102 protein-coding genes and 3 pseudogenes (2 of these 105 running past the window's edge) are annotated in these 115,343 nt (G+C 72.5%); 39 read left to right on the forward strand and 66 right to left on the reverse strand.

Features of this window, described 5'->3' with window-relative positions; translation table 11 throughout:
* From O7605_RS07615 to O7605_RS07635, 5 genes and pseudogenes are all read right to left on the reverse strand, one after another.
* Positions 1 to 1,007 carry the 5' portion of a class II fumarate hydratase gene (locus O7605_RS07615; RefSeq protein WP_269738513.1) on the reverse strand. The gene continues 403 nt to the left of window position 1, outside the view, so 1,007 of the gene's 1,410 nt are visible here — the first part of the coding sequence; it begins with the start codon at positions 1,005 to 1,007; its stop codon lies beyond the left edge, outside the window.
* 45 nt (positions 1,008 to 1,052) lie between these two features.
* A pseudogene (locus O7605_RS07620) lies at positions 1,053 to 4,031 on the reverse strand (BTAD domain-containing putative transcriptional regulator).
* Between the two features lie 272 nt (positions 4,032 to 4,303).
* Positions 4,304 to 5,968 (reverse strand): fumarate hydratase, encoded by a 1,665-nt coding sequence (locus O7605_RS07625; RefSeq protein WP_269738514.1) that lies wholly within the window; start codon positions 5,966 to 5,968, stop codon positions 4,304 to 4,306.
* Positions 5,969 to 6,103: 135 nt separating this feature from the next.
* Positions 6,104 to 7,561, reverse strand: coding sequence for an outer membrane protein assembly factor BamB family protein (locus O7605_RS07630; RefSeq protein ID WP_269738515.1), 1,458 nt, complete (start codon positions 7,559 to 7,561; stop codon positions 6,104 to 6,106).
* Positions 7,509 to 8,822 (reverse strand): MFS transporter, encoded by a 1,314-nt coding sequence (locus O7605_RS07635; RefSeq protein WP_443083904.1) that lies wholly within the window; start codon positions 8,820 to 8,822, stop codon positions 7,509 to 7,511. Before O7605_RS07635 ends, O7605_RS07630 begins: the two co-directional genes overlap by 53 nt.
* Before the next feature lie 97 nt (positions 8,823 to 8,919).
* Here O7605_RS07635 and O7605_RS07640 point away from each other — a divergent pair, with 97 nt between their 5' ends.
* Positions 8,920 to 9,906 carry an ArsR/SmtB family transcription factor gene (locus tag O7605_RS07640; RefSeq protein ID WP_269738517.1) on the forward strand — a complete coding sequence of 329 codons (987 nt, stop codon included), beginning with the start codon at positions 8,920 to 8,922 and terminating at the stop codon, positions 9,904 to 9,906.
* 6 nt (positions 9,907 to 9,912) lie between these two features.
* On the opposite strand, the gene O7605_RS07645 is transcribed toward O7605_RS07640, so the two are convergent.
* On the reverse strand, positions 9,913 to 10,398 hold the full coding sequence (locus O7605_RS07645; protein ID WP_210824960.1) for an Lrp/AsnC family transcriptional regulator: 486 nt from the start codon (positions 10,396 to 10,398) through the stop codon (positions 9,913 to 9,915).
* A 141-nt stretch (positions 10,399 to 10,539) separates the two neighbouring features.
* On the opposite strand from O7605_RS07645, the gene hppD reads away from it, so the two are divergent.
* Genes hppD through hisC form a run of 4 tightly spaced genes read left to right on the forward strand, consistent with a single transcriptional unit; the run spans position 10,540 to position 14,585 of the window.
* On the forward strand, positions 10,540 to 11,745 hold the full coding sequence (gene hppD / locus O7605_RS07650) for a 4-hydroxyphenylpyruvate dioxygenase (RefSeq protein WP_164448590.1): 1,206 nt from the start codon (positions 10,540 to 10,542) through the stop codon (positions 11,743 to 11,745).
* An 11-nt stretch (positions 11,746 to 11,756) separates the two neighbouring features.
* Complete coding sequence (locus tag O7605_RS07655) at positions 11,757 to 12,500, forward strand: RDD family protein (protein WP_269738518.1); 744 nt, start codon at positions 11,757 to 11,759, stop codon at positions 12,498 to 12,500.
* Positions 12,501 to 12,522: 22 nt separating this feature from the next.
* Positions 12,523 to 13,488, forward strand: coding sequence for an RDD family protein (locus tag O7605_RS07660; protein WP_269738519.1), 966 nt, complete (start codon positions 12,523 to 12,525; stop codon positions 13,486 to 13,488).
* Positions 13,485 to 14,585 (forward strand): histidinol-phosphate transaminase, encoded by a 1,101-nt coding sequence (hisC, locus tag O7605_RS07665; RefSeq protein WP_269738520.1) that lies wholly within the window; start codon positions 13,485 to 13,487, stop codon positions 14,583 to 14,585. Before O7605_RS07660 ends, hisC begins: the two co-directional genes overlap by 4 nt.
* A gap of 111 nt (positions 14,586 to 14,696) precedes the next feature.
* Here hisC and O7605_RS07670 read toward each other — a convergent pair whose 3' ends face one another.
* From O7605_RS07670 to O7605_RS07705, 8 genes are all read right to left on the reverse strand, one after another.
* The gene (locus tag O7605_RS07670; RefSeq protein WP_269738521.1) at positions 14,697 to 15,788 is read right to left on the reverse strand and encodes a hypothetical protein; all 1,092 of its coding nucleotides are present in this window, start codon (positions 15,786 to 15,788) and stop codon (positions 14,697 to 14,699) included.
* Between the two features lie 25 nt (positions 15,789 to 15,813).
* Complete coding sequence (locus tag O7605_RS07675; protein ID WP_269738522.1) at positions 15,814 to 16,356, reverse strand: hypothetical protein; 543 nt, start codon at positions 16,354 to 16,356, stop codon at positions 15,814 to 15,816.
* 59 nt (positions 16,357 to 16,415) lie between these two features.
* Positions 16,416 to 16,952, reverse strand: a complete 537-nt coding sequence (locus O7605_RS07680; RefSeq protein WP_269738523.1) for a hypothetical protein — start codon at positions 16,950 to 16,952, stop codon at positions 16,416 to 16,418.
* A gap of 57 nt (positions 16,953 to 17,009) precedes the next feature.
* Positions 17,010 to 18,260, reverse strand: coding sequence for a PQQ-binding-like beta-propeller repeat protein (locus O7605_RS07685; protein ID WP_269738524.1), 1,251 nt, complete (start codon positions 18,258 to 18,260; stop codon positions 17,010 to 17,012).
* Between the two features lie 109 nt (positions 18,261 to 18,369).
* Entirely contained in the window at positions 18,370 to 18,840 is a 471-nt protein-coding gene (locus O7605_RS07690) for an SRPBCC family protein (protein WP_269738525.1), read from the reverse strand.
* 93 nt (positions 18,841 to 18,933) lie between these two features.
* Entirely contained in the window at positions 18,934 to 19,143 is a 210-nt protein-coding gene (locus tag O7605_RS07695) for a DUF397 domain-containing protein (protein WP_164448677.1), read from the reverse strand.
* Positions 19,144 to 19,318: 175 nt separating this feature from the next.
* The gene (fahA, locus tag O7605_RS07700; protein WP_269738526.1) at positions 19,319 to 20,533 is read right to left on the reverse strand and encodes a fumarylacetoacetase; all 1,215 of its coding nucleotides are present in this window, start codon (positions 20,531 to 20,533) and stop codon (positions 19,319 to 19,321) included.
* The gene (locus O7605_RS07705; RefSeq protein WP_269738527.1) at positions 20,530 to 21,396 is read right to left on the reverse strand and encodes a hypothetical protein; all 867 of its coding nucleotides are present in this window, start codon (positions 21,394 to 21,396) and stop codon (positions 20,530 to 20,532) included. Before O7605_RS07705 ends, fahA begins: the two co-directional genes overlap by 4 nt.
* A gap of 80 nt (positions 21,397 to 21,476) precedes the next feature.
* On the opposite strand from O7605_RS07705, the gene O7605_RS07710 reads away from it, so the two are divergent.
* A complete protein-coding gene (locus O7605_RS07710) occupies positions 21,477 to 22,643 on the forward strand; it encodes a homogentisate 1,2-dioxygenase (protein WP_269738528.1) in 1,167 nt (388 codons plus the stop codon).
* A gap of 686 nt (positions 22,644 to 23,329) precedes the next feature.
* On the opposite strand, the pseudogene O7605_RS07715 reads toward O7605_RS07710, so the two are convergent.
* The 4 genes and pseudogenes from O7605_RS07715 to O7605_RS07730 all read right to left on the reverse strand — a co-directional run.
* Positions 23,330 to 23,944: pseudogene (locus O7605_RS07715) on the reverse strand (tetratricopeptide repeat protein); the annotation flags it as partial.
* 10 nt (positions 23,945 to 23,954) lie between these two features.
* The gene (ispF, locus tag O7605_RS07720) at positions 23,955 to 24,437 is read right to left on the reverse strand and encodes a 2-C-methyl-D-erythritol 2,4-cyclodiphosphate synthase (RefSeq protein ID WP_269738529.1); all 483 of its coding nucleotides are present in this window, start codon (positions 24,435 to 24,437) and stop codon (positions 23,955 to 23,957) included.
* Between the two features lie 16 nt (positions 24,438 to 24,453).
* On the reverse strand, positions 24,454 to 25,149 hold the full coding sequence (gene ispD, locus O7605_RS07725) for a 2-C-methyl-D-erythritol 4-phosphate cytidylyltransferase (RefSeq protein WP_269738530.1): 696 nt from the start codon (positions 25,147 to 25,149) through the stop codon (positions 24,454 to 24,456).
* Between the two features lie 56 nt (positions 25,150 to 25,205).
* Entirely contained in the window at positions 25,206 to 25,691 is a 486-nt protein-coding gene (locus tag O7605_RS07730) for a CarD family transcriptional regulator (RefSeq protein ID WP_007073334.1), read from the reverse strand.
* A 372-nt stretch (positions 25,692 to 26,063) separates the two neighbouring features.
* Here O7605_RS07730 and O7605_RS07735 point away from each other — a divergent pair, with 372 nt between their 5' ends.
* On the forward strand, positions 26,064 to 26,735 hold the full coding sequence (locus O7605_RS07735) for a hypothetical protein (protein ID WP_269738531.1): 672 nt from the start codon (positions 26,064 to 26,066) through the stop codon (positions 26,733 to 26,735).
* 32 nt (positions 26,736 to 26,767) lie between these two features.
* Here the strand turns inward: O7605_RS07735 and O7605_RS07740 are convergent, their stop codons facing one another.
* From O7605_RS07740 to O7605_RS07755, 4 genes are all read right to left on the reverse strand, one after another.
* On the reverse strand, positions 26,768 to 27,367 hold the full coding sequence (locus tag O7605_RS07740; RefSeq protein WP_269738532.1) for a hypothetical protein: 600 nt from the start codon (positions 27,365 to 27,367) through the stop codon (positions 26,768 to 26,770).
* A gap of 26 nt (positions 27,368 to 27,393) precedes the next feature.
* On the reverse strand, positions 27,394 to 28,443 hold the full coding sequence (locus O7605_RS07745; protein WP_269738533.1) for a type III polyketide synthase: 1,050 nt from the start codon (positions 28,441 to 28,443) through the stop codon (positions 27,394 to 27,396).
* 92 nt (positions 28,444 to 28,535) lie between these two features.
* Positions 28,536 to 29,708 (reverse strand): acyl-CoA dehydrogenase family protein, encoded by a 1,173-nt coding sequence (locus O7605_RS07750; RefSeq protein WP_269738534.1) that lies wholly within the window; start codon positions 29,706 to 29,708, stop codon positions 28,536 to 28,538.
* A 47-nt stretch (positions 29,709 to 29,755) separates the two neighbouring features.
* Positions 29,756 to 30,493, reverse strand: a complete 738-nt coding sequence (locus O7605_RS07755; RefSeq protein ID WP_269738535.1) for a methyltransferase domain-containing protein — start codon at positions 30,491 to 30,493, stop codon at positions 29,756 to 29,758.
* A gap of 46 nt (positions 30,494 to 30,539) precedes the next feature.
* On the opposite strand from O7605_RS07755, the gene O7605_RS07760 reads away from it, so the two are divergent.
* From O7605_RS07760 to disA, 4 genes are all read left to right on the forward strand, one after another.
* A complete protein-coding gene (locus O7605_RS07760; protein ID WP_443083885.1) occupies positions 30,540 to 31,379 on the forward strand; it encodes a UbiA family prenyltransferase in 840 nt (279 codons plus the stop codon).
* Between the two features lie 139 nt (positions 31,380 to 31,518).
* Positions 31,519 to 32,238 (forward strand): hypothetical protein, encoded by a 720-nt coding sequence (locus O7605_RS07765; protein WP_269738537.1) that lies wholly within the window; start codon positions 31,519 to 31,521, stop codon positions 32,236 to 32,238.
* A 104-nt stretch (positions 32,239 to 32,342) separates the two neighbouring features.
* Positions 32,343 to 33,794 carry a DNA repair protein RadA gene (radA, locus tag O7605_RS07770; protein ID WP_443083886.1) on the forward strand — a complete coding sequence of 484 codons (1,452 nt, stop codon included), beginning with the start codon at positions 32,343 to 32,345 and terminating at the stop codon, positions 33,792 to 33,794.
* Positions 33,795 to 33,891: 97 nt separating this feature from the next.
* On the forward strand, positions 33,892 to 35,070 hold the full coding sequence (disA, locus tag O7605_RS07775) for a DNA integrity scanning diadenylate cyclase DisA (RefSeq protein WP_269738538.1): 1,179 nt from the start codon (positions 33,892 to 33,894) through the stop codon (positions 35,068 to 35,070).
* A 52-nt stretch (positions 35,071 to 35,122) separates the two neighbouring features.
* Here the strand turns inward: disA and O7605_RS07780 are convergent, their stop codons facing one another.
* From O7605_RS07780 to O7605_RS07790, 3 genes are all read right to left on the reverse strand, one after another.
* Positions 35,123 to 35,866 (reverse strand): hypothetical protein, encoded by a 744-nt coding sequence (locus O7605_RS07780; RefSeq protein ID WP_269738539.1) that lies wholly within the window; start codon positions 35,864 to 35,866, stop codon positions 35,123 to 35,125.
* A gap of 137 nt (positions 35,867 to 36,003) precedes the next feature.
* Positions 36,004 to 36,597, reverse strand: coding sequence for a peptide deformylase (locus O7605_RS07785; RefSeq protein ID WP_269738540.1), 594 nt, complete (start codon positions 36,595 to 36,597; stop codon positions 36,004 to 36,006).
* Positions 36,594 to 37,106 carry a glycine cleavage system protein R gene (locus O7605_RS07790; protein WP_269738541.1) on the reverse strand — a complete coding sequence of 171 codons (513 nt, stop codon included), beginning with the start codon at positions 37,104 to 37,106 and terminating at the stop codon, positions 36,594 to 36,596. Before O7605_RS07790 ends, O7605_RS07785 begins: the two co-directional genes overlap by 4 nt.
* Before the next feature lie 95 nt (positions 37,107 to 37,201).
* On the opposite strand from O7605_RS07790, the gene O7605_RS07795 reads away from it, so the two are divergent.
* Complete coding sequence (locus O7605_RS07795; protein WP_269738542.1) at positions 37,202 to 38,104, forward strand: A/G-specific adenine glycosylase; 903 nt, start codon at positions 37,202 to 37,204, stop codon at positions 38,102 to 38,104.
* Positions 38,105 to 38,162: 58 nt separating this feature from the next.
* On the opposite strand, the gene O7605_RS07800 is transcribed toward O7605_RS07795, so the two are convergent.
* From O7605_RS07800 to lysS, 4 genes are all read right to left on the reverse strand, one after another.
* Complete coding sequence (locus tag O7605_RS07800; protein WP_269738750.1) at positions 38,163 to 38,816, reverse strand: C39 family peptidase; 654 nt, start codon at positions 38,814 to 38,816, stop codon at positions 38,163 to 38,165.
* A gap of 338 nt (positions 38,817 to 39,154) precedes the next feature.
* Entirely contained in the window at positions 39,155 to 41,689 is a 2,535-nt protein-coding gene (locus tag O7605_RS07805) for an ATP-dependent Clp protease ATP-binding subunit (protein WP_269738751.1), read from the reverse strand.
* A gap of 428 nt (positions 41,690 to 42,117) precedes the next feature.
* Positions 42,118 to 42,468 carry a histone-like nucleoid-structuring protein Lsr2 gene (locus tag O7605_RS07810; RefSeq protein WP_093409819.1) on the reverse strand — a complete coding sequence of 117 codons (351 nt, stop codon included), beginning with the start codon at positions 42,466 to 42,468 and terminating at the stop codon, positions 42,118 to 42,120.
* A 112-nt stretch (positions 42,469 to 42,580) separates the two neighbouring features.
* A complete protein-coding gene (gene lysS / locus O7605_RS07815) occupies positions 42,581 to 44,089 on the reverse strand; it encodes a lysine--tRNA ligase (protein WP_269738543.1) in 1,509 nt (502 codons plus the stop codon).
* Positions 44,090 to 44,179: 90 nt separating this feature from the next.
* Between lysS and O7605_RS07820 the strand changes: the two genes are divergently transcribed.
* Complete coding sequence (locus O7605_RS07820) at positions 44,180 to 44,920, forward strand: class I SAM-dependent methyltransferase (RefSeq protein WP_269738544.1); 741 nt, start codon at positions 44,180 to 44,182, stop codon at positions 44,918 to 44,920.
* A 189-nt stretch (positions 44,921 to 45,109) separates the two neighbouring features.
* Here the strand turns inward: O7605_RS07820 and O7605_RS07825 are convergent, their stop codons facing one another.
* From O7605_RS07825 to O7605_RS07855, 7 genes are all read right to left on the reverse strand, one after another.
* Positions 45,110 to 45,868 (reverse strand): type III pantothenate kinase, encoded by a 759-nt coding sequence (locus O7605_RS07825; protein WP_164448613.1) that lies wholly within the window; start codon positions 45,866 to 45,868, stop codon positions 45,110 to 45,112.
* Positions 45,869 to 45,887: 19 nt separating this feature from the next.
* Positions 45,888 to 46,784 (reverse strand): carboxylating nicotinate-nucleotide diphosphorylase, encoded by an 897-nt coding sequence (nadC, locus tag O7605_RS07830; RefSeq protein WP_269738545.1) that lies wholly within the window; start codon positions 46,782 to 46,784, stop codon positions 45,888 to 45,890.
* Positions 46,781 to 48,475, reverse strand: coding sequence for an L-aspartate oxidase (locus tag O7605_RS07835; RefSeq protein ID WP_269738546.1), 1,695 nt, complete (start codon positions 48,473 to 48,475; stop codon positions 46,781 to 46,783). Before O7605_RS07835 ends, nadC begins: the two co-directional genes overlap by 4 nt.
* A 61-nt stretch (positions 48,476 to 48,536) precedes the next feature.
* On the reverse strand, positions 48,537 to 49,433 hold the full coding sequence (locus O7605_RS07840; RefSeq protein ID WP_269738547.1) for a septum formation family protein: 897 nt from the start codon (positions 49,431 to 49,433) through the stop codon (positions 48,537 to 48,539).
* Positions 49,434 to 49,586: 153 nt separating this feature from the next.
* Positions 49,587 to 50,006, reverse strand: a complete 420-nt coding sequence (panD, locus tag O7605_RS07845; RefSeq protein WP_269738548.1) for an aspartate 1-decarboxylase — start codon at positions 50,004 to 50,006, stop codon at positions 49,587 to 49,589.
* A gap of 27 nt (positions 50,007 to 50,033) precedes the next feature.
* Entirely contained in the window at positions 50,034 to 50,882 is an 849-nt protein-coding gene (gene panC, locus O7605_RS07850; protein WP_269738752.1) for a pantoate--beta-alanine ligase, read from the reverse strand.
* 38 nt (positions 50,883 to 50,920) lie between these two features.
* Entirely contained in the window at positions 50,921 to 51,883 is a 963-nt protein-coding gene (locus tag O7605_RS07855; protein ID WP_269738549.1) for a Rossmann-like and DUF2520 domain-containing protein, read from the reverse strand.
* A 109-nt stretch (positions 51,884 to 51,992) separates the two neighbouring features.
* On the opposite strand from O7605_RS07855, the gene O7605_RS07860 reads away from it, so the two are divergent.
* Both O7605_RS07860 and O7605_RS07865 read left to right on the forward strand, forming a co-directional pair.
* Positions 51,993 to 53,387, forward strand: coding sequence for an SAM-dependent methyltransferase (locus O7605_RS07860; protein ID WP_269738550.1), 1,395 nt, complete (start codon positions 51,993 to 51,995; stop codon positions 53,385 to 53,387).
* A gap of 37 nt (positions 53,388 to 53,424) precedes the next feature.
* A complete protein-coding gene (locus tag O7605_RS07865; protein WP_269738551.1) occupies positions 53,425 to 54,606 on the forward strand; it encodes an NADH-quinone oxidoreductase subunit D in 1,182 nt (393 codons plus the stop codon).
* Between the two features lie 46 nt (positions 54,607 to 54,652).
* On the opposite strand, the gene O7605_RS07870 is transcribed toward O7605_RS07865, so the two are convergent.
* The 4 genes from O7605_RS07870 to O7605_RS07885 all read right to left on the reverse strand — a co-directional run bounded on the left by O7605_RS07870 (position 54,653) and on the right by O7605_RS07885 (position 59,093).
* Positions 54,653 to 56,275 (reverse strand): hypothetical protein, encoded by a 1,623-nt coding sequence (locus tag O7605_RS07870; RefSeq protein WP_269738552.1) that lies wholly within the window; start codon positions 56,273 to 56,275, stop codon positions 54,653 to 54,655.
* A 153-nt stretch (positions 56,276 to 56,428) separates the two neighbouring features.
* The gene (locus O7605_RS07875) at positions 56,429 to 57,430 is read right to left on the reverse strand and encodes a glycine betaine ABC transporter substrate-binding protein (RefSeq protein ID WP_269738553.1); all 1,002 of its coding nucleotides are present in this window, start codon (positions 57,428 to 57,430) and stop codon (positions 56,429 to 56,431) included.
* A 245-nt stretch (positions 57,431 to 57,675) separates the two neighbouring features.
* Positions 57,676 to 58,410: an ABC transporter permease gene (locus O7605_RS07880; protein WP_269738554.1), complete on the reverse strand. Its 735-nt coding sequence runs from the start codon at positions 58,408 to 58,410 to the stop codon at positions 57,676 to 57,678.
* Entirely contained in the window at positions 58,407 to 59,093 is a 687-nt protein-coding gene (locus O7605_RS07885; protein ID WP_269738555.1) for an ABC transporter permease, read from the reverse strand. Before O7605_RS07885 ends, O7605_RS07880 begins: the two co-directional genes overlap by 4 nt.
* Before the next feature lie 2 nt (positions 59,094 to 59,095).
* On the opposite strand from O7605_RS07885, the gene O7605_RS07890 reads away from it, so the two are divergent.
* The gene (locus O7605_RS07890) at positions 59,096 to 60,091 is read left to right on the forward strand and encodes an ABC transporter ATP-binding protein (RefSeq protein WP_269738556.1); all 996 of its coding nucleotides are present in this window, start codon (positions 59,096 to 59,098) and stop codon (positions 60,089 to 60,091) included.
* 95 nt (positions 60,092 to 60,186) lie between these two features.
* Here the strand turns inward: O7605_RS07890 and O7605_RS07895 are convergent, their stop codons facing one another.
* The 7 genes from O7605_RS07895 to folP form a co-directional block, all read right to left on the reverse strand.
* Positions 60,187 to 60,678, reverse strand: coding sequence for a hypothetical protein (locus O7605_RS07895; RefSeq protein WP_269738557.1), 492 nt, complete (start codon positions 60,676 to 60,678; stop codon positions 60,187 to 60,189).
* Positions 60,679 to 60,753: 75 nt separating this feature from the next.
* Positions 60,754 to 61,059, reverse strand: a complete 306-nt coding sequence (locus O7605_RS07900; protein WP_093409856.1) for a hypothetical protein — start codon at positions 61,057 to 61,059, stop codon at positions 60,754 to 60,756.
* Between the two features lie 55 nt (positions 61,060 to 61,114).
* Complete coding sequence (locus O7605_RS07905) at positions 61,115 to 62,323, reverse strand: ABC transporter permease (RefSeq protein ID WP_269738558.1); 1,209 nt, start codon at positions 62,321 to 62,323, stop codon at positions 61,115 to 61,117.
* A 206-nt stretch (positions 62,324 to 62,529) separates the two neighbouring features.
* Positions 62,530 to 63,015: a DUF3180 domain-containing protein gene (locus tag O7605_RS07910; protein WP_269738753.1), complete on the reverse strand. Its 486-nt coding sequence runs from the start codon at positions 63,013 to 63,015 to the stop codon at positions 62,530 to 62,532.
* A 109-nt stretch (positions 63,016 to 63,124) separates the two neighbouring features.
* Positions 63,125 to 63,652, reverse strand: coding sequence for a 2-amino-4-hydroxy-6-hydroxymethyldihydropteridine diphosphokinase (folK, locus tag O7605_RS07915; protein ID WP_269738559.1), 528 nt, complete (start codon positions 63,650 to 63,652; stop codon positions 63,125 to 63,127).
* Entirely contained in the window at positions 63,649 to 64,014 is a 366-nt protein-coding gene (gene folB / locus O7605_RS07920) for a dihydroneopterin aldolase (RefSeq protein ID WP_269738560.1), read from the reverse strand. Before folB ends, folK begins: the two co-directional genes overlap by 4 nt.
* Entirely contained in the window at positions 64,011 to 64,952 is a 942-nt protein-coding gene (gene folP, locus O7605_RS07925) for a dihydropteroate synthase (protein ID WP_269738561.1), read from the reverse strand. Before folP ends, folB begins: the two co-directional genes overlap by 4 nt.
* Positions 64,953 to 65,296: 344 nt before the next feature.
* On the opposite strand from folP, the gene O7605_RS07930 reads away from it, so the two are divergent.
* From O7605_RS07930 to O7605_RS07960, 7 genes are read left to right on the forward strand one after another with little or no spacing between them, the layout of a single operon-like run.
* Positions 65,297 to 65,614, forward strand: a complete 318-nt coding sequence (locus O7605_RS07930; protein ID WP_164448628.1) for a hypothetical protein — start codon at positions 65,297 to 65,299, stop codon at positions 65,612 to 65,614.
* Positions 65,615 to 65,627: 13 nt separating this feature from the next.
* Entirely contained in the window at positions 65,628 to 65,990 is a 363-nt protein-coding gene (locus tag O7605_RS07935; protein WP_164448629.1) for a hypothetical protein, read from the forward strand.
* 49 nt (positions 65,991 to 66,039) lie between these two features.
* Positions 66,040 to 69,354, forward strand: coding sequence for an ATP-binding protein (locus tag O7605_RS07940; protein WP_269738562.1), 3,315 nt, complete (start codon positions 66,040 to 66,042; stop codon positions 69,352 to 69,354).
* 1 nt (position 69,355) lies between these two features.
* The gene (locus O7605_RS07945; RefSeq protein ID WP_269738563.1) at positions 69,356 to 71,296 is read left to right on the forward strand and encodes an MFS transporter; all 1,941 of its coding nucleotides are present in this window, start codon (positions 69,356 to 69,358) and stop codon (positions 71,294 to 71,296) included.
* A complete protein-coding gene (locus O7605_RS07950; protein ID WP_269738564.1) occupies positions 71,293 to 71,850 on the forward strand; it encodes a hypothetical protein in 558 nt (185 codons plus the stop codon). Before O7605_RS07945 ends, O7605_RS07950 begins: the two co-directional genes overlap by 4 nt.
* Positions 71,847 to 73,010 (forward strand): M23 family metallopeptidase, encoded by a 1,164-nt coding sequence (locus O7605_RS07955; protein WP_269738565.1) that lies wholly within the window; start codon positions 71,847 to 71,849, stop codon positions 73,008 to 73,010. Before O7605_RS07950 ends, O7605_RS07955 begins: the two co-directional genes overlap by 4 nt.
* A 13-nt stretch (positions 73,011 to 73,023) precedes the next feature.
* A complete protein-coding gene (locus O7605_RS07960; protein WP_269738566.1) occupies positions 73,024 to 73,617 on the forward strand; it encodes a hypothetical protein in 594 nt (197 codons plus the stop codon).
* A 2-nt stretch (positions 73,618 to 73,619) separates the two neighbouring features.
* Here O7605_RS07960 and O7605_RS07965 read toward each other — a convergent pair whose 3' ends face one another.
* Positions 73,620 to 74,174: a hypothetical protein gene (locus O7605_RS07965; RefSeq protein WP_269738754.1), complete on the reverse strand. Its 555-nt coding sequence runs from the start codon at positions 74,172 to 74,174 to the stop codon at positions 73,620 to 73,622.
* Between the two features lie 198 nt (positions 74,175 to 74,372).
* Here O7605_RS07965 and O7605_RS07970 point away from each other — a divergent pair, with 198 nt between their 5' ends.
* Together O7605_RS07970 and O7605_RS07975 are read left to right on the forward strand one after the other, a co-directional pair.
* Positions 74,373 to 76,925 (forward strand): FtsK/SpoIIIE domain-containing protein, encoded by a 2,553-nt coding sequence (locus O7605_RS07970; RefSeq protein ID WP_269738755.1) that lies wholly within the window; start codon positions 74,373 to 74,375, stop codon positions 76,923 to 76,925.
* The gene (locus O7605_RS07975; RefSeq protein ID WP_269738567.1) at positions 76,922 to 77,632 is read left to right on the forward strand and encodes a hypothetical protein; all 711 of its coding nucleotides are present in this window, start codon (positions 76,922 to 76,924) and stop codon (positions 77,630 to 77,632) included. Before O7605_RS07970 ends, O7605_RS07975 begins: the two co-directional genes overlap by 4 nt.
* Before the next feature lie 11 nt (positions 77,633 to 77,643).
* Here the strand turns inward: O7605_RS07975 and folE are convergent, their stop codons facing one another.
* The 4 genes from folE to O7605_RS07995 form a co-directional block, all read right to left on the reverse strand.
* The gene (gene folE / locus O7605_RS07980; RefSeq protein ID WP_269738756.1) at positions 77,644 to 78,306 is read right to left on the reverse strand and encodes a GTP cyclohydrolase I FolE; all 663 of its coding nucleotides are present in this window, start codon (positions 78,304 to 78,306) and stop codon (positions 77,644 to 77,646) included.
* A 38-nt stretch (positions 78,307 to 78,344) separates the two neighbouring features.
* Positions 78,345 to 80,363, reverse strand: a complete 2,019-nt coding sequence (gene ftsH / locus O7605_RS07985) for an ATP-dependent zinc metalloprotease FtsH (RefSeq protein WP_269738568.1) — start codon at positions 80,361 to 80,363, stop codon at positions 78,345 to 78,347.
* Between the two features lie 326 nt (positions 80,364 to 80,689).
* Positions 80,690 to 81,265: a hypoxanthine phosphoribosyltransferase gene (hpt, locus tag O7605_RS07990; RefSeq protein ID WP_164448636.1), complete on the reverse strand. Its 576-nt coding sequence runs from the start codon at positions 81,263 to 81,265 to the stop codon at positions 80,690 to 80,692.
* A gap of 100 nt (positions 81,266 to 81,365) precedes the next feature.
* On the reverse strand, positions 81,366 to 81,503 hold the full coding sequence (locus O7605_RS07995; protein WP_269738569.1) for a hypothetical protein: 138 nt from the start codon (positions 81,501 to 81,503) through the stop codon (positions 81,366 to 81,368).
* A 152-nt stretch (positions 81,504 to 81,655) separates the two neighbouring features.
* Between O7605_RS07995 and O7605_RS08000 the strand changes: the two genes are divergently transcribed.
* A complete protein-coding gene (locus O7605_RS08000) occupies positions 81,656 to 82,618 on the forward strand; it encodes a GlxA family transcriptional regulator (RefSeq protein WP_269738570.1) in 963 nt (320 codons plus the stop codon).
* Positions 82,619 to 82,642: 24 nt separating this feature from the next.
* Here the strand turns inward: O7605_RS08000 and O7605_RS08005 are convergent, their stop codons facing one another.
* The 4 genes and pseudogenes from O7605_RS08005 to dacB form a co-directional block, all read right to left on the reverse strand.
* A complete protein-coding gene (locus O7605_RS08005; protein ID WP_269738571.1) occupies positions 82,643 to 84,277 on the reverse strand; it encodes a gamma-glutamyltransferase family protein in 1,635 nt (544 codons plus the stop codon).
* A gap of 125 nt (positions 84,278 to 84,402) precedes the next feature.
* Positions 84,403 to 85,374, reverse strand: a pseudogene (tilS, locus tag O7605_RS08010) (tRNA lysidine(34) synthetase TilS); the annotation flags it as partial.
* 16 nt (positions 85,375 to 85,390) lie between these two features.
* Entirely contained in the window at positions 85,391 to 86,458 is a 1,068-nt protein-coding gene (locus O7605_RS08015; RefSeq protein WP_269738572.1) for a zinc-dependent metalloprotease, read from the reverse strand.
* 147 nt (positions 86,459 to 86,605) lie between these two features.
* Positions 86,606 to 88,075: a D-alanyl-D-alanine carboxypeptidase/D-alanyl-D-alanine endopeptidase gene (gene dacB, locus O7605_RS08020; protein WP_269738757.1), complete on the reverse strand. Its 1,470-nt coding sequence runs from the start codon at positions 88,073 to 88,075 to the stop codon at positions 86,606 to 86,608.
* Between the two features lie 621 nt (positions 88,076 to 88,696).
* Between dacB and O7605_RS08025 the strand changes: the two genes are divergently transcribed.
* Positions 88,697 to 89,203 (forward strand): inorganic diphosphatase, encoded by a 507-nt coding sequence (locus O7605_RS08025; RefSeq protein WP_093409905.1) that lies wholly within the window; start codon positions 88,697 to 88,699, stop codon positions 89,201 to 89,203.
* A 25-nt stretch (positions 89,204 to 89,228) separates the two neighbouring features.
* On the opposite strand, the gene eccD is transcribed toward O7605_RS08025, so the two are convergent.
* Positions 89,229 to 90,629, reverse strand: coding sequence for a type VII secretion integral membrane protein EccD (gene eccD, locus O7605_RS08030; protein ID WP_269738573.1), 1,401 nt, complete (start codon positions 90,627 to 90,629; stop codon positions 89,229 to 89,231).
* A 100-nt stretch (positions 90,630 to 90,729) separates the two neighbouring features.
* Between eccD and eccCa the strand changes: the two genes are divergently transcribed.
* From eccCa to O7605_RS08045, 3 genes are all read left to right on the forward strand, one after another.
* Positions 90,730 to 94,668 carry a type VII secretion protein EccCa gene (gene eccCa / locus O7605_RS08035; RefSeq protein ID WP_269738574.1) on the forward strand — a complete coding sequence of 1,313 codons (3,939 nt, stop codon included), beginning with the start codon at positions 90,730 to 90,732 and terminating at the stop codon, positions 94,666 to 94,668.
* 73 nt (positions 94,669 to 94,741) lie between these two features.
* Positions 94,742 to 96,064, forward strand: a complete 1,323-nt coding sequence (gene mycP, locus O7605_RS08040; protein ID WP_269738575.1) for a type VII secretion-associated serine protease mycosin — start codon at positions 94,742 to 94,744, stop codon at positions 96,062 to 96,064.
* Positions 96,065 to 96,143: 79 nt separating this feature from the next.
* Positions 96,144 to 96,863 carry a phosphatase PAP2 family protein gene (locus tag O7605_RS08045; RefSeq protein ID WP_443083887.1) on the forward strand — a complete coding sequence of 240 codons (720 nt, stop codon included), beginning with the start codon at positions 96,144 to 96,146 and terminating at the stop codon, positions 96,861 to 96,863.
* Positions 96,864 to 96,878: 15 nt separating this feature from the next.
* Here O7605_RS08045 and O7605_RS08050 read toward each other — a convergent pair whose 3' ends face one another.
* The 6 genes from O7605_RS08050 to O7605_RS08075 all read right to left on the reverse strand — a co-directional run bounded on the left by O7605_RS08050 (position 96,879) and on the right by O7605_RS08075 (position 102,164).
* Entirely contained in the window at positions 96,879 to 98,057 is a 1,179-nt protein-coding gene (locus O7605_RS08050; RefSeq protein ID WP_269738576.1) for a MarP family serine protease, read from the reverse strand.
* Positions 98,058 to 98,120: 63 nt separating this feature from the next.
* Entirely contained in the window at positions 98,121 to 98,852 is a 732-nt protein-coding gene (locus O7605_RS08055; protein ID WP_269738759.1) for an NUDIX hydrolase, read from the reverse strand.
* Between the two features lie 5 nt (positions 98,853 to 98,857).
* Positions 98,858 to 99,466: a TlpA family protein disulfide reductase gene (locus O7605_RS08060; RefSeq protein WP_269738577.1), complete on the reverse strand. Its 609-nt coding sequence runs from the start codon at positions 99,464 to 99,466 to the stop codon at positions 98,858 to 98,860.
* Positions 99,463 to 100,242, reverse strand: coding sequence for an endonuclease III (gene nth, locus O7605_RS08065; RefSeq protein WP_269738578.1), 780 nt, complete (start codon positions 100,240 to 100,242; stop codon positions 99,463 to 99,465). The genes O7605_RS08060 and nth overlap by 4 nt, the downstream gene beginning before the upstream one ends.
* 55 nt (positions 100,243 to 100,297) lie before the next feature.
* Positions 100,298 to 101,443, reverse strand: coding sequence for a CapA family protein (locus O7605_RS08070; protein ID WP_269738579.1), 1,146 nt, complete (start codon positions 101,441 to 101,443; stop codon positions 100,298 to 100,300).
* 58 nt (positions 101,444 to 101,501) lie between these two features.
* Complete coding sequence (locus tag O7605_RS08075; RefSeq protein WP_269738580.1) at positions 101,502 to 102,164, reverse strand: adenosylcobinamide amidohydrolase; 663 nt, start codon at positions 102,162 to 102,164, stop codon at positions 101,502 to 101,504.
* A 220-nt stretch (positions 102,165 to 102,384) separates the two neighbouring features.
* Here O7605_RS08075 and O7605_RS08080 point away from each other — a divergent pair, with 220 nt between their 5' ends.
* The 8 genes from O7605_RS08080 (at position 102,385) to O7605_RS08115 (ending at position 112,424) form a co-directional block, all read left to right on the forward strand.
* Positions 102,385 to 103,062 carry a Crp/Fnr family transcriptional regulator gene (locus tag O7605_RS08080; protein WP_013736306.1) on the forward strand — a complete coding sequence of 226 codons (678 nt, stop codon included), beginning with the start codon at positions 102,385 to 102,387 and terminating at the stop codon, positions 103,060 to 103,062.
* Between the two features lie 119 nt (positions 103,063 to 103,181).
* Positions 103,182 to 103,802, forward strand: coding sequence for a TetR/AcrR family transcriptional regulator (locus O7605_RS08085; RefSeq protein WP_269738581.1), 621 nt, complete (start codon positions 103,182 to 103,184; stop codon positions 103,800 to 103,802).
* Positions 103,803 to 103,827: 25 nt separating this feature from the next.
* Positions 103,828 to 104,628, forward strand: a complete 801-nt coding sequence (locus O7605_RS08090; RefSeq protein WP_269738582.1) for a TIGR03084 family metal-binding protein — start codon at positions 103,828 to 103,830, stop codon at positions 104,626 to 104,628.
* 43 nt (positions 104,629 to 104,671) lie between these two features.
* Positions 104,672 to 106,378, forward strand: a complete 1,707-nt coding sequence (locus tag O7605_RS08095; protein ID WP_269738583.1) for an acyclic terpene utilization AtuA family protein — start codon at positions 104,672 to 104,674, stop codon at positions 106,376 to 106,378.
* Positions 106,375 to 107,586, forward strand: a complete 1,212-nt coding sequence (locus O7605_RS08100) for an acyl-CoA dehydrogenase family protein (RefSeq protein ID WP_269738584.1) — start codon at positions 106,375 to 106,377, stop codon at positions 107,584 to 107,586. The genes O7605_RS08095 and O7605_RS08100 overlap by 4 nt, the downstream gene beginning before the upstream one ends.
* Positions 107,583 to 109,184 (forward strand): acyl-CoA carboxylase subunit beta, encoded by a 1,602-nt coding sequence (locus O7605_RS08105; protein WP_269738585.1) that lies wholly within the window; start codon positions 107,583 to 107,585, stop codon positions 109,182 to 109,184. Before O7605_RS08100 ends, O7605_RS08105 begins: the two co-directional genes overlap by 4 nt.
* Before the next feature lie 58 nt (positions 109,185 to 109,242).
* On the forward strand, positions 109,243 to 111,264 hold the full coding sequence (locus O7605_RS08110; protein WP_269738586.1) for an ATP-binding protein: 2,022 nt from the start codon (positions 109,243 to 109,245) through the stop codon (positions 111,262 to 111,264).
* Positions 111,261 to 112,424, forward strand: coding sequence for an acyl-CoA dehydrogenase family protein (locus O7605_RS08115; protein WP_269738587.1), 1,164 nt, complete (start codon positions 111,261 to 111,263; stop codon positions 112,422 to 112,424). The genes O7605_RS08110 and O7605_RS08115 overlap by 4 nt, the downstream gene beginning before the upstream one ends.
* Positions 112,425 to 112,464: 40 nt before the next feature.
* On the opposite strand, the gene O7605_RS08120 is transcribed toward O7605_RS08115, so the two are convergent.
* The 3 genes from O7605_RS08120 to O7605_RS08130 form a co-directional block, all read right to left on the reverse strand.
* Positions 112,465 to 113,592, reverse strand: a complete 1,128-nt coding sequence (locus O7605_RS08120) for a hypothetical protein (RefSeq protein WP_269738588.1) — start codon at positions 113,590 to 113,592, stop codon at positions 112,465 to 112,467.
* Positions 113,589 to 114,530, reverse strand: coding sequence for a transporter substrate-binding domain-containing protein (locus O7605_RS08125; protein WP_269738589.1), 942 nt, complete (start codon positions 114,528 to 114,530; stop codon positions 113,589 to 113,591). Before O7605_RS08125 ends, O7605_RS08120 begins: the two co-directional genes overlap by 4 nt.
* 93 nt (positions 114,531 to 114,623) lie before the next feature.
* On the reverse strand, positions 114,624 to 115,238 hold the full coding sequence (locus tag O7605_RS08130) for a hypothetical protein (protein WP_269738590.1): 615 nt from the start codon (positions 115,236 to 115,238) through the stop codon (positions 114,624 to 114,626).
* Between the two features lie 79 nt (positions 115,239 to 115,317).
* Between O7605_RS08130 and O7605_RS08135 the strand changes: the two genes are divergently transcribed.
* Positions 115,318 to 115,343 carry the start of a winged helix-turn-helix transcriptional regulator gene (locus O7605_RS08135; protein ID WP_269738591.1) on the forward strand. The gene runs 328 nt beyond the window's last position, so 26 of the gene's 354 nt are visible here — the first part of the coding sequence; it begins with the start codon at positions 115,318 to 115,320; its stop codon lies off the right edge, out of view.

The raw sequence follows: 115,343 nt of genomic DNA on the forward strand, positions 1-115,343 counted from the left end.
CGGACGGCCTCGCAGACCACCGGGTTGACCTTGCCGGGCATGATCGACGAACCCGGCTGGAGGTCCGGGATACGCAGCTCACGCAGGCCGGCGCGCGGACCGGAACCCATCCAGCGGATGTCGTTGGCGATCTTGTAAAGCCCGACGGCGACGGTACGCAACTGCCCCGACGTCTCGACCAGTGCGTCCCGGGCACCCTGCGCCTCGAAATGGTTGCGCGCCTCGGTCAGCGGCAGCCCGGTCGAGGCCCGCAGCTTCTCGATCACCCGGGCGGCGAAACCAAGCGGAGTGTTGATGCCGGTGCCGACCGCCGTGCCGCCCAGCGGCAGCTCCGCCAGGCGCGGCAGTACCCCCTCCAACCGTTCGATGCCGTAGCGGACCTGGGCGGCGTACCCGCCGAACTCCTGCCCGAGCGTCACCGGGGTGGCGTCCATCAGGTGGGTGCGCCCGGCCTTGACGACGGTCTCGAACTCCTCTGCCTTCGCCTCCAACGCACCCGCCAGGTGGGTCAGCGCCGGCAGCAGATCCCGAACGACGGCCTCGGTGGCGGCCAGGTGGATCGAGGACGGGAAGACGTCGTTGCTGGACTGCGACGCGTTGACGTCGTCGTTGGGATGGACGCCGCTGCCCAGCTCCCGCCCGGCCAGGGTGGCGATCACCTCGTTGGTGTTCATGTTGGACGACGTGCCGCTGCCGGTCTGGAACACGTCCACCGGGAACTGGTCGTCGTAACCGCCATCGGCCACGTGCGCGGCGGCGGCGGCGATCGCCGCGGCCACATTCGCGTCGATCACGCCCAGGTCGCCGTTGACCTCGGCCGCCGCGCCCTTGATCTGGGCCAGGGCGCGGATCTGGGCCGGCTCGATGCCCCGGCCGGAGATCGGGAAGTTCTGCACCGCCCGCTGTGTCTGTGCCCGCCACAGCGCCTCGGCGGGCACCTCCACCTCGCCCATCGAGTCGCGTTCGATCCGGTAGCCGGTGCTCTCTGGAGTCGTCACGCGTACCATCCTGCCGCGCACCGCGACGACGTGCAGATGTTCGCGGCAGCCAGCTCACTCCAGCTCGGCGAGCAGCCGCTGCACCTCGTCCGCGTCGGGCGACTCGACCTGACGTAGCAGCGCCAGGGCCCGAACCCAGTGTGAGCGGGCGGCCGCCGGGTCACTGTTCCGCAGACACCGGGCGAGGCCGTCCAGCGCCCGGGCCTGCTCGAACCGGTGACCGATTCGGGTGGCGTCCACCAGGACGCGACCGAACAGATCCTGGGCAGTGCGTACGTCGTCCTGGTCCAGGATGGCGCGGGCCAACAGATTTCGGGACGCGCACTGGCCAGCCAGGTCACCGGCCTCGCTGATGGCGATGAACGCCTGCCGGTGCAGCGCCGCCGCCTCGTCCGGACGCCCTGCTTCACGCTCCATCACGCCGAGTTCGTTGAGCATCTCGCCCTCGTCGAAGCGGTTCTTTCCGGCCCGCTGCAGGCGCAACGCCGTCCGCAACAGCCGGCGTGCCGGTCCGGTGTGGCCGAGCCGGTGCCGGACCATGCCGACATGCCCGATCGCGTTGGCCAACTGCCGGCGGTCGCCGATCTCGCGGGCCAGCGTCAGATGAGTTCGGCCGGTCCGCAGGGCCTCGTCGTAGCGTCCCCACATGCACAGCACGTAGGTCATGTTGTTGAGCAGGGCACTCAGCTCGGCCAACCGGTCGACACCGCGCAGCAGTGTCGCCGCCTCCCGGAAGTACTCGATCCCGCGACGCGTGTCACCGCCGGCCCAACTGTTGATGCCGAGATTCCAGATCAGGCTGCGTAGCAGGTGCCCCGCGCCGCTGTGCCGGCACAGCTCGACGCCCCGCTCCAACAGTTGGACGGCCTGCCGGAAGTCGGCCCGGCGGAAGTAGGCGGAGGCCAGGTAGTTGAGCATCAGCGCCTGCGCCGACTCGTCACCGACTGTCTCGGCCGCCCGGAGCCCCACCGTGTGCGTCTCGACCAGTTCGTCGAGGTGCCCGCCGTTGTAGAGAAGCCGCCAGCTGGCCCGGGCCAGCTGCCAGGCGCGCTCGGGAAACTCCACTTCCGCCAGACCGGGCAGGGCCACCAGCGCGGATCGGTTCTCGTCGAACCAGGCCAGGCCCTGCTCGACACAGATCGCCACCAGATCGGGTCGCGGTGGGTCGGGCAGGCTGAGGGTGGTGCGGCTGCCGGGCGACTCGCTCTCCCGGCCGATGGCCGCCGCCACGTGCAGGTGATGATCCAGTAGACGCCGCAGCGCATCCCGCCGCTCCGCCCCGTTGGCCGGATCGGCCAACAGCGTCCGGGCGTACTCGCGGACCAGGTCGTGCAACCGGTAGCGGCCCGGCACCGGCTCGTCGATCAGGTGGGCGTCAACCAGTTCGTCCAGCAGGTCCTGTGCCTAGGCCAACGGCACGTCGGCCAGCGCAGCAGCGGTGGTGTTGTCGACCCGTACACCCGGATGCAGTCCCAGCAGCCGGAAGGTGCGCTGGGCCGCCGTTGACACCTGTGCGTACGACAGGGCGAAGGCATCGCCGACGGAGCGGTGCCCGAGGGCCAGCTCGGCCAACGCGTCACGGTTGCCGCCGAGTCGCTCGGCCAGGTCGGCGATCCGCCACCTGGACCGGTGGACGAGCCGGGTGCCGGCCAGCCTGATCGCCAGTGGGAGATGACCGCAGCGGCGCACCACCTCGACGGCGGCGGCCGGTTCCGCCGCGACGCGGTCGTCACCGGCGACCCGACCGAGCAGCTCGATCGCCTCGTCGATGTCGAGCACCGGCAGGGACGAGGGCCGACCCTCGTCGAGACCGACCAGCCGACGGCGGCTGGTGATCAGGGTCAGGCAGCCGGCACCGCTGGGCAACAGCGGCGCCACCTGCGCCGCGCTGGCGGCATTGTCGAGCAGCACCAGCGCTCGCCGATCGGCCAGTTCGGTACGCCAGATGGCCAGCCGGTCGTCCGGGTCGACCGGGATGCGTTCGGCGGGTACGCCGAGCTGTCGCAGCAGTGTGGTCAGGGCCGCGGACGGGCTCAAGGGCGCCCGCTCGCTGTGCCCGTGCAGATCGATGAAGAGCTGGGCGTCCGGATAGCGCTCGGCCACCCGGGTCGCCACATGCACGGCCAGCGTGGTCTTTCCGCTGCCCGCCATCCCGTCGATCAGCTGGATCCGGGTCTCGCCATCCTCGATCTCCTTGATCAGCCGAGCCACCGTCTCCGCGCGCCCGGTGAAATCGTCGATCGCCCGGGGCAGCGCGCGGACCGCGGTGGTGGCACGGCGTTCGGACCCGGCAACGGCGAGGTCTCCGGCGAGCACCCGCTGGTGCAGATCCTGCAGCGCCGCACCCGGCTCGATGCCGAGTTCCTCGGCGTACAGGCGTCGGCCCTCCCGGTACCGGCCGAGCGCGTCGGCCTGCCGGCCGACGGCGGAGAGGGCCAGCATGAGCTGGCCGCGCAGCCGCTCCCGCAGCGGATGCCGCTCCAGTTCCTCGGTCAACTCGTCGACCAGGGTCGCCGCATGCCCGAGCCGCAGCTCTACGTCCACGCACTCTTCCAGCACCGCCAGCCGCTGCTCGTCGAGGGCCTGCGCCCGACGTCGCACCGATGAGTTGGGGATACCGCTCAGTGCCGGCCCGCGCCACAGCCCCAGCGCCGCTCGGAACCGCCGGCGCGCGTCGCTCAACGCCCCGCCGGCCACCGCGGCCCGAGCCGCCTCGACCCCCCGGGCGAAGACCTCCGTGTCCAGCTCACCAGCGTCGGTCCGAATGCCGTAGCCGACCGGATCGGTGACGATGGTGTCGGCCGGCAGACCGAGCCTCGCGAAACGCTGCCGCAGCCGGGACACACAGGTCTGCAGCTGGGCCCGGGCGGTGACTGGCGGGTTCTCCTCCCAGATCGCGTCGACCAGTTCCCCGACGGGGACGATGCGATTGGCCCGCAGCAACAGAACGGCGAGCACCACCCGATCCCGACCTGCCGTGACGGTGGCTTCGCCGCCGCCGACCCGCAGTGGCCCCAGGATCTGAAAACGCATCACTCTCCCACCCCGTGATGGTGGCAACTTTCAGCAGAGTAACCCCATCGATACCGAGCGGCGTACCTGCCTGATAGCGATCTGAGAGTGGATCGACAGTGGCGGGCCGCACAATCTCGTTGGTTGCATCTACTGGTGCGATCGACGGGGGCGGTGCGCCCGGCCGTCCCGGGCCGGGCGCACCGATGTCGAACGTGGTTCCGTCGGATGCGACGAAGCCGCCGGACAGCCGCAGCCGAGCAGTGGCGGCAGCGTCTCGGACGCGGTCCGGCCTAGTGGCGGCCGATGGTGAGAACCGGCTTGGTGACCTCGGCGAAGAAATCGTTGCCCTTGTCGTCGACCACGATGAAGGCGGGGAAGTCCACCACCTCGATCTTCCAGACCGCCTCCATGCCGAGTTCCGCGTACTCCAGGACCTCGACGTGCTTGATGCAGTCCTGGGCGAGCCGGGCCGCCGGGCCGCCGATCGAGCCGAGATAGAACCCGCCGTGCTGCTCGCAGGAGCGGGTCACCTGCGCCGACCGGTTGCCCTTGGCCAGCATCACCATCGAGCCACCGGCGGCCTGGAACTTCGCCACGTACGCGTCCATCCGGCCGGCGGTGGTCGGGCCGAACGAACCGGAGGCGTAGCCCTCCGGGGTCTTGGCGGGGCCGGCGTAGTAGACGGCGTGCTCGCGCAGGTACTGCGGCATCGGCTCGCCCGCGTCCAGCCGCTCGGCGATCTTCGCGTGCGCGATGTCCCGGGCCACCACCAGCGGGCCGGTCAGCGACAGCCGGGTCTTCACCGGGTACTTGGACAACTCGGCGCGGATCTCGTCCATCGGCCGGTTGAGGTCGACGCGAACCACCTCGGTCGCGTCCAGCTGCGCCTCGGTGACCTCGGGCAGGAAGCGGGCCGGGTCGGTTTCGAGTCGCTCCAGCCACACCCCCGACGGCGTGATCTTGGCGACCGCCTGCCGGTCGGCCGAGCAGGACACGGCGATGGCCACCGGGCAGGACGCGCCGTGCCGGGGCAGCCGCACCACCCGCACGTCGTGGCAGAAGTAGCGCCCGCCGAACTGCGCGCCGATACCGAAGTTGCGGGTCAACTCCAGCACCTCCGCCTCCAGCTCCAGGTCCCGGAAGCCGTGCGCGGTCATCGAGCCGGCGGTGGGCAGGGCGTCGAGATACTTCGCGGAGGCGTACTTGGCGGTCTTGAGGGCGTACTCGGCGCTGGTGCCGCCGATCACCACCGCCAGGTGGTACGGCGGGCAGGCGGAGGTGCCGATCAGCCGCAGCTTCTCCTCCAGGAACTGCATCATCCGCGTCGGGTTAAGCAGCGCCTTCGTCTCCTGGTAGAGGTACGACTTGTTGGCCGAGCCACCGCCCTTGGCCATGAAGAGGAACTTGTACGCGTCCGGGTGGCCGTCCGGGTCCTCGGCGTACAACTCGACCTGCGCGGGCAGGTTGCTGCCGGTGTTGCGCTCCTCCCACATGGTCAGCGGGGCGAGTTGTGAGTAGCGCAGGTTCAACCGGGTGTACGCCTGCCACACGCCCCGCGAGATCGCCTCCGCGTCGGTGCCGTCGGTGAGCACGTGCCGGCCCCGCTTACCCATCACGATCGCGGTGCCGGTGTCCTGGCACATCGGCAACACCCCACCAGCGGCGATGTTGGCGTTACGCAGCAGGTCCAGCGCGACGAACCGGTCGTTCGGGGAGGCCGCCGGGTCATCGATGATCGACCGTAGCTGGGCGAGGTGGGCGGGACGCAGGAAGTGCGCGATGTCGTGCATCGCCTCGGCGGTCAGCGCGGTCAGCGCGGCCGGTTCGACGGTCAGGAACCGGCGCCCGCCCGGGCCGTTGACCACATCGACGCCCTCGTCGGTGACCAAACGGTAGTCCGTCTGGTCCGGACCGGTCGGCAGCAGCGGGGCGTACGCGAAGTCGGCACCGCTCACGACGGCACTCCGCTTCGCTCCGTGCCGCCGTGCGGCACCATCGCACCGCACCGATGATTCGCTCGCTGCCGCTCGCTCATGACGGCAAAGCCTAGGGCAGAGGGTCTGGTCCTTCCCACCCACCGGGGGGCCGGATCATTTGCCGGGGTCAGGTGCGGCGCACAGCTCGTTCTTCGGACCGCAACTGTCCTGCGGCTGCGGCACCGAACCGCTGCCGGCGGGCCCCGGGTCGGCCCCGTCGGCCTCGCCCGGCGTGCCGCCGGCTGTCGCGCCGAAGCGGACGTACCCGATCTCCCGGCCCTCCCCGATCACCATGCCGGCGGGGCCCACGGCGAGGGCGTTCGCCGAGGTACGCAGCACGGCCAGTTCCCGCCCGGTACGCGGATCGAGCGCGACCAGCCGGTTCGGCTTCTCGTCGGCGACGATCGCCGCGTACGGGGTGAGGGCGGCATCCGCCTTCTTTCCCGCCGGCCGCTGCCACCGGGTGCGCTCGGCGCCGAGTTCACGGGCGGAGACGGCGCCACCGTCGGCGGTGCGGACCAGCGCGTACCGGTCGTCGACGGCGAGCACCCGTTCGCCGTTCGCGGTGACCAGCAACAACCGACCGTCGTACGCGTCGAGGACCGCCTCCCGGCCGTCGGGTGACACGCCGAGCAGCACGTTGCGGGCGCCGTACGGGTCCTCCCGCTGCACGCAACCGGCGCTGTCGGCGGTGCGGAGGTTGAGTCCCGACTGCTGCCACGCCTCCTGGCCGGTGGCCGAGTCCCGACCGGAGATGGCGTAGTAGCAGCTACCGTCCTGCGACCGGGCGGTGATCCGCAGCAGGCGCCCGCCGACCACGGCGAGCCGCTCCTCCCGACCGGGTTCGACGTTCTGGAGCACCCGGCCGGTGGCGGTGTCCACCACGTGCACCCGGCCGTCGACCGGGAAGCCGAGCAGCGGCGGCACCGCCTCCGGGCCGGCCACCTCGCCGTCGATCCGGTTGCCGCCGAGTCGCCGGGTGTCGAGCAGATTCGGGTTGTCGGCGAGCAGGCCGGTGCTGACTCCGGGCAGGAAGGCGGTCCACAGCGGAGTCGTGCCGCGCGGGTCCCAGGCACTCAGCGTGCAGTCGGTGGCCGCCACGCAGCGGGCGTCCAGCAGCAGGTTGCGGTAGGTCCAGACGGCCACCGCGTCGTCGTCGCGGCGGCGGGTCACCCCGGTGCCGGGGTCGAGCACCTCGTACCCCTTGACCAGTAGCTTGCCCACGACGACGACGGCTTCCTGCCCGGCGCCGGTGACCGCGCTCCAGTCGGCCTTGCGCTCCCACAGCTGCGTGCCGGCGGCAAGGCTGCGGGCCTCCACCCGGGTGCGCTGCTCGATCACGACGCTCTGCCCGGCGATGGTGACGCTGCGCGGGGTGCCACCGATACGTTGCTGCCAGACCACGTCCGGCTGGGAGATCGGTTGGGGACGGTTGACCCAGTCCCACATGGTGGGGAACGGGTTCCAGACTCCGGTAGCGGCGAGCACCACCACCGTGATCAGGCCGAGCAGCAGCCAGCTACGTACGCCGAGGCCGCTCCCCTTCGCCACCGGGACACGGTAGCCAGCCATGCTCGCCACCGCCCGCACCACCCCGCGTGTCGCGCCGGGAAGATCGCGTTGGCCGCACCGCCGGCACCGCGAGGATCGGCCACAGGAGCAGCGTCGCGATCGCCGAGGCGGCCCCCGCGCCGGCCATCACCACCCCCGGGGAGAGCACCTCGCTGAGCGCGCCGGCCCCGGCGGCGGCCAACCCCTGCGCCGCCATCATGCCGGTGTTGACCAGTCCGAACGCCTGCCCCCGACGCGCCTCGGGTACCGCGTCGAGGAACCGCCGGGCCAGCCCGAGCTGGTAGGCGAACCCCGCGGTCGCCACCGCGAACAGGGCCGCCGCCGGCAGCAGCGCCGGCCGGGCCAGAAACACCAGCATGGGTACGCCCAGCAGCAGCGCGAGCCACGGCGTCAGACGTTCCCGCCGGGCCGGTGCCACGAACCGCCCCACCAGCAGGTCACCGACGAGCATGCCGCCCGCACCGGCCATCAGCAGGACGCCGGCGCTGGCGCCCGGGCCGAGGTCGGCCGCGTACGGCACCGCCACTCCCTCGGCGCCGACCAGCAGCGAGCCGGGCAGCCACTGGGCGAGCAGCAGGCCACGGATCCGACGATCCGCCAGGAGCTGCCGGTTTACCCGCAGGGTCTCCCGGAACGCGCCGGTTCTCGGGCCGCCGCCCGTCCGGCCGACGCGGGCGGGACGAGGAGTCAACCCGAACCGCACCAGCAGGGCGGAGAAACCACAGGTCACCGCGGTCAACCAGAGCGCGCCGTACGGGCCGACCAGCCCGAGCAGCAGACCACCGACGGCGAAACCGGCCACCTGCGTACCCCCGGCGGCCACGGTGAGCAGCGAACGACCCAGCACGTACCGGTCGCCATGCAGCATATCGGGCAACAACGCGGTGCGGGACGCGCTGCTGACCGGACCGAAGAGGGCCACGACGGCGACCAGGCCGAGCATCGCCGACGGGGCGAGCACACCGGTGGCGAGCACCGCCACCGTGGCCAGCCGCACCAGGTCGTAGCCGACGATCACCGCGCGGGCGGGCCACCGGTCGGCCAGGGCCAGCAGGAACAGCCCACCCAGCGCGTGCGGCAGGAACCCGGTGACGTACGCGAGCGCGGCCAGCAGACCGGAGCCGGTGCGCTCGTACACCAGCACGGAGAGGGCGAGCATCTTCACCGTCTCGCCGATCATGAAGATCCCGTAGCTGGCGAAGATCACCCGGAACTCGGCGACGGCGAAGACGTCCCGGAACGTGGCTGGCCGGTCGGCCAGGGCCGGCCCGCCCGTGCGTGTGTCGTTCACGCCAGCCAGCCTCGTGGGCCCGCACCGGAGCCCACTATCCTTTCGCTGGAGAACGAAAGGTCGGACGATGCGGATCGAGGTCACCCCGGCGGACGTGGCGGCCAGCCGGTACGCCATCTCGCCGCTGGGCGAGGCGGTCTGGGCGCTGCGGCTGCACACCGGCCAACACGCCGTGCCGGGGCTGGCGCCCTGGGTGGCCCGTACCCGACCGGTGTTCGAGCGGCTGCGCCGGGACTGCCCGGCGGTGGGCGCGCTGATGGCGCTGCTGCGCCGGGGCGGCTACAACGCCGACTTCATCCAGCCGCCGCCCGCCGGCACCGGTCGCACCTTCGCCGACGAGCTGGCCGTGGTCCGGGCCACGCCGCTCGGGCAGGCCCGTGCCGAGTTGTCCCGCAATCTCGTCGGACTGCCCACCCCACCGGCGTACGCCCGCCGCATCTACGACGCGCCGGACGTCGTGGACCGGGTGGCCGACGCGATCGAGGCGTCCTGGACCGCCCTGGTGCAGCCGGACTGGCCGCGACTGCGGGCGGTGCTGGAACGGGACCTGGTACATCGCGCGGGCCGCCTGCTCGCGTACGGCTGGGGGGCCGCCGTGGCGGACCTGGACCCGCGGCTGCGCTGGGTCTCCGGCGGCGGCCTCGGCGCGATCGAGGTGGCCGACCGCGACCCCCGCAGCTACTCGCTGGACGGCCGGGGCCTGCTCTTCATCCCCACGGTCTTCGGCATGATGATCAACTACGTCGAGCCGCCATGGCCGTTCGCGATCGTCTACCGGGCCTCCGGAGTGGCCGAGCTGCTCGGCCCGCCCGACCCGGGCCGGCCCGAGGACGCGCTGGACCGGCTGGTCGGGCGGTCCCGCGCGGCGGTGCTACGGGCGCTCGCCGTGCCCGCCACCACCAGCCAGCTCGTCGGGCAGCTCGGGATGAGCCTGGGCGGCGTCGGCGACCACCTGTCGGTGCTGCGCGACGCGGGCCTGATCACCCGGGTCCGCTCCGGCCGGTCCGTCCGCTACCGCCGCACTCCCCTCGGCGACACGCTCGCGGAGAACTGACCGGGCTCACCGCACCGCCGAGCGCAGCAGTGGCAGGACCCGGTAGGGGATCTGCTCGGCGAGCGCGATGATCGTGGAGGCGCGGGTGATCCCCTCGTACGCCACGATCTGGTCGATCACCCGCTGGAGGTCGGTGTTCGAGCGGGCCACGATCCGGCAGAGCAGGTCGCCCGAGCCGGTGATGGTGTGTGCCTCCAGCACCTCGGGGATCGCCGCCAGGTGCCGGGTGACCGGGTCGTGCCCGTGCCGCTGGCTGATCTCCAGGGTGACGAAGCTGGTCACCGTGAAGCCCAGCGCGGCCGGGCCGAGGTCCGGTCCGAACCCGGCGATGACCCCCCGACCGACCAGCTTGTCGAGCCGCGCCTGGACGGTCCCCCGGGCGACCCGGAGCCGGCGCGAGCACTCCAGCACGCCGATCCGGGGTTCCTCGGCGAGCAGTTCGATGAGTCGCACGTCCAGTTCGTCAAGCTGAGCAATCTGACCAGTGTTCATGCGTGAGGACCATACCGTTTGTGCAACCTGACCAGCGTACGTCGTGAGGGTTGCCCAGTGCGGCCGGTCCCCGCGATGCTCGGCACACAGCACACGATCCCGTCGGCCCACCAGGCCGGCCGGTACGCGAGGGAGGCCACCATGACCCAGGCGATCGACCGACCCCAGCCGACCGAGGAGGTGGACGTCGACGCTCTCGTCGGCGCCGTCGACCACGACACCAGCAAGGACCCGTTCCCGGTCAAGGGCCTCGACTACGTGCACTTCATGGTGGGCAACGCCAAGCAGGCGGCGCACTACTACTCCACGGCGTTCGGCATGACCTGCGTGGCGTACCGGGGGCCGGAGCAGGGTTACCGGGACTACGCCGAGTACGTGCTGACCAGCGGTTCCGCCCGTTTCGTCCTGACCGGCGCGGTACGCCCCGACGCGCCCGGCGCCGAACACGTGACGAAGCACAGCGACGGCGTGATCGACATCGCGCTGGAGGTGCCGGACGTCGACGCGGCCTACTCGCACGCCGTCCAGCAGGGCGCCAACGGCCGGACCGAGCCGACCGACCTGACCGACGAGCACGGCACGGTCCGCTTCGCGGTCATCGACGCGTACGGCGACACCCGGCACACGCTCGTCGACCGGTCCCGCTACACCGGTCCGTTCCTGCCCGGCTTCGTCGCCCGCGGCCCGATCGTGGACCGGCAGCCGATGATCGACGCCGGTATCCAGCCGAAGCGCTTCTTCCAGGCCGTCGACCACGTGGTCGGCAACGTCGAGCTGGGCCGGATGGACGAGTGGGTCGAGTTCTACCGCCGCGTCATGGGCTTCACCAACATGGCCGAGTTCATCGGTGACGACATCGCCACCGACTACTCGGCGCTGATGAGCAAGGTCGTCGCGAACGGCACCCGCAAGGTGAAGTTCCCGCTCAACGAGCCGGCCATCGCCAAGAAGAAGTCGCAGATCGACGAGTACCTGGAGTTCTACCGGGGCCCCGGTGCCCAGCACATCGCCGTGGCCACCAACGACATCCTGGCCAGCGTGGACGCGATGCGGGCGGCCGGCGTCGACTTCCTGGAGACCCCGGACTCGTACTACGACGACCCGGAGCTGCGCGCCCGCATCGGCGAGGTACGCGTACCCATCGAGGAACTCAAGTCGCGCAAGATCCTGGTCGACCGGGACGAGGACGGCTACCTGCTGCAGATCTTCACCAAGCCGGTCCAGGACCGGCCGACCGTCTTCTTCGAGCTGATCGAGCGGCACGGCTCGCTCGGCTTCGGCAAGGGCAACTTCAAGGCACTCTTCGAGGCCATCGAGCGGGAGCAGGAGAAGCGCGGCAACCTGTAACACTGTCGAGCGTGACCCAGCCTCCCCCGCCCCCGACACCGCCGGCCGGCGAACCACCGGCCGGCGGTGTCACGCCGTCCACCAACCCACCCCCGGTTCCGGCTCAATGGACCCCGCCCACCCAGCCGCCGCCGGGACAGCCGGGTCCGCAGGGGTACGCACCCCAGCCGCCCTGGGTGGCCGGGCCGCCACCGCCCGGCTGGGCTGCCGGGCCGCCACCGCCGGTGCTGGGTCCGGGCGGGCAGCCGCTGGCGAACTTCGGTGACCGACTGCTGGCGTACCTGATCGACACGGCCATCGCGACCGGGGTCCTCATCGTGTTCTTCGTGCCGGTCTTCGTGATCATCTGGCTTGGGCTGGTCGCCACCGTCAGCCAGACCAACCCGGACGGCACACTCGTCGAACCGGATTCCGTCACGGTGTTCACCAACCTCGTGTTGCCGATGCTGCTGCTCCAGGCCGGGCTGTTCGTGCTGATGCTGGCGATCTACTGGCTCTACCACGTCGAGTACCTGAAGCGCACCGGGCAGACCGTCGGCAAGAAGGTGATGAAGCTGCGGGTGGTCTCCCTCGACCCGACCCGCACCCTCGACCGTCGGATGGCCGGCAAGCGGTACCTCGTGCAGTTCGTCGGCGGATCCCTGGTGCCGGGTGGCAGTTACGTCGACGGCCTCTGGCAGTTGTGGGACAAGCCCTGGCAGCAGTGCCTCCACGACAAATTCGCCGGGACCGTCGTCGTTAAGGTGTCGAGGTGACTGAGCGCAGTGAGGCCGCGCCGTGAGCGTGGCACCCGGTTGGTACGTCGACCCCGCCGACCCGGAGACCCGCAGGTACTGGGACGGCGAGGGCTGGATCGGCGCGCCCATCCCCGTGGACGCCACGCCACCCGAGGGCCCACCCCCGCCCGAGCCCGAGCCGACACCGGAGCCGACCTCCCCGGCGTCCGTCACGGTGCCGTCGGCACCCGACCTGCCCTCCGCCGGCACCCCGCCGACCACCTGGCCGCCCGGCCCGTCGACCGGCCGGCCGGCTGACGGGACGCCGGGTTGGTCCGGCGGGCAGGGGCAGCCGGGCACGCCACCGACCTGGCCGAGCGGGAACCCGCCGCAGGGGCCACCGCCCGGCTGGCCGTACCCGACCTGGCCGGGACGTCCGCCGGCCCCTCGCCCGCACGGCCTGCCGCTGGCCTCGTTCGGCGCCCGGCTGGCGGCCCGGCTGATCGACTTCGGCGTCGTCGTCCTGCTCAACGCCCTGGTCAACGGCTGGTTCGTCTGGCGCTACCTGCAGGAACTCTCCGCACCGCTGGACGAGTTCTGGCGCCGGGTGCAGTCCCAGGACCGCACCACCGACCCGCTGCCCGCCGCCGGCGATCAGGCCGGCGCGCTGGTGGTGACGATCCTGCTCATCGCCACCGCGCTCTGGCTGGCGTACGAGGTGCCGTCGATGGCCGCCAGCGGGCAGACCTTCGGCAAGCGGCTGCTACGGGTCCGGGCGGTGCCGGTCGAGGCGGACGCGCCGCTGGGCTTCGGCCGGGCGCTGCGCCGTTGGAACACTCTCGGCCTGCCCACGCTGCTCTGGTACTGCTGCGGCCTCGGCCTGCTGCTCCAACTGATCGACGCGCTCTCACCGCTGTTCGACCATCCGCTACGGCAGGCGCTGCACGACAAGCGGGCGCAGACCGTGGTGGTTCAGCTTCCGCGTACCCCCGACGACCGCGCCAACCCCCCGGGAGAGACCTCATGACCGACGGACGAGACCAGGCGGCGGTGCGGCTGACCCGCGCCGACCTGGACGCGCTGCCCAACTACGTGCCCGGCCGCAGCCCGGCCGACCTGGCCCGCGAGCTGGGCCTGCCCGAGGCGATCAAGCTGGCCAGCAACGAGGTGCCGTACGGCCCGCTGCCCGGGGTGGTGGAGGCGGTGGCCGAGGCGGTCGCCGGCGTGCACCGCTACCCGGACATGGGCGTGGTCGCGCTCCGCCAGGCGCTCGCCGAGCGGTACGGGGTGGACGTCGACCGGGTGGCGACCGGCTGCGGTTCGGTGGCGCTGGCCGAGCACCTGGTCCGCGCCACCTGCCTGCCCGGCGACGAGCTCGTCTACTCGTGGCGCTCGTTCGAGGCGTACCCGATCATCGCGGCGACCAGCGGCGCGACAAGCGTGCAGGTGCCCAACGACGCCGGGCACGGGCACGACCTGGCGGCGATGGCCGCGGCGGTGACCGACCGCACCCGGATGATCCTGGTCTGCAATCCCAACAATCCGACCGGCACCGCGGTACGCCGAGCGGAGCTGGACCGCTTCCTCGACGCCGTACCCGACGACGTGCTGGTGGTGATCGACGAGGCGTACCGCGAGTTCGTCACCGACCCGGAGGTGCCGGACGGCCTGGACTACGCCGACCGGCCGAACGTCGCGGTGCTGCGGACCCTGTCCAAGGCGTGGGGCCTGGCCGGTCTGCGGATCGGCTTCCTGGTCGCCCAGCCGCAGGTGGCGGCGGCGGTCCGCAAGGTCGTCACGCCGTTCTCCACGAGCATGGCCGCCCAGGCGGGCGCGCTGGCGGCGTTGGCCCAGGCCGACGAGGTACGCCGGCGGTGCGCGCTGGTGGTGGCCGAACGCGAGCGCGTCGGCGAGGCGTTGGCCAAGCTCGTCCCCGGCGTGCCGGCCAGCCAGGCCAACTTCGTCTGGCTGCCACTCGGTGACCGGGCGGTGGAGTTCGGCAAGGCGTGCGAGTCGCGGGGTGTGATCGTCCGTCCGTTCCCCGGTGACGGGGTGCGGGTCACCATCGGCACCCCGACCGAGAACGACGCCTTCCTGGCGGCCGCCGAGGCCGCCCTGGGCTGAGCCGGGCCCGCCGCTGGGCGCACCGGAGAGCCGGAGGTGGCCACCGGACCGGCCCGCCGAGAGCCGTACCGGGCCGGTCCGCCATCCCCCAGCGGACCGGCCCGGAGTCTCCTACCCCTGCGGCACCGGCTCCCGCTGGTGCGACCGCCGCCGGTAGGCGAGGCCGAACAGCAGCGCCAGCACCAGCCCGGAGGCGACAAGTCCGCCGGCCAGCACCGCGCTCGACCGGTCGGCGCTCGCCGCCGCCGGGACGGTCACGCCGCCGAAGCTGACCGTGCCGCTGGCGCTGCGCTTGGTCCAGCCGCTGGCCAGGTCGAGCTTGGCCGACCAGGGCCCGTCGGGCAGGCGGGAGTCCAGCGCGACGCGGACGGTGGTGCTGCCACCCAGGGGCAGCGTCGCGGCCTCGACCCGGACCGGATCGGTGGACAGTCCGCCCGGCCCGTCGGCGAGCCGGAGTTCGCCGGCCAGGTCGAGCGCCCGCTTGCCGGTGTTGCGCACGTCGGCGGTGACGATCGGCGTGCCGTCGGGCTCGCGCAGGCCGCTCAGCGGCCCGATCTCGAAGCCGGACGGCGGCTCCCCGCCCGGACCCACCGACAGGTAGACCCGGATGCCGGCGCGACCGACATTGCGGATCTGCTGGCCGTCCGTGCCCGAGATCTCGGCCCAGACCACCGCGTACCGCTCGCCGGCCTCGGCGGCGCGCGGCACCCGGATGGTGACCAGCGCCTCCACCTCCTCGCCGGCGGCCAGCGCCTCCTCGCCGGGCTCGACCCGGATCCAGCTGCTCAGCTCGTTCTCGGTCCGGTCCGGCGCGATGACGAAGCCCTTCTTCGTCACCGCCGCCGCGGCGGCGTAGAGCGCGACCTTGCGGTGGATCTCCGAGGAGTTCTTGACCATGATGCGCCGCTTGATCGTGGTGCCGGGCTTGACGTGGTCGACGATGTACTTGTGCGCCCGGGAGTCGTCGCGGCGGTTCACCGGTGCGTCGAGCAGGCGCACCCCGACCGACACGTCAGGGCCGCTGGGACTCGGCGAGGCACTGCCGCTCGGCTGCGGCGGCTTGGATCGGCCGTCCCGGCGATCGGCCGCCGGCAGGTCGACGACATCGGGCGGGGCCGGTTCGGCGCGCGTCACCGCCCGGGGCACCGGCACCGCCCCGGCTGCGGTCGACGCCGGCACCCCGGCCGTGACCAGGACGGTCACGGCCAGGGCTAGGGCGCTGACGCGGTCATGCCACCGAATGGGTGATCACCCCCGTGTAGGTGCCGCCGACCGCGCCACCCGGAATGGTGATCCGGATGTCCGGTGCCCAGGTCGCGGAGTTGTTGCCGGAGCCGGAGGTCTTCGAGAAGGCGACCCTCGGCACGTTCAGGACCACCGCGTCGGCCTGGGTGGGCTGGCCGGGCACGAAGGTGCCGGTACCGGTCGTCGCGATGGCACCGCCGGACCAGTACTCGACCAGGTTCGGCAGGATCGTCTCCTCCGGTGTGCCGCCGCCGGTGGTGAAGGCGGTCGTGCTCACCGTCGCCGTCCAGGTGGCGGTCAGCGCCGACCGGCTGTCGGTGACCGTGACGTTGCCGAGTTCGCCGGTGATGGTGGAGCCGGCGAAGGCGGCCCCCAGGTTCACCGCCGGTGGGACGGTGATGTCCAGGTTGGCGGTGGAGACCGTGAAGGTCACGATGGTGTCGCCGGACGGTGCGGCGGCGGCGGGTGCCGCCAGGGCCACCACGGCGGCCGCGGCGGCAGTCAGGGTAAGAAGTGGCTTCCTCATGTCGACGAAGCTAGAGCGCGCGGTCGGCACGCAGAGGGAGATTTTGGACAAATAACCCATCAGGCGACAGAGTGGGTGATCGTGCCCGTGTAGGTGCCGGCGACGATGCCGGTCGGCACGACGATCCGCAGGCTCGGGTTCCAGGCGACCCGGTTGTTGCCGTTGCCGGAGGTCTTGCGGAACGCCTCCCGGGTCACGTTCAGCGCCACCGCCTGCGCCTGGGTGAGCTGCCCGGGCACCAGCGTGCCGCCACCGGTGCTCTGCACCGCCGGCCCGGACCAGTAGAAGACCGAGGCGTTGGAGATGGTCCGCTGCGCCCCACCCCCACCGGTGGTGAAGATCGTGGCGGAGACCGTCGCCACCCAGGTGTTCGGGTTGACCGGGCCGCGGGAATCCCTCACCTCGACCCGTCCCATCGGCCCGATCAACACCCCGCCGGTGAAGGCAGTGCCGAGGTTGACCGCGGCCGGCACAGTGATGTCCACTCCCTCGGTCCTGGCCAACTGGACACTCCGCCCGGACGGGGCGGCGGCCTCCGCCGGAGCGGCGGCGACGAGGACGACGATCACGCCCACCAGGGCTGCCAAAAGACGCACGGTGAGACTATAAGTAACTTATGTCCGTTTTGTCGAGCTGATGGTTGTCGCTGTCGCTCACGTCGCGGCGACGATCAACGATTCGGCGGTGAGGTAGTACCGCTGGTCGTCGGCGTCGGGGTCCACCGGCTGGCGCAGCCGCTCCACCACCACGAAGCCGTCGGCCGCGTACGCGTCGCCTGGCACCCAGCCGGTGCCGTCGGAACCGATGTCGAGGACGAAGCCGGACAGCCGCGCACCGGTGGCCGGGTCCAGCGTGACGAGCTCGTTCGCCTCGGTCAGCACGTGCACCCGGCCGGGCTGGACCGCGATCAACCGCCCCGGGCCGACCTCGACCCGCCAGCGTTCCACGCCACCGGGCACGGCCTCGCCGACGAGCACCCCGTCGACCAGGCTCACCGCCGTCCCGTCGACCAGTTCGGTGCCCGGGCCGTCGAGCGCCGGCACCTGGACCGGATCGTCCGGGCCGAGCAACCAACCCTGGGCGGGCCCGTCGCCGGGGCGGGCGGTGCGCAGCGCGGCACAGCCGTCACCGTCCGGCCGGCAGCCGAGCAGCCCGGCGGTCAGCTCGTCACCGGCGTCCGGCGGTCGCCACCTGGCCGTCACCACGCCGGTCGCGGTGTCCCGGAACTCGACCACCGCCGGCCCGTCGCAGTCGTCCACGGTCAGCAGCCGACCACCCGAGCCGGCACCCACCGGCTCCCGGCAGCCGGAGCGCACCGCCGCCCGCCACAGCTGTCCGCCATCGGCCAGGTCGACCGCCTGGACCGCACCGTCGCCGGAGCTGACGACCACGTGACGGCCCTCGGTGGTCCGGCTCACCGCTAACCCGCTCGGCCGCCAGACCACGGCCGTGCCGGTGCGTCGGGCCACCCGCTCCGCCGCCGGCTCCGGCCCCGCCGCCCGCCAGGCGACCCGACCGGTACGCGCGTCGATCGCCACGAGTTGCCCGTCCGACCACCGGCTCACCACGGTCGTCCCGCTCGCCACCACCGCGTCCAGGCTCGCCGGCCAGCGTCGGAAGGACCAGTACGGCGTACGTCGGCTGCGGCTGTCGACCGGTTGGTCGGCGTACACCTGCCGAGGGGCGGCGTACACCCGGAGCCGACCGTCGACGATCAGCGGAGCGACCGGCAGGCGACCGGTCACCCCCGGGTCAGGCATGCTCCGCGCCGGGTAGTCGTCCCGAGCAGGGGTGCTCACCTCCGCCGGCGCCAGGACCCGGTACGCGATGACCCCGGTCGCCGCGGCGACAGCCACCGCCGCCACCGCCGCCACGACCCGCCGACGACCCGCCGCCCACCCCATGCCGCACCTCCGCACGGCACCCTACCCAGCCGCCTCCGGGCTCGCCCCCGCCCCCGAGCCGCCCCGCCCGCGCGGGTCCGGGCGTTACGGAGGCGCGCGGCGCGCCGGGTCAGGCGACGTCGGCGTGGCGGGCACTGGCTGCGGCGGCCAGGGCGGCGATGTCCTGCCGCAGCACCCGCTCCGCGGCTCGCACCGCCAACCCGCCGAGCAACAGTGCCAGCGCGCGGCCGGTAACCGCGGCCGGCTGAGCCCGCACCGTCACCGTCACGGAGGCGTAGCGACGCCCGCGACGGTGGATGTCCCGTAGCGTCCAGGTGATCCGGTAGTCGACGCCGTCACCGGCCGAGCCGAGCACCAGCCGCCGGGGCGGCTCGGCGGCCAGCACGACGTACTCCTCGGCCATCGTGCCGCCGCCCGGTCGACTGCGGATCTCCCGCCAGGACGTACCCGGGCCGAACGTACCCGGTGTCAGCAGTCGCACGGGCCGGTCACCGTACCTGGGGCGGGACAGGTCGGTGAGCACCCGCCACAGATCGGCCGCGGATGCCGCGACCACGCCGTTGACCGCAACGGTCGACATGCCACCTCCCGTGGCACCGACGGTACGCGGCGTGAGCGTGGCTCGGGGTCCCCGTACGGAGAATCCTCCGCCGGAGACCCCCTGCTGCTGGCATCAGCCGACGAACCGGCCGTCCCGGATCGCGTCGACGAACGCGGTCCAGCCCGGCGGGCTCACCACGAGCACCGGCCCGGTCTGGTCCTTCGAGTCGCGGATGCCCACCACACCGCGGACGGCGGCCAGGTTGTCGGCCACCTCCACGCAGAGACCCTGGTCGTTGGAGCGGCTGCTGGTCCGCCAGACCGCGTCCACGAGATCGTGCATCGTCGTCATCTCCCTCAGTCTCGACGTTGCGCCACCCGGGACCGGGCCGACCGGAAAAGGGGGGCACCGGCCGGCCCGGCGCGGCATGGCGACGGAATTCCGAGGCGATCAACGAAGACGGTGACGGTCCTTGATCGCACCCGCTGTGCGATCAAGGACAGCTGTCGGGTTCAGGTCAGTTCGCTGGCAGGACGGTGCCCGTGACCTCGCCCAACGTGAGGGTGGTGCCGTCCGGGCCCGGTGCGGTGGCGGTGATCGTCACCGTGTCGCCGTCGGCCAGGAAGGTGCGCTCCGTCCCGCCCACGGAGACCGGTTCGGTGCCGCCCCAGCTGAGTTCCAGGAACGAGCCGACCTGGTCGCGTCGAGGGCCGGAGACGGTACCGGAGGCGTAGAGGTCGCCGGTGCGCAGCGAGGCGCCGTTGACGGTCAGGTGCGCCAACTGCTGGGCGGGGGTCCAGTACATGTCGGCGAAGGGCGGCTCGCTGACCGGCTCCCCGTTCCAGAGCACCTTCAGCCGCAGATCCAGCCCTTGGTGCGGTTCGTCGCGCAGGTAGTCGGCCACCGGCGGGTCCTGCGTCGGGCCGGCGACGAACGCGTCCCGTAGCGCGTCCAGCGGAGTGACCCAGGCGGCGACCGAGGTGGCGAACGACTTGCCCAGGAACGGCCCAAGCGGCTGGTATTCCCACGCCTGGATGTCCCGTGCCGACCAGTCGTTGACGAGCACCACGCCGAAGACGTGGTCGGCGAAGTCGGCGGCGGCCACCCGGCGGCCGAGCGGGCTCGGCACCCCGACCACGAACCCGACCTCGGCCTCGATGTCCAGCCGCGCGGACGGGCCGAACGTCGGACCGTCCGAGCTGGGTCGCTGTCCCTGTGGACGCACCACGGGGGTGCCGGAGACCACGACCGTGCCGGCCCGGCCGTGGTAGCCGATCGGCAGATGCTTCCAGTTCGGCAGCAGCGGCGGCTGGCCGGGACGGAAGATGAGGCCGACGTTGGACGCGTGGTGTTCCGAGGAGTAGAAGTCGACGTAGTCGGCCACCTCGAAGGGCAGCTCCATCCGCACCTCGTCCACCGGCACCAGCAGCGGCTCTACCGCCGCCCGGTGCGCCGGGTCGGTCAGCAGCTCGGTGATCCGATCCCGCACCGAGGTCCACTGCGGACGACCGAGCGCCAGGAACGCGTTGAGCGTCGGAAGGCCCAGCGCGCCGCCGGCCAGCACCAGGTCCGCGGCCTCCGCGCCGGCCAGGTCCAGGACGAGATCTCCGACGCGTACGCCGATGCGCGGCTCGTCGTCGCCCACCCGGAACACCCCGTACGGCAGGTGGTGTACCCCGTACCCGGAACCCGCCGCGCCCGGCACCCAGCTCGCTGGCTGACTCTCGCTCATGCCTCGAAGCCTCCGTTCACCAGCCCGAGCCGGATCAGATCGGTAAGTGGTTCCACGATGCTGCACGAGCCGAACCCCACCCACAGCGGGCGCGCCGCGTCGTGCCGGCCGTCGACCGCCTGCACCAGCGGGCGCTCGTCGCGCACGGTGAGCAGCTCGGCGACGGCAGCGACGGTCGCGCCCTCGGCGGCGGCCAGGGTCGCGGCGAGCACGTTGCCGAACCCGTGGTGGGTGAAGCCGGTCTCCGGGTCGACGTGCCGCACCGCGTGGTGCAGCCCGGCGGTCAGCTTGAACGGCAGCTCCCGGTCCCGGCAGGCGCAGATCACGGCGGCCAGCTCGGCGGGCGTCGAGAACAGCTCGGCGGCCAGTCCGCCGGTGCGGAACTTGGCGGCGACCGACATCCCCCGGGCACGGGCGTCGGCGAGCGAGTCCAGGGCACCCATCAAACCGAAGGTGAGCGGCACCTCCGCGTAGACGGGGACGCCGTCCAGCCGCTCGGCCAGCTTCACCAGCTCGGTCAGTCCAGGTTGCGGATCCTCGCCCCGCCGCGCGACGGGCACCTCGACCTGTCGGGCCGTCACCCCGAGCGGGGGCAGCAACGACAGCGCGAACGGCAGTCGGTCGAGACCGGTGTCACCGATCAGCCCGACGGCGAAGCCCTCCCCGGGGTCGACCAGACCGCTCAGCTCGCCCGCCGTGATCGCCGAGGCGGGCAGCAGCAGCGGGCCGACCAGGTCGGCGTACCACGCGGCACGGTGCCGCCGGTGCGCCGCCACGGCGTCGGGCAGCGGCGCGCTGCCCGGCGGGAAGACGGCGGCGTCGTCGACCAGGCCGGCGACAAGAGTGGGCAGCTGCGTTGACACGAGACAACAATGTACGGGACGCTTCAAGAAGCGGACAACAGCGTCCGATTATCGGACGGACAGCGGACCGGGAGGGCGAGATGCCGTACTACCGCAGCGTCGGCGAGCTGCCACGCAAGCGCCACACCCAGTTCCGGCAGCCGGACGGCAGCCTCTACACCGAGGAGCTGATGGGGCAGGAGGGCTTCTCCTCCGACTCGTCCCTGCTCTACCACCGGTACGCCCCGACCGCGATCGTCGCCGCCGAGGAGTTCACCCCGCCGGCCGTGACGCGGATGCCGAACCTGCCGCTCAAGCCCCGGCACCTGCGGACCCACAAGCTCGACGGAACCGGCGCGGACCCGGTCCTCGGCCGGCGGTACCTGCTCGCCAACGACGACGTGCGGATCGCCTACGTCCTGGCCGACCGTCCCTCGCCACTATTCCGCGACGCCACCGGCGACCATTGCCTCTACGTCGAGGCCGGCACCCTGCGGGTCGAGTCCACGTTCGGCGTGCTCGACGCGGTGGCCGGCGACTACGTGATCATCCCGACCTCGACGGTGCACCGGCTGGTGCCCACCGGTGACACCCCCACCCGCCTGCTCGCCGTGGAGGCGTCCGGGCACATCGGCCCACCCAAGCGCTACCTCTCCGTACGCGGTCAGTTCCTGGAACACTCGCCGTACTGCGAGCGCGACGTCCGGGGGCCGGACACCCCGCTGCTGGTCGACGGCACCGACGTGGAGGTGCTGGTGCGCCACCGGCGCGGGTGGACGCGACATGTCTACGCCAACCACCCGTTCGATGTGGTCGGGTGGGACGGGCACCTCTACCCGTGGGCGTTCTCCATCCACGACTTCGAGCCGATCACCGGCCGGATCCACCAGCCGCCGCCGGTGCACCAGACCTTCGCCGGCCCGAACTTCGTGATCTGCTCGTTCGTGCCCCGCAAGGTCGACTACCACCCGGACGCCATCCCGGTGCCGTACCACCACCACAACGTCGACTCCGACGAGATGCTCTTCTACACCGGAGGCAACTACGAGGCGCGGCGCGGCTCCGGCATCGAGCAGGGCTCCATCTCGCTGCACCCGTCCGGCTTCACCCACGGACCGCAGCCCGGCGCGGCGGAACGCGCCATCGGCGTGGACTTCTTCGACGAGCTGGCGGTCATGGTCGACACCTTCCGCCCGCTCGACCTCTGCGACGCCGCGACGGAGTGCGAGGACGACGGGTACGCCTGGACCTGGACCCGCCGCCCCTGAGGTGGTCAGGCCACCGGCCGGCCGATGATCGCCAACCGGGCGGCGGTGGCGATGGCGATGGCCAGGACCAGCGGCCACGGGCTGCCGGTCAGGGCGTAGAGCAGGATCAGCACCGGTGCCGCTGCGGCGGCGTACACGACCAGGACGAGCGGACGGTCGGTGCGCCGCAGCACGGGCAGCACGGTCCGGGTCAGTCCGGGCAGCCGGGACGCCTGCTGCCAGAGCACGACGCCGCCGCCAGCGGCCGCCACCACCGCCAGCAGCCGGGAGAATCCGGAGCCGGTCGCGGTCGAACAGGCGACCACGGTGGCGGCGACCGCCGACCAACCGGCGCCCCAGAGCACGAACTGCCGCAGTGCCGCCGGCACCGGCCGGCGTGCCACGACCGGCCCGGTGCCGAGGTGATCCGGCCCGCCCGGCCCGGCTTCGCCACGCCCCCACTCCGGGTCTGCGGCACGGCCGGTCACCGGCCCGCCGGTGGGTACGTCTGCGCCCGGCACCGGCGGGCTCGGGCGGTCCTCCGGTCCGGCGGGACGGCTGGCGTCGACGTCGCCAGCAGCCGAACGCCCCGGCTCGTCCGGGTCACGTCCGGGCCGGTCCGGATCGTCGCCGGCCGCGTCCGGCCGGGTCGATTCGTCCGGCACCTCGTCGGCGCGGCGCGGATCGGTCGGCGGCAGGTTCGCCACCGCCGCTTCGGCAAGTCGCTCCAGCGCGGCGCTCCACCGGCGTTGTTCCAGCCGCAGTACCCCGACGTCGTCGGCCGTCTCCGCCAGGCGCGGGTCCAGCCGGAGCGCCTCCCGGTAGGCCCGCTCCGCCAAGTCGTACATTCGCATGTTGGCCGCGACCAACCCCAGCACCAGGTGGCCCTGCGGTTCCTCGGGGGCCAGCTCCACCGCGCGCCAGGCCGCGTTCAACGCCGGCTGGCCGTTGCGCGAGCCGGCCAGGATCGCCGCCGCGCTGCGCTGGGCGTACGCGTCCTGCGGACCCAGAGCCAGGATCTCGTCTGCCGTGCGGGCGGCCTCGGCGTACCGTTCGAGATCGCCGAGGGCCAGCCCACGGGCGACGAGCGGGGGCACCTGGCCCGGCGCGGCGGCCACCGCGGCCTCGGCGGCGGCGAGCGCCTCGGTCGGCCGGCCGGCCGCCAGGTGCACCCGGGCCAACATGGTCGACACCTCGGCGGCGGCCGGGTCGAGCGCCAGCGCGAAGCCGAGTTCTGCCGCGGCCTCGTCGTAGCGGCCCAGCTCGGCCAGGAGCGTGGCACGTTCGAGGTAGCCGTCGGCGGCGGGCGGGTCGGCGGACATCGCGGCGAGCCTAGGCGCTCGGCTGCTCGTACACCAGGGCGACCGCGATCCCGGCGAGTCCCTCACCGCGCCCGGTGAAGCCCAGGCCGTCGGTGGTGGCGGCGGAGACCGTGACCGGCGCGCCGACCGCCTCCGACAGCACCCGCTGGGCCTCGTCCCGACGTGGGCCGATCTTCGGACGGACCCCCACCACCTGCACGGACACGTTGCCGATGGCGAAGCCGGCGGAGCGTACCCGGCGGGCCGTCTCGGTGAGCAGGGCCACCCCGCTGACCCCGGCCCACTCGGGCTGCCCGACGCCGAAGTTGGTGCCGAGATCACCCAGGCCGGCGGCGGATAGCAGGGCGTTGCAGGCGGCGTGGGCGGCCACGTCGGCGTCCGAGTGCCCGGCCAGGCCGTCCTGCCCCGGCCAGTGCAGACCGGCCACCCAGCAGGGCCGACCGGCCTCGAAGGCGTGCACGTCGGTCCCGATGGCCACCCGAGGAACGATCATGAGCCGAGGGTACGCGCTACCGCCCGGTCGCCAGCAGGTGCTCGGCCAGCGCCAGGTCGAACGGTCTGGTGATCTTCAGAGCGTGCTCCGAACCGGGCACGCAGTGCACCGCCACGCCCTGCTTCTCCACCAGCCCCGCGTCGTCGGTGAGGGCGTCGCCGGCGGCGGCGTGAGCGGCGGTCAGCACCGCCCGGCGGAATCCCTGGGGAGTCTGCACGGCGCGTAACGCGGCCCGGTCGACGGTGCCGAGCACCATCTCGTCCGCGTCGACCTCCTTGATCGTGTCGACGACCGGCAGCACCGGGATCACCGCGTGGTGGCCCGCCCGGACCGCCGCGGCCACCGACTCCACGAGTGCGGGCGGGGTGAGCGCTCGGGCCGCGTCGTGCACCAGGACGATCTCGGGACCGGCGGGTACCGCCGCGAGCGCGGCAGCCACCGAGGCCTGCCGTTCCGCGCCACCGGGCACCACGGTCACCGGCGCGACCGGTGCGAGCAGCTCACGCACGGCCGCCACCTCCGCCGCCGGCGCGGCCACCACGATGCTGTGCACCGAGGGGGCTTCGGACAACCGACGGACCGCGTGCACCAGCAGCGGCTCACCGGCCAGCAACCGAAGGGCCTTCGGTCGACCGGGCCCGAGGCGTACGCCGGCACCGGCCGCAGGCACGAGGACCGCGACGTCACCGCACGGGTTGAGCTGCGCGGTCACGTCGCGGTCCTCGACGGTTTGTTCGCTACGAATCGGGTACGACGATGCGGTGCGGACTAGGCCTCCGTCAACACCTTGTCGAGCAACGTCTCCGCCTCGTCCTTGGTGCTCTTCTCGGCCAGCGCGACCTCGCCGACCAGAATGTCGCGGGCCTTGGCGAGCATGCGCTTCTCACCCGCGGACAGCCCTCGCTCCCGCTCGCGACGCCACAGGTCGCGGACGACCTCGGCGACCTTCAGCGGGTTGCCGGAGGCCAGCTTCTCCAGATTCGCCTTGTAACGCCGCGACCAGTTGGTCGGCTCCTCGGTGTGTGGAGCCCGGAGAACGTCGAAGACCTTGCCGAGGCCCTCTTCGCCAACCACCTCGCGCACACCCACGATCTCGGCGTTCTCGGCCGGTACCCGGACCGTCAGGTCACCCTGCGCGACCCTCAGGACGAGGTACTGCTTGGGCTCGCCCTTGATGACCCGAGTCTCGATTGCCTCGATGAGTGCGGCCCCGTGGTGGGGGTAAACAACGGTCTCGCCGACACTGAAAACCATAGGTTCGAAACCCCTTTCGCTGTGTCTAGGGTAACACGCTCAGGCACCGATGTCTCACCGCTGTCCTGACCGTTGGCGCAGCTCAGGGGCCCTGTGAGAGGTATTTCTTCGGCTTGACAGACCATCCAGACGATGATTCGAACACGTTGCGTAACCTTGGGATGACCCCCGGACACCGCCGTCGTCGACGTGGAGATCCGGGAGAACAAGCGCCGAGGCGCGGCAACACACCCGCTGGAGATCAAGGGCTACGCACCCGTTCCATGGTATCCCGCCGCAGCCGGACGCGGGCAGCGGTAGCGGTACCCGGCCCGGTGCGGGACGCTTGAGGGGTGCCGCGTCCGCGCACCCACGAGGTTCCAGGGGGTCGTAATGGGCAAGGCTGACGCCGATGGTCCCGGGCTGCCCGACCTGCCGCCGGAGTGGGGCCGGGTGGTCATCCCGGACGACCTGGCCGCACTGGCCGACGAGGCCGAACAGGTCCGTCGCGAGCTGCGGCGGGCGGCTGCGGACCGCCGCCGCTGGCGTCCGCCCACCGGCCCGGTGCTGGTGCTGATCGTCGCCGTCCTGACCACCCTCGCCGGCCTGGCCGCAGTCACCTGGCCCCGGGCCGGCCGGACCGGGGCGGCCACCGGGACCCCCGACCCGGCACCGGCGCAGCTGACCGGACGCCAACTGCCCGCGCTCGACCTGGTCGACGGCGGGCAGTCACCGGTGCCGCTACGCGGGCTGCTGCCGGTCGTGGTGCTGCTGGTGGACGGCTGTGCCTGTCCGGAGCAGGTGACCGACGCGGCGAGCGCGGTGCCGCCGGGGGTGAACGTGGTCACCGTGGCGGGCGCCCGGCCACGGGCGGCACCGCCGGGGACATCGGTGCGGGCACTCGCCGACCCGGCCGGCGGCCTCCGCGCGTTCCTGCACCTGCCGGCCGGCCAGCTCGGCGTGACGGCCGTGCTCGCCGACCGTTCCGGCCGGATCACCCTGGTGGTACCCGAGGTCACCTCGGTCGCCGACCACCACGCCGAACTGTCCCGACTGGCCGATTGATCCCGCCCTGCGCCCAGGCCCGCCGGGACTGATCAGGTCAGGACGACCAGCCGGGCCTCGATCTGGACCGGCTGCGACCCGGCCGGCGAGAACGACAACCGGGCCGCCGCGCCGGTGCCGGTGAGTTCCATCAGGACCTGCCCACCGTCGCAGCCCACCGTCATCGGGGCCGCTGACCGGGCCCCGCTGACGGCCACCAGCAGCTCACCCGGGCCGGTGCAGCGCAGCCACAGCAGGTGCCGCTCGCCGCGCTCCAGCCGGGTCTGCCGCACCACCGCGCCGCCTGGGCTGAGCCGTGCCGACTCGGTCCAGACCGCTTCGGTCGCGCCCCGCCAGCCGTCCGCGACGGCGGAACTCGTGACGGTGCCGTCCACCGGTGGGCCGTCCGTGCCGACCACCGCGCCGGTACGCGGGTCGACCAGGACCGAGGAGGTCGGCTCGGGCACCACGGCGCCGGTGACCGGGTTCTCCCGCCAGTACGTGGCGGACGACGACCCGCCCGGCACGACACCCGTGTCGCTTCGCGCCTGCGGTGCCTGCACCTGCCACCACCAGCCGCCGAGGGTCAGCACCCCCACCCCGACGGCGGCCAGCAGGGCTCCGCGCAGCTGATGGATGGCATCGACGTCCATCCTTGGAGAGTAACTCTGTCGACTGGTCAGGCGTGCCGTTCCAGCAGGGCGGCGTAGAGGGTCAGGCCAGGCCCGAAGGCCAGCATCACCACGCGGCGCGGTGCCGGTGCCGACCGGAACAGGCGGTCGAGGATCAACAGCACCGTCGGCGAGGAACAGTTGCCGTGCTCGTCGAGCGTCTCCCGGGACGCCGCCAACGCCGCCGGTGCCAGCCCCAGCTCCCGCTCCACCACGTTCAGGATGCGCGGGCCGCCCGGGTGCACCGCCCAACCGTCCACCTCCGACCGGTGGGTGCCGTGCCGGGCCAGCACCTCGTCGACCAGCCCCCGGACGTGCGCCGACAGCACCTGCGGCACCTTCGGTGACAGCCCCATCCGGAAACCGGTGTCGGTCACCTCCCAGGTCATGTGGTCGGCGGTGGACGTGTCGGTCACCGAGGCGACCTCACGTACGGCGTACCCCCGCCCGCCGGGCACGACCACCGCGGCGACCGCGGCGTCGGAGAAGAGCGCGTGGGAGATGATCTGCTGAGTGTCCATCCGGGCCGAGGAGGGCTGCAGGTGCAGGCTGGTCAACTCGGCGCAGAGCAGCAGTGCGGGACGGCCCCGGGCGGTGACGAAGTCGCCCACCGCACCCAACCCCGGCAGCGCCGCGTAGCAGCCCATGTGACCGACGAACATCCGCTGGGTCGTCGCGGCCATGCCCAGATCCCGGGCGAGCAGGATGTCCAGCCCGGGGGTGGCGTACCCGGTGCACGAGCACACGACGAAGAGACCGACGTCCCGGGCATCCAGTCCGGCGGCAGTCAACGCCCGGCCGACCGCCTCCTTGCCCAGCGGTAACGCCTCGACCTGGTAACGGAGCATCCGTCGCTCGGTCGGCCAGTCGGAGACGTCCTCAAGCAGCGGGTTGACCGCCGCCTGCCGCCGGGTCACCCCGGAATGCGCGAAGATCCGCTCCGCCAGGGCGCGGGTGGAGCCGGAGAAGTGCCGGGAGAAGAACTTCTCCCACAACTCCCGCTGGTCGGCCGAGGGCGGATGGGCCGTGCCCAGGCCCGCGATAACCGGTACGGACACGGTCCCACCTTCCTCTCGCACGCTCACATCTCACGCCCGCCGACCCCGCGCCGATCCACGACCGCCAGGCCCGCGAGCTGATTCCCTCACGCTCACCAACGAGGACTCGATCCGTCCCGGTCCGGGTCACCACCGAGCGCGGCGATGCCGAGCCAGTCGGCACAGACGTCGGAGGTCGCCGGGTGCAGCGACCCGCAGCGGGCGTCGCGGTACAGGCGTTCCAGCGGATGACCCCGTCGGGTGGCGGAAGTGCCGGCCGCCTCCAGCATGGACGCGGCCACCTCCGCCGCGGTGGTGCCGGCCAGCAGCTTGGCCCGCCACACCCACCGGTTGGTCTCCTCGTCACCCGGTGCCTCGTCCACCCGTCGGGCCGCCTCGGCGACCACCAGCTCCGCCGCCGCCACAGCGGCGTCGGCACGACCGAGCCGGGCGCGTACCGCCGGCAGCCCGGCGAGGTTGCGGGTGTTGAGGTGTTCCGCCGCCGCGTCGATCGCCGCCCGGGCCACCCCCACGTAGACGGCCGCATAGCTGGCCACCAGCCAGTGCGGCATGAGCTGGGCCACCACCAGGGCCAGCCCCTCCACCCCGCCGAGCAGCCGGTCGGTCCCGACGGTCACGTCGAGGTGCAGGTCGTGCGAGGCGGTGGCGCGCATGCCGAGAGCGTCCCAGGTCGACTCGACGGTGAGCCCCGCTCCGGCCGGAACCAGGAACTGCGAGACCACCGAGGGGTCGGCGGCGCTACGGGCCGCCACCAGGTAGCCGTCGGCGTGGCCGGCACCGGAGCAGAAGGTCTTGCTGCCCTTGATCCGCCAGCCGCCGTCGACCGGTTCGTAGACCGTGGCGAGCTGGGACAGCCGGGCACCCGCGCCCCGCTCGCTCATCGCGACCGCGTACCACGCCCCGTCGGCCGCCGCCCGTAACAGGCGGTCACGGGCGGCCAGCGCCTCCGCCGGTACGCCGAGCGCCTCGGCCAGTTCCTCGGTGACCGCGCCGAGCGCACCGGTCACCGAGGCGTGCATGTTGAACACCAGGGCGGTGGCACCGTTGCCGCGGGCCAACTCGGTGGCCACCGCCGCGTACCCGGCGAAGGTGGCACCGGCGCCACCCAGCTCGGCCGGGACCATCAGACCGAACAGCCCCGCCTCGCGCAGGTCGGCGAAGTCGTCCACCGGAAACGAGCCGTCCCGGTCGTGCGTGGTGGCGCGCGCCGCCAGCCGGGGCGCCAGTCGCCGGGCCGCCGCCGACGCTCCACTGCGCTCGGTCATGGATGGAACCCCCTCTTCGGCCATTGCCATACCCTCACCTGGATCAGCTATCCGTCGCGCACCCCGTGACCCTGGTAGAGCACCGCCCTCGACCCGGTCGACACGATGCGTGGTGCCTGACCGGCCGGGGTCGCCGCGCCCGTCACCTGCCGCAGCAGCCACCGCAGCAGCCCGGGCACCCCGGGCCGGACACCACGGATCCGCAGGTCGACGCCGTGCCGGGCACACTCGGCGACCAACTCTCGGTCGTCGACGAACAGCCGAGGGTCGTGGATGCCGCGCGGCACGGTGGGCAGTCGCTCGGCGATGCGGACCGCGACCAGCCGGGCCAGCGCGGTGTCGTTGAGGGTGTCCAGCACCAGCAGACCACCGGGGCGCAGCAGGCGACACGCCTCGGCCACCGCCGCCCGCCAGTCCGGGACGTGCTCCAGCAGCTCTCCGGCGGCGACCACGTCGGCACAGCCGTCCACCAGCGGTACCGCCGTGGCGTCGCCGTTCACCACCGTCACGCCGTGCGCGGCCGCCTGGGCCAGCGCCGAGCGGGTCAGGTCCACCCCCACATGCCGGTAGCCCTTGCCGGCCAGGTGTGGGGCGAGCAGCCCGGCCCCGCAGCCGAGATCGACCAGGACCGCGCCGGGTCGCGCCGCCGGGGGCACCAGCGCGGCCCGCGCCCGGGCCAGCCAGTGCAGCATGGCGAACACCCCGTCCGGCCGCCACCATTCGTCCGCCAGGTCGTCGTACTGGCGCGGATCGTTGCGGGGCAGCACGAGGCCGGCGTCACGCATGGCAACGAGCGTGGCACGACTCCCCGGTAACGACCAGACTTCCGTTATGTCGTCGACGGTGTTAGGGCTGGTCAGAGCGAGCCATCCGGAGCCGACCGCGGCGGTCACCACAGTGGCCGGTCTGCTCGCCGTCGGTGTCGGGCATCCACCCGGCGGCGTCGTCGCGGTGGTGCTCACCGTGGCGGCCAGCCAGTTCACCGTGGGCTGGACCAACGACCTGCTCGACGCCGACCGCGACACGATGGTCGGGCGTGCCGACAAACCGTTGGCCGCCGGCGCGCTCGGTCGGCGTACCGTCGCGGTGGCCGCCGCCGTGGCCGCCGCCGCGACCGTGGCACTGGCCCTGACCACGAACCCGGCGGCGGCGCTCTGCGCCATCGTCGCTTTGGTCTCGGCGCTGCTCTACGACTGGCCGCTGAAGTCCACCCCGATCTCGGTGCTGCCGTACTCGGTCTCCTTCGGTGCGCTGCCCGCCTTCGTGGTGCTGGCCCTGCCCGGCGCTCCGCCACCCCCCGCCTGGCTGGTCGTCGCGGCGGCCCTGCTCGGCGCGGGTGCCCACTTCGCGAACGTGCTGCCCGACTTCGCCGACGACGCCCGGACCGGGGTACGTGGGCTGCCGCACCGGCTCGGCGCGGCGGGCAGCCGGGCGGCCGCTGTCGGGCTGCTGATCGCGGCGACCGTCACGCTCGTGCTCGGGCCGCCCGGACCGCCGACCGGCGTGGGTCTCACGGCGGTCGCCGCCACCGTCGTGATCTTCATCGTGGCCTGGTACGCGGGCCGCACCGGCGAGCACGCCGGAGCCCGGCCGGTGGCTGCCTTCCGCGCGGTGCTGCTGGTCGCCCTGATCGACGTCGTCCTGCTGGTCACGAACGGTCGGTTGGTCTGAGTTCCACCCCGACGGCTGGCCGCACCGGGTCGGCGTGCGGGCCACGATCAGCGCCAACTACCCTGGAGCCCGGTCTGCGCGGGCATGGCCAGCGGTTCCGGCCGGCGAGCCGGGTGTGATCGTGACGAGGAGGACCGACGTGAGGCGCTCGATCAGGGGTTCCCGGCGGGCTGCCGTGCTGCTGCCCGGGATCGCGGCGGCAGCCGGGCTGCTGCTGTCCGGATGCGGCGCCGGCCAGATCTCCGAGACGGCCAACAAGGTCCCGTCGATCCAGGGCGTCAACCTCGAGGCCGGCGACGGACGGTACGCCGTACGCGCCGCCGCGCTGGCCTACCCCGGTGCCGAGGGCTATCAGGCCGGCGAAAACGCGCTGCTCAACGTCGTCCTCTACAACGACTCGCCGGATCCGGTCACGGTGACGGTCAGCTCGCCGGACGCCCGGGAGGTGGTGCTCACCACGGTCGCCGCCGCGACCAACCCGTCGCCCACCGGCTCGCCGTCGCCGACCACCTCCCCCTCGCCGGAGCAGTCTCCCGAGGGTTCCCCCTCGCCCGACGACTCCCCTTCGCCGGACGACTCCCCGTCGCCCAGCCCGACGGGGTCGCCCACGTCCGCGCCGGCCCGGATCGAGATCCCCCCGCTGAGCTACGTGCAGCTCAACACCGAGGGTGAGCAGGTGCTTCAGCTGCTCGGGCTGAACGAGACCCTGCTCGCCGGCCAGAGCGTCACGCTGACCTTCGACTTCGGCGGCGAGACCGTCACCAGCCCGGCGCCGATCGCCGTGCCGCTCACGCCGCTGCCGCAGCCGTCGCCGGTCATCGAGCGGCACACCGAGTACGAGGGCGAAGGCGGCCACTGAGCACGGCGGGCCGGCCACGCCGACCGAGCTGATCCAGGTAGTTCCGACGGCACCGCGGCCATGCCGACGGTGCCGTCGTCGTACCCGGGGGTTAGCGTCGCCGGGTGAGCATCTCCCGATCGACCCCGTCCCGGGCGGGCGCCGGTTCGCGAAGCCGGGCCGCCGCTCGCGAGCCCCGGCCCGCGTACGAGTGCGACGCCTGCGGACATCAGCCACCGAAGTGGGTGGGACGCTGTCCCGAGTGTGGCGAGTGGGGCTCCGTGGTCGAGTGCACGGTCACCGGCCCGACCGTCTCGGGCCGCGTGGTGAGTTCCCGGATGCCCGCCGAGCCGGCCCGGCCCATCGCCACCATCAGCGCGGCACCGGCCCGGGCCCGACCGACCGGGGTCGGCGAGCTGGATCGGGTCCTCGGTGGTGGTCTGGTGCCCGGTGCCGTGGTGCTGCTCGCCGGGGAGCCGGGGGTGGGCAAGTCCACCCTGCTGCTCGACGTCGCCCAACAGTGGGCCGCCGGAGCGGGCAGCCCCTCGCTGGTGGTCAGCGGTGAGGAGTCGGTCAGCCAGGTACGGCTGCGCGCGGAGCGGATGGGCACCCTGCACGATCAGCTCTTCCTGGCGGCCGAGAGTGACCTCGCGGCGGTGCTCGGTCACCTCGACGCGGTCAAGCCGGGCCTGCTCGTCCTCGACTCGGTGCAGACCATCTCCACCACCGGCACCGAGGGCGTTCCCGGCGGGGTGACCCAGGTCCGGGCGGTCACCGCCGCCCTGGTCGCGGTCGCCAAGGAACGCGGCGTCGCCACCGTGCTGGTCGGCCACGTCACCAAGGACGGCCAGGTCGCCGGTCCCCGGGTGCTGGAGCACCTGGTCGACGTGGTGCTGCACTTCGAAGGCGACAAGCACTCCTCACTGCGGATGGTGCGTGGCGTCAAGAACCGGTTCGGCGCCGCCGACGAGGTCGGCTGCTTCGAGATGCACGAGGGCGGCATCAGCAGCCTCGCCGATCCCTCCGGGCTGTTCCTGACCCGTTACTCCGAGCCGGTCCCGGGCACCTGCGTGACGGTGGCGATGGAGGGGCGTCGGGCGCTGCTCACCGAGGTGCAGGCGCTGATCGGGGCCACCGTGGCCGGCTCGCCCCGGCGTACCGTCTCCGGGCTGGACTCCGCCCGGCTGGCGATGGTGCTCGCGGTGCTCCAGCGCCGTACCGAACGACTCACCCTGCACGACCGGGAGGTCTTCGCGGCCACCGTGGGCGGCATCCGGGTGGTGGAGCCCGCCGCCGACCTCGCGGTCGCCCTCGCCGTCGCCTCCGGAGGGCTCAACCTGGCGATCGCCCCGCACCTGGTGGCGATCGGCGAGGTCGGCCTCACCGGCGAGGTGCGGCGGGTGGGCGCGGTACCGCGCCGACTGGCCGAGGCGGCCCGGCTCGGTTTCCGGCTGGCCCTCGTGCCGCCCGGCTGCGGCCCCACCAGCACCGGCGCCGGCCCGGAGCAGATGCGCGTGATCGAGGTCACCGACGTCCGCTCGGCGTTGCAGGCCGCCGCGCGGGCGTCGGCGGAGTGAGCCGGCCACCGGGCGGGTCGGGCAGGGCGGGCGGAATCGTGACACATCACAGTAACCGCGAGAGCACCCACCGCAGGGCAGTCCGTAGACTGTGCCCGTGCCGATCGACCGCGATACCACCAAGCCAGCCGGCGCGACGCCCCACGCCCGCACCGCTGCCGTGGGCTCGCCCGCCCGACCCATCAGCGTGAGCGTGACCGGGGGCGGCGTCGCCGGTGACCCGCTGCGCGCGAACCTGGCCCTGATGGCACCCGGCACCGCGCTGCGCGACGGGTTGGAGCGGATCCTGCGGGGTCGCACGGGTGCGCTGATCGTCCTCGGCTACGACAAGGTGGTCGAGGGGCTCTGCACGGGCGGCTTCCCGCTCGACGTCGAGTTCTCCGCGACCCGGGTCCGGGAGCTCTGCAAGATGGACGGCGCGGTCGTGCTCTCCAGCGACGGCACCAGGATCGTGCGGGCGGCCGTGCACCTCATGCCCGATCCCACCATCCCGACCGAGGAGTCCGGCACCCGGCACCGCACCGCGGAGCGGGTCGCCCGGCAGACCGGCTACCCGGTGATCTCGGTCAGCCAGTCGATGCGCATCATCAGCCTCTACGTCAACGGTCAGCGGCATGTGCTCGACGACTCGGCGGCGATCCTCTCCCGGGCGAATCAGGCACTCGCCACGCTTGAGCGGTACAAACTCCGCCTCGACGAGGTGTCCGGCACGCTCTCCGCCCTGGAGATCGAGGACCTGGTCACCGTGCGTGACGCGGTGGCCGTGGTGCAGCGGCTGGAGATGGTCCGCCGGATCGCCGACGAGATCGCCGGTTACGTGGTCGAGCTGGGCACCGACGGGCGGTTGCTGGCCCTCCAGCTTGACGAGTTGATGGCCGGCGTGGACGCCGACCGCACCCTCGTCATCCGGGACTACCTGCCCACCGGCCGCAAGCCCCGGACCCTCGACGAGGCGCTCGTCGAGCTGGATCTGCTGAGTGCCACCGAGCTGATCGACCTGGTCTCGGTCGCCAAGGCGATCGGCTATCCGGCGGCCTCGGACGCGCTGGACGCCGCGGTCAGCCCGCGCGGCTTCCGGCTGCTGGCCAAGGTGCCCCGGCTTCCGGTGGCCGTGGTCGACCGGCTGGTGGTGCACTTCGGCAGCCTGCAACGGTTGCTGGGCGCCACAGTGGAGGACCTGCAGGCGGTCGACGGCGTCGGTGACGCACGAGCCCGCGGCGTACGCGAAGGGCTGTCGCGGCTGGCCGAGGCGTCCATCCTGGAACGCTACGTCTGACCGGGTCGCACCCGAACGAGCCGGGGCCGCGCCGGTGGCCCGGCAGAGCGGCCTAGCTGATGACGAGTTTCGCGGGTTGGCTCAGCTTGGTGCCCACCCGGGCGAAGACCTCGTACCTTCCGGCCTGCACCACCGGCCCGTTCGCCACGCCGTTGGCGCACCGGCTGCTGCCCCTGCCGTTCCAGCTGACCTGGTAGGAGCGTTCGAAGCCCGGGGTGAAGGACTGCACGTCCGACCCGGCGGCCGTGCCACAGGTGTCCGAGGACCAGACCACCTCGGCACCGGCCTTGATGTACAACTCCTGAGCGGTCGCGCCGACGTCCCGGCTGCACGTCCGGTCGGACCTGTTACGGATCTTCAAACTCAGGTCCACGGACGCCCCGGAGGCGGCCTCCGCCGGCGACGCCACGGCGGTCACCGAGAGTTCGGTGTCCGCACAGTTGCCCTCGTCCACGACGGGATCGGCCGCCGGCGGGTCATTGCTGAGGCTCGGTTCATTCTCCGGCTCGTCCCCCGCGTCGGCGGTCTCGCCCTCGCCCCCTGGATTCGCAGGGTCGGCCCCGGCGTCACCGGACGGCGGCGAACCGGTCTGCGGGGTCAGCACCGACCCGGTCGGATCCGGCGTGCCGGTCGCCACGCCCGGGTCGGGCTTGCCGTCACCGGTCGCGTCGTTGCCCCCGGTGGGCCCGTTGCACGAGTAGAACAGGACAATCAGGAAGAGCAGCACCGCACCGAGTACGACGGCGCGACGCCGCCAGTACACGGTGGGAGGCAGAGGGCCGACCGTCAGACGCATGATGACCCCACCGTAGCGGCGGCCGGTGCGGCGGGCGGCAGCGACGCGCCGGGGCTCACCCGCGCCATCGGATCCGACCCTCCATTCACGACGGTACGCACCGGCGGCGGTCACTCAGGGCCACCGTCCGGCCCGACTCAGAGATAGACCTTGCGCTGGTAGATCGCGTGCGCGCCGGCCACCCGATCCAGGAACAGCAGCCCGGCGCAATGGTCGATCTCGTGTTGCAGTGCGCGGGCCTCGAAACCGTCCGTCACCAGGCGTACGGTCTCAGCGCTGCCGGGCAGCGCACCCTCCACCACCAGCCGGCTCGCACGTTTCACGTCACCGGTCAGGTCCGGCACCGACATGCACCCTTCCCGACCCGCCTTCCAGCGGGTGGCCTCGACCACCCGGGCGTTGCAGAGCACGAAGACGCCGTGCCCGGTGACCGTCTTGGGATGCCCGGTGACGTCCACCGCGAAGATCTGCGCGCTCACCCCGACCTGTGGGGCGGCCAGGCCCACACAGCCCGGCGACACCCGCATGGTCGCGATCAGGTCGGCGGCGAGTCGCACCGTCTCATCGGCGGTCGGGTCGACCTCGCCTCCGGGCCGGCTGAGCACCGGGTCCGGTGCGCAGACCACCGGGATGACGCGGCCGGCGCCGACCACCTCGGGAACCCAGTCACCCAGGCCCACGTACGCGTCGGGCTGCGCGTCCCGATCCGGCGCGTCCGATGTGCCGCTCACAGCACGTCCGGTTCGGCAGGTCGGAGGGTCACCTCGACCCCGAGACCGGCGGCCACCTCCGCCAGCCGGCCGGTGAGCGCCTCGGCCGCACCCGGGGGCAGTTCCACCTCGGCCACCACCACGTAGAGCGTCCCGGCCAGTCGGGTGCTCAGATCGGTGACGTTGCCGCCGGCCTCGGCCAGCGCCCGGGTCATCGCGGCCACGATGCCCATCCGGTCGGCGCCGTGCACCGCCATCACGTACGGTTCGCCGGCAGGCGCGGTCTCACCGTCCGGCGTCACTTCGCGTACCGTCGCCAGCAGTTGACCGTCGGCGGCCAGCGTCGCCAGCGCGGTCTCGACCTCGGCGGCGGCCGGGCCGACGCAGATCAGGGTCATCGCGAAATGTCCCCGCAGCCGGGTCATGGTGCTGTCGGTCAGGTTGGCTCCGAGCCGGGCGAGCACCTCGGCGACGTCAGCCACGATGCCGGGCCGGTCTCGGCCGATGACGGTGATCGCAAGCTCGTTCATCCGGGCATTCTGCCCGATCGGCACGCGTCGTCGTTGTCGGCCCGCCCGACCGTCCGAACGGCGGGACCGTGGCGCGTGACATCATCGGCGACGCGATGACAGAACCCACATTCGCCGGCCGGGTGAGCCGGTGGTACGAGCAGCACGCGCGGGACCTGCCCTGGCGCCGACCCGAGGCGGACCCCTGGGCGATCCTGGTGAGCGAGGTCATGCTTCAGCAGACCCCGGTCGCCCGGGTGGTGCCCGCCTGGCAGGCGTGGCTGGAGCGCTGGCCGACGCCGGCCGCCCTGGCCGGGTCGAGCCCGGCCGAGGCGATCCGCATGTGGGGACGGCTCGGTTATCCCCGCCGCGCGGTGCGGCTGCACGAGTGCGCGGTGGCCATCGTGGCGCGGCACGGCGGCGCGGTGCCGGACCGGCTGGAACAGTTGCTCGCCCTGCCCGGCGTCGGCACGTACACCGCCCGGGCCGTCGCCGCCTTCGCGTACGGCCAGCGTCACCCGGTGGTCGACACCAACGTACGCCGGGTGGTCTGCCGGGCGGTGGCCGGTGAACCGGATGCCGGCCCGACCACCCGTCCGGCCGATCTGGTCGCCGCCGAGGAACTGCTGCCCGCCGAACCGGCCGCCGCCGCCCTGGCCAGCGCCGCCTTCATGGAGTTGGGGGCGGTCGTCTGCACCGCCCGGGCGCCTCGCTGCGGGGTGTGCCCGGTCGAGTCCACCTGTGCCTGGCGGGCTTCGGGGCGCCCCGCGCCAGCCGGTCCGACCCGCCGACCACAGCGGTACGCCGGCACTGACCGCCAGGTACGCGGCCTGCTGCTCGGCGTGCTCCGGGAGGCCAGCGGGCCGGTGCCGCACCAGCGCCTGGACCAGGTGTGGGCCGACGACGTACAGCGGGCGCGGGCACTGGCCGGACTCGTCGACGACGGTCTGGTCGAGCCGATCGGTGCGACGTCGTTCCGGTTGGTCGGCGACGGCCCTCCAGTACCGGTGACTGGCTGAGTACGCGCACCGAGGGCCGGCCCCGGCTGGGGCCGGCCCTCGGTGTCGGGCTGGCGGATCAGGCGGAATAGCCTCGGCTGGCGATCCAGTCGGCAAGCGCGTCGGTGCTGATCCAGTACTCGGCCCGGCTGGCGTCGGCCGAGTCGGCGATCTTCATCTGGTCGCCGCCGTCGCGGTAGCCGGTCACCGCGATGTAGTGGCCGCCGTCGAAGGTGTGGCTGCCCCCGTCGAGGTCGGTGGCGGTGCCGACGACGTTCGCCACGACGCCCCGCCCGCTGTCGACGGCGCGGACGACGTCGTCCCGCAACCGGTCGGTCTCGGCCCGGTCGGCGGCCTGACCGGGGATCTCCACCGTGCGGTAGACGTCCTTGCCGGCCTTCCGGTTGAGCGCCTCGGTGATCAGGAAGGCCGAGTCGGTGCCCCGCTCGGTGGTTCCCATCTCGCGGGCCAGGTCGTCCTGGGAAACGTCCTTGTTCAGGATGCTCAAGGTGTTACGCACCGCGGCCGGACCGCAGTAGTAGAAGTTCGGCTGGGCCTCGTAACGAAGCGTCAGCTGCCGCTCGCCCTTGCCGTGCCCTCGCGAGGTCACGGCGGCCAGTGGGTCGGAACTCGCCGGGGCGGCGGTGGCGCCCACCGGGCCGGCGATCATCCCACCGGCGCAGACGGCACCGGCGGCGGTCAGGGCGGCCTTACGGATCGGACCAGTCATGATCGTTTCCTTCCGTCTCGGGGGATCGACACGACACCAGGAGATGGGAGGTTGCGAGTACCGCGTCGGATGGAGGCGGCGTGGTACGCCTGCTCCGGGTTCGCAACGACCTGGGCGGGCCCGGCATTTCCGGGTCGGCCCTACCAGCCGGTCGTCGCGGTTACTCCTGCGTACAACGGCCTCACGGACCGGTCCATGCCCGGGCAAACCGTGACCGCCGTCACGACAATCACCCACAAAACGGATAAACGGCTCGGTCGGGCGGATGCATCGACGCCCGAACAGACGACGGCGGCCCGGTGGCATTCGCCACCGGGCCGCCGTCGCTTCGGCCGACGAACCTACTCGTCCGCGCCCGCGGGGGCCGTCCTGCCGCCGAGGTCGGCCGGTACGGCGTCCGGCACCTCCACCGGGCGGTCGGAGCCCTTGAAGACGAGCTTGGACTTGTCGATGTCGTTCGGGTCGCCCTCGCAGTCCACCAACACGATCTGACCCGGGGTCAGCTCGTTGAACAGGATCCGCTCGGACAGGTTGTCCTCGATGTCGCGTTGGATGGTGCGACGCAGCGGACGCGCCCCGAGGACCGGGTCGAAGCCCTTCGCCGCGAGGTACTTCTTGGCGTTGTCGGTCAACTCCAGGCCCATGTCCTTGTTCCGCAGCTGGGTCTCGATGCGGGAGATCATGATGTCGACGATCGACAGGATCTCGGTCTGACGCAGCTGGTGGAAGACGATGGTGTCGTCGATCCGGTTGAGGAACTCGGGCCGGAAGTGCTGCTTGAGCTCGTCGTTGACCTTCTGCTTCATCCGGTCGTAGTTGGACTCCGAGTCCTCCGACGCCTGGAAGCCCAGGGAGACCGCCTTCGCGACGTCCCGGGTGCCCAGGTTGGTGGTCAGGATGATGACCGTGTTCTTGAAGTCCACGATCCGACCCTGACCATCGGTGAGCCGACCGTCCTCCAGGATCTGCAGGAGCGTGTTGAACACGTCCGGGTGGGCCTTCTCGATCTCGTCGAACAGCACCACGCTGAACGGCCGACGCCGCACCTTCTCGGTCAGCTGCCCACCCTCGTCGTAGCCGACGTAGCCGGGCGGGGCACCCACCAGCCGGGAGACCGTGTACCGGTCGTGGAACTCGGACATGTCCAGCTGGATCAGCGCGTCCTCGCTGCCGAACAGGAACTCCGCGAGCGCCTTGGACAGCTCGGTCTTACCCACACCCGACGGGCCGGCGAAGATGAACGAGCCCGACGGGCGCTTCGGGTCCTTCAGGCCGGCCCGGGTACGCCGGATCGCCTTCGAGACCGCCTTGACCGCGTCCTCCTGGCCGATGACGCGCTTGTGCAGCTCGTCCTCCATGCGCAGCAGGCGGGAGGTCTCCTCCTCGGTCAGCTTGTAGACCGGGATGCCCGTCCAGTTGCCCAGCACCTCGGCGATCTGCTCGTCGTCGACCTCGCTGACGACGTCCAGGTCACCGGCCTTCCACTCCTTCTCCCGCTGCGCCTTCTGACCCAGCAGCTGCTTCTCCTTGTCCCGCAGCTGCGCGGCACGCTCGAAGTCCTGCGCGTCGATCGCGGACTCCTTGTCCCGACGCACCTGCGCGATCCGCTCGTCGAAGTCACGCAGGTCCGGCGGCGCGGTCATCCGACGGATCCGCATCCGGGCACCGGCCTCGTCGATCAGGTCGATCGCCTTGTCCGGCAGGAACCGGTCGGAGATGTACCGGTCGGCCAGCGTCGCCGCGGCCACCAACGCCGCGTCGGTGATCGACACGCGGTGGTGCGCCTCGTACCGATCCCGCAGACCCTTCAGGATCTCGATGGTGTGCGCCAGCGACGGCTCGCCGACCTGGATCGGCTGGAAGCGCCGCTCCAACGCGGCGTCCTTCTCCAGGTGCTTGCGGTACTCGTCGAGCGTGGTCGCGCCGATGGTCTGCAGCTCGCCACGGGCCAGCATCGGCTTGAGGATGCTCGCCGCGTCGATCGCGCCCTCGGCGGCACCAGCGCCGACCAGGGTGTGGATCTCGTCGATGAACAGGATGATGTCGCCCCGGGTGCGGATCTCCTTGAGCACCTTCTTCAGGCGCTCCTCGAAGTCACCGCGGTAGCGGGAACCGGCCACCAGCGCGCCCAGGTCGAGCGTGTAGAGCTGCTTGTCCTTGAGCGTCTCGGGCACCTCGCCCTTGATGATCTTCTGGGACAGGCCCTCCACGACGGCGGTCTTGCCGACGCCGGGCTCGCCGATCAGAACCGGGTTGTTCTTCGTCCGGCGGGAGAGCACCTGCATCACCCGCTCGATCTCCTTCTCCCGCCCGATGACCGGGTCGAGCTTGCCCTCCCGGGCCGCCTGGGTCAGGTTCCGGCCGAACTGGTCCAGCACCAGGCTGGTCGACGGCGCGGCCTCACCCGGGGCGGCACCGGCGGCGGCCGGCTCCTTGCCCTGGTAGCCGGAGAGCAACTGGATCACCTGCTGGCGGACCCGGTTCAGGTCGGCACCGAGCTTGACCAGCACCTGGGCGGCGACGCCCTCGCCCTCACGGATCAGCCCGAGCAGGATGTGCTCCGTGCCGATGTAGTTGTGGCCGAGCTGCAACGCCTCGCGCAGCGACAGCTCCAGCACCTTCTTGGCCCGCGGCGTGAACGGGATGTGCCCGCTCGGCGCCTGCTGACCCTGGCCGATGATCTCCTCCACCTGCTGGCGGACGCCCTCCAGGGAGATCCCGAGGCTCTCCAAGGCCTTGGCCGCGACGCCCTCACCCTCGTGGATCAGGCCCAACAGGATGTGTTCCGTACCGATGTAGTTGTGGTTGAGCATCCGGGCCTCTTCCTGGGCCAGGACGACAACCCGTCGCGCTCGGTCGGTGAACCGCTCGAACATGCCCTCGTGCTCCTCACGTGCCGTGCGCACTCGATCTTGGTGGTCAAGACTCTCGGCGGGGCCGGATACGCGAGCGCCCGGGACGGGCGTCCGCGCCTCATTACTCTATCGCCGCGAGCCGACTCGGCTGACCTCGTGTGTCTGCGTCGTAGGCCCGGTACGCGTCGTTTTGCACAACCATCCACGCTCAACGGGTGTTCCGGGCATGGTCTGTGTACGCGCAGAGCGAAATTCGGCCCGGTCGCCGGGACCGCCGGGAACGCCGCACGGGGGCGCCCCGACCGGGGACGGCACCATCCACAGGTTGTGGACAAGACATCCACCGGCTGTGGACAACGTGCGGCATGCCGCGAATAGTCCCGCCGACGCCGACGCCGGCCCGGAGAAGCTCTCCGGGCCGGCGTCATGGCCGCTCCTGGTGCCTGGTCTCAGTGACCGGCCTTCGAGTGGTACTCGTCGACGATCTCCTGCGGGATCCGGCCCCGGTCCGAGATGTCCTTGCCCGCCTTGCGCGCCCAGGCCCGAATGGCCTTGTTCTGCTCACGGTCGGCGGTGGCACCACCGCGACCACGGGCGGCCCGACCACCGACGACCACGCCGCCGCGACCGACCTTCGTGCCGTGGGCGATGTACGGGGCGAATACCTCGCGCAATTTCTCTGCGTTCGAACCTGACAGGTCGATCTCGTACTGAACACCGTCGAGCGCGAACTTGACGGTCTCGTCCGCGTCCCCGCCGTCCAGGTCATCGACCAGCTTGTGAATGATCTGCTTGGCCACGCCACATTCCTTTCGAGCAGGGTTGCTCCTGCCAACTGCACAAGCACAATAACCCGCCAGATGCTTGTCGCGTCAATAGGATGCGGTAACGAGGCGGTAAGTTTTCGTACGACTACTCAGGGCGGACCAACGGGAAGAGGATGGTTTCCCGAATTCCCAGGCCGGTGAGCGCCATCAGGAGCCGGTCGATTCCCATTCCCATGCCACCGGCCGGCGGCATTCCGTACTCCATCGCCCGGAGAAAGTCCTCGTCCAGTCGCATCGCCTCGTCGTCACCCCGGGCGGCCAGTTGCGCCTGGGCCACCAGCCGTTCCCGCTGCACCACCGGGTCGACCAGCTCGGAGTACGCGGTCCCCAGCTCGAACCCGAGCACGTACAGGTCCCACTTCTCGGCCAGGCCCGGCTCGCTGCGGTGCGCCCGGGTCAGCGGGCTCGTCTCCTCCGGGTAGTCCCGCACGAAGGTCGGCGCCTCGAGGCCGGGTACCACGAGTTCCTCGAACAGCTCCTCGGCCAGTTTGCCCGGCCCCCACTTCGGGTCGACGGCCAGGCCCACCTTGTCGGCGTACTCGACCAGGCGCGCCTGCTCGGTGTGGACCGTGACCTCCTCACCCAGCGCCTCGGAAAGCACACCGAAGAGGGTGACCGAACGCCACTCGCCGCCGAGGTCGAACTCCCGACCGTCAGCGTGGGTGACCACCGTCGATCCGGAGACCGCGATCGCCGCCCGCTGGACGAGATTACGGGTCAACTCGGCCATCGTGTTGTAGTCCCCGTACGCCTCGTACGCCTCCAGCATGGCGAACTCAGGCGAGTGCGAAGAGTCGATGCCCTCATTACGGAAGTTGCGGTTGATCTCGAAGACCCGCTCGACGCCGCCGACGACAGCGCGCTTCAAAAACAGTTCCGGCGCGATTCGGAGATACAGATCCGTGTTGAGCGCATTGCTGTGGGTCACGAAAGGCCGGGCCGCCGCGCCCCCGTGCAGCAACTGCAACATCGGGGTCTCCACCTCAAGGTAACCCTCGCCGTGCAGCGAATCGCGCAGACTCCGCAACGCCGTCGCCCGGGTACGGACCATCTGCCGCGCCTGCGGACGGACGATCAGGTCGACGTAGCGCTGCCGGACCCGGGCCTCCTCGCTGAGCGGCTTGTGCGCCACCGGCAGCGGGCGCAACGCCTTGGCGGTGACCGCCCACTCCTCGGCCAGCACCGACAACTCACCCCGGCGGCTGGTGATCACCTCACCGGTGACCCCGACGTGGTCGCCCAGGTCCACCAGGCGCTTCCAGGCTTCCAGCCGATCCGCGCCGACCCGGTCCAGCGACAGCATCGCCTGCAGTTCGGTGCCGTCGCCGTCGCGCAGGGTGGCGAAGCAGAGCTTGCCGGTGTTCCGTACGAAGATCACCCGGCCGGTGACCGAGACCCGGTCGCCGGTGGCGGTGTCCGTCGGCAGATCCCCGTAACGCTCGCGCAGCTGGCTCAGGGTGCTGGTACGCGGGTAGCTGACCGGGTAGGGCTGCAAACCCTCGGCGAGCATCCGGTCCCGCTTCTCCCGGCGGACCTTCATCTGCTCGGGAAGGTCGTCGGCGGGGTCGACTGGCACGGGGCTCTGTTGGGTCACGGCACGCTTCCTCGGCGGGAGAATTCGGGCGGGGTCAGGCCCGAGCGTACTCAACCGCCCCGGCGACCGTTACTGGATAGCCTGCCGGTCATGACCGACCCCACGCAGGCCCTCTCCTTCGGCACCGCCGCCGCCGACTACGACCGCTACCGGCCCCGCTATCCGCAGGCCGCACTGCGGTGGGCGCTCGACGGCATCGACGCCCCCGCGCGGCTTGTCGATCTGGCTGCCGGTACCGGCATCCTGGCCCGTGGCCTGCTCGCCCTGGGGCACCGGGTGACCGCCGTCGAGCCCGACCCCGGTATGCGGGCCCAGCTGACGTCGGTCGACACCGAGGTGCGCGCGCTGGCCGGCAGCGCCGAGACGATGCCGCTGCCCGGCGGGTTCGCCGACGCCGTCCTCACCGGCCAGGCGTACCACTGGTTCGACCGGCCACGGGCACACGCGGAGATCGCCCGGGTGCTGCGGCCCGGCGGGGTATTCGCGCCGCTGTGGAACCTGCGGGACGACTCGTGCGCCTGGGTGGCCGAGCTGAGCCGGATCGCCGAGATCGGCGACACCGTCGAGCACCTGCGGCAGAGCGTGACCGACTTCGGCGACTCCTTCACCGCCCCCGAGTGGGCAGAGTTCACCCACGCCAGCACGCTGACCCCCGACGAACTGCTCGGCCTGGTCCGCACCCGCTCCCACTACCTGACCGCCACCCCCGCCCGCCGAGCCGAGGTCGACCACCAGGTCCGCGCCCTCCTACACACCCACCCCGACCTGGCCACCCAGGAGACCATCACCCTCCCGTACACCACCCTCGTAGCCCGCGCCCGGAGAACCTGAACACCGGCGCACAGACCCGCAACCGCAACAGGCGCGACAAGCCCTGCCACCTCAGACCCACCGCCCCACCGGACGGATGACGCTGCCCCACCGAGGGTTTCCGGGCAGCCCGACCGGCGCAGGGATCAAGCCTGACCGCCCGGAGCCGGTCGGGCTGCCCGGAAACCCCCCACCGCAAGACCGAAAGCGTCAGACGTTCCGCTCGTACACCATGCGCAACCCGATCAACGTGATCATCGGCTCGTGATGCGTGATCGTCCGGCACTCGTTGAGCACCAGTGAGGCCAACCCACCGGTCGCGATCACCGCCTTCAACTCGCCCAGCTCGGCGGCCATCCGCTCGACGATCCGGTCCACCTGACCGGCGAAACCGAAGTAGAGGCCCGCCTGGAGGCACTCGACGGTGTTCTTGCCGATCACCGAGCGGGGCCGGGTCGCCTCGACCTTGCGCAGCTGGGCGGCGCGGGCGGCGAGCGCGTCGAAGGAGATCTCGATGCCCGGGGCGAACGCACCACCGAGGAACTCGCCCCGACCACTGATCACGTCGAAGTTCGTGGTGGTCCCGAAGTCGACGACGATCGACGGCCCACCGTAGAGGGTGTACGCGGCCAGCGTGTTCACCACCCGGTCCGCGCCGACCTCCTTCGGGTTGTCGATGGCCAGCTGCACCCCGGTACGCACCCCGGGCTCGACGATGACGCTCGGCAGTTCGCCGTAGTAGCGGGTCAGCATGGTCCGCAGCGAGCGCAGGGCGGCCGGAACCGTCGAGCAGGCGGCCACGCCGGTGATCTCGACGGCGTCGCCCGCGAGCAGGCCCCGGAACATCAGACCCAGCTCGTCGGCCGTCGAACGGGCGTCGGTCTTGATCCGCCAGGAGTGCACCAGCTTGTCGCCGTCGAAGGTCGCCAGCACGGTGTTCGTGTTCCCGATGTCGATGCAGAGCAGCACGCACGCAGCCTAGACGGGTTCACTCCATGCGCAGGTCCAGGGCGATGTCCAGGATCGGTGAGGAGTGGGTGAGCGCGCCGACGGAGAGGTAGTCGACGCCGGTGGCACCCACCGCCGCGGCGTCGGCGAGGGTCAGCCCGCCGGTCGCCTCCAGCTCGGCCCGATCGCCCACGGTGGCCGCCACCTCGGCCAGCACCGCCGGCGGCATGTTGTCCAGCAGCAGGAAGTCGGCTCCGGCCTCGACCGCCTCCACGGCCTCGGCGAGGGTGTCCACCTCCACCTGCACGGGTACGTCGGGGAACGCCTCCCGGACCCGCCGGTACGCGGCGGCGACGCCGCCCGCCGCGAACTTGTGGTTGTCCTTGACCATGGCGACGTCGTGCAGGCCCATCCGCTTGTTCGTGCCCCCGCCGGCCCGGACCGCGTACTTCTCCAGGGCGCGCAACCCCGGCGTGGTCTTGCGGGTGTCCAGCACCATCGCCTTGCTGCCGGCCAACGCGTCCGCCCAGGCCCGGGTGTGCGTGGCCACCCCGGACATCCGACAGAGCAGGTTGAGGGCGGTCCGCTCGGCGGTGAGCAGCACCCGGGTCGGTCCGGTCACCGTGGCCAGCACGTCTCCCCGGGCCACCCGCTCGCCGTCGTGCGCCACCAGCGAGATCTCGACGGTACGCCCGACACCGGTCGCCTCGGCGGCCGACTCGAACACGGCGGCGGCGACGGCCAGCCCGGCCACCACGCCGTCGGCGCGGGCCACCACGTCGGCGGTGTCGGTCTGTGCCGCCGGGATGGTGGCGGTACTCGTCACGTCGAGCCCGTCCGGGCCGAGGTCCTCGACGAGCGCGTTCTCGATGATCCGGCGTACCTGGTCCGGGTCCAGCCCGGCCGCGCGCAGCATCCGCTCCGTCTCGCTGGTCATCGCGTCTCCTCCCACCGGGTGGTCAACCGTCCCGCTCCGCCGACGGCACCGACCAGGTGGCCGTGCCACCGCTCGTCGGCCACCGGGAAGTCCTCCCGCCAGTGGCAGCCCCGGGTCTCCTGGCGGGCGTAGGCCGCGGCGACAAGTGTGGCGGCCACCGTGAGCAGGTTCGTCGCCTCCCAGTCGGCGGTACGCGGGGTGCCGCGAGCGACGCCCAGCTCGACCAGTTCGGCGGCGGTCGCGGTGAGCGTCGCGGCCGAGCGGAGAACTCCGGCGCCCCTGGTCATCGCCCGCTGCAACACCGGTGTCGTCTCGGCCGGCAGCACCCAGCCGCCCTCACCCCGCCACGCCCCGGTGTCCGCCGGGCGGGCCTGCCCGGGCAGGCCGGACGCGATGTCGTCGGCGATCCGCCGGGAGAAGACCAGCCCTTCCAGCAGCGAGTTGCTGGCCAGTCGGTTCGCGCCGTGCACGCCCGTGCAGGCGACCTCACCGCAGGCGTACAGACCGGGGATCGAGGTCCGGCCGCGCAGGTCGGTGCGCACCCCGCCGGAGGCGTAGTGCGCGGCCGGCGCCACCGGAATCAGGCCGGTTCCCGGGTCGACCCCGATGGCCAGGCACGACGCGACGATTGTGGGAAACCGGCGGGCCAGGAAGTCACCGCCGAGGTGGCGGGCGTCGAGGTGGACGTGGTCGGCGCCGGTGGCCAGCAGCACCCGGTGGATGCCCTTGGCGACCACGTCCCGGGGGGCCAGCTCGGCCAGTTCGTGCTGGCCGAGCATGAAGCGTTTGCCGTCGGCGTCCACCAGGTACGCGCCCTCGCCCCGCAGCGCCTCGGAGACCAGCGGCTGCTGGGCGTGCCCGGCACCGGGCACCCGGGAGTGCTCCGGCACGATCAGCGCGGTCGGGTGGAACTGCACGAACTCCACGTCGGTGACCGCGGCACCGGCCCGCATGGCCAGGGCGACCCCGTCACCGGTGGAGACCGCCGGGTTCGTGGTGGCCGCGAAGATCTGCCCCATGCCGCCGGTGGCCAGCACCACCGCGCGGGCCAGCAGCGCACCGACGCCGTCCTCACTACCCTCGCCGAGCACGTGCAGGGTGATCCCGCACGCCGCACCGAGCCCGCCCGGACCGTCGCCGGGGGCCCGGAGCAGATCCAGCACCAACGCGTGCTCGACGAGCCTGATCCACGGGTCGCGGCGTACCGCCTCGTGCAACGCCCGCTGCACCTCGGCACCCGTCGCGTCGCCGCCCGCGTGCACGATGCGGTCGGCCCGGTGCCCGCCCTCGCGGGTGAGCATCAACGACCCGTCGGCGTTGCGGTCGAACTCGGCACCGAGACGCATCAGTTCCCGCAGCCGGGTCGGCCCCTCCTCCACGAGCACGCGGACCGCGGCCGGGTCGCACAGACCGACGCCGGCGATCTCGGTGTCGGAGGCGTGCATGGCCGGGGTGTCGGCCGGGTCGAGCACCGCGGCGATGCCGCCCTGCGCCCACCGGGTCGATCCCTCGTCCATGTCGACCTTGGTGACCACTGTGACGTGCAGTCCCGCCTCACGCAGATGCAACGCGGCGGTCAGCCCGGCCACCCCGGAGCCGACCACGATCACGTCGGTGGTCTCCACCCAGCCGGGTGCCGGGGCGGCCAGCCGGCTCGGCAGCGCCGGCAGGCCGACGGTCGGTAGGTCCATGCCCTCAGTCAACCCGAATGCCTTTCGACTCGGGCGGCGGGGGCGGGACGAGTGGTTCCGGCTACTTCGTCCGGACCGGGAGGGCCGCCGGGCCGGCGTCCTTGAGTGTTCCGGTCACCCGACGGTCGCTGAGCCACAGATAGCAACGGATCCCCCGGTCGCCCACCCGCCACCGACCGGCGCTGGGCGGCCGCACCACCACGTCGGTCCGGAAGATCAGGGCATTGTCGTCCGGCAGACCGGCGAAGCGGGCGAGGACCGAGCGGCACCCGGCGTAGAAGGGTGCCCACTGCACACTGCTGGTCGGGTACGGGCGGTCCGGAGCCGACCAGACCCCGGCGAACTCGGCGTCGTGGCGGTCGGTGCACGCCACCGGCACCAGGGTCTGCACCACCCCGCTCCCACCGGTACGCGTCTGCTGGCAGCTCAGTCGCAACGCCGACGCCGTCCGGAGCGCGTCGCGCAGCGAGCCGGTCCGCGGCACCACCTTGGCACCGGCCTCGACCGTGTCGACCTCCATCAGGTCGCAGCGGTACCAGCGCGACCCGGCGGCCCAGCCCGGCCCGGACGGCACCGCGACCGCCAACCGGAGCCGCCCGGCCCGCCAGTTGTCACCGACGTGGCCGTTGGCCCGCTTGTCACAGTCGGCGAAGGCGGTGCGCAGCTCGGCGGAACCGGTGGGCGGCGGTTCCTTCCGGACGGCGGGAAAGGCGCCGACGTGCACCGTCTCCACCCGGTGCGGTGCGGCACAGTCCACCGGCGCGTACGCCCCGAGCGGCACCACCTCGGCGAAGTCGGCCTCGTGACAGACCCCAACCGCCGGGGTGAAGGGCCCGGGCGGCGGCAACGCGGCCCAGTCGTCGACCAGGTCGCCGTCCAGCCCGCCGGTCGACCCACAACCGGCCAGCAGCGCCGCCATGATGAAGGCCGTAACCAGGGTCCTCGTCGCACGCTGCATGGCGCCGCCTCCCCCAGTCAGCGGCCGTCCCCCGACGGCGCCTCCAGGGTAACCAGAAATGACCTTCCGGTGACAGACCGGAATCGCGGCGCGATGCTCACGGCCGGCACGAAAGGCTCCCGCGAGCAGCGAATCCTGGCCGACGAGTGTTCCCTACACCGACAGCGGGTTGGGCACCGGAGCGCCGGCCGTGCCGGGCGCGGCGGTCGACGGGTCGGCGCCGAGGTCGACGACCTTGTTGTCCGCGTCCACGTGCACCACCCGAGGGCGGTACGCGCGGGCCTCGGCATCGTCCATCTGCGCGTACGAGATGAGGATGACCAGGTCGCCCGGCTGGACCAGGCGGGCGGCGGCACCGTTGATACCGATCACACCGCTGCCCCGCCGGCCCGGGATCACGTACGTCTCCAGGCGGGCCCCGTTCGTGATGTCGACGATCGCCACCTGCTCGCCGGGGAGCAGGTCCGCGGCGTCGAGCAGATCCTCGTCGACGGTCACCGAGCCAACGTAGTGCAGGTCCGCCTGGGTCACCGTGGCCCGGTGGATCTTGGACTTGAGCATCGTGCGGAACATCGGGACGCCTTTCGCGGGTACGTGTGGTCAGGAAGCCGGGTCGAGCCGGAGCGGAGCGTTGTCGATCAGCCGTGTGTCGCCCACCCAGGCCGCCACGAGCAGCCGAGCGGGGCCACGGACCGGCCCGGGCTCCAGATCCGGATCGGTCAGCACCAGGTAGTCGAGCCGCGCGCCGGACTCGCCGGCCCCGAAGGCGACGTGTGCCGCCGTCAGGACCGCTGCGGCGTCGCCGCCGGCCGAGGCGGCCTCGGCTCCGGCCCGCAACGCCCGGGACAGGCTCAGCGCCCCCGAGCGCTCGGCCGGCGAAAGGTAGCGGTTGCGGCTGGAAAGGGCGAGACCGTCCGGTTCCCGGACGGTGGGCACCCCGATCACCTCGACCGGAACGTCCAGGTCCCGACACATCCGCCGGACCAGGGTCAGCTGCTGGTAGTCCTTCTCACCGAAGAAGGTCAGGTCCGCGCGGGTGAGCTGCAGCAGCTTCAGCACCACGGTGAGTACGCCGTGGAAGAACCCCGGCCGGCTGAGCCCCTCCAGATCCTCGCCGAGCGGCCCCGGGTTGACCCGGACCGCCGGCTCACCGCCGGGATACATCTCACCCACCGAGGGAGCGAAGACCAGGTCCGCCCCGGCCCGCCGACACACGTCGAGATCGGCTTCGAGGGTACGCGGGTAGCGGTCGAAGTCCTCGTTCGGCCCGAACTGCAGCGGGTTCACGAAGATCGTCACGATCACGTGGTCGGCCCGCGCCCGGGCCTCGCGCAGGAGCGTCTCGTGCCCCTCGTGCAGCGCGCCCATGGTCATCACCACCCCCACCGTCCCGGTGCAGGCGGCTCGCGCCTCGGCCAGGTCGGCACGCGTGTGCACCAGCCCCGTCACGTGCTCCACCCCGCTCGACACCTGTTCCCCGCCGATGGTCACGCCGCCACCCCGCTCCGGTAGTCGTCCAGGACGCCGAACAGTGCCGCCGCGTCGGCCGGACGCAGCCGGCCGGCCGCGACGGCCCGGTCGGCGGTGCGCCGCGCCAGCACAAGGTAGGGCTCGACCGACTCGGGTGCGGTGCCGGCGAGCCGCGCCAGGTGCCGCCGCACCGTACCGGCGTCGCCCCGGGAGACCGGGCCGGTCAACGCGTCGTCGCCGAGGCGCAGCGCGTTCTCCAGCGCGGCACGCAGCAGCGGGGCGAGCACCTTCTCGGGCTGGCCCACCCCGGCGTCGCGCAGCCGGTCGGCCGCCTCGTTGACCAGGGTCACCAGGTGGTTCGCGCCGTGCGCCAGCGCCGCGTGATACAGCGGTCGGTCGGCCTCGGCGATCCACTCCGGCACCCCACCGAGGTCGACCACCAGCCGGGCGGCCAGCGGGCGCAGGTCGGCCGGCGCGGTCACCCCGTAGGAGATGCCGGGCAGCCGGCCAAGGTCGTCGGGCGTGCCGGCGAAGGTCATCGCGGGATGCAGCGCCAGTGGACGGGCACCGGCCGCGCTGGCCGGCGCCAGCACGGCCAGGCCGTGTGCCCCCGACGTGTGCGCGACCACCTGGCCGGGACGCACCGCACCGTCGGCGGCCAGACCGGCCACCACCTCGGCCAACGCGTCGTCCGGTACGGCGATCAGCAGCAGGTCGGTGGCGGCCCGGGCGACCTCGGCGGCCGGGCGGCGGGAAACCGTCGGCAGCAGCAGCGCCAGTCGGGCCCGGGAAGCACCGGACGTCCCGCTGGCGGCGACCACCCGATGACCCGCGGCGGCCAACGCGGCACCCAGGGTGGCGCCCACCCGCCCGGCGCCGATGACGCCGACCGTGAGCAGGGTAGAAGTGTCAGCCTTGGCCGACGCCAAGGTCGCGGGCCGCCGGGAGGCGGCCGAGTGGGTGCGCAGCCGTGCGCTCATGTCACGATCCAGTCCTCGAGACGGGGTACCGGTCGGGGCAAGTATGCGTCTCTGAAGCGGATCTGAAACAAGGTTGTGTGAAATCGTTCACCGGTGTGAGGAGGGCCCCATGTCGATGCGCTGGCGCGAGGCGATGCGGCGGGCCCTCTACGGGCCCGAGGGCTTCTTCGTCTCCGGAGCCGGGCCCGCAGCCCACTTCCGGACCAGCGTGCACGCCTCACCGGTCTTCACCTCGGCGCTGCTCCGCCTGATCCACCACCTCGACGCCGCCCTGGGCTTCCCCGACCGCTTCGACGTGGTGGATGTGGGGGCTGGGGGTGGCGAACTGCTCAACGCACTCTCCGTGGGGGTTGCCGGGGAGCCCGCCCGCTCCGGGCGGTCAGGCTTGATCCCTGCGCGGGCGGGCTCCCCGGCAACCCTGACCACCACGGCCGCCGTCCGCCCCGGCCCGGGTGGTGTCTCGTCGGGGTCCGTCGGTCCGTCGCCGTCCGCGCCGGTTCCGCTGGCGCTGCGGGTACGGTTCACCGCCGTCGAACTCGCCCCGCGCCCCGCGCACCTTCCCGACCAGATCACCTGGACGGACGAGATCCCCACCGCCGTCACCGGCCTGCTCCTGGCCACCGAGTGGCTCGACAACATCCCCCTCGACCTGGCCACCCAAGTCAACGACCGATGGCACTACCTCCTCGTCGACCCCACCACCGGAGCCGAGACGACAGGCGAACCAGTCAGTCGAGACGACACAACCTGGCTGACCACCTGGTGGCCCTTTCCAACCCACCAGCCCCGCGGGACGCAGAACCGCACGGACGAGCCGATCACCCTCCCCCCGCAGACCTCACCGGACGGGTCGGCCCCGACCACGTCGGGTTTCCGGGCAGCCCGGCCGGCGCAGGGATCAAGCCTGACCGCCCGGAGCCGGCCGGGCTGCCCGGAAACCCCCACGGACCGCACCCCTACGGACCGCACCCCCACGGACCGCACCCCCACGCGCATACCGCCGATGGGGCGGGCGGAGATCGGGCGGACCAGAGACGAGGCGTGGGCTGACGCCGTGGGGCGGGTCGACCGGGGGCTGGCGTTGGCGGTGGACTACGGCCACCTGCGCGCGGAGCGGCCGATCGACGGGACGCTCACCGGGTACCGGGCTGGGCGGCAGGTGCCGCCGGTGCCGGACGGCTCCTGCGACGTCACCGCGCACGTCGCCATCGACTCCGTCGCCGCCGCCGGTGAGCGGGTCGCCCGGTGTGCGTACCTGCTGACCTCGCAACGGGAGGCGTTGCGAGCGCTCGGGGCCGACGGCGGACGACCGCCGCTGAGCCTGGCCGGCAGCGACCCGGCCGGCTACCTGCGGGCACTGGCCACCGCGTCGGCGGCGGCCGAGCTGACCGACCCGGCCGGCCTCGGCGGCCACTGGTGGCTGTGGCAGCCGGTCGACCTGCCGACCGACCGGCTGCCACCCCTCGCGTCTCCTACCGACCGTCCTGACGGGCAGCACGGCTGACGGGCGACCACCGCCGGGCCCGGCGGTTCATGGCACGATGGCGGGCATGACCACGGGCGAGCTGCGCGAGCTGACCGTCGGCACCGGCGCCGGGCTGGTGGCGGGCACCGGCGGCGAGCAGCTCGGCGCGGACATGGTGCTCAACATCGGGCCGCAGCACCCCTCCACGCACGGCGTGCTGCGACTCAAGTTGGTGCTCGACGGCGAGCGGGTGCTCGCCGCCGAACCGGTCGTCGGCTACATGCACCGGGGTGCCGAGAAGCTGTTCGAGGTGCGCGACTACCGGCAGATCATCGTGCTGGCCAACCGGCACGACTGGCTCTCGGCGTTCGCCAACGAGCTGGGCGTGGTGCTCGCGGTGGAACGGCTGATGGGCATGGAGGTGCCCGAGCGGGCCACCTGGCTGCGGATGGCGCTCGCCGAGTTGAACCGGGTGCTCAACCACCTGATGTTCCTCGGTTCGTATCCGCTGGAGATCGGGGCGATCACCCCGATGTTCTACGCCTTCCGGGAACGGGAGACGCTCCAGGCGGTGCTGGAGGAGGTCTCCGGCGGGCGGATCCACTACATGTTCAACCGGGTCGGCGGCCTGAAGGAGGAGGTGCCGGCCGGCTGGACCGGGCGGGCCCGGGCGGCCATCGGAGAGGTACGCCGCCGGATGCCGGACCTGGACAACCTGATCCGCCGGAACGAGATCTTCCTGGCCCGTACCGTCGGCGTGGGGGTGCTGTCGGCGGCCGAGGCGGCCGCGTTCGGGGCGTCCGGTCCGGTAGCCCGGGCCTCCGGGCTCGACCTGGACCTGCGCCGGGACGAGCCGTACCTGGCCTACGACCAGCTCGACGTGCCGGTGGTGACGAAGACGGCCGGCGACTGTCACGCCCGCTTCGAGGTGCTGCTCGACCAGGTGTACGCCTCGCTCGACCTGGCGGAACAGTGCCTGGACCGGGTCGACCGGCTCACCGGACCGATCAACACCAGGCTGCCGAAGGTGCTCAAGGCGCCGGAGGGACACACGTACGCCTGGACGGAGAACCCGCTCGGCATCAACGGGTACTACCTGGTCTCGCGGGGCGAGAAGACGCCGTGGCGACTCAAGTTGCGCACCGCCTCGTACGCGAACGTGCAGGCCCTGGCCACCCTGCTGCCCGGCTGCCTGGTGCCGGACCTGATCGCCATCCTCGGCTCGATGTTCTTCGTGGTGGGCGACATCGACAAGTGACGGCGCGATCCGGCGCGGGCCCGTGGCGGGGCGTACGGTCGCCGGATCAGCGCCAGCGGCCAGCGCCGGCGTCGCGCCCCGCCGGACCGTATCCGGGCTCCTCCACGCGGTGCCGGCGGCCGTACGGCTCCCCGCCGGGACGTTCGCCGCGCGGGTACTCGGACTGGTAGCCGTACGCCGACTCCGGGTGGTGGCCCCGCGCTGGTTCGGGCTGGTAGCCGCGCTCGCGGGACGGGCGCCACTCGGGCGGCACCGGCACCCCACCGGGGGGTAGCGCCGGACGGCTCTCCGGCTCGCCCCAACTGTCGCGCCACGCGTCGTCGCCCGCGGCACGGCGTGGCTCGTCGCGGCGTACGCTCGCCCAGCGGTCCTCCACCCGGTACTCGGTGCCGACCGGGTCGGCGTGCAGTTCGGCCCGGCGTTCGCCGACGCGCACCTCACGGCCCCGATCGTCGTCACGCACCGCCGCCCACCGGTCTCCGGCCCGCAGCTGCGCCCAGTACGCCCCGGTGTCGTCCGCCCGATGTCCCCGAGCCGCCGGTGCCGGGTCCGCGGGAGCCTCCCACTGCTGGCCACCCGCGTCCCAGCCCCGGTCATCCCGTGAGCCCCAGTCGCGACCGTCGGCGGGCCCGTCCGGATGACCCGAGCCGCCATCGCGGGCGGCGGACCAGTCGTCCTCCCCGGTCGACCAGCGATTCTCCGCCGGCGCTGGCGACCACGGGCGGTCCTCCTCGCGGGAACGCCCCGACCAGGAACGTTCCCCGTCACGGCCGGACCACCCGCGCGCCTCCTCCTGGGCCGACCCGGACCAGGAACGTTCGTCGGAGCGCTCCGTACCGGACCAGCGACGACTGTCGTCCCGGCGGGAACGATCATCGCCGTCGGACCACGAGTGGTCGTCCTCGTCGATGCCGTGCCCTCGCCCGCGCTCTCCGGGCGACTCCGACCACGCCGCCGGGTAACCGCCGTACCGGCCACCGGACTCACCGACGATCGTGTGCCGGGTGGTCACATGCACCGTCTCGGTGTGCCGGACCACCCCCAGTGGCCGCCCTCCCGACTCACCCGGGCGATCGTCCTGCTCGGGGCGGACCGGCGACCCGTAGACACCGGCTGAGCCGCTGGCCGGACGATCGTTGCCGGGCCCGGAACGCGCTGCGCCGTACCCGCCGGTCCGGCCGGGGGCGGGCTGGGCCGTGCCGTAGACCCCGGCCGGCACGGCGGGCCGTTCGGTCTGCCGCGACGGTGCCTCCGGTGCCGGCACCCGGGCCCGGCCCGGGCCGGGCGGTTCGTCGTCCGCGACCGCGGTGACGCCACCCGAGTCGACCCGTTGACGCAGTCCGGCCAGCGCCTGCTGGACCCGTTGGATCTCGTCGAGCGCCTGGTTACCACGCTGGGCGGCAGCCACGATCTCACCGCGCAGCTCCCGCCGCAGCTCGTCGACCTCCTCGCGGAGTTCCTCGGCGTGCGACCCACCGCCGTCGGTACGCAGTGCGATGGACAGTCCGATCAGCACCACGGCCAGAATCGCCAGCACCGCGGCGAACCGCAGCGGCCCGTTGCCGTCAGCGACCAGGAGTATCAGCGCCGCGACCGGAGCGAGGGCCACACCGCCCCAGAAGAGCACGGTGAGCAGCTTGCGCGGATCGGCGGGCACCGGGGCGGGCATGGGTCCGCAGCCTACCGAGAGTTGCGTCACCTGGGAACGGCTCGACGGCAGGTGTCCGAGGCGAGTATCGGAGGGGATCCGCGGCGGCGCTTCCGCGACTGGCAACGCGATGGCGCCCCGGCCGAGTCGGCCGGGGCGCCATCGTGCTCGAACTCAGTTCTGCGCGTACGCCGCGTCGGTCGAGAAGACCAGGCCGACGCTGATCGTGCCGTTGCGCAACGCGGTCTTGGTCAACGGCCCACCGCCGTCGAGCGAGGAGAACGAGCCGACCGACAGCCCGTAGGTCTGCTCCAGACCGGGCTTGCAGAACGGGCGCTCCTGGCACTCCGGCGGACCACCCAGCACCGTCGCCGTACCCGAGCACTTCTCGGCGAGTTCGGAGAGGGTCCGCACGCCGTACTTGTCGGCGAACTCCTCCGTCACGGCGAAGGCGTTCTGGGTCTGCGCGGCCGCCGGCGCGCCGAAGGTCAGACCCACCTGCTCACCCAGGCCACGCAGCGCGGTGACGGTCTTGTCGACGTCCGGCGAGGAGACCGGCTGGCCGCCGCTGTTCACCTTGCCGTTGAGGAACTCGGCGAGGGTTGCCGCGTACTCCGGGACGACCTGGATCTCGCCCTTCTCCAACGCCGGCTCGTACAACTCCCGGTTGCCGATCTGCTGCACGGAGACCTGGTAGCCGGCGGCGGTCAGCTGGATCTTGTAGAGCTCGGCGATGATCTCACTCTCGGTGAAGTTGCCCGCCCCCACCGTGATCCGTCCGCCCGGTCCCCGCTGCACCCCGTCGGTCAGCGAGTTGGCGTCGGCGAACTCCTGCGCCGCTGCCTGGGCGCTCTTGCGGTCCACGTCGACCGCCTTGTTGAGCTGCACCAGTTTCGGCGTGTCGAGCACCGCGGAGACCTTGTCGAGCGCGGCGATCAGCTGGGGGTTCGCCACCTCGCTGTTGACCGCCGGGATGATGTTGTCGGCGTTCTGCAGCGACTTGTCGTCCTCGAGTGCGATCAACTGCTCACCGGCCACCGGCGCGCAACCCTCGCCCGAGGCACCCTGCTGGGGTGCCTCGGTGCCGGAGGAGCCGGCGTCGCCGCACCCAGCCAGGACCGTCGCCGCCGCGACAGCCCCCGCGACCGCGATGGACAGTCTTCTACCTGCGCGCATGAGCCCGCCTTCCGTGTCCCGGCGCGGCCCGGATGGGCCGGCCGCGTGTCCGACGGGCGATCTCGCCTGCCGCCCGCGATGTCCACCCAACATCCTGCCGTGCCCCACCGACAAGCCGACGAGGCATTCGTCACCGGAACGTCACCCATCGGGGTCGTCGCGCCCGACGGACGCCGTACCGGTGAGGCGGATCGCACGACCAGCCCCCCGCGCCGGGTTGCTCGATGTCCTGAGTCGTCCCCTGGTCAGGAGCCGGCCACGGCATCCGCCGCGCGGCGCCCGGCACCGCGCCGGGCGCGGCGCAGCGGGCGCGGGGTGACCAGCCGCTCGACGAGCGCGAAGAGCAGTTCGACGCCTACCGCAAGCCCGGCCACCAGCAGCCCGCCGGCCAGGATCTGGCCACCACCGACCGCGATGCTCAGGCCGAACCCGAACCGGATGATCTCCCCCAGGCCACCACCGTTGACGAAGGTCGCCAGCGCCGCCGTGGCGACCACCTGGACGGCGGCGGTCCGGAAACCGGCCGCGAGATAGGGCACCGCGAGCGGCAGTTCCACCCGGCGCAGCACCTGCACCCCGGTCATGCCCATGCCACGGGCCGCCTCCCGGGTCTGCGGATCGACCTGCCGCACCCCGGTGTACGCGTTGGCCAGCAGCGGCGGCACGGCGAAGACCGCGAGCGCGAGCACCACCGCCGGCCGACCGAAACCGAGGAAGGTCAACGGAAGGATGGTCAGCAGGGCGAGCGTGGGCACCGCCAGGGTGAGGTTCGAGACCAGCACCACCAGCCCGCCGCCGCGGCCGGTGTGGCCCAGCCAGAGACCCAGTGGCCAGGCCACCAGGCAGCCCAGCAGCACCGCGGCGGCCGACATGCTGACGTGCTCGCCGAGCCGGTCCAGGATGCCGCCCGGGTTCGTCCAGTTCAGCGGATCGTTGAGCCAGACCACCGCCTGGGACACCGGATTCGTCGCGGCGCTCATCCGGTCCTCCCGCGCAGCCACGGGGTGAGCAGCCGACCGGCGCCCACCAGCAGCAGGTCGAGCACCAGCGCCAGCAGGACACAGAGCAACGTCCCGGTCATGATCTGAGCCTTGTAGAGGTTGTTCTGGAAGCCGGCGAAGATGATCTGCCCGAGCCCGCCCCGTCCGATCACCACGCCGACGGTGACCAGGGCGACCGTGGAGACGGTGGCCAACCGCAGGCCGGTCAGGATGCCGGGCAGGGCCAGCGGCAACTCGATCCGCAGCAGTCGCCCCCAGCGGCCGTAACCCATGCCCTCGGCGGCCTCCCGGACCTCCGCCGGCACCTGGTTGAGCCCGGCGACGGTGTTACGGACGATCACCAGCAGCGCGTACAGCACCACCACGCTCAGCACGGTCGCGACGCCGATGCCCAGATAGGGCGCCACGAATGCGAACAGGGCCAGGGAGGGGACCGTGTAGAGCACTCCGGTCAGTGCGAGAATCGGCCCGGTGAGTGGCCGGAACCAGTACGCCAGCACGGCCAGCGGGACGGCGATCAGCGCGGCGATGAGCACCGCCCGGAGGGTCAGCGTGGTGTGCTCACGCAGGGCGTCGAGCACCGTGTCAGAGTTGTCCCGCACGTACTGCCAGGAGAACCACGGGTTACCCGGATCAGCCCGGTAGCTCAGGCGGAAGGACATACGTGGACGTTACCCCGGGGGCCGGCGACGATCGACGCGCGGCGTCGATCACGCTCGACGGCATCGGCAAGCGCTACCCGGACGGCACCGAGGCGGTCCGCGAGCTCAGCCTGCACGTCGACGAGGGTGAACTGGTCGTGCTCATCGGCCCGTCCGGCTGCGGCAAGTCGACCGTACTGCGGATGATCAACCGGCTGATCGAACCGACCGCCGGCCGGATCCTGCTCAACGACTCCGACGTCACCCGGGTCGACCCGGTCAAACTGCGCCGCCAGATCGGCTACGTCATCCAGAACGTCGGACTCTTCCCGCACCAGACGGTGGCCGCCAACGTCGCCACCGTGCCCCGGCTGCTCGGCTGGGCCACCGGTCCGGTCAAGCGTCGGGTCGAGGAACTGCTGGAGCTTGTCGGTCTGGACCCGGCGCAGTTCGGCCGGCGGTACCCGCACGAACTCTCCGGCGGCCAGCGGCAGCGGGTCGGGGTGGCCAGGGCGCTCGCCGCCGACCCGGTGGTGCTGCTGATGGACGAGCCCTTCTCCGCCGTCGACCCGATCGTGCGTACCCGGCTGCAGGAGGAGTTCCTGCGGTTACAGGCGGAGGTACGCAAGACCATCGTCCTGGTCACCCACGACCTGGACGAGGCCGTCCGGCTCGGTGACCGGATCGCGGTGCTCTCCGAGGGCGGCCGGTTGGAGCAGTACGACACCCCGGCGACGCTGCTCGGCGCGCCCGCCACCGGGTTCGTCCGCGAGTTCGTCGGAGCCGATCGGGGCATCCGCCGGCTGGCCGTCACCCCGGTGACCCGGGAGGTGCTCGATCCGCTGCCGGTCGACGGCGGCAAGGACCTGCCGTCGGTACCGCTGGGCGGGTCGGCGTACGACGCGCTGGCCGTGCTGCTCACCTCGGCCGGTGGCCGGGCCGTGGTCACCGAGGACGGCCGGCCGGTCGGGACGCTCAGCCGGGAACGCCTCCTGACGATCACCGAGTCGGTCAACTGAGTGTCGCCGGTCGCACCGGCGGGTGGAGCGCCGCAGGTGACTCCGGCCCGAGTGGTCGGCCGGGTCCGTCGCGCGCGGCGGACCCGGCCGTCCGGTCAGCGCCGGCCCCGGTAGCCGCCGAGGGTGGCGATGCCGATGATCCAGCCGACGAAGAGGCCGTACTCCGCGCCGTCCCCCGCCGCCTGGAAGGCGCCCAGCAGCGACGGGTTGGTCCGGATCAGGGTGGTGAGCAGGGCCGCGAAGGCCCCGGCGAAGACGAACGCCGCCCAGCCGGCGAAGAACTGACTGATGGTGCCGCGGGCCCGGGCCAGCTGGGAGCCCGGCAGCAGGTAGAGGAACAGGAAGGTGAGGACGACCACGAGGATCGCCCGCAGGTCATCGGCGAAGATCTCCTGGATCGAGTCGTCGGAGTCGAATCGCCAGGCCGGCCAGGCGAGCAGTCTCAGAAACCACCCGCCGGCACTGTCGGCATCGGTGTTGTCCCTGGCCCAGTCGACGTACCAGGGGCTACCGAAGACGAGGACCAGAATGAGCGCGGCGAGCGTGCCAGCGCCCGGTGCGGACTTGTATCGATTGGTGAGAGCCATGGCCCCGCTATTTCCCAGCGGATCGACGCAGGCAAACGCGAGGCGTCATTTATGGTGGTACGCGCGTTTGGCCCGCTAGTGCTTCATCAGGTAGTCGATGAACGCGGCGCGCAGCAGCGGCGCGGACTCCTCGTAGCCGTGCCCGGTCATCTCGCGCCAGAGGGCCACCGCCTCGTCGACCGTCGGCCCTACCGAGTTCGGCGCACCGTCCAGCGCGGCCGCCTCGTCCGCGTTCGGCAGGTGCCGCAGCACCGACCAGAAGAACCGTACGTCCCGGCGCTCCCGGGCGAGGGTGAACGCCCGTTCACGCAGTTCCTCGGTGGAGAGGACGTCCAACTCCTCGAACGACCGGCCGCCGGAGATCGATGATGTGTCGGTCATGTGCCGAGCCTAACCGTCGAGATCACTCTCGGCGCGCCGACAAGCTGCCGACCGGTCACCGATCGTCGGTCTCCCAGGTACGCGAACCGGTCTCCCAGCGCCGGGCTCCCCACGGGTCGGTGCTGCCGACGGGGGGTTGGGCCGGCAGCACCGGCGGCCAGTCACCGACCGGCTGCGGCTGCGTCACACTCCACCCGCCCTCGGCGGCCGGCTCCGGCGGCGGCGGGGGCAGTGCCCCGAGCACCGGCGCCGGACGTCCGTACGTCTCCACCAGGCGGGTGACGACGAGCCCGCCGGCCAGCGCCACGCCGCCGACCGTCCACCGGCTGACCGTCCAGCCACGGGCCTGCGCGTACGCCAGGAACAGCCCGATCGCACCGGCCGTCACCAGCGTGCCGAAGACCCCTCCACGCAACCCGAACGCACTGGTGCCGGCGAGCAGCGTCGCGCCCACCGCCAGCACCGTCCAGTCCAGTCCCGCCGCCGGCGTCACCGCCCCCTCCATCGAGGCGATCAGTACTCCGGCGAGCGTCGCGAGCACGGTGGAGCAGACGTACCCGGTGGTGGCCACCACAGCGGCAGCCGTACCCCGCCGACGGGCCGGGTCGACGATCGGACGGAACCGACCGACCAGCCGGCGGATCGGGCTCACCGCTCCGAGGAGCCCACCGAACACCGCGATCGCGGCGAAGCCGACGAAGAGTTGTCCGGCGGTGCCCCGCGGGTCGTAATCGCCCTGCACCAGCACCGGCGCGGAGCGCTGCTCGATGTAGACGATGACGCCGGCGGCACCACCGAGGCTCGCCGCCCAACCGGGCACGTGCAGCAGCACGACCACCAGGCCGAGCAGCAGCCCACCGATCGCCGCCGCCGCGGTGGCCGTGCCGACGGTGCCGAGCACCCCGCGGTCACTCTGTTCGGCGAAGTGCAGCCCGGCCGCGACCGCCACCGGGCCCACAGCGAGGTTGACCGCGGCGGTACGCAGGGTCAGCCCGACGGCCAGGGCCAGCAGACCCAGACCGATCACGTCGACGATCAGATCCCGCAACCCGCTGCCGCGCAGCACCGCGGAATCCTCACGCCACACCAGGTAGACAAGAGCGCCGAAGCCGAGCAGCAGGAACGTCTCCCAGACGATGTAGACGCCGAAACGGTCCCGAGCCGGCTCGGCGTCGGGATCGTCGAGGACGGCCCCCGCCCCGGTCGCGGGACCGGCCGAGGCGGGCTCCGGCGGTCCGTCACGGCCCGGTTCGTCGTACCCCATGATTCCTGCCTTCCAGCGGCCGCCCGGACTCCACCGACGCACGGGCGGACCGGCGGCGGGCGTTGCCTTTCGGTCGGAGGCACCGTACCCGCGCGTCCGAGCCGGGCGGAACCCCCTGCTGGGCGGGGCCGGCGGCGCGGGCCGTGTCCGCCCCCGAGGTGCCCGGCCGGGTGAAGGCTCACCCGGGCAGGCCTCGGGCGGTCGTACTAGCGACGACCCGGGTGGCTCTCCCAGTCGTCCGGCTCATGCTCGTCGTCGGGCCGCTCCGGGACCCGGCACGCCCGCTCCAACCAGAGTGCGGCGGCCACCAGGGCGGCCGAGGCCAGCAGGCCGGCGATGGCCGCCGGGCGGTCATCGGCGGCGGCCCGCGTCGGCTGCACGAACAACCAACCGGTCAGCCCCGCGTACCCGCCGGTGAAGATGGCACCGACCAGTGCGGATGCCTTGGCCAGCACGACGAACCGAGCCACCATCAACGGATTGACCGGGTCCCGCCCCGGTCGGCGGTCGATCCGACCCCGGGTGTTGATCGCGGCGTACGCCTCCAGCACGGCCAGTCCGGCCAGTGTCACCACCGGCAACCAGGGCAGCGGCGGCAGCCGCTCGTAGTAGATGCCGCTGATCAACAGCCAGGCCACCGCGGCGGCGGCGAGGGCGGTCACCACCAGGGTCGAGATGCGGGTGGGACCCATCCGCGACCCGTCGGGTGGCGGGGACACGCTCATGCCGGTACCCCGCCGCACGCCGCTCCGCCATGAGACCCGGTCGCGCTGAGCCTGATGGTCCGCTCACTGCGCTCGCTCATGCCGTCGACTCTAACGTCAGATCGGGCCGGGGGCTCACTTCCGGCACCTCGACGGCGACCGGCCCGGTGGTGAGCAGGTCGGTGAGCCAGCCGTGCCCGGGCAGTTGGCCGTAGGGCTGGATGTCGATCCACGGCCGCAGCACGAAGGCGCGCAGGTGTGCCCGGGGATGCGGCAGGGTCAACTCGGGATCGGCGCTGACCACCGGGCGGTCGTCGTCGGTCCACACCGCGACGACGTCGACGTCGAGCGTGCGGGGACCGAAGCGCCGTTCCGGGTCCCGGACCCGACCGGCGGCCTCCTCCGCCGCCCGGGCCCGCGCCAACCAGTCGTAGGGATCGGCGTTCGGGTCCGCGGCCAGCAGCACGGCATTCAGGTACGTCGGCTGGTCGGTGTCGCCCCACGGCGGGGTCTCGTAGACCCCGGAGACCAGCAGGACGCTGTCACCGAGGACGGTCAGGGCGGTGCGCAGGTGGGCGAGTCGGTCACCGAGGTTGCTGCCCAGGGAGAGCACGGCGCGGGTCATCGGGTACGCGTCCGGCGCATCGTCACGGCCACGTCGGTGAAGGCGTGTGGCACCGGGGCCTCGGGCTTGTGCACCGTGACCGTCACGCCGGACACCCGCGGATCCGTCAGACAGACCTCGATCAGCCGATCGGCGAGGGTCTCGATCAGGTTGACCGGCTCACCGGTGACCACTTCGACCAGCCGCTCGGCCAACTCGCCGTAGTGCACCGTGTCCCGCACGTCGTCGGACCGGGCGGCCGGTCCCAGATCGAGTTCGAGCACCGCGTCCACCACGAACTCCTGACCGTTCGCGCGTTCGAAGTCGTACACCCCGTGCCGGCCCCGTGCCCGCAGGCCGGTCAGCTCGATCCGGTCGGTCATCGCCGACCCCGCCCGTCGGCCGCGGACCACTCGGCGGCGTCCGACGACACGACCTGACCGGCCGCCGACCCGGCGGGCGGGGCCTCGGCGGCCGACGGAGCGGCCAACCGGGGACGGCCGGTGGCCCGCCAGACGGCGAGCGCGTCGACGGTGGCCCGCACGTCGTGCACGCGTACCCCCCAGGCGCCGGCGGCCACCGCGAGCAGGCTGGTGGCGACGGTGGCGGCCGTCCGGCCGTCGGTCGTCCGAGGCACGCCGTCGGGGCCGGCCAGCAGTTGACCCAGGTACGACTTGCGGCTCGCGCCGAACAGCACCGGGTAGCCGAGGGCGATCAGCTCGGGCAGCCGGGCGCTGAGCTGCCAGTTGTGGGCGGCGTTCTTGGCGAAGCCGAGGCCCGGATCGATGATGATCTGATTCGGTTCGATCCCGGCGGCGAGGGCCGCGTCCACGCGCTGGCCGAGTTCGGCACGGACGTCGGCGACCACGTCACCGTAGTTGGCCAGCTCGCTCATCCGGCGGGAGTGGCCGCGCCAGTGCATCAGCACCCAGGGACAGCCGGCGTCCCGGACCACCCGGGCCATGTCGGGATCCGCGAGCCCTCCCGAGACGTCGTTGACCACGGCCGCGCCGGCCTGCAGCGCCGCGACGGCGACCCGGGCCCGGGTGGTGTCGATGCTGACCGGGACGCCCGCCGAGGCCAGTTCGCGGATGACCGGCACCACCCGGGCGGCCTCGGTCTCCGCGTCCACCCGGTCGGCACCCGGCCGGGTCGACTCTCCACCGACATCCACCAACTCCGCGCCGTCGGCACGGAGCCGGACGCCGTGTGCGACGGCGGCGTCGACGTCGGCGTAGCGTCCGCCGTCGGAGAACGAGTCGGGCGTGACGTTCAGGACGCCCATCACCACCGGGGCCGGAGCCCGTACCAGATCGGTCACGAGTAGGACGGTACCGGCCCGGCCGCCCCTCACGGACGGCCCCGGTCGAGCATCCTGACATGGCAATTGGAACAGGTGTACGATCGGTCGTCCGGGTCGGTTCGGGCAGCATCTTCGCGGCTTGTCGCAAAGAGGGGCGGCCCGTACGCTGTGGAATTGTCCAGCATCGAGATGGCGACGGTTGGAGGGAGGGCCGAAGCGGGACAACCCACCCAAAAATCGCCACCCTTCGTGGCGGTTGTCGTACGCAGAGTCCCGAGCACTGCGCACAGTGAGCACAGATCCCGCAAGGCTTGCCTACTGCACCACCGCGGCGCCGCCGGCCGCGACTTGGGGAGGTTTCAGTGATCGCCATCGAGCTGATGGAAACGGCGTCCACAAGCGCCCTCCACCTGCTCTCCACCCTGGTGTCGTCGATTCCGCTCGCCGCGGAGGAGCCGAAGGGGATCGACACCGAGGGCGTCGTCACCTTCTTCGCCAGCAAGATCGCGCCGATCCTGCTCGCCGTGCTGGGCGTCATCTTCATCGGCCGCGCCAGCCGAGGCGAGATCTCGAAGGTGTTGACCAGCTCGGCCATCGCGATCGTCGGGTTGGCCTTCATCGCCGGAGCCGCCACCCTCTTCTTCATCGGCGACTTCCTGATCAACCTGATCTTCGAATAGACGCGGGCACGAGATGCGGCTGCGCACCGACGACGACATCTACCGGGCTCGCCTGGTCTATCTCGGGCCGCCCGGCTACACCCTTCCGGTCCACCTGCCGTACGCCCAGTACGGGCTGTTCATGCTGCTCGTCCCCCTCTACATGTTCATCCACTGGCTGTTCACGCTGCGGGTCGAACTCTTCCCCGCCTGGGAGATCGCCCTCGCGATCGTGACCACCTCGTTCGTCTTCCGGTACGTCGACCCGGACCGTCCGGCGCGCATGGTGATCCGTACCGCGCTGACCGACTGGCGACGGACCCGGGAGCCGGCCGCCGAGCAGCGCGATCCGCGCCTGGTCGGCAGCAGGATCAGGATCCGGGAGGAACTGGCATGACCGGCTGCACGCCGTACGGGCCGAACGAGGACACGGGCAGGGCGATCGCATGAGCCGCTCCGCCACGCCGGGATCCCCGGCCGGACGTCCGGCCGCACCACACGGTAACCGTGCGCGATCGTTCGACTACCCGGAAGCCGACGGACTGGACGAGACCACGGTGGATCCGGCACTCGCCACCACCCCGGCGCACGGCAGCGTCGGGGTGTTCCAGGCACCCCGCCCGCCGCAGCGTCGAGCGGCTCCGGCCGACTCGACCCCGGCCAGCCGGGACGGTGCGGACATCGACTCGCCGTTCCTCGACCTCTTCGGTGGCGCGTACCCCCGGCCCGGTCCCGCCCAGCGAGGCAACGGGCACCCCGCACGAGCCCTGCCGCAGCAGCCGCATCCCGCACCGCCGCCCGCCGTCGGGCCCGCACCGGCAGCCCGTCGGGCGGCTCCGCCACCGGCGCCACCGCGACCGCCCGACCTGACGCCGATCACGCCGCCGGCCACGCCGCCCGGCCGCCTGGTCGAGGGCCCGGTGCCGGCCACGAACCCGCCGCCGGCTTCGTCCCGGGTGGCGCCCTCCCCGGCGGACCGGTTGCCGACCGCCCGGCCGCCCGCCGACGATCGGCCCACCGGGAACGACCGCCCGCTCCGAGAGGACCGCCGCGCCCCCGACAACGACCCGGCACCGACCGACGAGCCCGGGAAGACGCCACGTCGGTCAGCGCCGCCGGCCAACCGTCCGGCTCCCCGGCAACGGTCCGTCGACCACCGCGACCGGCCGGTCAAGCCGGTCCGTGTCCGACCACCGAGGATCAAGTTCGGCGATCGTGATCCGGCCGTCGAGTTGGCCATCACCGAGATCGCCGGGCACCTGACCTTCACCCCCAACACGGTCACCGCCTGGTACTGGCTGCCCGAGGTGCGCTGGGCCTTCCGGCCGGACGCGGAACGCGAGGCGCTGCTCTCGGCGATCTCCGAGCAGTACGCCGGCCTGGCCGGCTTCCGACTGCACCTGCGCCGCACCACCCGGCCCTTCCCGGCCGACGAATGGGCCCGCACCATCGACGCCAACACCGCCGCGCCGCTGCCCGACGTTCCCGGCACCGCCGGCTGGGCCGAGCACCTGGTCGCCGCGCAACGCCACCTGCTGTCGGTGAATCACGCCGAGGGCCAGACCTACCTCGGCGTCACCTTCGCCCGCCGTTCCCTCGGTGACTCGCTCACCGAACGGCTGCTGCGCACCTTCGGTCGCGGTGTCGCCGAGGGCGAGCGGCGCAAGCTCGGCCGCACCGTCGAGCAGTTCGACGAGGTGCTCGGCGCCTTCGGCATGCGGGGGCGGCGGGTCACCGCGCACGAGCTGGAATGGCTGCTCTACCGGTCGGTGGCGCTCTGCATGGCACCCCCGGGCACGCTCTCACCCATCACCGACGGTCGTTGGGAACGCGGCGACCTGCTCGCCCTCACCGAACAGGTCGAGCGCTACCGCACGCCGTACGGCTCCACCGTCAAGCTGGTCCACCGGATGACCGGCGAGGAACGACACGTGGCGGTGCTCGCCGTCGGTCGAATGGAGCCGCTGGAGATCCCCGAGCGGCACGAACCCTGGTTGCACTTCCACGAGCGATTGCCCTGGCCGATGGAACTCTCCACCCGGGTCGACATCCTCGGCTCCGGCGACTCCTTCCGCAACCTCGAACACCGACTCCGGATGATCCGGTCACAGCAGTTGGACTACGCCGAACACGGCATCGACGCGCCGCCCGAACTGGAGCGACTCGCCAAGCGCGCGCTGGTCATCGGCGACGAGATGACCACGGGGCTGCCGGTCGACTCGGCCCGCGCCCATGGCTGGCACCGCATCGCGGTCGGCGGTCGGACCCGGGAGGAGTGCCTGGAACGGGCCCGCCGGCTCATCCAGCTCTACTCGCGCGAGCTGCGCATCTCCCTGCAGCACCCGAAGAACCAGGACTGGCTGGCCCGCGAGTTCATCCCGGGTGAGCCGATCGCCAACACCGGTTACGTGCGCAGGATGCCCGTCAACCTGCTCGCGGCGGCGTTGCCGCAGGCCGCCTCCACGGTGGGTGACCGACGTGGCGACCTGATCGGCCGTACCGCCGGCACCTGCCGTCGCCCGGTCTTCCTCGACCTGCACTTCCCCATGGAGGTGCGGGAGCGCTCCGGCCTGGCGGTCTTCGTGGCCGAACCGGGCGGCGGCAAGTCCACGCTGCTCGGCGCGTTGGGCTACCTGGCCGCCCGCCGTGGCGTACAGGTGACCCTGCTCGACCCGTCCGGCCCGCTGGCCCGGCTCTGCGCGATGCCGGAGCTTCGTCCCTACTCGCGGGTGCTGAACCTGACCGGCTCCGAGCACGGCACGCTGGCACCGTACTCACTGATCCCGACCCCGCTGCGCAGCGAGTTCGCCGCCGGAGCCGCCGGCGACCGGGAGTTCGAGATCGCCGTCTCCAACGCGCGGGCCGAGCGGCGGATGCTGGTACAGGACATCTGCATGATGCTGGTGCCACCGCAGGTGGCCCGGGAGGCCTCCACCGCCACGCTGTTCCGGCACGCCGTGCGCCAGGTGCCCGCCGAGGAGACCTCCACTCTGGACGACGTGGTCACCTGCCTCGGCCAGCTCGACGACGACGCCGGCCGGGAACTGGCCAACCTGCTACTGGACACCGCCGAGATGCCACTGGCGATGCTCTTCTTCGGTCGCCCGCCGGAGGGCCTGCTCGGCCCGGACGCCGCACTCACCGTGATCACCATGGCCGGCCTGCGGCTGCCCGACCTCAAGATCGAACGCGAGTACTGGTCGGCCGAGGAGGCACTCGCCCTGCCGATGCTGCACACCGCGCACCGGCTGGCGGTCCGCCGCTGCTACGGCGGCTCGATGGCCTCCCGGAAGTTGGTCGGCCTGGACGAGGCGCACTTCATGGAGGGGTGGCGCTCCGGCCGATCCTTCCTCGTCCGACTCGCCCGTGACTCGCGCAAATGGAACCTGGCCGCGCTCGTCGCCTCGCAGAACCCCCGGGACATCCTCGGTCTCGACGTACAGAACCTCGTCTCCACCGTGTTCGTCGGCCGGATCGCCGAGGACGCCGAGATCGCCTCCGAGGCGCTGCGACTGCTACGCGTACCGGTGGACGACGGCTACGAGGCCACCCTCGCCTCGCTCTCCACCGCCGACGCGACCTCGGCCAACCGGCTCGGCTTCCGGGAGTTCGTGATGCGCGACGTCGACGGCCGGGTCCAGAAGGTCCGGGTCGACGTCTCCTACGTGGACGGACTGCTGGACCACCTCGACACCACCCCCGCCGCCATCGCCGCCGCCGCAGGGGTGCTGCCGACCGTGCTGCCCGACTTGGAGGCGTGACATGGCGAGGGCCCGGGCACGGATCACGGCGCTCCTCCTGGCACTCGGCGTCCTCGCCGCAGCCACGATCAGTTGGCCCGGGCTCACGGCCACACCGGCGTACGCGGCTCCGGCCGCGTACCAGGCCGCGGCGGCCGAACTCTGCACGACCGAGGAGTGGCAGGTCGACTTCCGCGCCTGCGTCACCAAACTGCAGCAGGTGGCGGAGTCGGAGGCGACGTGTCGTAATCCCCCGACGCCGACCGCGCCGGATTCCGGCATCGCCGGGTGGTTCGCCTCCCGTCCCGAGGCCTCCAAGCTTCCCGGCCCGAAGGGCTACTACAGCGACTACGGCTACGCCGGTTACAGCTACAGCACCTACGACATCGATTCCGGCTGCGCGACCACCCTGCTGCATCCGGACTACAAGTTCACCAACACCATCGCCAACGGCGAGTTCATGATGGCGACGGCGATCATCGGCGCCTCGAACGCGCTGCGCGAACGGGCCTGGGATCCGGGCACCATGTGGGGCTGGGCGGATCCCCTGGTGGACCAGGCCACCAAGGCCATCTACCAGAAGGTGTTCAGCGTCTTCGGCATCGTCACGCTCTGCGTGGTCGGGCTCTACCTGCTCTGGCGCTCGCGCCAGTCCGACATGAGCAACGCGATGACCACGGCGGGCTGGGCGTTGGTGGTGATGGTGGCGGTCACCGCGCTGGCCGCCTGGCCGGTCAAGTCGGCGAACCTCGCCGACGGCGCCCTCGTCTCCACGCTCGGCGTCGTACACGACGCGGTGGGCCCGGCCGCCAAGGACGTGCCGCCGGACCGGTGTGCGATGCCCAACCCGGACGCCTGCACGGACAAGCGGCCACCGGCGGTCCGGGCCAGCGACACGGCCGCCGAGGCGATGCTCTACCGGAACTGGCTGCGCGGGGTGCTCGGCTCGGCCGACAGCGAGACCGCCAGGAAGTACGGCGCGGCGCTCTACGACGCCAAGTCGCTGTCCTGGGAGGAGACCGAGAAGATCCGGGCCAATCCGCAGACGCGTGAGGCCACCATCAGCGCCAAGCAGCAGCAGTGGATGACGGTCGCCGCACAGATCGAACGGGAGGATCCGGAGGCCTACGAGTACCTGAAGGGCGTCCGGGACATGGACCGGGTGGGCGCCGGGTTCATCGCGGTGCTCGCCGCCCTGCTCTTCGCGATGTTCGACCTGACCGCGTCACTGCTGGTGCTGCTCGGCTTTCTGATCTTCCGGTGGGCGGTGATCGCGGCGCCGATCCTCGGCACCATCGGTCTGCTCCGACCGGCCAGCGCCGGTCTGCGACGGCTGGGCAACGCGGTGGTGGCGGCGCTGTTCAATATCGCGATCTTCGGCACCGGTGCCGCCATCTACCTCTTCGCGGTCGACCTCATCATGAGCACGGCCACCCTCCCCGGCTGGCTCCAGGTGGTGCTGGTCTGGCTCTGCGGGGTGGTCGGCTGGCTGCTGCTGCGCCCCTACCGCCGGATCACCCAGCTCGGCGGGAAGGACAACAGCGAGGCGGTCAGCTCGGCGGGCTCCTGGCACCGCCGGTTCTTCCGGGACATGCGTACCGCGGCCCGGCTCGACGTCGCCGAGCCGGGCGGCACCGCCGAGCCAAGCGTGGGACGGCGTCGGGCGGTCGCGCCGGAGCAGCCGAGGGTGCGTCCGGAGGCTCGACCGGATCCGATGCCGGCGGGGACACCGGCGGCCGCGAAGCGGCCGGACGATCCGAGAACGGACGGTGCCGACAGCTCCGCCCAGGAACAGCGCACCAAGACCCCCCCGGTGGCCCCGAGGCCACGGCGTCGGCAGCCGGCCTCCTGGACCGAACCGGACGTGCCGGACGAGAACCCCTCCTACGTCATCTACCGTCCCGGTTCGGCCGAACGGGCTCCCGAGAAGCCGACGCCACGGGTCCGCTCCGAGGCCCGGTGACCATCATGCGTCGGGCGATCGAGTTCCTCATCCGACGGTTGCTACGGTCCCGCCTGGGTGCCGCACTCGGCATCGCCGTACTGGTGCTCGGGGTGGTGGGAACGGCCAGGTTGGTTGCCGGCCCGACCGATCCGGCGGCCGGGCTGAGCAGTCGCCCGGCCGACCCGATCACCACCCTGCACCCGACCACCGGGGACGACGGTGCGATCTCCACGACCACGACGCCGTCCCCGGTCACCCGGCCCGGCCAGCCGGCCCCGGATGTGGTGGCCGCCCGCTTCGCCGCCGCCTGGCTCGGCCGCCCGGGCCAGACCGCCGAGGATTGGCACGACGCGCTGCGTCCGCTCTCGACCGCCGGTCTGACCGACAAGATCGTCGGGGCCGACCCGGCCAGCGTGCCCGCCGAGGCGGTCACGGGTGAGGTCACCCTGCGCCCACGCGGTGAGACCTTCGTGGAGGCGACGATCCCCCTCGACGAGGGGCAACTCCGGCTCGAACTGCTGGCCCCCGACGGACGATGGTTGGTGGACGCGGTGGACTGGAGCCGGGAATGAGTGAGCACGGTCCTCGCCGACCGGTCCGGACCGGTGCCCTGGCCGCCGCGCTCACCGCGGCGCTGGTGCTGCTCTGTTGCACCGGAGGCGCCGGTGCCTTCTTCCTCACCGAGCTGGGTGGCGACGCCGCCGAACAGCTGAGCCCGGCCAGCATGGAGTGCACCGGCGACTTCGAGGTGGACGTCACCGGCAAGATGCCGCGCTTCGCCGAGTACGGGGAACGCCAGCTGCGGAACGCGGCAGTGATCATCAAGGTCGGCCAGGAGATGCGGGTGCCACCGCGGGGCTGGGTGATCGCCGTGGCGACCGCCATGCAGGAGTCCCGGCTGCTGAACCTGGCCAACAGCACGGTCGGCGAGTCGCGGGACATTCCGAACGAGGGGATCGGGGCCGACCACGACTCCCTCGGTCTCTTCCAGCAACGGGCCTCGTGGGGCACGGTCGCCCAGCGGATGGATCCCGAGTACGCGTCCCGCAAATTCTACGAGAAACTGCTCGACCTACCCGACTGGGAGAAACTCTCACTTACCGTGGCCGCCCAGCGGGTCCAGATCAGCGCCTTCCCGGACGCGTACGCCAAACACGAGGAACTGGCCGCCCGGATCGTGGACGCGCTGGCCGGTGGCGCGGCTCGAACCGCGCTGATCGCCGGGCAGGAGGTGTGTGACGCCGCGGCAGGTGGTGAGATCGCCGCCTCCGGCTGGACCGCACCGATTCCGGGGGGAGTCGGCTCCGGATTCCGGACCGCCAGTCGGCCGGGACACAACGGTGTGGACATCGCCGCGCCGAAGGGCACCGATATCAGGGTCGCGGCGACCGGCCGAGTGTTGGTCTCCCGCTGCGACCCCGACCGGAGAGGACGGCTCAGCTGCGACGAGGACGGCTGGCCCGGCAAGGGTGGCTGCGGTTGGTTCGTCGACGTGCTGCACGCCCAGGGAATCGTCACCCGCTACTGTCATCTGGTGGATCGTCCCCTGGTCGCCGTGGGCGACACGGTGCAGGCCGGTGACGTGATCGGCGATGTCGGCAGCAGCGGCAACTCCTCCGGACCGCACCTGCACTTCGAGGTGCACGTCGACGGCGATCGCAGCAGCCGGGGCGCCATCGACCCGGTCCCGTTCATGCGGTCCAAGGGCGCGCCGTTGAAAGGCGCCGGGTGAACCAGGGGCCGCCATGACCGAACCGCTTCCGGACCCGTTCGCCGACCAGCCCGACTGGGCTCCCCAGCCGCCCCGTCCGATCGAGATCGTCCCCGCTGCGGGAAGCGTCGAACTACGCGGGCGGCGCGTGCTCGTCGGACTGCCCGGTGTGGGCTGGCGGGCCGACCTGCGGGCCGACGAACGGGTCGTGCAGAACAGCCGCACCTACGTCCCGGTCATCCCGGAACACGAGTGGTACCGCGCCGAGTCCGACCAGGTCGAGGTCTTCGCCCCGCTGGTGCCCGTCGAACGGGTCTGGGTCGAGACGGTCGGCCCGGCGACCACGCCGACGACGGAGGGCGGCCTGCGGCTCGTCTCGTTGGACGCACCGGCCCACCCAGCACCGACGCCGGTCTTCGAGGCGGACTCGGTCACCGGGCGACGGGTCGTGCACGTGGTCGGCGCCGTCGAGCACCGCGATCTACGCGCCGTCACCGAGACCTACTCGGGTGCCGAGGGTGACATCTGTGTGCGGGTGACTCCCGAGATGGAGTGGTACCGCTGGGCCTGGCGCGGCCAGTCACCGACCACCCTGGAGGTACCGGTCCACATGTTGTGGGTGGAGTGAGGTCAGCTGGCTGTCGCTGAGCAGACCCGCCAGTCCTCGTTCAGCCGCGTGGTGAACGTCCATGCCTGCCGGTCGCTCTGTCGGATCCCGTCGACCTGTGCCGCAAAGGTCAGATTTACGCGCACCTCGGCTTTGTCTCCATCTCGATCCACTTGGAGCTCCCCCCAAACGGTCGACATTGTCGTTCCGAATCGCACCTCTCGGGCCGCTAAGTCGTCCCTAAGCCTGTGCAGCTGATCCAGATCGGTACTGCCCTCGCAGGTGAAGATCGATGCGCGCACGTCATTGCGGTCGACCAGGAACGCACGCAGGTAGTTGTCCACCACCACATCTGGGGCGCTGCGGTCGGGAGTGGTGGCTCGGTCGTAGACGAAGTAGCCGACCACCCCGCCGGTCAGGCAGAGCGCCGCGACCACCCCCGCAACCACGGTCAGCACCGTACGCAGGCGGCGCCGGGACTGGCGCGGCGCCGGCGCGACCGCAGGCGGTGCCAGCTCCTCCGGCGGGGTCCTCTGCGCCGGTACGCGGGAGACCTGGGAACCGGCGGAGGGCGGCACTGATTCCACCCTCTGAGGCTATCCGGTGGCGGCCCAGGACCCAATGCCCAAGATTTGGCAGATCGTGACCGAACACTGCCGATGGGTGAGATCCATGACAACAACGGCGCAGCACCGCCCCGCATCCCGGAGGTGAGGCCCTGGCTGGGATACCGTCACTTCTGCCCGGCGAGTGGGTGCCGACCTCGGGCGGAGGGGGTGGACACGGTGGGCGGTCCGAAGGCACGGACGCTCCGCGCCGCCGCGCTGCACCGCCGGGCCGCTGCGACGGTCGCGGCGGCGACGACGATCCTCGACGAGACCCGTCCCGTCCCGGCTGACCAGCGCCGTCAGTACGCGTTGGCCGAGCGGCTGCGGGACGCGGCGAGCATCCTCGCCCCGGGTTGGGCCGGGGCCGCGTTGGACGCGGTCGCTCCGGGCCACCCCGCCGGGGAGGGGCCCCCACCGTTCGTCCGGGTGGGCACCGCCGCGCCGCTGGACGACGCACGTTTCCCGGCGCTGGTGCCGATGTTCGGCAGCGGACACCTCGCGACGGACACCGACGCGCACGACCCACGGGTCGCCGGGCTGCTGCGGGCCGTACTGCTGCGCCTGCTGGCGGCGACACCGGCGGGGGCACTGCTGGTACGGGCGGTGGACGCGACGGGTGTCGCGCTGGCACCGTTCGCGGCGCTCGGCGACGCCGGGGTGCTGGCCCCGCCGGCCACCGACGTCGACGGGCTGCGGGCCGTGCTGGCGGAGGCGGAGCGGTGGGTGGCGCCGGACGCCTCCGGTCCTCGCCGGCACGACCGTTCCTTGCTGCTGGTGCTGGCCGCGCTGCCGGAAGCGCACCTGCCGGGTGACCTGGCGCGGATCGAGGCACTCGCCGAGCAGGGACCGGCAGCCGGATTGCACCTGGTGGTGGCGGGGTGGCCGGCGGCCGGCCGACCCGCGCTGCCGAGGGCTACGCCGCTGGCGATGCGGACGGCCTACGCGCTGCTCGGTAATCCGCCGGGTGCGGCGTTCGCCGGCACCGACGGAGGTCTGAACTCACCGGTCTTCGTCGACCCGGATCCGCCGACCGGGTTGGTCGACACCGTGTGCCGGCGGATCGCCGCCCAGGTCGAGGCCGGCAGCCGGCTCGCCCTGTCGCACCTGCTGCCACCGACGGACGAGCTGGGGCAGGCGGCCGGAACGGACGGGCTGACCACAACCGTCGGCGACGCGGGTGGGCGACCGGTCTCGCTCGGCTTCACCGAACTGACCCCGCACTGGTTGGTGAGCGGCCGGTCACGGGGCTGCCGGTCCACCTTCCTGACCACGGCGCTGCTCGGACTCGTCGCGCGGTACGGCCCGGGGGAGCTGTCGCTGTACCTGGTGGACCTCGGTGCCGGTGAGTCCTTTGCGGAGTTCCTGCAGACCGAGCGGGACAGGTCCTGGATCCCGCAGGTCCGGGCGGCCGCGATGGCCGCCGACCGGGAGTACGTGCTGGATCTGTTGGACCAGTTGACTGCGGAGGTGCAGCGGCGCGCCGAGGCGTCCACCCGCGCGGGTGGGCAGCGCTTCGCCGAGTTGCGGAAACATCGCCCGCTTCCCCGGGTCGTCTGTGTGCTGGAGAACCTGCAGGTGCTTCTCACCGAACGGGACCGGCTCTCCGCCGAGGTGGCCGCCCGGCTGGACGCACTGGCGAGGACCGGGCGGGCGTACGGTGTTCATCTGGTGCTGGCCGGCGAGGGTGACCTGGGCCTGGGCACCCGTTCCGACGGCGGGCAGCGGGACTCCCTACCGGGCCAGTTCCCGGTGCGGGTGGCGCTGCCCGGCGGCGGGGCGGTGCTGGCACCCACGAACGACGCCGCGGCCGGTCTGCCGGTGGGCAGCGCGGTGGTCAACACCGCGGGCGGGCTCGGCGGCCCACGGGGAGCGATCCGAGGTCATGAGCGGATGGTCCGGTTCCCCGACCCGGCAGACGAGCCGGAGGCGGTCACCGGGCTGCGCCACCGCCTCTGGTCGGCCCGCCCGCCGAACGCGACGCCGCCCGTCGTCTTCGCCGGGTACGCGCGTCCGCTGCTGACCAACGATCCCCGCTATCGGGCGGCCGTCGCGGGGCAGTCGACGGCGCCGGCCGCGTTGCTCGGGCGGGTGGTGGATGTCGCGCGTAGCACCGCAACGGTGTCGTTCGGACCGGCGGCGGGGCGCAACCTCGCGGTTCTCGGTCCACGACCTGCCGCGTGTCGCCTGCTGGCGACGGCCGCCCACACCACCGCGGCCCATCATCCGGCCGGTACGGCGCGGTTCGTGGTCGCCGTGGCGGACGCCGAGGCGGCACAGCTGGCGGACACTCTGGTCACGGAGTTGGCCGAGCGCCACCAGGTCGACCGGGTGGACCTCGCCGGGCTGGTCGCCGTGGCGGACGCTGGCGAGCCGGCGTACCTGGTCGTCTTCGGGCTGGACGTGGCACCGGCCGAGCAGCTGCCGCCGGCTCGACTGCGGGCTCTGCTGCGTGACGGACCACCGGCCGGGCAGCACCTGCTCGGCTGGTGGCGTACGGTGCCGTCGTTCGCGACGCTTGTCGAGCCGGACGAGACGGTGGACAAGCTGACCGCTGTGGCGGTGGCGGGTGTGCCGGGGGCGCAGCTCACTCCGGTCTTCGGTCGTCCGGTGGAGTGGCGACCCCGGCCCGACCGGGTGGTGCTCTGGGACGGGCCGACGGAGCGCGGTGTGGTGCTGGTTCCGTACGAGGCGCCCGGCAGCGTGCAGGGGGAACCCGGATGACTCTCGATCACTCGCCGACCACTGCCGCCGGGCCGGTTCGACAGCGGGCTGCCGGCGCGCCGGGGGATCCGGTGCGGGCCGCGTGGGCCGACTACCTGGCCGCGGCCCGGCAGCTCGACGGGGTACGTCGGGGCGCGGCGACCGCCGCGGGTGAGCAGGCCCGCGCGGTCCAGGCCGCCCGGGAGGAGCTGTCCGGGGTACGCACCCGGCTGGCGTCGCAGGAGAGTCGGCTGCGTGAGCTGGAGGTGCCGCCGATCTCGCTGGCGCCGACCCCGCCGGAACTGGTCGAGGCGAGCCGGTCGATGAGCGGTGGTCCGGCGGCCGTGTTGACCGCCCTGCGGGACGCCCGCCGGTGGGCTGTCGGCGCGGACGACACGCTCACCGCCCGTGGCCTGTCCCGGGTGGCGCACTGGCCGGCCCGCGCGCGCAATCTGCTGGTGTACGGGCCGCTGGGGCTGTTCGTTCCGGTGTTGCTGGTGGTGGTGTACCTGCTGGCCGGTACCGGCGCGGTGACCGCGTTGGCGGTGCTGGTGGCGCTGCCGGCACCGGCGGTCGCGTTCGGCCTGGGCTGGCTCGCGGTGGGCCGCTGCTTTCCGCCCGGTCCGGGAGAGCGGGTGGACCGCACGCCACGGTTCGGCGCGCTGGCCTGCCTGGTCCCGGCCGTGGTGGTCAACGCGGGGATCGTGCTGGGGATGCTGTCGTCCTGACCGCCAGGCGGTCAGCGAGGGATGATCAGAGCCATCGCCTCGGCCCGGGACTTGGCGTCGTGTTGCAGGGTGCCACGCACCGCGGACGTGATCGTCTTGGCACCGGACTTCTGGATGCCCCGCATCGCCATGCACATGTGTTCGCACTCGAGCACGACGATCACCCCGCGCGGCTCCAGCCGCGTCATCAGCAGGTCCGCGATCTGCGAGGTGAGCCGCTCCTGCACCTGGGGTCGCCGGGCGAAGACCTCGACCAGCCGGGCCAGCTTGGACAGCCCGGTGATCCGGCCGTCGGGACCGGGGATGTAGCCGATGTGGGCACTGCCCCGGAACGGCAGCAGATGATGCTCGCAGAGGCTCATCACGTCGATGTCCCGGACCAGCACCAGTTCCTCGTGGTTGGCCTCGAAGGTGGTGGTGAGCACCGTGGCCGGGTCGACGCGCAGGCCGGCGAAGAGTTCCGCGTACGCCCGGGCGACCCGGGCCGGGGTCTGCTGGAGGCCGTCGCGGTCCGGATTCTCCCCGACCGCGATGAGGATCTCGCGGACCGCCTTCTCGATCCGGCCGAGGTCCATGGTGTCCTCGACCGGACGACCGGTCAGGCGACCGTTGATCAACCGGGCGGCGATGTAGTCGAGGCCGTCGCTGTCGGGTTCGGTGGCGGAGGCGGCCAGTCCCCGCTGTGGGGAACTGGCCGCCGGGTCGTCGGTACTCAGTGCGAACCGTCCGAGGAGTTGTTCGAGCTGACGCCACCCACCGTCGCCTCCGCGCCGTCGGCCTCGGCCTGCACCTTGAGCGCGTCCTTCTCGGCCGGGGTGAGCACGGGCGGCTCGGTGGAGGGCTGGCGCTTGCCGAAGCCGTTGTACGGTGCCATCGGCGGGCGCTTGACCACCCGGGCGCAGATCCGGGCCATGTCGGCGGTGGAGAGGGTCTCCTTCTCCATCAGCTCGAGCACGATGTTGTCCAGGACGTCCCGGTACTCGACCAGGATCTCCCAGGCCTCGTCGTGGGCCAGCTCGATCAGGGCCCGCATCTCGCCGTCGATCTCGGCGGCGACGGCGTCGGAGTAGTCCCGCTCGTGGCCCATGTTGCGGCCGAGGAACGGCTCGTCGCCGCTGGTGCCGTACTTGATCGCACCGAGCTTGGAGCTCATGCCGTACTGGGTGATCATCGCGCGGGCCAGTGCGGTGGCCTTCTCGATGTCGTTGCCGGCACCGGTGGTGGGCTCGTGGAAGACGAGTTCCTCGGCGGCCCGCCCGCCCAGCGCGTACGCCAGGGTGTCGACCATTTCGGCGCGGGTCTGGGTGTACTTGTCCTCCGTGGGCAGCACCAGGGTGTGGCCCAGGGAGCGACCCCGGGACAGGATGGTCACCTTGTGCACCGGTGCGGCGTGCGGCAGTGCCCAGGCGACAAGTGCGTGCCCACCCTCGTGGTACGCGGTGATCTTCTTCTCCTGGTCGCTCATCACCCGGGTACGCCGCTGCGGACCGGCGATCACGCGGTCGATCGACTCCTCGAGCGAGTCGTTGGAGATGGCCCGCTGGTCCTTGCGGGCGGTCAGCAGGGCCGCCTCGTTGATCACGTTGGCGAGGTCGGCACCGCTGAAGCCCGGCGTCCGCTTGGCCACCGAGTCGAGGTCGACGTCGGGCGTGAACGGCTTGCCCTTGGCGTGTACCCGCAGGATGGCCTTGCGGCCCTCCATGTCGGGGGCGTCGACCGGGATCTGCCGGTCGAACCGGCCCGGTCGCAGCAGCGCCGGGTCGAGGATGTCCGGCCGGTTGGTGGCGGCGATCAGGATCACGCCACCCTTGACGTCGAAGCCGTCCATCTCGACCAGGAGCTGGTTCAGCGTCTGCTCGCGCTCGTCGTGGCCACCGCCCATGCCGGCGCCACGGTGCCGGCCGACCGCGTCGATCTCGTCGACGAAGACGATCGCGGGCGCGTTCGCCTTGGCCTGCTCGAACAGGTCACGGACCCGGCTGGCGCCGACACCGACGAACATCTCCACGAAGTCCGAGCCGGAGATCGAGTAGAACGGCACCCCGGCCTCGCCGGCCACCGCTCGGGCGAGCAGCGTCTTACCGGTGCCGGGCGGGCCGAAGAGCAGCACGCCCTTCGGGATCTTCGCACCGAGTGCCTGGTACTTCGCCGGGTTCTGCAGGAAGTCCTTGATCTCGTGCAGCTCCTCGACAGCCTCCTCGGAGCCCGCCACGTCGGCGAACGTCGTCTTCGGCGTGTCCTTGGTGATCATCTTCGCCTTGGACTTGCCGAAGTTGAGCACCCGGGAGCCGCCGCCCTGCATCTGCGACATGAAGAACAGCAGCAGCAGCACGAGCAGCACGATGGGAAGCAGGTTGACCAGCAGGCTGACCCAGATGCTGTCGGACGACACCTCGGTGTCGGCCGGCCCGGTGACCCGGTTGTTGGCCTTGGCGTCGAGGACCTGGTTCCAGACCTCGTCGCCGACCTCGTAAGGGAACTGAGCCTCGATCAGCTTCGTGGTGGTGTCGCCGAACTCGGTCTCCTCGGCCAGCTCGAGCTGGATCGTCTGTTCCTTGTCCTGGAAGACGACCTTCTCGATGCCGCCCTTGTTGAGCTGGTCGAGCGCGACGGACGTGTCCACCCGGTGGTAGCTGGGTCCACCGGTGAACAACTGACTGAGCACGACGGCGCCGAGGATGACCAGGATGACCCAGAACACCGGTCGGCGGAAGAAACGCGTACGTTCCATGCTGTTGTCGAGCGCCGAGACGCCCGCATCCTCCTGATCGACGTCCTGACCGACTGTGGGTGTCGCCGCCTGGGCGGCTGCCGGAGCCGCCGTGCGGGCCGGCCTCGACCCCGGGGCGCGATTGCCGCGCCACGGTCATTCGACGGTACACCGTGCGAGACCGATATGAGCTGGCGAGCCCAGCACTTACGCGTACGGCGAACCGGATGTCAGCCGGCGTGGCCCGGAGTCGGATCTCCGGGTCACCGTCGTCAACGGTAGTCCGATCAGCTGAAAGGCGGCTGTACGCCGGGCGGGAGGTGCCGACGTGCCGGGTGTCCGGCCGGTCAGGAGCGGGCGTAGACCTCCGGCTTGAGCACCCCCACGTACGGCAGCTCCCGGTAGCGCTCACCGAAGTCGAGGCCGTACCCGACGACGAACTCGGTCGGGATGTCGAAGCCGACGTACCTGACCGGCACCGTCACCTTCACCGCGTCCGGCTTACGGAACAGCGCGACCACCTCGACGCTCGCGGCCGACCGCGATTCCAGGTAACGCAGCAACCAGGACAGGGTCAGCCCGGAGTCGACGATGTCCTCCACGACGACGACATGCCGACCGGCGATGTCCCGGTCGAGGTCCTTGAGGATCCGGACCACTCCCGAGGAGGTGGTGCCCTGCCCGTACGAGGAGATGGCCATGAAGTCCAGCTCGGCCGGGGGGCCGTGCCGGCCCAACGCCCGGGCGAAGTCGGCCATGAACATGACCGCGCCCTTGAGTACGCAGACGAGCAGCAGCCCGTCGGAGACGTGCGCGTAGTCCGCGGAGACCTGTTTGGCCAGCTCAGCGGTCTTCTCGCGGATCTGCGCCTCGGAGATGATCACGTGGTCGATGTCGGCGTCGTACCAGGAGCCGTCAGCCATGACCATAGCCTGCCGTACGCCCCGGGTTCGCCGTCGGCGGGGCCGCCCGTTTCAGGGCAACCCCGCCTAGAGATTTACCGGACAAGAGGAACATTCCGGTTCAGCAGTGGCGTGACCGCCACCTGTGGCCCCCCTCGGAGGGCTTCCAGTCCGCCGAGTCACGACTGTCGGCGGCCAGCCCGAGGGCGGACAGCAGGGCGAGGGAGAGAAAGAACAGCAGGAAGAGCAGGAAACCCATGGCGGCGCTCGCTTTCTGACGTCTGCGGTTGTCGTGTCGCCGCCGGTGCGCACCGGACAACTGCCAGTCTGGGCATCCCGTCCCCTCGCCGACAGTGGCAGGAATGCCACTCCTACTCGATTTTCTGCCACCCGTGCGGTTACCCTCGTCACATGCTGCGTTCGGTGGCCGTACTCGTCCTGGACGGTGTCGCGCCGTTCGAACTCGGCGTGCTCGCCGAGGTGTTCGGTACCGACCGCACCGCCGACGGGCTACCGGGTTACCGCTTCGACGTGTGTGGTCCCCGGCAGGCCCCGGTACGCACCTCCGCCGGTTTCCATCTGGTGCCGAACGCCGATCTGGCTCCGCTGGAGCAGGCGGACCTGGTGGCCGTTCCCGCGCACGATCCGACCACCACCGCGCCGGTCGAGGTCCACGAGGCGCTGCGTCGAGCCGCCGATCGGGGCGCGTACCTGTTCAGCGTGTGCGCCGGCGCGTACCTGCTGGGCGAGGCGGGACTGCTCGACGGGCGGGAGTGCACCACCCACTGGCGACACGTCGACGAGTTGCAGCGCCGCCACCCGAGCGCCCGGGTGCGCTGCAACTCGCTCTACGTACAGGACGGCCGGCTGCTCACCAGCGCGGGCACCGCCGCCGGCATCGACGCCTGCCTGCACCTGGTACGCCAGGCGCACGGCTCGGCCACCGCCACCCGACTCGCCCGCCGGATGGTGGTGCCTCCGCACCGCGACGGCGGGCAGGCCCAGTACATCGAGGCACCGATTCCGAAGGCGCCGGAGGCGCCCACCCTGGAACCGGTGCTGGAATGGTTGATGGGCCATCTGGACCGGCAGACCACGGTCGACGAGTTGGCCGCACGGGCCGGGATGGCCCCTCGGACGTTCGCCCGCCGCTTCCGCGCGGAGACCGGCACCACCCCGCACGACTGGCTGACCAACCAACGCGTCCTGCTGGCCCGCCGGCTGTTGGAGGACACCGCGCTCACGGTCGAGGGGGTCGCCGAACGGGCCGGGTTCGGCGACGCCGCCGTCCTGAGGCACCACTTCACCCGCCGGGTCGGTGCCACGCCGCAGGCGTACCGCGGCACGTTCCGGGACCGTGCTGCTACCGGTTGACCCGGCGCCTGAGGATCGTGCCGGTCAGAATCCGGCGGCCGCGCCGTCCACCCGGGACTCGGAGCCGACCACGAACCCGCCGTCGGCGCGTCGCCAGATCGCCTGCCCGTAGCCGAAGACGGTGGGATCGGACGCGACGGTCACCTGGTGGCCCCGCTCCCGCAGGTCGGCCAGGAGTGCGGCGCCACCGGGCCCGGCCACCAGTTGTTCCTCGACCAGCAGCGAGCGGCCCGCGTGCCAGTACCAGCGTGGGGCGTCCAGCGCCGCCTGCGGGTCGAGGCCCGCGTCCACGGTCGCCGAGACCAGTTGGACGTGGCCCTGGGGCTGCATGTGCCCACCCATCACCCCGAACGGCCCCACCGGCACGCCCTGCCGAGTCAGGAAACCCGGAATGATCGTGTGATACGGCCGCTTCGCCGGGCCGACCGCGTTGGGATGCCCCACGTCGAGCCGGAAGCCGAGACCCCGATTCTGCAGCGCGAAGCCGTATCCGGGCAGCACCACGTGGGAGCCGAAGGCGAGGTAGGTGGACTGGATCAGGCTGACCATCATCCCGCTCTCGTCGGCGGTACAGAGGTAGACCGTCCCACCGCGCTCCGGTGCGCCGGTCACCGTCTCGGCCGCCGCCTCGGTGATCGCCGCGCGGCGCCGGGCCAGATGCTCCGGGCTGAGCAGCCCGGGCGGGACCGGGGCAAGATCGGGGTCGGCCACGTGGGCGTGCGCGTCGGCGAAGCCCACCTTGACCGCCTCGATCTGCCGGTGCAGCCACCGCGACCCGTCCGCCGGGTCCGATCCGTCCAGGATGCCCAGGGCGAGCAGGGCGGCCAGTCCCTGCCCGTTCGGCGGCAGTTCCCAGACCTCGTGGCCCCGGTAACGCACGGACACCGGGTCGACCCAGACGCTGGCGTGCTGTGCCAGGTCCGTCGCCGTGAGCAGCCCGCCGGTACGGGCGGCGTGATCGGCCAGGGCCGCCGCGATCCGTCCCCGGTAGAACTCCTCCGCCCGGCTGTCGGCGATCAGTCGCAGCGTCAGTGCCGCGTCCGGGTTGCGCCACCGCTCCCCCGCGCGGGGAGCCCGCCCCTGCGGTGCGAAGACCCGCCCGAACTCCGCGTACTCGGGACCGGACAGCCCGGCGTGCCCGGCGACCGCGCGGGACCAGGCCGCCGCCGTCGCGGTGGAGACGGGGTGTCCCCGCTCCGCGTAGCCGATGGCGTCGGCGAACAGCTCCGCGAACGGCAGCGAACCGAATCGCTCGTGCAGGTCGCGCCAGCCCGCCGGCACGCCCGGTACGGTCACCGGCAACCAGCCCCGGGCCGGCATCGCCGGGCCGACCGCCTGTGCCCCACCCAACGCCTCGGGAGGCTCGGTGCCTCGACCGCCGGTCGCCGCGAGGACCAGGTCCCGGGTCAGCCCGGCGGGTGAGCGGCCGGAGGCGTTCAGGCCGTGCAGCCGCTCGCCGTCCCAGACGATGGCGAAGAGGTCACCACCGATGTCGTTGGAGGGTGGTTGCACCGCGGTGAGCGTGCTGGCGGTGGCCAGCGCCGCGTCCACGGCGTTGCCACCGCGGCGCAGCACGGCCAGCCCGGCGGCCACGGCCAGCGGCTGGCTGGTGGCCACGGCGCCGCGCGGCGCGTAGAGCGGTTGCCGGGGATGGATCATGCTTCGACGACCGCCTCGCCGGTCGCTGTCCCCGCCACCGGAGGCGCCGACGTTCGGTCGGCCAACCAAGCCGGGGATGACGCCGACGTTCGGCCGGCCGTCGAAGCCGGGGATGACGCCGACAGCAGCCGATCGCCGCGGCGGAGCACCCGCAACCCACCCGGCAGGTAGCTGGCTCGCTGGCCCCGCCACGCCGTGACCAGGGCGTCGAGTGCGGCGACGTGGCGGTGCGACAGTGCGGCCGGCGGCGCGCCCAACTCGTGCGCCCAGGCCCGCAGCACCCGAGCGCGCACCGCGGGCGCCAGGGCCGCGAGGTTCCGGGTGGCCAGGCCGCCGTCGGGGTGCCGGGCCTGACCAAGCGCCGCGGCGGCGAGTTCGTCCAGCACCGCGTTGTCCGCCGCCACCAGCGTGGCGGTACGGGCGAGGTTGTCCAGCACACCCGGGCCGAGCGCCCGGACCAGCACGGGCAACACGTCGGACCGGACCCGGGAACGGGCGTACGCCGGGTCGCTGTTGTGCGGGTCGTCCCAGGGCACCAGCCCGAGGGCCGCGCAGGCCGCCCGGGTCTCCGCCCGCCCGATCTCCAACAGCGGCCGTACGAGGGGAATGCCGGCGAGATCCCGGCGGGCCGGCATGCCGGCGAGTCCGCGCGGGCCGGCGCCCCGGGCCAGCGCGAGCAGTACCGTCTCCGCCTGGTCGTCCCGGGTGTGACCGGTCAGCAGGGCCGAGGCGCCGTGTGCCTTGGCGATCTCCGCCAGCGCCTGGTAGCGGGCGTCGCGGGCGGCCGCCTCGGGGCCACCGGGCCGACCGGTGACCTCGACGCGGACCACCTCCACCGGCGACATACCGGCCGCCTCCGCCCAGCGCCCCACCGCCTCGGCCCGCCCCCGCGACCCGACCTGCAAGCCGTGGTCGACGGTGACCAGCCCGGCGGTACGGCCGGCCCGGGGTGCCACGAACGCGGTGGCCGCGGCCAGGGCCAGCGAGTCGGCCCCACCCGAGCAGGCGACCAGCACCGGGCCGTCCGTCGGCAGGTCGGCCAACGCACGCCGGACCGCGATCCGGATCGCGGCCACCGGCGGGGCGAGCGGAGCCATCGGCGCGGCGACGCGCTCAGCCGGCCGTCGGCACCGGGCCGACCGGCCCGTGCACCCGCGCCACCCAGGCATCCGGTTCGCTCAGCTCGGACAGCCGGGGCAGGGTCAGCGGCGACTCGAAGACCCGGTTGAAGCCGGCCATGCCGACCCGGTCCACCACGGCGTGCACGAACCTGCGGCCCTCGGCGTACTGCCGCATCTTGACGTCGATGCCGATCAGCCGCCGGATCGCCTTCTCGACCGGGTTACCGGCCTCGCGCCGCCGGTTGAAGCCGGCCCGGATCCGCTCCACACTCGGGATCACCTGTGGTCCGACGCCGTCCATCACGAACTCGGCGTGCCCCTCGAGCAGCGTCATCAGGGCGGTCAGCCGGTCCAGCACGGCACGCTGCCCCGGCGTCTGCACGATGTCCAGCACGCTGGACCGGCTCTGCGGGTCGCGGACCGCGTCGGCGAGGGTGCTCACCCCCCGACGCAGCCGCTCCAGCAGGTGCTCGCCGCCCTGGGCAGCGTCGACGAACGCCTGCACCTCACCGAGGAAGTAGGCCCGCATCCAGGGCACGGCGGTGAACTGCGTCCGGTGGGTCACCTCGTGCAGGCAGACCCAGAGCCGGAAGTCGCGTGGATCCGCTGCGAGCTTGCGCTCCACCTCCACGATGTTCGGCGCGACCAGCAGCAGCTGTCCGGGGTCGGCGGAGAAGACCTCGTACTGCCCGAGGACCCGGCCGGAGAGGTAGGCCAGCACGGTGCCGGCCTGCACCCCGGTCACCCGGGAACCGATCGCCTCGGTGAGCACACCGGGTTGTTTGTCCTCGGTGAGCCGACCGACCAGCGGGGTGATCACCTCACGGAGGCCGGCGATGTTCGTCGCCGCCCAGTCCCGCCGATCGACCACCCGTACCGGCGGGTGGGCGACCTGCGAGGTCAGCCCGGTGTAGTCGGCGACGTGCCCGGCCGCCTCGTCGGTCAGCCGGCGCAGCTCGGAAACCACCTCGGTGGCTTCGGCGTACGTCACCCGGGGGCCCGACTTGCCCAGAGCCCCCGCCGTCGCGGTAGCCAGATCCCAGTCCACGAACTGCGCCATGCGACCCACCGTACCCGCGCCGCGACACTCCACCCGGCCGGCCGACCCGGTGCCGGTCCGCCGGTCGGGTGACGGCGGCCGGTCGCGGGGCCGGGCCGCACGCCGCTCCGCCATTGCGCAACGCCGGACCGGTGGCCGTCGGGCCGCTCAGCGGCAGCCGCAGCCGGCCAGCGCGGCGGCGATCCGGTCCAGCGCGGCCCGGGCCGGCTCCATCCCGTCCGGCGGCACGTCGTCGGTGAGCACCGCGAAGGTGAGCAGGCGGCCTTCGGTGGTGGTCACCACTCCCGCGATCGCGTGCACCCGGGTCAACGTGCCGGTCTTGGCGCGGACCACACCGGCACCGGCGGCCGTGCCGGGTGCCGCACCGTACCGGTCACGCAGGGTGCCGGACCAGCCCGCGACCGGCAGCCCCCCGAAGATGCCGGCGAGCTCGGGCCGGTCCGGGCTCGCCGCCAGCGCCAACAGCTCGGTCAGCAGGACCGGGCTGATCAGGTTCTTCCGGGACAGTCCGCTGCCGTCCGCCAGGTCGAGTCCGCCGGCCGGCAGCCCCAGCTCCGACACCACCTCGGTCATCGCCGTCGCCGCACCGTCGAAGGAGGCCGGCCGATCGCGGGCCAGGGCGACCTGGCGGGCCAGCGCCTCGGCGACGATGTTGTCGCTATCGCTGATCATGATGTCGACCAGCCGGATCAGCGGCGGCGAGTGCACCACGCCGAGTTCGGCACCGGGCCCGCCGCCGCCGACCGGTTCCGTCGCGGTCGTCCCGGTCGGCGTCGGCGGGGCGGTGCCCTTGCGTACGGTGTCGACCGGCACCCCGAGCAGTTTGGCGAAGGCACGGCCGGCGACCAGGTCCGGTTCGGCGACGCGTTCGGCCCAGCCGGGGCCGGCCTTCGGATTCTCGCGCGCTCCGTCCAGCATCAACGCGGTGATCGCCCCGCCGTACCCGCCGGTGGGAATGTCGTCGTCCCAGCCGGGTTCGTGGACCGGGCCGGAGTAGCGCGAGGAGTCGACGACGACTCTGCTGGGTGCGACCCCGCCCAGCGCCTTCCGGACCTGGTCGGCGAGGTCGGTGAGGTTGGCCGCGCCCGGGTAGAAGCCCTTCGTGTCGGCGGCCAACGTCGGGTCCCCGCCACCGACCAGAACCACCTCACCGGGTTGTGCGCCCGCCACCGCCCGGGTCGGGATCCGATGGCCGGGACCCCGGGCGGTCAACACCGTCACGGCGGTCAACAGCTTGGTCACCGAGGCCGGCACGGTCCCCGCCCGGCCACCGCGGTCGAAGAGCATCTCCCCGGTGAGGGCGTCGGCCACCGCCACGTTCACCCGGCCACCCAGCGCGGCGTCGTCGATCAGCGGTTCGAGGGTGGTCCGGAGCCCGTCCGTGCTGGGCGGCGGCGCGCCGATGTCGGCGGCGGCCAGCACCGGGACCGGCGCGGGCTCCACCGCACCGGTGGCCGCCGGTGTCGCGGGCGAGTCGCCCAACCAGCTCCCCACCGGCCCGGGTCGGACCACGACCAGGCCCACGGCGACCAGCACGAGCACCAGCACGGCGGCGAGGACCAGCGGCAGCCGTCGGCGCGCTGCCGAGCCGACCGGTGCTGGTGCGACGCCGGCCAGTGGTGGTGCGACGCCGGCCGGTGGTTCACCGGTAGGGCCCACACCCGGCCCAACCGGCGCTGGGCTCACCGGCACGGATGCCGATCCGGTCGATGGTCCGGCCGGACTCGTGGGGACGGCGGCGACCGGACCGGCGGCCGGGCTCGTCGGGGCGGCACCATCGGGCGCGGCCGGACTTGTCGGGGTGACCTCGCCGGGCGCGGCCGGGCTCGTCGGGGTGACCTCGCCGGGCGCGGCGACCCGTCCGGAGGCGGCACCCCGAGGCGGTGTCGTCGGCGACGTGGTGTCCAGGGGCGGGTTCGCCTCGGACCGGTTCACGGGTGTCGGTGTGACGGGTGGCGTCGGGGGTTGTGGTCGGAGGATCTGCGCGTCCGGCACCGGAACCCGCCCGGCGACCGGCTTGGCCGGCGGTCGTTTCGCACCGCCCTCGGCGGCACCGCCGGGACGGTAGTGTGAATCTTCCCTCCCCACGACCCCCTCCTCCCCCACCGGGAACCGGCCTGGGTGACACTACTTCGGTCCGAAGACTATGCGGCGGCCGGAGTCGGTGGGTTGGCAATCACCTCCCTGCTCTGCCGCCGGTTCCGTCAAGCCAGCGTGGGCCAACGAGGGAGCGTGCAGATGGATTTCGACGTGACGGTTGAGATCCCCAAGGGTCACCGCAACAAGTACGAGGTGGACCACGTGACCGGGCGGATCCGGCTGGACCGCACCCTCTTCACCTCCACGCAGTACCCGGCCGACTACGGCTTCATCGAGGGCACCCTGGGTGAGGACGGCGACCCGCTCGACGCCCTGGTGCTGGTGCCCGAGCCGACCTTCCCAGGCTGCCTGATCCGGTGCCGCACGATCGGCATGTTCCGGATGACGGACGAGAAGGGCGGCGACGACAAGGTCCTCTGCGTTCCCTACGAGGATCCGCGGCAGGAGCACCTGCGCGACATCCACCACCTCGGCGAGTTCGATCGGCTGGAGATCCAGCACTTCTTCGAGGTGTACAAGGATCTTGAGCCGGGCAAGTCCGTGGAGGGCGCCACCTGGGTGGGTCGGACCGAGGCCGAGGCGGAGATTCAGGCTTCGTACCGGCGCGCCAGGGAGGCCGAGGAACGCGGCGAGTCCACCCACTGACGTCTCCGGCGAGGCCCGGGGACGCTCAGCCGAGCAGCCCCCGGGCCCGTCCGTAGAGGCCGAGCACCGCGCAGGCGACCGGCACCACCGAAACCACCAGCAGGGTGTCGGCCAGGTCGGTGACCCGTCCGACGTACGGGGAGACCGGCCGGCGGGCGTACGTCGTGCCGACCGCCACCACCAGCAGCGCGACCAGCAGCCCGCCGGCGACCAGGATCAGCCGGACCGCCGCGTCGGCCGTTCCGGCCAGTACCCCGCCGAGGACCGCGTACCCAGCCAGGCCGGCGAGCACCGGCGCGATCCGGTGCTGGACCGTGGTGAAGAGCCGGGCACGTAGCAGCAGCACCGTCGAGGTCACCCCGACCAGCAGCCAACCGGCGACGCCCCCGGTGCCGACGAGGATCACGACCGCGCCGACGGTCAGCACGGCCTGGCCGATCAACATGCCGGTGAGCATCTCCTCGGTGCGGGCCACCGCCGCCCGCACCCGACCCCGATCCGGCAGCTCACGGGCCCGATCCGAGTCGTCCGGCGGATCAGTGGGCAGGGTGATCGGCGGCAACGGCACCCTGCCCAGCCGGATGGCCAGCAGCGGAGCGGCCCCGACGGCGAAGGTCAACGCGCACAGCAGGACAGCGGCCGCGCCGGCCGGCTCGAGCAACAGGCCACCGAGGGCGGCCGATCCGGCCCCCGCGCCCACCACCGCGCCGGCCACGAAGACCCGCAGTCGGGTGGCCACCCCGAACAGCCCCAGCACCGAGACGAGCAGCAACCCCATCGACCCGGCGAGCAGCTCGGGTGCGCCCATCCAGCGCAGCGCGCCGACCGGCCCGACCGGATCGCCCGAGCTGACCGCGAGGGCACCGGCGAGCGCCGCGTAGGGCAGCGCGTGACCGCCGACGGTGGCGCCGGCCGGCCCGTCGCCCTGTGCGCGGGACAACACGGTGCCGGCCAGCACCAGCAGGCTCGCCACCACCGTCGCGGCCGGCCAACCGGCGGGGTCGCCGGGCCCGGCGGCGGCCAGGGCGAGCAGGCCGACGGTGAGCGGGACACCGGCACCGGCGAGGGCCGCCGTCCGGGTGGCACCGGATGACCAGCCTCCGCCCCGCTGGCGGGCGGCGTCGGCGAGGGCCTCCACCACGTCGTCGTACTCGAACTCCGGCCACTCGGTGCGCGCCGGCACCAGGTGCAGCACCTCACCGTCGCGGACCCCCTGAGCGGCCAGCGCCTGCCCGCCAACCAGCACGGTGCCGTCGGCTCGCCGGAGCAACCAGCCGCCGTGCTGTTCTCCGTCGTCGGCGAGCCCCTCACCGGCGTGGCGCAGCACCTCGGGCAGCAGCTCGGCGAGCGGCATCTGCTCCGGTAGCGCCACGTCGACCCGCCGCCGGGGCGTGCTGACGGTGACCCGGGCGAGCCCGACTGCCATCGACTCATCTCCATCCCGAGAGGGTCTGCTGCTGCGCGGACGACAGGACTTTACCTACCATGAGCCAGGCTCGGGTCACCGTGCGCAGTCGGGAGGTCGAGTGTCCACTGTCGTCATCCGGCGGCCGGCACGACGCCCGGCGCCCGACATACCCGTGGGTGACCTGCCGCTGCCGGCGCCCCCGGAGCTTCCGGCCGGCACCGGCACCCGCTGGCACCAGCTGCTGATGGTGCTGCCGATGCTCGGCGGCACGGTCGCGATGGCGATGATGTTCGGCCGCGGCGGCGGGACGTACGCGTACGTGGTCGGCGGCATGTTCGGCCTCTCCTCCCTGGCGATGCTGGCGACCTCCTGGGGCAGTTCCTCCGGCAGCCCGACGAAGTCCGAGATGATGACGGCCCGCCGGGAGTACCTGCGGCAACTGGCCGCCCTGCGTCGGCAGGTTCGGCAGACCGTGGAGCGGCAGCGAGCCGGCCTCTGCTACCGGCACCCCGATCCGTCACGGCTCTGGTCGACGGTGCACAGCCACCGGCTCTGGGAGCGGCGGCCGGCGGATCCGGACTTCGCGGTGGTCCGGGTCGCCGTCGGGCCGCAGACCCTGGCCACGCCGCTGGTGCCGCCGGTCACCCGCCCACCGGAGGAACTGGAGCCGATGACGGCGGGCGCGCTGCGCCGCTTCCTGGACGCGTACTCGGTGGTGCCGGAGCTGCCGGTGGCCCTCTCGCTGCGCAGCTTCGCCCGGGTCTTCGTCCGGGCCACGCCGGTCGGCCCCACCGGCTCGCCGGCCGCGCAGGCGCTGGCCCGGGCCGTGCTCACCCAGCTCGCGGTCTTCCACGCCCCGGACGAGTTGCTGGTCGCCGTCTGTGCCGGGCCGGAACGACGCGGCCGCTGGGAGTGGGTCAAGTGGTTGCCCCACGCCCAGCACCCCACCCGCGCGGACGCCCTGGGTCCGGTGCGGCTGGTGGCCAGTTCCGTGGCGGAGCTGGAACGGCTGCTCGACCAGGTGCTGGCCAGCCGGTCGAGATTCAGCCCGGTCGGGCCGGCCACGGACGGGCCCCATCTGGTGGTCGTGTTCGACGGCGGCGACGTCACCGGTGCCACCGAACTGGTCGGGGACGGCGGCATCGACGCGGTGACCCTGATCGACCTGGACACCCCGCCGCCGCGTCTGCTCGACCGGTTCTCACTGCTGCTGGAGCTGCGGAACGGTCGACTGCACTCCCACTCCCGCGACGGGTCGGCCGAGGTGGGCGCGGCCGACACGCTGGAGATCGCCGAGGCCGAGGCGGTGGCCCGCCGGCTGGCACCACTGCGGCTGGCCGCCACCAACGGCGCCGACGCCGCGCCCGGTGTCGAGCCGGGTCTGCCGGAGCTGCTCGGCATCGGTGAGCCGGAGGACTTCACCGCCGAACAGGGGTGGGTGTCGAGATCGCCGCGGGACCGGCTGCGGGTACCGATCGGCGTCGGCCCGGACGGTGGCGCGGTCGAGTTGGACCTGAAGGAGTCGGCGCAGGGCGGCATGGGCCCGCACGGGTTGCTGATCGGCGCCACCGGCTCCGGCAAGTCCGAGCTGCTTCGTACGCTGGTGCTCGGGCTGGCCGCCACCCACTCCGCCGAGCAGCTCAACGTCGTCCTCGTCGACTTCAAGGGTGGGGCCACCTTCGCGCCCTTCGACCGCCTGCCGCACACCGCCGCCGTGATCACCAATCTGGCCGACGCGTTGCCGCTCGTCGACCGGATGGTCGACGCGATCAACGGCGAGCTGGTCCGCCGGCAGGAGCTGCTGCGCCGCGCCGGCAACTTCGCCAGCCTGCGCGACTACGAGCGGGCCCGGGCGACCGGCAACCCGCTGCCCCCGCTGCCGTCGCTGCTGCTGATCTGCGACGAGTTCTCCGAGCTGTTGTCGGCCAAGCCCGACTTCATCGACCTGTTCCTCCAGATCGGCCGGGTGGGCCGGTCGCTCGGGGTGCATCTGCTGCTGGCGAGCCAGCGGCTGGAGGAGGGACGGCTGCGCGGGCTGGACACTCACCTGTCCTACCGGATCGGTCTGCGGACCTTCTCCTCGCTGGAGTCTCGAACGGTGCTCGGGGTGCCCGACGCGCACGAACTGCCCCCGACGCCGGGGCACGGCTTCCTGCGCTTCGGCACCGAGCCGCTGCGCCGGTTCAAGACCGCGTACGTCTCCGGCCCGGTGCGGCGGCGGGCACTGGCGGCCGACGCGGCCGGTACCGAACGTCCCCGGCTGCTCGTCTTCTCCACCCACGTCACACCGGTGCCGCAGCCACCGGCCCCACCGGCTGTCGAGGACGAGACGGACGACCCGCGGACGCTGCTGCGTCTGCTTGTCGACCGGCTGGCCGGGCAGGGCGCGCCGGCGCACCAGGTGTGGCTGCCGCCGCTGGACGCCGCCCCGGCCCTGGACGAGCTGGTCGGTCCGCTCACGGTCGACCCGGTCCGGGGGCTGACCGTCGGCAATCCCGAGCTGCACGGTGCCCGCCAGGTGCCGGTGGCTGTCATCGACCGGCCCTTCGAGCAGCGCCGCGACGTGCTGTGGTTGGCGCTGGACGGCGCCGCCGGCCACGTCGCGGTGGTCGGCGGTACGCAGAGCGGCAAGTCCACCGCGCTGCGTACGCTGGTCTGCGCGCTGGCCCTCACGCACACCCCGACCGAGGTGCAGGTCTACTGTCTCGACTTCGGTGGTGGCGGGCTCGCCTCGGTGCGTGGCCTGCCGCACGTCGGTGGGGTCGCCGGTCGGGCCGACCCCACCGGCGTGCGCCGTACCGTCGGCGAGATGTCCACCCTGCTCGCCGACCGGGAGCGCCGCTTCGCCGAGCTGGGCGTGGAGTCGATGGCCGCCTGGCGACAGCGACGCGACAGCGGCACCGACGCGGGCGGTATCGACGTGTTCGGCGACGTGTTCCTCGTCGTCGACGGGTGGACGACCCTGCGCGGCGAGTACGAGGACCTGGAGCCGCTGATCACCGACCTGGCGACCCGGGGGCTCTCCTACGGCGTGCACGTGGTGGCCACCGCGGTGCGTTGGCTGGACTTCCGACCGGCCATCCGGGATCTCTTCGGCTCCCGGCTGGAACTGCGCCTCGGTGATCCGTCCGACTCGGTGGTGGCCCGGCGGGCGGCGGCGCACGTGCCGGAGCGGACCCCGGGGCGGGGCATCACCTCGGCGGGCCTGCACTTCCTCACCGCGCTGCCACGGACGACCGGCACGGACACCGCTGAATTGGTGAAGCAGGTCGGTGCCGCGTGGACCGGTCCGGTCGCGCCGCCGGTCAGGCTGCTTCCGGCCGTGCTGCCCTACGCCGACCTGGACCTCGACGCCACGACAGGGCTGCGGATTCCGGTCGGTGTCGCCGAGGCGGACCTACGGCCGGTGGTGCTCGACTTCGCCACCGAGCCACACCTCGTGGTCTACGGCGACGCCGAGAGCGGCAAGTCGTCGTTCCTGCGCGCCCTGGCCACCTCGATCGTCGCCCGGTTCACGCCGGAACAGGCGCGGGTGATCCTGGTGGACTACCGACGCAGCCTGCTCGGCGTCATCTCCACCGAACATCTGATCGGCTACGGCACCGCCGCGGCGCACAGCGCCGACCTGGTCGAGTCGGCCGCCGGTTACCTGGCGGACCGCGCACCGGGCCCGCAGGTCAGCCCGACGCAGTTGCGGGAGCGGTCGTGGTGGTCCGGCCCGGAACTGTTCGTCTTGGTCGACGACTACGACCTGGTGGCGAGTGGGCCGGCGAACCCGCTGCGGGCGCTGGAGGAACACCTGCCGCACGCCCGCGACGTCGGACTGCACCTGGTGCTGGCGCGCCGCACCGGCGGTGCCGCCCGTGCCCAGTACGAGCCGCTGGTGCAGCGGTTACGGGAGCTGTCCACCTCGGGCCTGGTGCTGTCGGGCAGCCCGGAGGAGGGGGCGCTCGTCGGTCCGGTCCGTCCCGGTCCGCTGCCGCCCGGGCGCGGTCGGCTGTTCACCCGACGCGAGGGCGTACGCCTGGTTCAACTGGCTCACCTGCCGCCACAGTGACGCCGACTCCACGGAACGTCCCTGTAGGCGGGTCGAAACCGGTAATCTCCGAACGTCATGTGTCCTGCGACGAATGGCTGAGGATGTGACCAGGCTGCGGCACCGTGGCCCGGCGAGGGCCGGGCGGTTCGCCCACCGCGCGCTGCTCGCGACGGCCGCCGCCGCGCTGTCGGCCGCCATCGCGGTCGTGCCCGCGTCCGCCGTACCGGTCCAGGTGTCTCCGGTCGGCACGCCGGTGGCGCACAACCCCGACTCGGCGCGCCGCGCCGACCAGGTCCGCGACGAGCAGTGGCAGCTCGACAAGCTGGGCGCGCGGACCGCTTGGCGCACCTCGACCGGGCGCGGTGTGATCGTGGCCGTGATCGATTCCGGGGTGGACGGTTCCCACCCGGACCTGACCGGCCAGGTGCTACCCGGGATCGACCTGGTCGCGCCGAGCGGGGCGGCCGAGGCGGATCCGGTCGGGCACGGTACGACGGTGGCCGGCCTGATCGCGGGGCGCAACGACGACCGCCGCGGCGTGGTGGGGCTCGCGCCGGACGCCCGCATCCTGCCCGTGCGGGTGCTGGACGCGGAGAACCGCTACGACGACGCGCTGATCGTCGCCAAGGGTGTGCGTTGGGCGGTCGACAACGGCGCGAAGGTGATCAATCTGTCGCTCGGCGGCAGCGGTGACAGCGCGGCGCTGGCCGCGGCGATCGACTACGCCTTCGCCCGGGACGTCGTGGTGGTCGCCTGCACCGGGAATCTCGCCACCTCGCCCGAGGCGAAGGTGTGGTACCCGGCCCGCGAGCCCGGTGTCATCGCGGTCTCCGGCCTGGAGCGCAACAGCGACAACCTGTGGAGCGGCGCGATCACCGGTCGGGCCACGGTCCTCACCGCCCCCGCCAGCGGGCTGGTGGGGGCTCGTCCCCCGGGCGGCTACTGGCGGGTGCAGGGCACCAGCTTCGCGGCGCCGCTGGTCGCCGCGACCGCCGCCCTGGTGCGATCCCGCTATCCGCAGCTGTCCGCCGGTGACGTGGTCAACCGGCTGTTGGTGACTGCCAGGGACATCGGGCCCACCGGTCGGGACGAGCGGTTCGGGTTCGGTCTGGTGGACCCGGTCGCGGCGTTGACCGCCGAGGTGCCGTCGTCGTACGAGAACCCGCTGGACGACAACGACCCGCCCGGAGTGACCGGCTTCGGTCCCGCGCCCGGCTCCGCGACGACGGGCGATCCCGACGCCGAACAACTCGGTCTGACCGGCTCCGGGCAGGAGACCCGGTGGCGGGCCCGGGCCGCCGGTTCGCCGGACGACGCCGGCTCGGAGCGGCTCTGGATCGGCTTGGCCATCCTCGTCGCGCTGCTCACCGGTGCGGTGTTGATGCTGCGCCGGTTCCGGCGGTCGTACCGCTGACCGACCGTCGCTGACGTCAGCGCGGCATTTTTCGCGCATCTGCCGGGATGGGCCCGGCCAGCGGGGTACAACGATCGCCGTGGGCACCTTCGAGCGAGTCGGTCCGACGGCTCCCGCCGACCCCGACGATGCCGGACGGCCGGACGACCGGCCGGCCGCACGGTCGGCACACGCCGTCTCCGGCGTGTTGCTGGTCGCGCCGTTCGCCCTGCTCGCGACGCTGGTGCTGAGTGACTGGCCGCCGCTGCGCCGACTCGACCTGGCGATCACGACTCAGCTGCACGGATACGCTCTGGATCACCCGGTCTGGGTCCGGGCGATGAGCCTCTGGACCGACCTCTTCGCACCGATGCCCCTGCGGGCCGCCGCGTTGGTCCTGGTGGTCTGGCTGGCCCGCGACGGTGCCCGGCGGCTCGCGGTCTGGGCCACCACCACAATGGTGTTCGGTGGTCTGCTCGGCCCCCTGCTGAAACTGCTCGTCGGCCGACGGCGACCGGATCTGCCCGACCCGGTGGCGCAGGCACCCGGGCTGGCGTTCCCGTCGGGTCACGCGCTGAACGCGATGCTCGCCGCCGGGATCCTGCTCGTGGTGTTCCTGCCCCGGACCCGGCCCCGTTCCGCGACCCGTACGGCGGTCTGGCTCGGTGCGCTGACGATCGCCCTGGTGACCGGGTTCAGCCGGGTCGCGCTCGGCGTCCACTGGAGCAGCGACGTGCTGGCCGGATGGCTGCTCGGCGCGGCGGTGGTGATCGCCACCTTCGCCGCGTTCGCCGGGTGGCCCCGGCGTCGGTCGAGCTGACCTGGCAGCCCCTCGTCAGGTGCAGTCGCCGGTGTCGGTGCCCCGGGTGCGTTCGGCACCGGCCAGCGCCACCGGGCGGGCCTCGGCGGCGGTGACCGCGAACCCGGTGTTCGGGTCGTCGGCCGCCGCCGCGAAGATCACCCCAAGCACCAGGCCGTTCGAGGAGACCAGTGGACCGCCCGAGTTGCCGCTGCGGACCAGGGCCCGGATCGTGTAGATCTCCCGGTTCACGTTCCCCGACGAGTAGATGTCCGGCCCGGTGATCCGGTCGACGTCGCGGATCCGCGCCGACTGGGCGTTGTACGGCCCGTCCAGCGGGAAACCGAGCACGATCGCGTCCGCCCCGGTGGAGGCGTTCCCGGCGGCGAACCGCATCGACGGGCCGGGCAGTCCGGGTACGTAGAGCACGGCCAGGTCCCGGTCGGGGTCGTAGACGACAACCTCGCCCTCGTACCGGTCGCCGCCCAGTTCCACCGCGACCGAGCGGGTGCCGGCGACCACGTGGGCGTTGGTCATCACCCGGTCGTCGGCGTACACGAAGCCGGACCCCTCGATCCGGCGCGAGCAGCTCGGTGCGGACCCGAGCACCTTCACCACCGAGCGCTGGCCACTGCTCACCACCTCGGAACCGGCCAGTGCCGGGTCGGGTGGCTCGACCTGCCGGGCCTGGGTACGCCGCAACCCGTCGAAGACGTCCGGGAAGCCGTTGGTGTCGACGGTGTCGCGCAGCGCGGTGGAGAGCTGCTGAGCCTGGTCGGGCAGCACCCGGTCCACCACGTTGAGCAGCGCGCTGCTCCGCACGGAGGCGGCGAGCCAGGGCAGCGAGGAGGAGCCGAGCGGCACGGCGACCAGCCAGGCCACCAGCAGCACCGCGAAGAGCGAGACGAACGCGCCACCGATGTCGTCGGCACGCCGTCCCACGTCGCTGGCGATGGTGCGGCGCAGGTGCGAGCCGAGCCAGCCGGCCAGCGCCTGGCCCACCACGGCGAGGCCGAAGATGGCGACGAGTGAGATCAGCACCCGGGTGCCGCTGTCCACGAACTGCTGGGCGAACATCGGGCCGAGCTGCAGGCCGATCAGGGCGCCCAGGAAGAACCCGGAGAACGAGAGCACCCCGATGACGAACCCCTGTCGGTATCCGCTGATCGCGAACACGAGCATGAGCAACAGCAGGACGAGATCCACGGCCGACACGGCTCAAGCGTACGGGGCGGGGGCTCACGCGAAGACGATCGCTTGCGGAAGGTGACGGTCAGATCAGCGCAGGGCGCTCTCGTCGGCCTCGTCGGTGCCGGCCGACGGGGCGGGTGCGGCGCCGACCGGGGGAAGATCGATCACTCGCCCGCGCGGCCACGGACGGCTCCAGCCGCCCATCTCCAACAGCGCGGCCAGCACCCCGGCCGTGAAGCCCCAGACCAGCATCCCGCGTACGGAGAAGGCCGGACCGACCCAGCCGCTCGAGTGGCGTACCCGGACCCGGTTGTCCGGGTCGACCAGCTCGGCGATCGGCAGCCGGGCGACGTGCGCCACCTCGGCCGGCTCCCGGGAGTCCACCGGGTGCGGTGCGTGCCACCAGGCGAGCACCGGGGTCACCACGAAGTCGCTCACCGGTATCCACAGCCTCGGCAGTTGGGCCAGCACGGTGACGCTGGTCGGGTCGAGCCCGACCTCCTCGTTCGCCTCGCGCAGCGCGGTGGCTGCGGCGTCGGCGTCCTCCGGGTCGGCCGCGCCGCCGGGAAAGGCCGGTTGACCGGCGTGGTTGCGCAGGGTCGCGGCCCGTTGCAGCACCAGCACGTCCGGGCCGGTGGCGGCGTCCTCGCCGAGCAGCACCAGCACGGCGCTCTCCCGGCCGCCCTGGTCCGGCGTACGCAGTTGGGTGAAGTCCTCGGTGCGCGCGGTGCCGAGCCGACCGAGCAGCGGGTCCAGCCAGTCAGGCACCGGCCGTGACGCGCCGGCCGCCTCCCGGCCCGGGCTCACGCCGGCTGGCACCTCGCTCACGCCGGTACCGCGATGCCGAGGTGCTGCTTGACGAGTTCGGCGAGTTGGGCGTCGTCGAGGGCACCCGACGTGTCGATGTACCGGACGCCGCCGTCGGCACCCACGAACACCGTCATCGGGAACGCGCTGCGTTCCAGGGCCCGCTGGAACGCCTTGCCCTGGTCGAACAGCATCGGGAACCGTACGCCGAAGTCCTCGCCGATCGACTGCGCGGCGCTGCGGCTGTCCTGGGTGTTCACCCCGATGACCCGCAACTGCCCGTCGGCGCGTTCGTGCAGCCGCTGGAAGGCGGGGAGTTCCTTGCGGCAGGGCGGGCACCAGGAGGCCCAGATGTTGACCACGGCCGGTCCCCGGATGTCCCGCAGGGCGACCGGCGTGTCACCGGTGAAGCAGGTGAGGGTCAACTCGGGCAGCGGGTCACCCGTCGCCTCGTCGTCGCCGGGACCGGCCGGGCCTTCGGTGAGGTCGGCGCAGCCCTCGAACGGGGAGGGACGGGCGGCCACCGTGCCCTGCCCGGCCGGCCGGGGGGCCTCGCGGTCGGCGGTGCAGGCGGTGGCGAGCACCAGCAGCAGCGGCAGGGTCAGCAGCGCGAGCCGGCGGTTCACGGTGCCTCCGCCCGCACCGCCTGCGCCGGGACCAGCTCGGGGTCGACTCCCGCGGCGGTCGCGAGGTCACGGGCGCGGGGGCCCTTGAGCAGCTTCGCGGCAGCGGCGGGTTCGGTCGGTCCGGTGCCGTACGAGGGGCAGAGCTTCGCCAGGGTGCAGGCGCCGCAGGCGGGCTTGCGGGCGTGACAGACCCGGCGGCCGTGGAAGATGATCCGGTGCGACAGCATGGTCCAGTCGCGCTTCGGGAACATCGCGCCGATCTCGTGCTCGATCTTGACCGGGTCGGTCTCGGTGGTCAGCTCCCAGCGCCGCACCAGCCGCTGGAAGTGCGTGTCGACGGTGATGCCGGGCACGTCGAAGGCGTTGCCGAGGATGACGTTCGCGGTCTTGCGGCCGATGCCGGGCAGGGTGACCAGGTCCGCCAACCGGTTGGGTACCCGGCCGTCGTAGCGCTCGACCAGGGCCTGGCCCAACTGGATCAACGAGGTGGTCTTGTTGCGGTAGAAGCCGGTCGGCTTGATCATCTCCTCGACCTCGCCGCGATCCGCCCCGGCGTAGTCGGCGGCGGTCGGATAGCGGGCGAAGAGTTTCGGAGTGACCTCGTTGACCTTCTTGTCCGTGCACTGGGCCGACAGGATGGTCGCGACGGCCAGTTCCAGTGGGCTGCCGTGGTCGAGTTCGCAGTGCGCGTCGGGGTGTGTCTCGGTCAGCACACGGCCGATCCGCCGCGCGCGACGGGTGCGTCCCAGGTCGGTCTCGGTAGCGCTTCTGGTCACGACGGCCAGCCTACGTCGCCGGTCCGACCGGCTCGGACGCCTGTGCCGCCGGAGATCAGTCCGCGTCGGGCGGGCTGATCTTTCCGGAGTCGGTGAACCGGGCGCCGGTCTTCGCGAAGTCCAGCTCGGTGAGGTCCCGGAGCAGCCCCAGACCACGGTCGTCGGGGTCGATGGTGGGCTTGCGGGCCCCGTCCATGTAGGTGGAGGTGAAGGACCCGCCGGCCCAGGTGCCGTCCGCTTCGAGGGACACCTTGAGCACGCCGCCCCAACCGAGTCGGCCGTTGTTGCTCAGCGAGTTGCCGCCGCCGGCGAAGTTGCCCAGGCTGTAGGCGATCAGCCGGCCCTTGTAGAACTCCATGCCGCGCAGTACGTGCGGTCCGTGCCCGACGATCAGGTCGGCCCCGGCGTCGATCATGGCCCGGGAGAACTTGATCGGGTCGCCCCGGTTCTCGCCGAGGAACATCTCGGTGCCGGGCCGCACCCGCGTCATCTCCGATCCCTCGGCCCCCATGTGCACCTGCACCACGACGATGTCGGCCTGGTCGGCGGCTTTCTTGATCACCTTCTTCGCGGCCGGAATGTCGGTGAGACTGTTCGACCACTGGTACGACGAGAAACCGGCGACGGCGACCTTGACGCCCTTCACCTCGACGACCGTGATCTGGTCGGGCGCGCCGGTGTGCTCCAGCCCGTGCTCCTCCAGCGCCTTCTGGGTGTTCTCGTAGCCCTTCGGCCCGAAGTCGTACCCGTGGTTGTTGGCCTGGTTGAGCAGGTCGAAACCGGCGTCGGCGAGATGGGCGGCGTACTCCGGCGGAGCCCGGAACTGGAAGCAGCGGGTGGAGTTGGCACCGCACTTGCCGGTGCCCGTGTCCACCGTCAACGGCTCTTCCAGGTTGCCCATCACCAGGTCGGCGGCGAGCGCCTTCTTCACCGAGTTGAAGAAGCCCTTGCCGTTGTTCGGGGGCAGCCGGTCGGGCGCCATGGCCATCACGATGTCGCCGGTGGCGGAGAGGGAGATCTTCTTGACCTCGGGGGCGGCCGATTCGACGGGTGCCCCCTCGCCGCCGCCCGTGCCGGGCTGCCAGAGCGGACCCTCGTCGGTGCCGGCGCAGCCGGCGAGGAGCAGGGCGGCGAGCAGCACCCCCAGCGCGGCGAGGGGGTGGCGGCGGGGGCGGGGCGTGGCGGGGGCGGCAGCGTACATCGTGCGCGACCCTACCGGGCGGATATCGCGGAATCGACCGCCGATCGGGTGGGTAGTTTCAGCCCCGGAGCCGATCCGACCATGGGACGACGGTCTCGCGACCCGTCGCCAGCACGGCGGCGTGCACCGCCCGGGCCAGCGGCGCTCCCCAGGTGGAGCGCGGTCCGCCGTAGGCGTTGACCGGCCCGTCCGGTGGGCAGAGCACGGCGACCGCGTCCGTCGGCGTACCGGTGCCGGGCAGCCCCAGCTCCGCGATCGCCTGCGCCTTGGCCTCGGTGGCCGTGGCGACCACGTTGACGAGCGCCGCGTCGCCGAGGCGCGCCGGCACGTACGCCACGATGTTCACCGTGCCGACCGGCTGCGCCGGTGCCGCCACGCTCGGCGCCGCCGCCGGCACCGGGGTACCGAGCCCGACGGTGGCCCAGACCTGCACGCCGGTGTCGGTTCGCCGCGCCACCTCGGCCACGTCGACCCCGGTCAGCAGGCCCACCCCGGGCCCGTCCAGGCCGAACTCCCGGGCCAGCTCGGCCAGGTGGTCGGCGGGGTCGTTCCGGTCGTACGACATGGGCACCGTCGCGTTCAGCACCCACCGGCGTACGCCGATGCCACCGCCCAGCGGCGCGGAGCTGACCGCCAGCAGCGGTCGCCCGGCACGCCAGACAAGCACCGGAATGTCGCGTTCGTCCTCGCGCCGGGTGGTCAGCAGGGGCTCGGGCAGCACGGGGTGACCCTACGTCCGGGTCCTCGCCCCGCCGCTCCCGGCCTGACCAGGCGCGGGATTCTAGATGGTGATCACGACGGGCACGTTACGCCCAACGATCAAGATTCCAGGGGTGCGCCTCTGATTCCTGCTCACGTGCGCCTAGACTGGTCGGCGCGCGAGGGATCAGCGGACGGCGGACCCAGGCCGAGCAGACGGCACGCGCAACCGGAGGTGCGCGATGGATGAGGTACTGGCCCGCAGCGGGATCTTCCAGGGTGTCGACCCGGAGGCGGCCGAGGCGCTCGCCAAGGAGATGGAGACGATCGAGGTCCGCAAGGGCGAGGTCGTCTTCAACGAGGGCGAGCCCGGCGACAGTCTCTACATCCTGCTGTCCGGCAAGATCAAGGTTGGCCGCCGGGCAGCGGACGGACGGCAGAACCTGATCGCCGTGATGGGTCCGTCGGACATGGTCGGCGAGCTGTCGCTGTTCGACCCGGGTCCGCGTACGGCGACCGCGACCGCGGTCACCGACAGTCGGCTGGCCCGGCTGCGCAAGCAGGCGCTGCGGCCGTGGCTCAACAACCGCCCGGAGATCGCCGAGCAGTTGCTGCGGGTGCTGGCCCGCAGGCTACGCCGGACCAACGACGCCCTCGCGGACCTGATCTTCACCGACGTGCCCGGCCGGGTGGCCAAGAACCTGCTCCAGATGGCCGGGCGCTTCGGCACCCGCGACGGCGGCGTGCTGCGGGTGACGCACGACCTGACCCAGGAGGAGATCGCCCAGCTCGTCGGCGCCTCCCGGGAGACGGTGAACAAGGCTCTCGCCGATTTCGCCTCGCGCGGCTGGCTCCGCCTGGACGGCAAGAGCATCATCATCCTCGACCCGGAGCGTCTGGCCCGCCGGGCGCGCGTCTGACCCTCGACGACAACTCACCTGCGCGGTGCCGGCGGACCTTCGTCGGCACCGCGCAGGCGTTCGTGGCTCTTTAAAAAGTCAGTCTTGACTGTTTGTTTCGTGGACGGCAGGCTGTCCGCATGCCCGCCGCATCGACCCGCGTGCCCCAGCAGGAACGCAGTCGCGCCACTCGGGCCCGGTTGCTGGAGGCGACCGTCGACTGCCTGGTCGAGCACGGCTGGTCCGGCACCACCACCACCGTGGTGGCCGCTCGGGCCGGCGTCTCCCGGGGCGCCCAACTGCACCACTACCCGACCCGGACCGCCCTGGTGACCGCGGCCGTCGGGCACCTCACCGAGCGGCGAGCGGCCGAGTTGCGGGCCGAGGCCGACGCCCTGCCGGCCGACGCCCACCGGCTGGACCGGGTGGTGGACCTGCTCGCCGCCGCCTTCACCGGGCCGCTCTTCGTCGCCGCCCTCGAACTCTGGGTGGCCGCACGCACCGACGCCGAGCTGCGGACCGCCCTGCTGCCGCTGGAAGCCCGGATCGGTCGGGAGATGCACCGGCTGACCGTCGAACTGCTCGGGGTGGACGAGCGGCGCCCCGGCGTACGCGAGGCGGTGCAGGCCACCCTGGACCTGTTGCGCGGGCTCGGCGTGGCCAACCTGCTCAGCGACGACTCGACCCGCCGCACCGCGCTGCTGCATGTCTGGAAGACCCAGTTGACCGCGCTGCTCGCCGCCACCGACACCGCTCCCTGACCGGCCCCACCCGCCCGGAGGCACCATGGTCGACCTGACCGCCCTGCTCACGGATCTGGCCACCGAGTCCGAGCAGCTCGACGCGCTTGTCGCGCCGCTGCCGCCGCAGGAGTGGCAGCGACCAACTCCGGCGGCCGGCTGGACGATCGCCCACCAGATCGCCCACCTGGCCTGGACGGATCACGTGGCCCGGCTCGCCGCGACCGACACCGACGCCTTCTACGCCTCGGTGACCGCCGCACCGGACCCTGGCCGGCTGGTCGACGACGGCGCGGTGGCCTTCCTCGCCCCGCCCGCCGTCCTGCTCACCCGCTGGCGGGAGGGCCGGTCGGCACTCGCGACAGCCCTGGCCGCCTCGCCCGCCGGAGAGAAGCTGCCCTGGTACGGAACCCGGATGTCACCGGCCTCTATGGCGACGGCCCGGATCATGGAGACCTGGGCGCACGGCGAGGACGTGGCCGAGGCGCTCGGCGTCACCCGGGCCACCACCGACCGGCTGCGACACATCGCCTACCTCGGCTTCCGTACCGTCGGGCACAGCTTCGCCGCCCACGGCCGGGCGGTGCCCACGGTGCCGGTCCGGGTGGAGCTGACCGCACCCGGCGGGGAGAACTGGACCTTCGGCCCGGCGGACGCCACCGACCGGGTGACCGGTCCGGCGCTCGACTTCTGCCTGCTGGTGACCCGGCGCCGGCACCGCGCCGACACCGCTCTGGTCGCCACCGGGCCGGTCGCCGACGGGTGGCTGGACGTCGCCCAGGCCTTCGCCGGCCCGCCCGGCACCGGCCGCGCTCCCCGCACGACAGCGTCGGGAGCGCAGCCGTGAACGCGCGACGTGGCCACGCGACGGCGACCCGGGGGTGCCGCCGATGAGCGGCGTGCTGCGGGTCGGCAACGCCTCCGGTTTCTACGGTGACCGGTTCTCCGCCTGGCGGGAGATGCTCGACGGCGGCGGGCTGGACGTGTTGACCGGTGACTACCTGGCCGAGTTGACCATGCTCATCCTGGGCCGGGACCGGATGCGGGACCCCGATCTGGGCTACGCGAAGACCTTCCTCCGGCAACTGGAGGGCTGTCTCGGCACCGCGCTCGACCGGCGGGTCACGCTTGTCACGAACGCCGGTGGACTCAACCCGGCCGGGTTGGCCGCCGCGATCCGCACCCTTGCCGACCGGCTCGGGCTGCCCGTCCGGATCGGGTACGTCGAGGGCGACGCCCTGGCCCGGCCGGACGCGCTGACCGCGAACGCCTACCTCGGTGCGTTCGGCATCGCGGCCTGCCTCGACGCCGGGGCGGACGTGGTGGTGACCGGCCGGGTCACCGACGCCTCGCTGGTCGTCGGCCCGGCCATCAACCGGTTCGGCTGGGGGCGCGGCGACCTCGACGCGCTGGCCGGCGCCACCGTCGCCGGGCACCTGATCGAGTGCGGGGCGCAGGTCACCGGCGGCAACTTCAGCTTCTTCACCGAGTTGCCCGACGGCGGGCGGCGACCCGGATTTCCGGTCGCCGAGTTGCGCGCGGACGGCTCGGCGGTGCTCACGAAGCATCCCGGCACCGGCGGCGCGGTCACCGTCGAGACCGTCACCGCGCAGTTGTTGTACGAGGTGGGCGGGCCGGCGTACCTGGGCCCGGACGTGGTCACCCGGCTCGACTCGGTCCGGCTGAGCCAGGACGGTCCGGACCGGGTGCTCGTCAGCGGCACCCGGGGCACCCCGCCACCGGACACGCTCAAGGTGGGCGTGAACAACCTCGGTGGTTTCCGCAATTCCATGACGTTCGTGCTCTGCGGGCTGGACATCCCGGCCAAGGCGGAGCTGGTCCGGGAGCAGTTGACCGGGGCGGTCGGCCCGGACGGGTTGGAGTTCACCCTGGCCCGTACCGACCACCCGGATGCCGCCGACACCGAGACGGCCAGCGCGCTGCTGCACGTGCACCTGCGCGACGGTGACCGGACGCGGGCCGGACGGGCGTTCTCCGCGGCGGCGGTCGAGCTGGCCCTGGCCTCCTACCCGGGCTGCACCCTGACCACCCTGCCCGGCGACGCCACCCCGTACGGCGTCTTCACCGCCGACGCCGTGCCGCAGGCGGCGGTCGACCACGTCGCCGTGCTCCCCGACGGCACCCGGATGCCGATCGATCCGCCGCCGGTGACCGGGACGGTCGTCGGCGAGCCGGCGGCCGAGGTGGCCGGGCCGGCGGCGACCGGTCCGACCCGGCGGGGCCCGCTGGGTGAGGTGGTCGGAGCGCGGTCGGGTGACAAGGGCGGCGACGCGAACCTGGGGGTCTGGGCGCGTACCGACTCGACCTGGGCCTGGCTGCGTGGCTGGCTCACCGTGGCGCGGCTGGCGGAGCTGCTGCCGGAGACCGCTCCGTTGACCGTTGAGCGGTACGAACTGCCGAACCTGCGCGCCGTCAACTTCGTGATCCGGGGACTGCTCGGCGCCGGGGTGGCCGCCTCCACCCGGTTCGACCCGCAGGCCAAGGCCCTCGGCGAGCTGCTCCGCTCGCGGATCGTCGACCTACCGGTCGAACCGGCGGCCGGCGACGCACCGGTCGGCCGGGAGGTGCGGTCGTGACGATCGTGGACACTCCCGAGCGGCGGCAGCTGCGGGAGCTGACCCGCGCCTTCGTGACCCGGGAGGTGCTGCCGCATTTGGCCGACTGGGAGCGGGCCGGCGAGGTGCCCCGCCAGTTGCACGCGACGGCCGCCAAGACCGGCCTGCTCGGCATCGGCTTTCCCGAGGCGGTCGGCGGCAGCGGCGGTGACCTGCTCGACTCGATCATCGTCACCGAGGAGATCATCCGCTCGGGTGGCTCGTCGGGGCTGGTCGCCGCCCTGTTCACGCACGGCATCGCGCTGCCGCACATGGTCGCCGCGGCGGGGGCCGGCTCGGGCGGCAAACTCCCCAGACGATCCGGCGACGCCCCCGGCAGCGTCGACCCGACCGGCCGGGAGCACGACCTGATCGACCGGTACGTCCGGCCGACCCTTGCCGGTTCGATGATCGGCGCGCTGGCCATCACCGAGCCCGACGGCGGCTCGGACGTCGCGGGCATCCGCACTCACGCCCGCCTCGACGGCGACCACTACGTGGTCAACGGCGCGAAGACCTACATCACCAGCGGAGTCCGGGCGGACTTCGTGACCACCGCGGTCCGTACCGGCGTACCGGGCGGCGGGGAGCTGAGCCTGCTGGTCATCGACAAGGGCACCCCCGGCTTCACCGTGGGTCGACGGTTGGACAAGCTCGGTTGGCACTGCTCGGACACGGCCGAACTCTCCTTCGTCGACGTACGCGTGCCGGTGGCGAACCGGATCGGCGAGGAGGACACCGGTTTCCTCGCGATCATGCAGCAGTTCGCGGCCGAACGTCTCTCCCTGGCCACCCAGGCGTACGCCATCGCGCAGCGCTGCGTCGAGCTGGCCGTCAGCTGGTGTCGCGACCGGTCGACCTTCGGCCGGCCGCTGGCCAGCCGGCAGCTGGTCCGGCACCGGCTGGCCGAGATGCACACCCGGGCCGAGGCGGCGCGGGCGTACGTGCACCAGGTGGCCGCCCGGGTGGCCGCGGGCGAGCCGGTGGTGACCGAGGTGGCGATGGCGAAGAACGTGGCGGTCTCGGCCGCCGACCGGGTCGTCGACCAGGCCCTGCAACTGCACGGCGGCTTCGGCTACCTGCGCGACGCCGAGGTGGAGCGGCACTACCGCGACGCCCGGATCCTCGGCATCGGCGGCGGCACCACCGAGATCATGAACGAGATCATCGCGAAGGGAATGGGCCTTTGAGCACACTCGACACCGCGATCGACCCGTCCTCGCCGACGTTCCGCGCGAACCGGGACGCGCTGCTGGACAGCCTCGCCGAGCTGGACGCCGCGCTCGACACCGCCCGGGCCGGCGGCGGCGAGAAGTACGTGGCCCGGCACCACCGGCGCGGCAAGCTGCTCCCCCGCGAGCGCATCGAGCTGCTGCTGGACCAGGACAGCCCGTTCCTCGAACTGTCGCCGGTCGCCGCGTACGGCACCGACTTTCCGGTCGGGGCCAGCGTGGTGACCGGGATCGGCGTGGTCGAGGGCGTGGAGTGTCTGGTCGTCGCGAACGATCCGACGGTACGCGGTGGTGCGGTGAACCCGTGGTCGTTGGCGAAGACCCGGCGGGCCGGCGAGATCGCCCTGGCCAACCGGCTGCCGATGGTGAACCTGGTCGAGTCGGCCGGCGCGGACCTGCCCACCCAGGCGGAGATCTTCATTCCGGGTGGCCGGGTGTTCCGCGACCTGACCCGGCTCTCGGCCGAGAAGATCCCCACGGTCAGCGTGGTCTTCGGCAACGCCACCGCCGGTGGCGCGTACGTGCCCGGGATGTCCGACTACACGATCATGATCCGGGACCGTTCGCAGGTCTACCTGGCCGGGCCGCCGCTGGTCAAGATGGCCACCGGTGAGGACGCCGACGACGAGTCGTTGGGCGGCGCGGCCATGCACGCGACGAAATCCGGCCTGGCCGACTTCCTCGCCGTCGACGAGCGCGACGGCATCCGGTTGGCCCGACAGTGCGTACGCCGACTCAACTGGCGCAAGCGGGGTCCGGCGCCGCGCAACCCGGTGCCGCGAGCACCGAAGTACGACCCGGAGGAGCTGCTGGGCATCGCCAGCGCCGATCTCAAGGTGCCCTTCGATCCGCGCGAGGTGCTCGCCCGGGTGCTCGACGGCAGCGAGTTCGACGAGTTCAAGCCGGCCTACGGCACCGCGCTGGTCACCGGCTGGGGCGAACTGCACGGGTACCCGGTCGGCGTGCTGGCCAACGCCCGGGGTGTGCTGTTCAGCGAGGAGGCGCAGAAGGCGACGCAGTTCATCCAGCTCGCCAACGCCGCCGACACCCCGCTGATCTTCCTGCAGAACACCACCGGCTACATGGTCGGCACCGAGTACGAACAACGCGGCATCATCAAGCACGGCGCCCTGATGATCAACGCGGTGTCGAACTCGACGGTGCCGCACCTGACGGTGAACCTGGGCGCCTCGTACGGCGCGGGCAACTACGGCATGTGCGGCCGGGCGTACGAGCCGAGGTTCCTGTTCACCTGGCCCAACGCCAGGTCTGCGGTGATGGGGCCGGCGCAGTTGGCCGGGGTGCTGTCCATCGTGGCCCGGCAGGCCGCCGCCGCGCGGGGCCACGAGTTCGACGAGGACTCCGACGCGGCGATGCGGATGATGGTCGAGCAGCAGATCGAGTCCCAGTCCGGCGCGCTGTTCCTCTCCGGTCGGCTCTACGACGACGGGGTGATCGACCCGCGGGACACCCGTACCGTGCTCGGCCTGTGTCTCTCGGCCGTCCACAGCGGACCGGTACAGGGCGCCGACGGCTTCGGCATCTTCCGGATGTGAGCGCGAGGAACGCAGCGAAGCGGAGTCCCGCAGTCGCGAACGAGAGGAGATACAGCAGGTGATTCGGAAGCTGCTGGTCGCAAACCGGGGGGAGATCGCCCGTCGGGTCTTCGCCACCTGCCGGGCGCTCGGGATCGGGACGGTCGCCGTGCACTCGGACGCGGACGCCGACGCGCCCTTCGTCGCCGAGGCCGACCAGGCCGTCCGGCTGCCCGGTAACGCGCCCGCCGAGACGTACCTGCGCATCGATCTCATCCTGGACGCGGCCCGCCGTTGCGGGGTGGACGCCGTCCATCCCGGCTACGGCTTCCTCGCCGAGAACGCCGAGTTCGCCACGGCGGTCGCCGACGCGGGCCTGACCTGGGTCGGCCCGCCCGCGAAGGCGATCGCCGCGATGGGGGACAAGCTGGCCGCCAAGGCGCTGCTCGCCGAGGCCGGCGTACCGATGCTGCCCACCTGGACCGACCCGGGGCAGGTGACGGACTTCCCGGTGCTGGTGAAGGCGTCCGCCGGGGGCGGCGGGCGCGGCATGCGGGTGGTCCGCGACGCCGCCGGGCTCACCGAGGCCGTGGCCGGCGCGCGCCGCGAGGCGGCGTCGGCGTTCGGCGACGACACGGTCTTCATCGAGCGGTACGTCGAACGGGGCCGGCACGTCGAGGTGCAGATCTTCGGCGACAGCCTCGGGACGGTGGTGGCGCTGGGCGCGCGGGACTGCTCGATCCAGCGCCGTCACCAGAAGATCGTCGAGGAGGCACCCGGCGTCCTGGCCGACGAGGTGCGGGAGCGGCTGCACGCGGCGGCGGTGGCCGCCGGACGAGTGGTCGACTATGTCGGGGCCGGCACGGTCGAATTCCTGCTCGCGCCCGACGGGGAGATCCACTTCCTGGAGATGAACACCCGCCTCCAGGTGGAGCACCCGGTCACCGAGCTGACCACCGGGCTGGACCTGGTGCGGCTGCAACTGCTGGTCGCCGAGGGGGCACCGCTGCCGGTGGCCGCGACGCCACCGGCCACCGGACACGCGATCGAGGTACGACTCTGCGCCGAGGACCCCGCGCACGGGTACCGACCGGCGACCGGCACCCTGCACCGGTTCGCCGTACCCGGCGTGGCGGCCGAGTTCGGGCCGCTGGCCGCACCCGGCCTGCGCCTGGACTCCGGCGTGGTCGACGGGTCGGCGGTGAGCATCCACTACGACTCGATGCTCGCCAAGGTGATCGCGTGGGCACCCACCCGCGCGGAGGCGGCCCGGGCCCTGGCCGGTGCGCTGGCCCGCGCCGAACTGCACGGTGTGGCCACCAACCGGGATCTGCTGGTCCGCGTCCTGCGCAGCCCGCAGTTCGCCGCCGTCGACATCGACACCGGTTTCCTGGACCGGCACCCTGCGGTCTTCGAGCCGATCCTGCCCGCCGCCGAGGTGCCCCTGGTCGCCCTGGCCGCCGCGCTGGCGTCGGCCGCCGCTCGCCGGGCTACCGCCCCGGTGCTGGCCGGCCTGCCCTCGGGCTGGCGCAATGTGCCCGCCTTCCCGCAGGTCGTCCGGTTCGCCGGCGCGGACGGCGACGAGATCGAGACCTGCTACCGGCTGGACCGCTCGGGCAGCCTCGCCGAGTGGTCGGTTTCTCCCGCCGCCTCCGCCGGCACCGCCTCGGGGACCGACACCGGGCCGGCGACGCTGGCCGTCGAGCTGGTCGAGGCGTGCCCGGAGCGGGTCGTGCTCGATGTCGACGGGGTGCGGCGGGCCTACCGCGTACACCGGGTGGGGTCGCGGGTCTTCGTGGCCGGTCCGGACGGGGCGACGAGCCTGACGGAGCTGCCCCGTCTCCCGCTGCCCACCGCGGAGCTGGCCGCCGGGTCGCTGCTCGCGCCGCTGCCCGGCACGGTGGCCCGGGTGCACGTCCAGGTCGGTCAGCGGGTGGCCGCCGGTGACCTGCTGCTGACCCTGGAAGCGATGAAGCTGGAACATCCCGTGCTCGCCCCCACCGACGGTCTGGTCACCGAGCTTCCGGTGCCGGCCGGCGGTCAGGTCGACACGGCCGCCGTGCTGGCCGTGGTCACCCCCGATGAGGAGTCGCCGTCGTGAACTTCGATCTCACCTCCGAGCAGGACCAGCTCCGCGACGCCGTGCGGGCGTTGGGCCGGCGGTACGGCCACCGGTACTTCGTGGACAAGGCGAAGGCCGGCGAGCACACCACCGAGCTGTGGCAGGAGGCCGGCCGACTCGGCTACCTCGGCGTCAACATCCCCACCGAGTACGGCGGCGGGGGCGGCGGCATCACCGAGCTGGCCATCGTCTGCGAGGAGCTGGCCGCCGCCGGCTGCCCGCTGCTGCTGCTCGTGGTCTCCCCCGCCATCGCGGCCACCGTCATCAACCGACACGGCACCGAGGAGCAGCGCAAACGCCACCTGCCCGGGCTGGCCGACGGCTCCCAGAAGATCGTCTTTGCGATCACCGAGCCGGAGGCCGGTTCGAACTTCCACCGCCTCGCCACGGTGGCCCGCCGCGACGGTGACGACTGGGTGCTGTCCGGCCGCAAGTGCTACATCTCCGGCGTCGACGAGGCCCAGTTCGTCCTGGTGGTGGCCCGGACCGAGGATTCCTCGACAGGAAAGTTGAAGCCGGCGCTGTTCATCGTGCCGACCGACGCGGCCGGGCTGACCCGGTCCAAGCTGGACATGGAGATCGTCTCCCCGGAGAACCAGTTCCTGCTCTACCTGGACGAGGCGCGGCTGCCCGCCGACGCGCTGGTCGGCGGGTCGCTGGACGCCGGGCTGCCGGCGCTGTTCGCCGGGCTCAACCCGGAGCGGATCACGGTCGCCGCGATGGGTGCCGGCACCGGCCGGTACGCCATCGAACGCGCCTCGGAGTACACCGCGACCCGGAAGGTGTGGGGCGGCCGGACGATCGGCTCCCACCAGGGAGTGGCACATCCACTCGCGCACGCGGCGGTGCAGGTGGAGCTGGCCCGGCTGATGATCCAGAAGGCGGCGGCACTCTACGACGCCGGCCGCGACCTGGAGGCCGCCGTCTCCGCCAACATGGCGAAGTACGCGGCCGGTGACGCCGCCGCGCTCGCCGTCGACACGGCCGTGCAGGCGCTCGGCGGCGCCGGCATGACCACCGAGTACGGCGTGGCCACCCTGCTCGGTGCGGTACGGGCCGGTCGGATCGCCCCGGTCAGCCGGGAGATGATCCTCAACTTCGTCGCCCAACACGTGCTGAGCCAGGACAAGTCCTACTGACTCGCCCCTTCACCCGATCGGACGCGTTGCCGCCGCCGGCTCAGCGGCAGGCGGCGTCCACCCGGTGGACCGGGCGTACCCGCCGGCCCAGCCCCTCCAGCAGCGAGTCCTCGACGTGGAAGTCGTGGATGCGCAGCCGGTACCGGGGCAGTTCCTCCTCCGAGGGGCAGAGCACCTGCCCGCGTACCTGGTCGACCGGCACGTACCGCACCCCGCCGCGTTCCTGCAGGATCACCATGTTGACGTCGTCGGTGGTGACCACGTGTCCACGGATCTCCTCGGTGGCGTCGACAGAGGTCGCGCCCGCTTCGCCGACCGTGGTCACCGTCAGCGGCAGCACCGGGGTACTGATCACCGGCAGCGCCGCCCAGACCAGCACCACCAGCACGGCGAGCTGGGTCACCGGGGCGAGCGGCCGGATGACCACGCTGGGCAGCGGTCCGGCGACGAAGAGGGCCAGCAGCGGTGGTCCGACGAGGAGCACGATCGGCAGCGGTTCGCCCTGCCGCCAGGCGTCGCGCAGCGTTGGCACGAGCAGCCAGAGGTAGCCGGCGTACGCCGCCACGACGATCAGGGTACGGACGGCGGGGCGCTCGTGCAGGCGTTCCGGCCGGAGTTGGAAGGCCGCCGCGAAGGTGGGCAGCAGCAGCGGAAGGTACAGCAGCGGCCAGGTCACCAGCGCCATCAGGAAGCTCGCCGCGACGAACCAGCTCGGCGTGATCTGCGTCCACCGGGCGAACAGCGGCGGGCGGGTCAGCGGATGACCGCTGGCGGCGAGCACCCCGCCGAGCGCGAACACCGCGACCAGCACGGTGGAGAGCAGGCGGGCCGCCGTGGTGAGGAAGCCGGCGAGCAGGTTGACCGGGCCCACGTTGGCCACCAGCAGCAAGGTGGTCTGCAACTCTCCGCCGGCCTCGATGCCGAGCCGCAGCACCGAGAAGATCGCCGGTACGCCGACCACCGCCGTCCAGAACGACTGGCTGGCGCGGGCCCGCCGCTCCACCTGATCCCAGCCGCCGGCCGCCTCCGTCCGCAGCGCGCCGGGGTCGGGTTCGGTCCGCCCCGCCGGGATCGGCAACCCCGGTGGCGGCGCGGCCGTCCGCAGCACGGGCGGCGGTGGACCGTCGGTGCCCGGCTCGTCGGCGGTGGTGGCGGGTGCCGCACTCATCGTTGCGGTGCCTTGTCGTCGAAGTCCACGAGCCTCGGTACGTCGAGTGGTTGCGGCTGCCGCTTCTCGTCCCGCAGCCACGGCCCCAACGTGCGGTTGTACGCGGTCAGCCACGGACTGGCCTCTCCGCTGCGTCCCTGCTGGTAGCTCTTGTCGAGAAAGTAGGCGACCAGGTCACGCAGCGCCGGGTCGCCGATCGGCACGCCGACGCCGAGTAGTTCGCTGGTGCCGAACGGCATGTCGACGATCTCGAACTCGGTCGGGTACCGGGCCAGGAAGCCGGCGAGGATCGTCTCGTCGGAGCTGACCGCGTCGTACTTGCCGGCCCGGATGCCCTTGACGCAGTCCCAGACGTCCTTCACCACAAGCGTGCGGACCTGATTTTTCTCCAATTCCGCCTCGGTGGTGGAGCCGCCGCTGGTGCAGATCCGGTACGTCGGGTTCCGCAGGTCCTCGATGGTGCGGATGGTGTCCTTGTGCCGGGTCGGCACCAGCACCTCCTGGGTGGTCACGAAGTACGGCCCGGCGAAGCTGACGAGCTTCTTGCGTTCCTCCGTGATCGAGAAGCTGGAGACCACCAGGTCCACCACCCCGCCCTGCAGGGCCGGGATCCGGTCCTCCGTGGACACCGCCACGAACTCCAGTCGGTGCTCTCCCTCGTAGCCGAGGGAAGCGGCGATGTACCGGGCGATCTCGACGTCGAAACCGACGTGGTCGCCGTCCCGGATCTCACCCATCAGCGGCTCGTCGTCGGCCACCCCGATCCGTAGGACCGGCTGGCCCCAGATGTGCGACTCGCGGAGCTTCTCCTGCACGGACGGCAGATCCGGCTCCTTCCGACTGTCGCAGCCGGCCGCCGCACCGAGCAGCAGGGTCAGCGCGACCGCCGCCGTGGTGGCCACCGAGCGCCACCGGGAGCTGGAGAGGCTTACACCCATTGGCAACCTCGCTACGGTTCGGTGTCTCGTGTGGCACTGAAAGTAGCCGTCCGTGTCGAGGCACCACCATCCGGCGGTCGGTGCGGCGTACGCTCAGCGCCCGGAGAGCCTGATCAGCGACAGCAGGTGGGCGACCAGGGTGATGGGGACACCGAAGGCGGGGACGAGGCTCATCGGCAGGGTGGACATGAGTCCGGTGTCGAGATCGGCGCGCAGCAGACCGGCCGGACTGGCCGAGTAGAGGACGCCGAGGGTGACGGCGAGAATGAGGTCGGCGATGCCCAGGGCCGTCCAGGCGACGAAGACCCGGTTGGCGCGGTCGACCACGAAGGCCGCCACCAGTGGTGCGGTCAGCCCGATGGCCACGTCGCCGAGACCGGCCGGCAGGGCGAAGCCAGCCGGCAGCGCGTCGACGGCGGCGAGCGCCAGGAACGCCAGTCCCGCGACCCGCCAGGTCTGCAACAGGGTGAGGAACCGTAGCTCGAGGCTGCGGGCCCAGGCGCGAAACCGTGACGAGCACACGGCGAGGACGAGCACGGTCAGCGGCGGGACCCCGGCGGCGAGGGCCAGAGCCACCGGCGGGTCGCCCGGTGGGGTGCGGAAGGCACCCAGGGCGCTCGCCGCGAGCGCGACGCAGAACCAGCCCACGGCGACGATCGCGGGTGGACCCGACAACCAGGAAGACCGGGTACGCGCGGGTACGATCACGGACCCCTCCAAGTCACTTGTGTTTTGCAAGTGACCCTAGGGAGGTAACTTGTAAATCGCAAGCGACTCGGAGGTGCGAATGTCATCGACCCGGAACCCGGCGTC

The organism is Verrucosispora sp. WMMA2121 (assembly GCF_027460185.1).
Lineage (GTDB): Bacteria > Actinomycetota > Actinomycetes > Mycobacteriales > Micromonosporaceae > Micromonospora > Micromonospora palythoicola.

Coding starts and splice junctions, on each gene's coding strand:
- O7605_RS07630 (WP_269738515.1), bottom strand. CDS start 7,561: ATGGCTGGCTACCGTGTCCCGGTGGCGAAGGGGAGCGGCCTCGGCGTA.
- O7605_RS07640 (WP_269738517.1), top strand. CDS start 8,920: ATGCGGATCGAGGTCACCCCGGCGGACGTGGCGGCCAGCCGGTACGCC.
- O7605_RS07645 (WP_210824960.1), bottom strand. CDS start 10,398: ATGAACACTGGTCAGATTGCTCAGCTTGACGAACTGGACGTGCGACTC.
- hppD (WP_164448590.1), top strand. CDS start 10,540: ATGACCCAGGCGATCGACCGACCCCAGCCGACCGAGGAGGTGGACGTC.
- hisC (WP_269738520.1), top strand. CDS start 13,485: ATGACCGACGGACGAGACCAGGCGGCGGTGCGGCTGACCCGCGCCGAC.
- O7605_RS07675 (WP_269738522.1), bottom strand. CDS start 16,356: ATGAGGAAGCCACTTCTTACCCTGACTGCCGCCGCGGCCGCCGTGGTG.
- O7605_RS07685 (WP_269738524.1), bottom strand. CDS start 18,260: ATGGGGTGGGCGGCGGGTCGTCGGCGGGTCGTGGCGGCGGTGGCGGCG.
- O7605_RS07690 (WP_269738525.1), bottom strand. CDS start 18,840: ATGTCGACCGTTGCGGTCAACGGCGTGGTCGCGGCATCCGCGGCCGAT.
- O7605_RS07695 (WP_164448677.1), bottom strand. CDS start 19,143: ATGCACGATCTCGTGGACGCGGTCTGGCGGACCAGCAGCCGCTCCAAC.
- fahA (WP_269738526.1), bottom strand. CDS start 20,533: ATGAGCGAGAGTCAGCCAGCGAGCTGGGTGCCGGGCGCGGCGGGTTCC.
- O7605_RS07710 (WP_269738528.1), top strand. CDS start 21,477: ATGCCGTACTACCGCAGCGTCGGCGAGCTGCCACGCAAGCGCCACACC.
- ispF (WP_269738529.1), bottom strand. CDS start 24,437: ATGATCGTTCCTCGGGTGGCCATCGGGACCGACGTGCACGCCTTCGAG.
- O7605_RS07730 (WP_007073334.1), bottom strand. CDS start 25,691: ATGGTTTTCAGTGTCGGCGAGACCGTTGTTTACCCCCACCACGGGGCC.
- O7605_RS07735 (WP_269738531.1), top strand. CDS start 26,064: ATGGGCAAGGCTGACGCCGATGGTCCCGGGCTGCCCGACCTGCCGCCG.
- O7605_RS07740 (WP_269738532.1), bottom strand. CDS start 27,367: ATGGACGTCGATGCCATCCATCAGCTGCGCGGAGCCCTGCTGGCCGCC.
- O7605_RS07750 (WP_269738534.1), bottom strand. CDS start 29,708: ATGACCGAGCGCAGTGGAGCGTCGGCGGCGGCCCGGCGACTGGCGCCC.
- O7605_RS07755 (WP_269738535.1), bottom strand. CDS start 30,493: ATGCGTGACGCCGGCCTCGTGCTGCCCCGCAACGATCCGCGCCAGTAC.
- O7605_RS07760 (WP_443083885.1), top strand. CDS start 30,540: ATGTCGTCGACGGTGTTAGGGCTGGTCAGAGCGAGCCATCCGGAGCCG.
- O7605_RS07780 (WP_269738539.1), bottom strand. CDS start 35,866: ATGCGTCTGACGGTCGGCCCTCTGCCTCCCACCGTGTACTGGCGGCGT.
- O7605_RS07790 (WP_269738541.1), bottom strand. CDS start 37,106: ATGAACGAGCTTGCGATCACCGTCATCGGCCGAGACCGGCCCGGCATC.
- O7605_RS07795 (WP_269738542.1), top strand. CDS start 37,202: ATGACAGAACCCACATTCGCCGGCCGGGTGAGCCGGTGGTACGAGCAG.
- O7605_RS07805 (WP_269738751.1), bottom strand. CDS start 41,689: ATGTTCGAGCGGTTCACCGACCGAGCGCGACGGGTTGTCGTCCTGGCC.
- O7605_RS07820 (WP_269738544.1), top strand. CDS start 44,180: ATGACCGACCCCACGCAGGCCCTCTCCTTCGGCACCGCCGCCGCCGAC.
- nadC (WP_269738545.1), bottom strand. CDS start 46,784: ATGACCAGCGAGACGGAGCGGATGCTGCGCGCGGCCGGGCTGGACCCG.
- O7605_RS07835 (WP_269738546.1), bottom strand. CDS start 48,475: ATGGACCTACCGACCGTCGGCCTGCCGGCGCTGCCGAGCCGGCTGGCC.
- O7605_RS07840 (WP_269738547.1), bottom strand. CDS start 49,433: ATGCAGCGTGCGACGAGGACCCTGGTTACGGCCTTCATCATGGCGGCG.
- panD (WP_269738548.1), bottom strand. CDS start 50,006: ATGTTCCGCACGATGCTCAAGTCCAAGATCCACCGGGCCACGGTGACC.
- O7605_RS07855 (WP_269738549.1), bottom strand. CDS start 51,883: ATGAGCGCACGGCTGCGCACCCACTCGGCCGCCTCCCGGCGGCCCGCG.
- O7605_RS07860 (WP_269738550.1), top strand. CDS start 51,993: ATGTCGATGCGCTGGCGCGAGGCGATGCGGCGGGCCCTCTACGGGCCC.
- O7605_RS07865 (WP_269738551.1), top strand. CDS start 53,425: ATGGCGGGCATGACCACGGGCGAGCTGCGCGAGCTGACCGTCGGCACC.
- O7605_RS07870 (WP_269738552.1), bottom strand. CDS start 56,275: ATGCCCGCCCCGGTGCCCGCCGATCCGCGCAAGCTGCTCACCGTGCTC.
- O7605_RS07875 (WP_269738553.1), bottom strand. CDS start 57,430: ATGCGCGCAGGTAGAAGACTGTCCATCGCGGTCGCGGGGGCTGTCGCG.
- O7605_RS07880 (WP_269738554.1), bottom strand. CDS start 58,410: ATGAGCGCCGCGACGAATCCGGTGTCCCAGGCGGTGGTCTGGCTCAAC.
- O7605_RS07885 (WP_269738555.1), bottom strand. CDS start 59,093: ATGTCCTTCCGCCTGAGCTACCGGGCTGATCCGGGTAACCCGTGGTTC.
- O7605_RS07895 (WP_269738557.1), bottom strand. CDS start 60,678: ATGGCTCTCACCAATCGATACAAGTCCGCACCGGGCGCTGGCACGCTC.
- O7605_RS07900 (WP_093409856.1), bottom strand. CDS start 61,059: ATGACCGACACATCATCGATCTCCGGCGGCCGGTCGTTCGAGGAGTTG.
- O7605_RS07905 (WP_269738558.1), bottom strand. CDS start 62,323: ATGGGGTACGACGAACCGGGCCGTGACGGACCGCCGGAGCCCGCCTCG.
- O7605_RS07910 (WP_269738753.1), bottom strand. CDS start 63,015: ATGGGTCCCACCCGCATCTCGACCCTGGTGGTGACCGCCCTCGCCGCC.
- folK (WP_269738559.1), bottom strand. CDS start 63,652: ATGACCCGCGCCGTGCTCTCCCTGGGCAGCAACCTCGGTGACCGACTC.
- folB (WP_269738560.1), bottom strand. CDS start 64,014: ATGACCGACCGGATCGAGCTGACCGGCCTGCGGGCACGGGGCCGGCAC.
- O7605_RS07935 (WP_164448629.1), top strand. CDS start 65,628: ATGCGGCTGCGCACCGACGACGACATCTACCGGGCTCGCCTGGTCTAT.
- O7605_RS07940 (WP_269738562.1), top strand. CDS start 66,040: ATGAGCCGCTCCGCCACGCCGGGATCCCCGGCCGGACGTCCGGCCGCA.
- O7605_RS07945 (WP_269738563.1), top strand. CDS start 69,356: ATGGCGAGGGCCCGGGCACGGATCACGGCGCTCCTCCTGGCACTCGGC.
- O7605_RS07955 (WP_269738565.1), top strand. CDS start 71,847: ATGAGTGAGCACGGTCCTCGCCGACCGGTCCGGACCGGTGCCCTGGCC.
- O7605_RS07960 (WP_269738566.1), top strand. CDS start 73,024: ATGACCGAACCGCTTCCGGACCCGTTCGCCGACCAGCCCGACTGGGCT.
- O7605_RS07975 (WP_269738567.1), top strand. CDS start 76,922: ATGACTCTCGATCACTCGCCGACCACTGCCGCCGGGCCGGTTCGACAG.
- ftsH (WP_269738568.1), bottom strand. CDS start 80,363: ATGGAACGTACGCGTTTCTTCCGCCGACCGGTGTTCTGGGTCATCCTG.
- hpt (WP_164448636.1), bottom strand. CDS start 81,265: ATGGCTGACGGCTCCTGGTACGACGCCGACATCGACCACGTGATCATC.
- O7605_RS07995 (WP_269738569.1), bottom strand. CDS start 81,503: ATGGGTTTCCTGCTCTTCCTGCTGTTCTTTCTCTCCCTCGCCCTGCTG.
- O7605_RS08000 (WP_269738570.1), top strand. CDS start 81,656: ATGCTGCGTTCGGTGGCCGTACTCGTCCTGGACGGTGTCGCGCCGTTC.
- O7605_RS08005 (WP_269738571.1), bottom strand. CDS start 84,277: ATGATCCATCCCCGGCAACCGCTCTACGCGCCGCGCGGCGCCGTGGCC.
- O7605_RS08015 (WP_269738572.1), bottom strand. CDS start 86,458: ATGGCGCAGTTCGTGGACTGGGATCTGGCTACCGCGACGGCGGGGGCT.
- O7605_RS08025 (WP_093409905.1), top strand. CDS start 88,697: ATGGATTTCGACGTGACGGTTGAGATCCCCAAGGGTCACCGCAACAAG.
- eccD (WP_269738573.1), bottom strand. CDS start 90,629: ATGGCAGTCGGGCTCGCCCGGGTCACCGTCAGCACGCCCCGGCGGCGG.
- mycP (WP_269738575.1), top strand. CDS start 94,742: ATGGCTGAGGATGTGACCAGGCTGCGGCACCGTGGCCCGGCGAGGGCC.
- O7605_RS08070 (WP_269738579.1), bottom strand. CDS start 101,443: ATGTACGCTGCCGCCCCCGCCACGCCCCGCCCCCGCCGCCACCCCCTC.
- O7605_RS08080 (WP_013736306.1), top strand. CDS start 102,385: ATGGATGAGGTACTGGCCCGCAGCGGGATCTTCCAGGGTGTCGACCCG.
- O7605_RS08085 (WP_269738581.1), top strand. CDS start 103,182: ATGCCCGCCGCATCGACCCGCGTGCCCCAGCAGGAACGCAGTCGCGCC.
- O7605_RS08090 (WP_269738582.1), top strand. CDS start 103,828: ATGGTCGACCTGACCGCCCTGCTCACGGATCTGGCCACCGAGTCCGAG.
- O7605_RS08095 (WP_269738583.1), top strand. CDS start 104,672: ATGAGCGGCGTGCTGCGGGTCGGCAACGCCTCCGGTTTCTACGGTGAC.
- O7605_RS08120 (WP_269738588.1), bottom strand. CDS start 113,592: ATGAGTGCGGCACCCGCCACCACCGCCGACGAGCCGGGCACCGACGGT.
- O7605_RS08125 (WP_269738589.1), bottom strand. CDS start 114,530: ATGGGTGTAAGCCTCTCCAGCTCCCGGTGGCGCTCGGTGGCCACCACG.